Source organism: Streptomyces sp. WZ.A104 (assembly GCF_002382885.1).
GTDB lineage: Bacteria > Actinomycetota > Actinomycetes > Streptomycetales > Streptomycetaceae > Streptomyces.
Window position 1 is genome coordinate 1 of the sequence record NZ_NWVL01000013.1, and the last position, 112,021, is coordinate 112,021.

A 112,021-nucleotide genomic window follows, 5' to 3' on the forward strand; every position below is an offset into this window, starting at 1 on the left:
GCTGCTGTCCGAGGCGTCGCCCGCCCCGCAGCCGCCGACGGCGAGCAGCGCGCCGAGCACCCCGGCCAGGAGCGCCGCCCGGCCCCGGCCGTACGGCCGCCGGGCGCGCGGCGCGGCAGGCTGCCGGGCCACGGATCGATCGGTCTTCCTCGTCATAACTGGTCCCCCCAGGACGGTGGTTGATCGTGCCGGTTCGACGCGGCGCCCCCGGAGCCGGTTGCCGTTCGGCGGTTTCGAAGCGGTCACGGTCGGGACTCGGAACGGGTTTGAGAGAGTGGACCCATGCAGCGTTCTCAGCGTTCCGATCAGCGGGCGGACACCACCGCGGGCCACGTCGTCGTCATCGGCGGCGGCATCGCCGGCCTGGCCGCCGCCCACCGCCTGGTCACCACCGGTCTGCGCGTCACCCTCCTGGAGGCGACGGACCGGCTCGGCGGCAAGCTCATGACCGGCCGGATCGCGGGCGTCCAGGTCGACCTGGGGGCCGAGTCGATGCTCGCCCGCCGCCCCGAAGCGGTCGCCCTGGCCGAGGCGGTGGGCCTCGCCGACCGCCTCCAGCCGCCCGCCACCGCCACCGCGTCCCTCTGGACGCGCGACGCGCTGCGCCCGATGCCCAGGGGTCACGTCATGGGCGTCCCCGCCGACCCGGCCGCCCTCGGCGACGTGCTCTCGCCCGAAGGGCTCGCCCGGATCGCCGAGGAGCGCGACCTCACCCCGACCCCCGTCGGCGACGACGTCGCGGTCGGCGCGTACGTCGCCGACCGGCTCGGCCGCGAGGTCGTCGACCGGCTGGTGGAACCCCTCCTCGGCGGGGTCTACGCGGGTGACGCCTACCGGATCTCGATGCGCGCCGCCGTACCCCAGCTCTTCGAGGCGGTGCAGGAGGGCGGCCCGCTGCTGGAGGCCGTACGCCGTGTCCAGGAGCGGGCCGCCGCCCTCCAGCGGAGCGGAGCGGTCTTCCAGGGCATCGAGGGCGGCATCGGCACTCTGCCGGGCGCCGTCGGCGACGCCGTACGGGCCGGGGGCGGCGAGATCCTCACCCAGACCCCCGTCCTCGGCCTCACCCGCAGGGAAGGGGGCTGGTCCGTCCGCACCGACACCCGGGTGATCCCCGCCGACGGCATCGTCCTGGCCACCCCCGCCTGGTCCGCCGGGACCCTGCTGGCCGCCGAGTCCCCGGCTGCCGCCGCCGAGCTGTCCGGTGTCGAGTACGCCTCGATGGCCCTGGTCACCCTGGCCTTCCGGCGCGCCGACGTCGAGGCGTACGAGGCCCTGCGCGCCCGCTCCGGCTTTCTGGTGCCGCCGGTCGACGGCCGCACCATCAAGGCGTCCACCTTCTCCAGCAACAAGTGGCAGTGGGTCGCCGACGCCGCCCCGGACCTCTTCGTGCTCCGCACCTCCGTCGGCCGCTACGGCGAGGAGGACCACATCCACCGCGACGACGAAGAACTCGTCGCCCTCTCCCTGCGCGACCTCGCCGAGGCCACCGGGCTCACCGCCCGGCCCGTCGACACCGAGGTCACCCGCTGGATCGGCGGCCTGCCGCAGTATCCGGTCGGCCACCTCGCCCGGGTCGCCCGCATCCGCGACGAGGTCGCGGTCCTCCCCGCACTGCGCGTCTGCGGCGCCGTCTACGACGGGGTCGGCATCCCCGCCTGCATCGCGAGCGCCCAGCGCGCGGCCGACGAGATCACGAGAGAGATCATCGCCACGCCGACCCTGGTTCGGGGCACGGGGAGCGAGGCGGGACAATAGCCGTATGAGTGCCCCTGAGACTGTGACATCAAGCAAGAGTCCGAACGCCGGAAAGAAGGCCAAGGACCTCAACGAGGTCATCCGCTACACCCTGTGGTCGGTCTTCAAGCTGCGCGACGTGCTGCCGCTGGACCGCGCGGGGTACGCCGACGAGGTCCAGGAGCTGTTCGACCAGCTCGCGGCCAAGGACGTCACCGTCCGCGGCACCTACGACCTCTCCGGTCTCCGCGCCGACGCCGACCTCATGATCTGGTGGCACGCCGAGACCTCGGACCAGCTCCAGGACGCGTACAACTTCTTCAGGCGCACGAAGCTCGGCCGCGCGCTCGACCCGGTCTGGTCGAACATGGCGCTGCACCGCCCGGCCGAGTTCAACAAGTCGCACATCCCGGCGTTCCTCGCCGACGAGACGCCCCGCGACTACATCAGCGTCTACCCCTTCGTCCGGTCCTACGACTGGTATCTGCTCCCCGACGAGGACCGCCGCCGCATGCTGGCGGACCACGGCAAGATGGCCCGGGGCTACCCTGACGTCCGCGCCAACACCGTCGCCTCGTTCTCGCTCGGCGACTACGAGTGGATCCTCGCCTTCGAGGCGGACGAGCTCTACCGCATCGTCGACCTGATGCGCCACCTGCGCGCCTCCGAGGCACGGCTCCACGTGCGCGAGGAGGTCCCGTTCTACACGGGTCGCAGGAAGAGCGTCCACGACCTGGTGGCCGGGCTCGCATAACCAGCGAGTCCCGCACCACCCCAACCCGGAAGATCAGAAGACGGGCACCGGGCACCGACCGTGCCGCCCGCCGTTCCAGCGACACCGGGTTCGGCTCAGGGGGCCGTCGCACCGATCACGGTGCGACGGCCCCCGCTCCGTACCCGCCCGCCGGATCAGTCCAGCGACACCGGGTTCGGCTCCGCACGCGCGGCGCAGTCCGCACCCCGCCCCGGCACCTGGCCGGTGAGCAGATACGTGCGCAGATGGTCGTCGACACAGGGGTTACCGGCCCCGCCGACACCGTGCGTACCCGCGTTCCGCTCGGTCACCAGCGACGAACCGGGCAGCCGCTTTTGCAGCTCCAGCGCCCCCTGGTACGGGGTCGCCGCGTCCCGCTCCGCCGCCAGGATCAGCACCGGCGGCAGCTCGCCCCACCCCGTGCCGACCTCCAGCGGCCGCTGCCGGGGCGCGGGCCAGAAGGCGCACGGCAGGTTGGTGAAGGCGTTGTCCCACGTCTCGAAGGGCGCGATGCGCGCCAGGGCCGTGTGGTCGCGGTCCCACACCTCGAAGTCCTCGGGCCACGGCGCGTCGTTGCACTCGACGGCCGTGTACACCGCCTGCGCGTTCTCGTTGTCCTCGGCCGCCACCGCGCGCGGGGAGGCCTGCGCGATCAACGGCTCCGGGTTGCCCCGGACGTACTCCGACAGGGCCGTCGCCCGCATCGCCCAGTAGTCGTCGTAGTAACCGGCCCCCAGGAACGCCGAGTGCAGCTGCCCCGGCCCGACCTTGCCGCCCGCGGGCTCCACGGCGAGCTCGGCGCGCACCTCGTCGTAGTGCCGCTGCACCGACTCCGGTGTGGCCCCGAGGTGATACACGTCGTCGTGTTCGGCGACCCAGCGGCGGAAGTCCTCCCAGCGCGATTCGAAGGCCAGTGACTGGTTCATGTTGGAGCGGTACCAGATCTTCTCCGGGTCCGGATCCACCACAGAGTCGAAGACCATGCGCCGTACGTGGGAGGGGAAGAGCGTCGCGTACAGCGCGCCGAAGTACGTCCCGTAGGACGCCCCCATGAACGTCAGCCTCGGCTCGCCGAGTGCGGCCCGCAGGACGTCCAGGTCACGGGCGTTGTTCAGCGAGGTGTAGTGCCGCAGTGCCTCACCCGCGTGCTGTGCGCAGCCTCGCGCGTACGCCTTCGCACGGGCGATGCGCTGCTCCTTGTACTCCTGCGTGGGGTGGGTCGGCGCCTGAGTCGGGCCCTTCGTGTACGCGGCGGGGTCCTGGCAGGTCAGCGGGGCCGAGGAGCCGTTCACCCCGCGCGGCGCGTAACCGACCAGGTCGTAGGCCTCGGCGATCTCCTTCCAGTCGGGCAGCTCCCCGGCCAGCGGGAAGGTGATGCTGGACGCGCCGGGGCCGCCCGGGTTGTAGACGAGCGCGCCCTGCCGGTCCTTCGCCGGGCCGGTGGCCGGGGTGCGGCTGACGGTCAGTTCGAGCTGCCGCCCGTCCGGCTCCGCGTAGTCCAGGGGCACCTTCACCGTGCCGCACTTCAGGGAGTCCGGCAGCATCTCCTCCTCCGGGCAGGGGACGAAGTCGATCCCGGCGGCGGTGGCGCGGGAGGCGGCGATCGCGGTGCCCCGGGCCTCGGCGTCTACCGGGCCCTCCCAGGCGGCCGCCGGAGCGACGGTCAGGGCGGACAGGACCAGGGAGCCGATCGATGTGTACAGCGCAGCTGTTCTCACGCGCGGGACCTCTCTGCGGATGTGGAGAGGGATGGTCGGGCGTGTGGGCCGTGATGTCCAGCACAGCCCCGGCGTGTCCGGAGGAATGACCCTGACGGCCGGTCAGGAGCCATGCTCAGGCACCGGGTTCAGGAGCCGCCGCGGCCCGCCCCCGAGCCGCCGCCCGCGCGGACGGTCCGGCCGTGCCGCCGTGATCAGTCGGCGCTGGAGCACCGGGGAGGTGCGGCGGCCGGCTCGTCGAGGACCGGGTTGTCCTACTTCCCCACGAGGGCGGCACGTGCCGCCCGGACCAGGCGGGTGGTGCGGCGGGGCGGTCGGGCGGCGGACCGGTCCTGCCACCAGTACGTCAGCCTGCGCCGCTCGGCGGGATCGGCGGGGGCGCCCGCGGTCAGCAGGTGCTCCGCGAAGTCCAGGGCGTCGCGCCGGTAACTGCCGGACATCGGGCGGCGCCGGGCGTACGCGAGGAACGCGGCACGGTAGCCGTCGCCGAGGATCTCCGGCAGCTCGGGCGCCACCTTGGCGACGACATCGGCCCGCTTGGCGGCCAGTGCCCGGCTCTGCACCCGCAGCCGCCGGTGATCGAACCCCTCGGGCGCCGGGGTCCCCGCCACGAGCGCGGACAGCAACGCGGTCTGGGAGACGGCGAGACGGTCGCGCACGCGGGGACGGGGGGCGGCGGCCGTGTCACGGGTCGCCCCGAAGAGCGGCGCGGACCGCGCACCGGCAGCCGTCGTCGTGTTCAGCGTGGCCCGGATCGCGTCCAGTTCAGCCGCCAGCTCGGCCCCCGGCGGGAAGGCGTCGTCGCGCTCCAGCAGGACGCCCGGCGGGTCGACCCGGGAACGCAGCTCGGCCAGGACGTCCAGGACCGGGCCGGTCACCGGGTGGGCGTGCGTGTCGTGCCAGATGCCGTCCCTCTCGACGCCGCCCGCCACATGCACGTACGCGATGGCCTCCACCGGCAGTTCGTCCAGCGCCTTCGCCGGGTCCTGGCCGAGGTTGACGTGGTTGGTGTGCAGGTTGGCCACGTCGATCAGCAGCCGCACCCCGGTCCGCTCGACCAGCTCCGCCAGGAACTGCCCCTCGGTCAGCTCCTCGTCGGGCCAGGTGATCAGCGCCGCGATGTTCTCCAGGGCCAGCGGCACCGGCAGCGAGTCCTGCGCGATGCGCACGTTCTCGCACAGGACGTCCAGCGCGTCCCAGGTGCGCGGCACCGGCAGCAGGTGCCCCGCCTCCAGCCGCGGCGACGCGGTCAGCGGCCCCCCGGCCCGTACGAACGCGATGTGCTCGGTCACCAGCGGCGCCCCCAGCAGCTCGGCACGCGCCGCGAGACCTGCGAGGCGCGCCGGCTCCGGGCGGTCCGCACCGCCCAGGCCGAGACCCACCCCGTGCGGAACGATCCTCACCCCGCGCTGCCGGAGCCGTACGAGGGAGTCCGGGAGGTGGTCGGCGCAGAGGTTCTCCGCGACCGCCTCGACCCAGTCGATCCCCTCCAGCGCCTCCACCTCTGCGGCGATCTCCGGCCGCCAGCCGATCCCGATGCCCAGCTTCATGGTGTCCCCCCTGCTCACCTCGTTCTGTCCAGGGGTCATGGCCCCGTCGAGCGGCGATGAACCCGACCAGGGGGACGTTCAGAGCTGGATTTGAGGTTCCGGGACCGTTGCCCTCGTTATGGCATCGGCATCATCGTGGGCGGCACCGGGCGAGAGGTGAAGGACTGGTCGCCGGTCGGCGTCGCCGGTACGGGGGCCAGGGGGGCCTGTCCGTCCCGGGGCATCGACGGGCCCGAGGGGCTGGCGGTCGACCCGCTCACCGCCTCGCGCGCCAGGGCGTCGAAGTCGACGAAGCCGGTGCCCTCCAGCATGGTGATGTGGTCCAGCACCGTCTGGTTCGCATCGCTCGCGAGCTGCCGGATCAGGGTGTTGCGGGTCGTGTGCCGGACCTGGGCGATCAGCCCGAAGACCTTGCCGTGGGCGGCCCGCAGGATATTGGCGAACTTCCGCTCGTACTCGTCGCCGCTCGCCGCCGTCAGCTCCCGCAGCCACGCCTGCTGCTGCTCGGTCGCCTGGTTGGGCAGCTCCACCCCGAGCTTGGCCGCCACGTCCCGGGCCCGCCGGTCCAGGTCCGCGTGTCCGACGACCAGGTGGTCCCCGGCGGCCTTCGTCGCCTCACTGGGCGCCCGCTCGATCGCCTGCTGCCCCGCGGGCAGCTCCCACAGTCCGGCGAGCCGCACCTTCACCAGGAAGTCCCGGTCGGTGGCGGAGAGCGGTCCCCACTGGGTGGCGACGCTGGAGGCGTTGAGGTTCGCCTCGCCGGTGCCCGAACGGTCCGCGTAGGACCAGACGGGGAACGCGATCGCGACCAGTGTGGCGACCAGCGCAGCGATGATGAGGGCCGTTCCGTTGATGCGTCGCAACAAGGTGTCTCCCGGGCCGAAGCGTGACAGCGTCCATCAGGCGTCAATCAACCGTCAACCGACTCGCCGCGCAGGCTAATTGGCGGTAATGCCGGTGCGGCAGTACCGGGAGGTACGTAAGTGGTCGCAGAAATGCTCAGCCCCGGGCGGCCCGTCCGGGCCGGGGTCCCTCACCGTGTCCGGAAAGTCATGCTTGGTCCCCGCCTTCCGGGCGAACGGCGGGACTTCCGGGCAGCCCTCAGGCGGTGCGGCGCAGCGCCGGGTGGTCGGCCACCACCGTGCAGGAACCCGGGGCGATCTCGGTGAACCCGGCGTCGCGCACCACCGGCAGCCCGCTCACCGTCAGCTCCCGCCAGCGCTCCGGGCCGGGCGTCGCCACGGAGAGCGGGAAGCCTGCCTCGCGCCACGCCTTGCGCTCGGTCTCCGACAGCTCCCACCAGGCGAGCTGCGCCCCGTGCCCGGCCTGGGCCATCGTCTTGCCCGCCGACATGTCCAGGTCGGGGTTGAGCCACAGCACCGGGCCCGAGGGGTCGGGGGCGGCGGGCGGCCCGGGGTCGTCCAGCTCGGTGCCCGACACCTGGAGCTTGGCCAGCTCCTTGGGCCAGCCGTCCAGCGGGACCGGCGGGAACACCCGTACCTCCGCGCCTTCCTCGCCCGTGACCGTGATGCCCTCCAGCGCCGCGGCCTTGCGCCACTCCGCGCCGCGCGCCCGGCGCACGACCTTGCGGATGCGCGCGTCCTGCCAGTCCCGCATCGCCCCGGCCCACTCTCCGTCGCCGAGAGACCGCTCGTCGGAGAGGATCGTGAGCACCGCGCGGGCGGCGGTCCGCAGCGCGTCCGTGCGTGCTGGCGGGTCCGTCTTCTCCAGGTGGAGCACCAGCGGCAGCACGAACTGCCGAGCCTGGTCACGGTCGGCCGGACCGTCGTCGAACGGGCTCTCGGGCGCTGGGACGTCGTTGCTGATCACCGTCCCAGTCTGCCAGGCCCGGGATGTCACCTGCTTGGCGGAGCGGGCAGGTCCGGGTGAGGATGCTCCCCATGAAGAGCGATCTCTTTTCCAGCGAGCACATGGCCCAGCCGGCCACCGCCCCCGGCATGACTCTGCAGAACACCAAGTCGATCAAGTACGCCGTCAACGGGGAGATGCATGCCCGGCAGGGGGCGATGATCGCCTTCCGCGGCAACCTCCAGTTCGAGCGCAAGGGCCAGGGCCTCGGCGGTCTGCTCAAGCGCGCGGTCACCGGCGAGGGACTCGCGCTCATGGCGGTCCGGGGCCAGGGCGAGGCGTGGTTCGCGCACGAGGCCGCCAACTGTTTCATCGTGGAGATGGACCAGGGCGACTCGCTCACCATCAACGGCCGCAACGTCCTCTGCTTCGACGCCACACTCTCCTACGAGATCAAGACGGTGAAGGGCGCCGGAATGGTCGGCGGCGGCCTCTTCAACAGTGTCTTCACGGGCTACGGCAAGCTCGGCCTGATGTGTGAGGGCACCCCCATCGTGATCCCCGTGACGGCGGCCCAGCCGGTGTACGTGGACACGGACGCGGTCGTCGGCTGGAGCCAGCAGCTCACGACCAGCCTGCACCGTTCCCAGAGCGTCGGCTCGATGGTGCGCGGAGGCTCCGGCGAGGCCGTCCAGCTGATGCTCCAGGGCGAGGGCTTCGTCATCGTGCGCCCCAGCGAGGCCAGGCCCGAGAAGACCTCCAACTGACCCGTGAGGCTACGAGACGTGGGCCATCGGTACGGCGGCCGCTGGGTCCTGCGCGGGGTCGACCTCACCCTGCCCGCGCGGGCTCTCGTCCGGGTCGAGGGGGCCAACGGCACCGGGAAGTCGACCCTGTTGCGGCTCCTCGCCGGGATCGACACCCCCGCGGAGGGCCGGATCACCGGCCGCCGCGCCCGTACGGCGTACGTCCCCGAGCGCTTCCCCGCCACGCTGCCCCTGACCGCCGCCGGGTACCTCGTCCACCTCGGCCGTGTCCACGGGCTGCGCACCGCGGAGGCGAAGGAGCGCGCGGGGCAGTGGCTGACCCGGTTCGGGGCGGGTGACCACGCTCGTACCCCGCTCGCCGCGCTGTCCAAGGGCACCAGCCAGAAGGTCGCCGTCGCCCAGGCGCTGATGGCCGCACCGGACATGCTGGTCCTGGACGAGGCGTGGACCGGGCTCGACACCGCCGCCCGCGCCGAACTGGACCGTGCCGTCGCCGAACGTGCCGCGGCCGGGGCGACCGTCGTCTTCGTCGACCACGACCCGCGGCGCCTGGCCGGGGCGGCAGCCCTCACGCTGCGGACGGAGGGCGGCGGGGTGCGTCGGGTATGCGCCCCGGTGGCCCCGGCGACCCCGCCCGGCGGACCGCGTGTCCTGGTCGAGGCGGCGGGCCCGCCGGGCGCCCCGCTCCCCAGGGACCTCCCGGGCGACCCGGTCGAGGACCGGGCCCCCGGCACCGTACGGCTCACCGTTCCCGCCCCGTACTCCGACGCGCTCCTGGCGGCCCTGCTCGCGGCACGCCCGCCCTGGCACATCCGTCAGGTCACCGCCGAAGCCGGCGCAACCGAGCGACCACCGCATGCGGAGGCACGCGGTGAGGAACTCTCCGAGGCATACTCCGAGGCATACGAGGAACGATGACCGCACTCCTCCGCTACCACGCCGCCCTGCTCCTCCGCTCGCAACGCTGGCTCGCTCCGCTCCTGCTGTACGCGGCCGTCCTGGCCGTCGGCGTGCAGAGCGGGCAGCCCGTGCTCGACTCCCTCGGTTTCGCCTCGGCCGCCCTGCTGCCCGTCACCGCCTGGGCGGTGCAGCTCTGCGTCACCCAGGAGCCGCCCGCCGCCCGGGCCGTCGCCTCGGCCGCCGCGGGGCCCCGGCGGGTCCACCTTGCCGCGCTGCTCACGGCGACGGGGTGCGCGGCGGCGCTCGCGGCGGTGACCACGGGAGTCGTCCTGCTCGTCAGCAGCCCGCTCACCAACGACCGCACCGTCGCCGTCTCCCGGCCGTCCGCCGCGATCGCCGGACTGCTCACCGCTCTGTGCTGCGTCCTGCTCGGCGCGGCCGTGGGGGCGCTGAGCACCCGGCCGGTCCTGAGCCGCCGGGGCTGGTCCGTCGCGGCCGCCGTGCTCGGGTCGGTCCTGGCGCTCGTGACCGTCGGCTCCCCGGCGAGGTACGCGGTCGCCACCCTGGTCACCGGTTCGCGGACCGGGACGTTCCAGCCGCCTGCGCTGCCGTTGCTCGGGGCGGCGGTCCTCGCCGTGGCCGTCGCCGTCCTCGTCTGCCGGATCGCCGCCCGGCCTGCGTCGGACAGCGCTTGGAGGCTCCACCAGTAGGTAGGTACGGGAGTCAGTCGCCCACCCAGGGTCGTTCGATCACCTGACGCAGTCAGGCCGTGCGGGCGCGGAGGCGGCGCAGCATGCGTGGGTCCTCGAAACCGACTGAGCGGGCGGCGGCGTCCATCGTCGCGCCGTGGCTGATGAGGTGTTCGGCACGTTCGAGGCGGAGGGTCTGCTGGTAGCGCAGTGGGGTGAGCCCGGTGGCGCGGCTGAAGAGGCGGGTGAGGGTGCGTTCGCTCACGCCGACGGCCGAGGCCAGGGTGGGCAGCGGGAGCGGCTGATCGAACCGGGCGTCGATGAGGTCCTGGGCGCGGTGCACGGTGTCGTCGAGGTGGGACCGGTGCCGGAGCATCTCGCTGGACTGCGGTTCATGGCCGTTGCGGCGAGCGTAGACGACCATCTCCCGGGCCACCTGGGCGGCGACGGCCGGGCCGTGCCGGGTCGCGACCAGGTGCAGGGCCAGATCGATGCCGCTGGCGATGCCGGCCGAGGTGATCACCCGGTCGTCGGCGGTGAACAGGACGTCGCGGACGACCACCGCCCTGGGGTGGCGCAGGGCCAGCTCGTCCTGCACGTCGTGGTGGGTGGTGCAGTGGCGGCCGTCGAGCAGGCCGGCCCGGCCGAGCGCCTCGGCTCCGGCGCAGACGCTGGCCACCGTCCCGCCCCCGGCGTGGTGGTCCCGGAGGACCTGCAGGGAGGCGGCGCCGATGGCAGGGGCGTCGGCCGGGCCGGCTGTCCGCCAGCCGGGCACCACGATCAGGTCCTCGGGCCCTAGATCGGGCCAGTGCACCCCGGCCATCAGCGGCAGCCCTTGGGCGGTGGAGACCTGTGGCTGCTCGGCGACGTAGGCGAGCGTGTAGGGGTGCCCGAAGTCGGCGGCCGTGGAGAAAACCTGCGCGGGTCCGGCCAGGTCCAGCAAATGGACTCCGGGCACCAGGAAGAAGACGATGTGGCTCACGATTCGGTCATTGTGTCTGAAGTCCTGCCGCGGCCTCCAGCTGGTCGACCGTCGCGATGGTGGCAAAGCGTCCGGCGAGGGCGTACTCGGTGCGCCTGATGACCTCTTCGGCAGGCAACGTGCGGGGGTCGGCCAGCAGCTCGGCGACGCTCTGGTCGGCGGGAGCGTCTCGGTGCGGGATGGGATTGGTCGCGGTCGCGTCGACGGCGAAGGTGACCTGGTAGCCGAGGTCGCTTGCGACGCGAGTGGTGGTCTCCACGCACTGCTCGGTGCGGATGCCGCAGACGGTGAGTTCGCGGATGCCGCGCTCGGTGAGGAGTTGTTGCAGGTTGGTGGTGGTGAACGCGTTGTGTGAGGTCTTGTGGATCAGCGGTTCCCCATCCGCTCGCTCCAGCTCCTCCATCAGCCGGACATGGCCGAGTGCCGGGTCGAAGACATCGCCGGTGCCGGGCTCGGAGTGCAGTACCCACACCACCAGGTCCCCGGCCTGGCGGGAGAGCCGGACCAGTCGGTTCACCTGGTCGGCGACCTTCAGGTCGGAGGTGGTTTCCCACAGCGGACGGGCGCGGAAGGACTCCTGGACATCGATGACGATCAGTGCTCGGTTCATGTCCCCAAGCCTGGGCCGCGCGGGCGGGGCGGCGACAGGCTGCATCGGGTCCGACAGCGGACCGATCCGGTCAGCAGTAGGTCAGGCAGTTCGAGCGACCACAGCAGGGGCCGCGGGGAACTGCGCGAGATCGGTGGGCAGATGCCTGTGCCCCCCCGCCTCGCGCACGCGATTGATCAAACAAGGAGCCTGTCGTACCGCTCCACCCCCTCCAGCTATCCCTCCATCAACTCCGACACCTTCACGAAGCGGTAGCCGCGCTCCCGCAGCTCCGGCACGATCCGGCGTACCGCCGCCTCCGTGGCCGGGGCCGCGCTGCGGGTGCAGTGCATCACGACGAGCGAGCCCGGACGCACCCCGGCCAGCACCTGATCGGCCACCGCGTCCGCGTCCGTGGCGAACGCGTCGCCGCTGACCACGTCCCACTGCACGGCCGTCACCTTCGCCGGGGCCAGCGCGCGCAGGGTGGCGTCGTCGTAGCAGCCGCCGGGGAAGCGGAAGTAGGGCACGACGTTCCGGGCCCCCGCCTTCCGGAACGCCGCGAAGGCGCGCTCCACGTCACGGGTCATGGCGGCCTTCTCGACCACCGGCAGTCCGTAGCAGGGGGTGCTGAAGGCATAGTGGCTGTAGGAGTGGTTGGCGATCTCGAACAGCGGGTCCGTGCCGATGGCCTTCGCCTGGGCCGGGTACTCCTCGGCCCAGCGCCCGGTCATGAACACGGTCGACGGCACCTTCAGCCGCCGCAGCAGCGCGATCAGCTCGGGGTTGTCGAAGCGCTCGCCCGACGCCGCCCGGGAGCCCTGATCGGCCGTCATGTCGGCGTCGAACGTGAGCGCCACGACCCTCTCCGCCGAGCGGCCGGCCCCGTCGCCCGACGGCCGTCGCTCGAAGACCGGGGTACGGCCAGCCGGGCCCGGAGCCATGGTGGGCGGCTTCTTCGGGGCGGCCGGGGGTGAGGCGGTGACAGCCGTAGGGGAGTCGGTGGCTTCGGTACGCGAGTCGGCAGGGCTCGCGCACCCGGCCAGGACGGCGCCGCCGAGCACCGCCCCCGCAACCACCATGCCGGCCATTTTGCGTGACGATCTGATCATTAACGGAAAATATCGGACATCAGTGGATCGGTCTCGGCTATCAGTGCTTCGACGCGTGTCCTGATCACGTCGCGGATCGGGTGTATCGGGTGAATGGTGTGACACCTCTGCCCGCGGGGTCTTCGAGGGGCCGGCCGCGGCAGGTCCTGCCAGGGAAGGCCGGGCTCAGTCGGGTAGGGGCCCCGGGCGCGCGCCGGGGGCCCCTACCGGGGGACCATGGAAGGACAGCGGAGTTCCGACCGGACCGCGAAGGGCAACGCCATGGCAGCCGCACACCCCTCCACCCCGTCGAGCGAACCGGCCGGACCGGTCGGTCGGCCCGGACCGACCGGACCTGCCGTGACCATGGCGGTCTCCGCCGCCGACGGCCGGCACGCCCAACTGGTCCTGGCCGGGGAGATCGGGGCCGAATCCCTGCGCGGGCTGGAAGAACTCCTCGACGACCCCCGGCTCGGCCGCGCCGCCGTCTGGACCCTGGACATGAGCGGCGTCACGCACTTCGACCTCGCCTGCGCCTACGCCCTGCTGCGGGCCGTCACCCTGCGGGAGGAGCCCGCCGAGCTCACGATCCACGGGGCCCGGCGCGCCGTCCGGCGGGCGCTGCGGAGCTCCGGGCTCGACGCGGTGGCCGTGATCGAGGAGCGGTGAGGGCCCTCAGGCCGCGGGTGGCACTCTCAGCAGAGTGCCCATCGCCGCGAGTGCCGAGGGCTCGACCCGGTGGATCGCGGCAGGGGCCGTGCCCCGATCAGCACCACGGCCCCGTCACCGCGAACGTCGTCCCCGGCGTGTAGCAGTTCACGTACATCGTCGAGCCGTCCGGCGAGAAGGCGACCCCCGCGAACTCGCCCCAAGCCGGCTCCTCGGGCGTCCCGATGTTCTGCCGCCCGCGCGCCATCGGGTACACCTCGCCCCGCCGGGTCACTCCCAGCACGTGCTGGGCGCCGCCGCCGTCCTCGCAGACCATCAGCCCGCCGTCGGCGGCCAGGCAGATGTTGTCGGGGGACTCCCCGGGGAGCTGGATGTCGGTGTCCGGGCCGAAGATCACGACCAGCGTGAGCCGCCGCTTCCTCGGCTCGTAGCGCCAGACCTGGCCGTAGTGGTCGGCCGCCGACCCCTCGTCTCGGTGCGCGAAGCTGGACACGAAGTAGACGGAGGAGCCTCCCCAGTAGCAGCCCTCCAGCTTCTGCGCGTGGGTGATGCCCTTCGGCCCGAAGTCCTGGAAACGGATCGCGGTTTCGGCCGCCAGCGGATCCGGTACGGGCACCCACTCGATCCGGTCGAAGCTCGTCCCCGTCTCCTGGACGGCCGACAGGTCCGGCACGCCGGGCACCCGCATCGCCTCCAGCGCCCCGCCCGCCCGCAGCGAACCGGTGCCGCCGAGCGGCTTCTCGGGGAGGAAGCGGTAGAAGAGCCCGAACGGCTTGTCGAACGCGTCCTCCGTCTCGTACACGATCCCCGTCCTCGGGTCGACGGCGATCGCCTCGTGCTGGAAGCGGCCCATCGCGGTCAGGGGGATCGCCCCGGTGCGGCGCGGGCAGGCGCCGTCCACCTCGAAGATGAAGCCGTGGTCCTTGGTGTACCCGTTGGTCCCGGCCTTGTCCTCGGTCTCCTCGCAGGTCAGCCAGGTACGCCAAGGAGTGGGGCCGCCCGCGCAGTTGACCGCCGTACCGGCGATGGCGACGCGCTCGCCGAGTACCCTGTTCCGGCCGTCCAGCTCCAGGACCGTACAGCCGCCCTTGGCCGCGGGGTCATACGTCAGCCCCTCGACGGTCGGCACGCCGATCGCGGCGGTGGGCCGGTTCTCGTGGTTGCGGACGAGGTGGACCCGCCCGTTCCGGCCCGCGAGGGCGGCCATTCCGTCGTGATTGCTGGGCACCCGCCCCTCGCCGGAGCGCAGCGGCTCGCCCTCCCGGGACAGCACCCGGTAGCGGAACCCTTTCGGCAGATCGAGGAGGCCGTCCGGATCGGGGACCAGGGGGCCGTAGCCGCCGTGCCCGCGGGCGGCGGCGGTGCCCGCGAAGAGTTCGCCGAAGGCCCCGGTGAAGGCGACCGCGGCGGCCGCGCCGCCGCCTGCCAGGACCTGTCGTCGTGTTGCGAGGTGTCGAGGTGCGGATGTCATGAGGCAACTCCCTGTTGGCGGACAGGTGAAGTGACCCGCACGTGTGTAGCACGCACAAAGGCGCGGGGGAACCATGCGCGCCCCCGCGCCTCGTGTTGCTGCTGGGACGGCCCCGTTGGCCGCGGCCGCCTCGCGCGGATCAGGCCAGGGAGGCCGACAGCGTGATCATCGTGCCCGTCAGCGCCTGGCTGACCGGGCAGTTCGCCTTGGCGTCCTCGGCCGCCTTCAGGAAGTCCGTCTCGTCGAGCCCGGGGACCTCGCCCTGGACCGTGAGGTGGACGCCGGTGATGCCGGTGCCGGGCTGGAAGGTCACCTCGGCCTTCGTCTCCAGCTTGGTGGCCGGGGTGCCCGCCCCGGCGAGACTGTGGGACAGCGCCATCGAGAAGCAGCTGGAGTGAGCGGCCGCGATGAGCTCCTCGGGGCTCGTCTTGCCGTTCGCCTGCTCCGAGCGGGACGGCCAGGAGACGTCGTACTCACCGATGCCGGAGGAGTCGAAAGTGACGACACCCTTGCCCTCGATCAGGTTGCCTTCCCAGACCGTGTGCGCCTGACGCGTGGTAGCCATGCTGAATCCCTTCGAACGGTGTGCGCGGTTGTACGGGTACAACGCGGGGCGGACCTGTCGTGCGCCGTGCCCCGTTGAGTTACGCCCCCGAACCTACTGCGCCACCAGCCCCTTCGCGTCCCGCGCCAGCGCCGTCAGCCGGGAGATCGCGCGGAAGTACTTCTTCCGGTACCCGCCGTTCAGCATCTCGTCGCTGAAGAGCCGGTCGAAGGGCTGCCCGGAGGCGAGCACCGGGACCTCCCGGTCGTAGAGCCGGTCGGCCAGCACCACCAGGCGCAGCGCGGTCGACTGGTCGGGCACAGCCGTCACCCCGGTCAGACAGACCGCGCCGATGTCGTCGGTCAGCGCGCCGTACCGGCTCGGGTGCACCCGGGCCAGGTGATCCAGCAGTCCGGGGAAGTCGTCGAGGGACGCCCCCGGCGTGGCGTACGCGGCCCGGGTGACCTGGTCGTCGGTGTACGGCGGCGGGGCCTCGGGCAGTCCGCGGTGCCGGTAGTCCTCGCCGTCGATGCGCAGCGGACGGAAGTGCGCGGACAGGCCCTGGATCTCACGCAGGAAGTCGGCGGCGGCGAACCGGCCCTCGCCGAGCTTGCCGGGCAGGGTGTTGGAGGTCGCGGCGAGCGCCACCCCGTTCTCCACCAGCCGGCTGAGCAACGAGGACACCAGCACGGTGTCGCCGGGATCGTCGAGCTCGAACTCGTCGATGCACAGCAGCCGGTGCCCGCTGAGGGTCCGCACGGTCTGCTGGAAGCCCAGCGCGCCGACGAGGTTCGTCAGCTCGACGAACGTACCGAAGGCCTTCAGCGAGGGCTCGGCGGGCGTGGCGTGCCAGAGGGAAGCGAGGAGGTGGGTCTTGCCGACGCCGTAGCCGCCGTCCAGATACACCCCCCGCGGCCCGGTCGGCGCCGCGGGCTTCCTGCTCCCGAACCACTTCCGGCGCCCGGCACTGGTCGCGTGCGACCCGCCGAGCCCGGCGGCGAAGCCCGTGAGGACCGTGACCGCCTCGCTCTGGCTGGGCTGGTTCGGGTCGGGTACGTACGTGTCGAAGCGCACCGAGTCGAAGCGCGGCGGCGGCACCATCTCGGCGACCAGACGGTCTGCGGGGACGTGCGGCTCGCGGGCGCACAGGGACAGCGGGGCCGCTTCGGCAAGGGGGCTCTGCCCCGGAACGGCGGTGGATGACGACACAACCGTCCACCCTAAGGCCCGTGCCAGACTGCAACCCATGCGAAGCCTGTTCCCTGTGACGGACCTGACAACCAGCAGCTCCACGGGCGAGGGCCCGTGCGGACCGCTCGCCGACCGCGAGTGGAGCCTCGACGAGCTGGCGGACGCCTACGCCTACCCGGCGGACCTCCCCGCCAAGACTCCCTGGCTGCGCGCCAACATGGTCTCCACCCTCGACGGGGCCGCCCAGCACGACGGCCGCTCGCAGCCCATCTCCTGCGCCGCCGACATGCGGATCTTCGGCACGCTGCGGGCCCTGGCCGACGTGGTGATCGCCGGAGCCGAGACCGTACGCCTGGAGGGGTACCGTCCGGCCCGGGCCCGGGAGGCGTTCGCGGCGCGGCGGGCGGCGGCGGGACAGGGCCCCGCTCCGGCTGTGGCGGTGGTGACCGGCTCGATGGACCTGGACTTCTCGCTGCCGCTGTTCACCGAGCCACTGGTCCCGACGCTCGTGGTGACCGGTGCGGGGGCGTCGGCGGACCGTATCGCGGCGGCCCGGAAGGCGGGTGCCGAGGTCGTGATCGCGGGGGACGGCACCCGGGTGGACCCGGCGCGGGCGGTGCGCGAGCTGGCCGACCGGGGGCTGACCCGGCAGCTGACCGAGGGCGGGCCCGGGCTGCTGGGCCAGTTCGTGGCGGGCGGCGTGCTGGACGAGCTGTGCCTGACGGTCTCCCCGATGCTCACAGCCGGTGATGCTCAGCGGATCGCCGGAGGGCCCGGGGTCGCCGTGCCGGAACGTTTTTTCCTGGCATCGTTGCTGGAAGAGGCCGGGTTCCTCTTCACTCGGTACCGTCGGACTGACGGTTAGCGGAATTTCCCGTTCCGCTTAGCTCGGGCTGGGCACACTTACCCCTGTCCCCCGTGGAAGCACGGGGAAGGATGGTTTCAGCAAACGACCGTCGACGGCCGATGCCGCGGTCGACGAGACGAAGAAGCGGAAGGGCGCCTGTCGTGTTCACAAGCGTTTTGATGATCGAGAAGCCGCTGACTCCCGAGGACGTGGACTTTGTCACCACCCTTCACGGCGAGGAGCGGATCTCGTTCGTCGTTCTGTTGCAGCCGCGCGGTGACCAGGCCGATGTCCTGCTGCGCGCGATCGACGACGTGGCGATGGGGGAGCTCAGGGAAGCGGTCCGCGAGGGTGAGGAGCCGGAGGGCAAGGAGGCCCGGGAACCGGCCGAGATCGGGCTGGAGTACTCGCTACGGGCCCTGCGCGAGGCGGGTTCCGACGCGGTCGGACAGGTGGTCGAGGATCACCCCCTGGACAAGCTCAAGACCGTGGTCGAGAAGGCGGGCGCCGACGAGGTCATCGTCCTGACCGCCCCGCACTACGTGGAGGAGTTCTTCCACCGAGACTGGGCCTCCCGCGCCCGGCACAAGGTCGGCGTCCCGGTGCTCAAGCTCTTCGCGCACAGCGAATAGGCTGAAGGCCGCGCGGGCGCCGGAGGGCAACCCGGAACCGCGTGGAACTCTCACCAGTAGACCTCGGAGGACTCAACGATGGCACCCGGTATTCCCGCCGCCATGGAACGACCGCACTTCATCGGCATCGGCGGCGCCGGAATGTCGGGCATCGCGAAGATCCTCGCCCAGCGGGGTGCGAAGGTGGCGGGCAGTGACGCCAAGGAGTCCGCCACCGCCGAATCGCTGCGGGCGCTGGGGGCGACCGTGCACATCGGGCACGCGGCGGACCATCTGGCCGACGACGCGTCCTGCGTGGTCGTCTCCAGCGCCATCCGCGCGGACAACCCCGAGCTGCTGCGCGCCAACGAGCTGTCCGTCCCCGTGGTGCACCGCTCGGACGCGCTGGCCTCCCTGATGAACGGCCTGCGCGCCATCGCGGTGGCGGGCACCCACGGCAAGACCACGACGACGTCGATGCTGGCCGTCGCCCTCTCCTCGCTGAGCCTGGCCCCCTCGTACGCCATCGGCGGCGACCTGGAGGGCCCCGGCACCAACGCCACCCACGGCGAGGGGGACATCTTCGTCGCGGAGGCGGACGAGAGCGACCGCAGCTTCCAGAAGTACGACCCCGAGGTCGCGATCGTCCTCAACGTCGAGCTGGACCACCACGCGAACTACGCCTCGATGGACGAGATCTACGACTCCTTCGAGACGTTCGTCGGCAAGGTCGTCCCCGGCGGCACCCTGGTCGTCTCCGCCGACCAGCCCGGCGCGGTAGAGCTGACCCGCCGGGTCCGCGACCTCTCCGACGTCAAGGTCGTCACCTACGGCTCCGCCGAGGACGCCGACGTCCGTGTCCACAAGGTCACCCCGCGCGGTCTGACCAGCGAGGTCACGGTCCTGCTCAACGGGAAGTTCCTCACCTTCACCGTCTCCGTCCCCGGCAGCCACTACGCCCACAACGCGGTCGCCGCCCTCGCCGCAGGCGTCGCCCTCGGCATCCCGGCACACAACCTGGCCTCGGCCCTCGGCACCTACACCGGGGTCAAGCGCCGCCTCCAGCTCAAGGGCGAGGCGGCGGGCGTGCAGGTCATCGACTCCTACGCACACCACCCCACCGAGATGACCGCCGACCTGGAGGCCATGCGCGGCGCGGCCGCCGAGGCCCGCCTCTTGGTCGTCTTCCAGCCCCACCTGTTCTCCCGCACCCAGGAGCTGGGCGCCGAGATGGGCCAGGCCCTCGCCCTGGCCGACGCCTCCGTGGTCCTGGACATCTACCCGGCCCGCGAGGACCCGATCCCCGGCATCACCAGTGCCCTGATCATCGACGCGGCGAAGGCGGCGGGCGCCGAGGTCACCGCCGTCCACGACCAGGCCGACGTCCCGGCCGCCGTCGCGGGAATGGCGAAGCCCGGCGATCTCGTTCTCACCATGGGAGCGGGCGACGTCACCGACCTCGGCCCGCGCATCCTGGACCACCTGTCCAGCGATCACCTGTCGAGCTGAGGAGCGGGACGTGTCGTACGACGTCGAGAAGCCGGACGAGCAGTGGCGGGCGGAGCTGACCCCCGCCGAATACGCGGTACTGCGCCAGGCCGGCACCGAACCCGCGTTCAAGGGCGAGTACACCGACACCAGGACGGCGGGCGTCTACTCCTGCCGGGCCTGCGGGGCGGAGCTGTTCCGCTCCGACACCAAGTTCGAGTCACACTGCGGCTGGCCGTCCTTCTACGACCCGAAGGACACGGACGCGGTCGAGCTGATCGACGACCGCAGCCACGGCATGGTCCGCACCGAGGTCCGCTGCGCCCGCTGCGGCTCGCACCTGGGCCACGTCTTCGAGGGCGAGGGCTACCCGACCCCCACGGACCAGCGGTACTGCATCAACTCGATCTCGCTGAGGCTGGCGCCGGACGAGAGCTGAGGCCCGAGGCCGCACGGAAGCGGCCAACCGACACTATCGCCTGAGCTGCACTGATGAACCCCACCAGATGTGATCGTTCCCGGCTCGGACAAGATCAGTTCCCAGATGAGATCGACGTCGCGGAGTTCCGCGAGGTCGCGCTGCCGATCTCCAGCGCCCCGGTGAACTTGCGGACCTTGTCCTTGAGTGCGGCCAAGTCGTCCAGGTGGCGGCCGCGACGGTTTCGCAGGCGCGGGGCCTTTCAAGGGTGCCTTCGGGGGAGCGGTGCCGCCCGCTTGTGCCCGCCCCGGAGAGAGGCATAGTCGACGACGGTTCACCTTGTCCGACTCGAGAGCGTCGACGCCGAGCCGGTTTGTGGCCTGTCGTCATGCAGGCGTCGGGCCAGAGGGCTGTCAGGGTCCGAGCTCGGGGCGTTGCGCGGATTTCGGTGCGGGCTGGATCTCTTCCTGGGCTCTGTGCAGGGCTGCGCCCTTTCGATGAGGATGATTTCGTATTTCAGGCCAGCCTCGGCTTCCGATGGCGCTTGCCGTGGCGCCGGTCACGGCGTCCAGACCCGCAACGCGCGTCCCGGCGTGGCGGGAGTCCCTCGACAACGCGCCGAGCTACCGAGGCCATAGGACACAGAAGGCAGGATGTGAGATAGCCACGCGGAGCCTGCTTGCTTGACGCTTACACCACAAGAGCCCGAGCCGGCCGATCCATGCCGCGGCCTGCCCGGCAGACACGTCAGACTCGACCCAGAGGCCGGAACGGCCCCCTGGGAAGCTCCGCTTCTATCGTGTCGCCCGGGCGTACCGCGCCGCCCTCTATCACGATGCTCATGATTCCTGCCTTGCGTACGACATTCCCGGTTTCGTCACGGCCGACGACACGCTTGAGCAGCCCCTCCTGGAAGGTGTCGATCTGCAGGCAGGGATTGCGCAGGCCGGTCACTTCCAGCACTGCATCGCCGCCGATTCGCAGCAGTGTGCCGACCGGCAGGCCGAGCAGTTCGATACCGCTGGTGGTGATGTTCTCGCCGAGGCCGCCGGGCATGACCTTGAATCCTGCCGCGCCGAGTTCGGCGAAGAGCTCTTCATGGATGAGGTGCACTTGGCGCAGGTTCGGCTGGGTGGGGTCCTGTGCGACTCGAGAGCGGTGCTTGACCGTGACTCCGGCATGGACGTCGCCCTCCACACCGAGCCCCGCGAGCAGCGTGATGCTGTCCCGGTTCGGCTTGGTGAATGTGTGCTCGCCGTTGCTGCTGACGGCCGTAACTATCCCGCTCACTCTCCGGGGCCCCTTCCTCCATGTCGGTGATCAGCCACGACCCTAGCCCTCGGACTTCACGACGCAGCAGCCCCGGTCCATCGCGGGTGAGGCTGCAGCCGTCAGCAGTTCCTTGGTCGGGCTGCCGATGCCGTGACTGCGGGCCGGCGCGGGGAGTTGTCGAGGCTCCGCTCGAGAGACCGACCGCAGGAGCCCTTGTGGGCGAGTTGGCGTCTCCACCATCCATACTCTATCTTCGGCATAGGACAATGTTTGGCATAGGACATATTAACGATCGTGGGCAGGGGTGATCGCGTGGGTATCAAGGGGACCACCGCGGCTGAGATCGCGGGGAGCGTGCGGGACCAGGTCGCTTCGGGTGAGCTGGTGCCGCAGATGAGTCTGCCCCCGGTGCGCGTGCTCGCAGCTGAGCTGGGGGTCAACCGGAACACGGTTGCCCTCGCCTACCGGCGGCTCGTCGAGGCGGGGGTGGCCGAGACGCGGGGCCGCGGTGGCACGGTGGTCGCGGCGGTACCGCAGCTCGCGCGCGAAGGCGTCGGCATGTCCGGCGACTGCATCGACCTGGCCAGCGGCAACCCCGACCCGAGCCTGTTGCCCGACATCCTGGCCGCCGCCCGGCGCGGAGACTACAGCCAGCCGCTGTACGGTGTGCCGGCCATCGACACCGGGCTGGACGCCTGGGCCCGTGCCGACTTCGCCGAGGACATAGATCATTCGTTCCGCACACTGGTGACCTCTGGAGCCGTGGATGCCACCGAGCGGCTCCTGAACGCTCACCTCACCCGTGGGGACCTGGTGGCGATCGAGGACCCCTGCTTCCTGGCAAGCATCGGCACCATGCGACTGAACGGCTACCGCTCGGCACCAGTGGGGGTGGACGGCGCCGGCATGCGCCCCGACGCTCTGCGGGCCGCCCTGAAGGCCGGTGCCCGCGCGGTCATCTGCACACCCCGCGCCCACAACCCGACCGGCGCGAGTCTCACCGAGGAACGGGCAGCCGACCTGCGGGCAATCCTGTCGGAGCACCCCCAGGTCCTCGTGATCGAGGACGACCACTTCTCAGCGGTCTCCGCCCGGCCGTACCACCGGATCACACCACCGGGCAGCTCACGCTGGGCACTGGTGCGGTCCGTGTCCAAGTTCCTCGGACCGGATCTGCGTCTCGCGCTCGTTGCCGCCGACGCCGAGACCACCGCGCGCCTGGAGGCGCGGTTGAGTGCCGGCACCACCTGGGTCAGCCGCCTGCTGCAACACGCCGCCCGTCAACTGCTGCTCGATCCGAGCGTCCACGAACTCCATGAACGGGCCCGTGAGGTCTACGCCCGGCGCAGCGGCCTGCTCGTCGAGCGGCTGCACGCCCATGGCATCGAGGTCCCGCACCGTCCGGACGGGCTGAACGTCTGGGTCGAACTCGACGTCGACGGCAGGGCCGCAGTCAAGGCTCTGGCACATCGAGGCTGGGCGGTTCGCCCGGGTCGCCTCTTCGCACCGGACCCGGCCGCCCACCGGGGCGCGATCCGGGTCACCACCGCAACCATCACCGAGTCGCAGGCCGGGGCGTTCGCCGCCGAACTCGCCGCGGTCGTCGCGGAACTGCGCGCGACGACCGACTGACCAACACCCTTCCCACCCGCCACGAGGAGTCATCGTGTTCCACGGCCTGAGCGCCTTCCCTCTCACCCCCACCAGCGAGCAGCGCATCGACACCGCGGCGTACACCGCGCTCGTCACCCGTCTCGCCGCCACGGGGGTGGACTCCATCGGCGCGCTCGGCTCCACCGGCAGCTACGCCTACCTCACCCGAGAGCAGCGCGCTCACGCAGCGCAGATCGCGGTCGAGGCCGCCGACGGGGTACCCGTCATCGTCGGCATCGGCGCGCTGCGCACCTCGCACGTGCTTCAGCTGGCCGAGGACGCGCAGAAGGCCGGCGCCTCCGCGGTGCTGCTCGCCCCGATGACGTATCAGCCGCTGACCGAGGAGGAGGTGTTCGGGCTCTACGAGGACGTCACGCGCGAGCTTTCCGTACCGTTGTGCGTGTACGACAACCCCGCCACCACGCACGTTCACTTCACGGACGAACTGCACGGCCGCATCGCGCAGTTGCCGAACGTCGCCTCGATCAAGATCCCCAGCGTGCCCGACGATCCGTCCGCGGCCGAGCTCCGCGTCGACACGCTGCGCGCGCTGATACCCGACACCGTGACCATCGGGATAAGCGGCGACTGGATGGCCGCCCGCGGCCTGACCGCCGGGTGCGACGTCTGGTACTCGGTCATCGGCGGCACCTTCCCGCAGACCGCCCTCGCCCTCACCCGCGCCGCACAGGCCGGACACGCAGGCACGGCTGCGGAGCTGTCCGAAGGCCTCGAACCGCTGTGGGCCCTGTTCCGGCATCACGGCAGCCTGCGCGTCATGTCCGCCGCCGCCTCCCACCTCGGCCTGACGGAGGCACCGAACCTGCCGCGCCCCCTGCGGGCACTGGAGGAGACCGCACGCCGCGAGGTCGCCGCCGCACTGGACGCCCTCCAGCTCACCTTCTGAACACGAACACCATGAGCCAACAGCACACAGCAGCCACGCCGAGAAAAGCGAAAGCCCCACCCCCGCCCGGACAGGGCAGGGGCGGCCTGGCGCGCTACGTCATCGCCGCGGCCCTCGCCCGTACCGCCGACGGCGGCGCCGTGGTCGCCGTCGTTCTGCTCGTCACCTCGTCCGGTGGCTCCGGAACGCTCGCCGGGGTACTCGGTGCGTGCATCACCGCCCCGCACCTGGTCGGTCCCTTCGTCGCCCGGTCGCTGGACCTCGCCCAAGACGGCCGGAAGGTCATCGCGGCGGCCTGCCTGCTGTACGCCACCGCGCTGACCGCGGGAGTACTGACCTACGGTCACGTCCCCGCCGTGCTGACCGGGCTCCTGCTCGCCACAGCGGGCACATGCGGTTCGTTGCTGACCGGCGGCATCAGCAGCCGACTGCCCGCCATCGTCGGACCGCGACTGCGCACACAGCGACGGGCCCAGGGCTGGGACGTGGCCACCTACGGCATCGGCGGCACCGTAGGCCCCTCCCTGGTAGCCGCCCTGTCAGGGTGGGCGACACCCACTGCGGCGGCTCTCACACTCGCGGCGGTGGCGGCCACGGCGGCAGGCGGCGTCCTGCTCCTGCCGTTCACCGCCCCGTCCCACACCGGCGACAGAACTACGATCCTCAAGCCGGGAGCAACTCTCGCGCTGATAGCCCGCACCGGCCATCTTCGGCGCACCGTGTACCTGACGATGATCGTCGCCCTGAGCGTCGCCGCACTGCCCGTCACCGCAGTCCACACAACGAAAACCCTCGGCGTCGAACCGGCCACCGCGGCCGTACTGACCGCGGCCTACGGCCTCGGTAATCTCACCGGGTCCATAGCCGTCATGATCTTCCCCCTCACCGGTCATCCGGACCGGCTGATGCGCCGCCTCGCCCTGGGCGTCGCCGCCGGCCTCCTCACCGCCGCCGCGAGCCCCACCTTCACGGCGACGATCGCGGCCTACGCGCTCACCGGAATCCTCAACTCCTGTTTCTTCGCCTCCACCCTCGCCGCCCGCACGGAGTACGCACCGCGCGGCGCGCGAAGCCAGGTCTTCATCTGGGTCGCGGCACTGAAGATCACGTCCGGATCCGCCGGAACGGCGTTGGCCGGCTCCCTGACTGGCGCGAACGTCAGACTGCCGCTCCTCGTCGGCCTCCTGGCCGTCTCTGCCGCAGTCGCCGTCGCAACAGTTGAGGCGCGCTTCACCAAGGCCGCTGAGAAGTACCCGTGTTTGTGACGAACGCACCGTCCCGGCATGGGCGATCGTGGCCCCCGGATCCGTTCCCAGCGGCTCCGGGGTGAGGCCCTTGGCCCTTGAGCACCCCTTCAATCTCACCGTATGACCAGCTCAAGCAACCGCACACCAGGCACCGCCCCCTTGGCGAAGGACATAGCGACCTTCCCGGCCAAGACCTGTTCCCCGCACAGCAATCTGCCGGTCGGCCGGGGCCCGTCCTCTGGTCTGGGGGACGAGCCGCTGGAATGTCCCCTGGTCGGCGGTGAACCCGGACGTCAGGCGGTGCGGCCGACGGGGCATTCGCATCGGCCGGCCACGGATCAGCCGGGACAGGCACCTGGCAGCGGTCCGAGGCTTCGCGTCCGGCCGTGGCCGTGGCCGGGGGCTGACATCCGCCGGCGGACGCCAGCGGTCCGCCGGCACCCCCGAGGCGGCGGCACCCGGCCCAGGGTCCGGCGGACCGTGTGGCGCCGACGCGGCCACAGCCGGGCCCAGGGAGTGGCAGCGCGGCTCGCTCGACAGATCCTGTGTGAGCCTGTGGAGCTGGTGTCGAACTGACGGTCAACTGCCGGTGATCGTCAGCTCCGAGACCCCGTACGTTGATGTGATGCCCTCAGCTGTCGCACACGCGCCCAGGTCCAGGGCCACACTCGTGATGGTCTCCACTGCGGTGGCTCCCTGGAACCAGCCACTGGTGATCTCGCCGGTCAGCGTCACCACCGTCTGGCCCTGAACGATGGACACCGTCCGGTTGTAGGAGAAGGTACTGGTGGCTCCTGTCGACCACGAGATCAGGTCGACTCCGGTGTTGGCCTCCGTCAGGCTGAGGCAGGACAGAGTGGTGGTGGAGGTGAACCCCGTCGAGCCCGTGAAGGTGAAAGGGCTCACCGTCGCAAGGCAGGGTGCGTGGATGTTCCGTCCCGACCGTGTCAGCGTCTGGGGTGTGTTGGTGAGCCCAGGGTCATACGTCGTGGTCTGACTGCCTCCGCACACCACCTGGTAGGGGATGACCTGCTCGGCCGCGCCGGCCGACTGCACGGGGAGCAGAACCGCTGCGGCGGTCAGCGCGCCAACGCCGAGAAGAGCACGAATACGTCTACTTACGGACATGGATTTCCCTCAGTCGTTTCCAGGAACTCTCCCCACGCACCGCCGGACACAGGAGTGTCATCGAAACGACGTCACGCCCTGACGGGAGGGTGAGCACCTGTGCAGCGTGACAGCGAGACACTCGTCACGCACAGCCCTATTTCAGGACAAGCGTGGTGAGCTGGGGAGCTGTTCCTGGGCCCCTGGCGCGAGCTTCGAGGAGCTCGGCCCTGCTTATTCAGGCGAACTGCGGACTTGCTGCCGAGTCCGTCCGGAGGCTCCCGTCCTCCTCGCGGGGCGGTGCGTAGCCGAGCCGCGGGGTGGAGACGTATCGGGCCCGGCGTGATGCCAAGGCCTCCCAGGACGCCTCTGAGGCCACCGACCGTCACCGTCGCCACTGTGCGCGTCGGGCCCGGGCTACTGGCTGGCGTGCCGTTGCCTTACACGTCTACTCACAACTGCGCCCTCCCCGACTATGGCACCAAGCGTCACCACCTGACCGAGATCGCTGCACACCGGCCCGCGCCGAAGCCCGTCTCGGTGTCCCTTCCGGGTCACCGAGACGGTGACCGGATTGCCGCTAGCTGCGATGACCTGCCCGTGGGACCGTCGAGTCCCTAGGAAGGGGGCTCCTCGATGAAGCGGAATTCTGCCATCGGCTTGTTCAGCGCGCTGGCGCTGGCCGCGGCCACGGTAGTAGCGGCAGGCTCACCGGCCCAAGCGGCAGTGGGCGACATCCTGTGCACGACGCCCAGCAACGACTCCTCCAGCTACTCACCGCCCCTGAGCCTGACACCTGCCAGCACCACCGTGACCATCACCCGGGATCTCAACACCTGCACCTCGCTGAGCGTGCCCGCCATCAACTCGGCACCCGTCACCGTGAGCCAGGTGACCATCCCGTCCTACTCATGTCTCACCCTCCTGAACACCGCCCCCACCACCATCAGCTTCACCTGGAACACCGGCGCCACCACCGTCGTCACAGGCACCAGGACCGTCAACCTCGCCGCCGCCGTACTCACCACCACGGTCACAGGCACCGTCACCTCCGGCCTCTTCACCGGAGACACCGTCGTCTACCAGCTCGTCGCCCCCTCCACTGACGTCCTCGCCTGCACCCTCGGCCTGGGAACGGTCTCCCGAATCGACAGCGTCGCCACCCTCACCATCAACTGAGCCCTGCAAGCCACCGCCGCACAGGCCGGGCATCAGCCGATGGTGCCGCAGTCACGGCCCATCGGCTGCGCTCGTCGCCGACACCTGGAGGTGAGCCCTCCCGGCTCGAGCGGAGGCTCGGTTCAGGGATGGGGTGTGCTGACGGGGTTCTGCTCAGGCAGCGGCGTCAAAAAGGTGCTCGGGCCGGTCCCTGCGCATCTTTGGCGTTCTTGTCACAGAAGCAGAGCCAACATTCGTTGTTTCAGAGGCCAGTTCGGGGTCCCCGCGTACGGACAGTTGTGTTGTCACTCCTGGTTACCCGGCCCGGGCTCGACGTCTGACCAGACCGGTCACATGCGGATGAACGCGACCGGTTGTCGGGCCACGTCATTGCCAGGCAAAGGCGTTCAGCGCGGGTGCCTCGTTGGTCTCCTCACTTGCCGCACTCGACCTGCCTCACGCTCTGGTCGAGTGGGTCACCATGCTCATCGTCGCCCACGAGGGTAACCGCCGGTAAGCTCCTGCCGCACCAACGCGCGCTCGTCGCTCTGGTGTACCTGCGCAAGCATGACACCCTGGTTGTGATCTCCGCCGGCTTCGGGGTCTCGGTCGGCAACACCCACGCCTACACGGCTGCGGTGATCGAGTTCCTGGCCGCCCCGGCGCCCGGCCTGCTCAAAGCCCTGTGCGAGCACGAGCCGCAGTACGTCCTGCTCGACGGAACGCTCGCCGAGTGCGACCGGGTCGGGGACTGCCAGGCCGACTACTCGCACAAGCACCGCCGCCACGGCGTACGCGTGCAGGTCGTGACCGACCCGGTGCCGACTGACCGCCGACAATAGGGTGCCCCAGGACAATGTACTCGCGAGCGGAATGGCCTGGCTCGGCCACGGCATCCAGGCGGTCCGGGCCGAGCCCGAGGAGGATCTCGAAGTCCCAGGACACAATGCGGGTGCCTCCACTACTGATCCGCGGCCTGGTCGGGCAGTTCGATTCCCCAGGCTGTTCGCACAAGAGCCTGACCTTTCCCGGTGACGTTCAGGCCCCGCCCGGAGCGGTGCCGCACAACCCACCCGGCCTCGAGAAACCGCTGGCCGACCGCGGCGCCCAGGGATCCGGCCAAGTGCGTCCGTCGTTCCGTCCAGTCCAGACACGCCAGGGTGGTGGTGCGGCGGGCCTGGATCGCGCCGTCCACGTCCACTCCGACCCCACGCAACCCGTCGGCGCCAGCGTCGGTGAGACGGAGCGACTCGCGGTCGGCGAACCATCCTCGACGCGTCCAGGCATCCGTCAGCGCAATGCCGAGCCGACCGGCGATGTGGTCGTAGCAGAACCGCGCCGCGGCCAAGTGCTGCATCTCACGACTCCTTCGGTACCCCGAGACGGGCGTCGAATCGGAAAGGACACCCAGCGCTTCCAAGGCGGCGGCGACCTGTGGGCCGGCGAGCGAGTAGTAGCGGTGCCGCCCGCGTACCTCACGCGTCACCAGACCAGCGTCGACGAGCAACGCCAGGTGCTCGGATGCGGTCGAGGCACTCACGCCGGCCCCTTGGGCCAGCTCACCGGCCGGCCTTCTGGCGCCGTCCATGAGCAGGTTCAGAAATACCGAGCGCGCGGGCGCGGAAAGAGCCTTTCCCACGCTTGTGAAATCCCTGTCTCTGCTCATGGAAGCGACCATACGACGACGACGCTTCGGCCGGCGCCGAAGTCTTTCAGACCTACGGTTCGATCATGAGCACACACTTCTATCAAACCCGTCTGCACTGGGCCGGGTCCACCGCCGCCGGGCTCCGCACCTACTCGCGTGACCACACCGCCATCGCCGCCCCGGCCACCGCGCAAGTGGACCTGAGCGCAGACCCGGCCTTCCGCGGAAGCCCTGACCGGCTCAACCCCGAACAACTCCTGGTCATGGCCGCCTCGTCCTGTCAGATGCTGTCCTTCCTGAGCGCCGCCGCCCGCGGCGGAGTGGATGTCCTCGCCTACGACGACGAGGCCACCAGCCACCTCGACCTGACCGCCAAGCCCGCCCGTCTGGCCACAATCCGTTTGCACGCGACTGTCAAAGTCGTCGCCGGGACCGACAGGGCCAAGGTCCAAGAGCTCGCCGTGGAGGCCCATCGCGAGTGCTACGTCGCCAACAGCCTGTCAGTCCCTGTCGAGGTCACAACCACTGTGGTGACCTCGTGAGCCCCCGCCGACAAGACCTCGAGGTCCACTTGCCGAGCCGGCCCGGCGCGCTGGCCGCGCTCGGCCAGGCGCTCGGCAGTTCCGGGGTGAGCTTGGAAGGCGGTGGCGTGTTCACCCACGACGGGCATGCTGTCGCGCACTACCTTGTCGACAACGGCCCCGCTGCCCTGGCCGCTGTCACCGCAGCAGGGCTCGGCCCCGCCACCGTGCGCGACGTCGCCACGACCAGGCTGGACCAGGAGGCTCCCGGGCAGCTCGGCGCACTTGCCGACAGGCTCGGCGACGCCGGTGTCAATGTCCTGGTCCAGTACAGCGACCATGCCGGCAACCTCATCCTGCTTGTGCCGGAGGAACACACCGCCCTGTGCCGCGACGTCATCGAACGGTGGGAACAGAACTGACACAGAGGTACGGGACACTCGCATTACTGATTTTTTCGTGAGTTCGGCGGGCGTGCGGAAGAGAGGCTGTGGCGATCTCCGTCTCGTCCCGCTCGACTCCCTGGTGCGCTGCAGGCTCCATCCCAGCCGGCCGGTTTCGCCCGAGCCTTCTCCTGCGAACCAAGTCCGTGCGGCTGGTATGTGAACGCGGTGCCCGCCATGCCGGCGCTGAGCGTCGTGCCGTCCGCCGGGTCGATGAGCAGGAAGGATCCGGTGCGCCGGGAGTCCGCGTAGGTGTCGAGGGCGAGCGGCTCGGCGGTCCGTACGATGACCCGGCCGATGTCGTTGGCGACCAGCTGCCCGGGGGCCGGGTGCTGGGAGAGGTCGTCCAGGGTGAGCCGGGAGGGGATGTCCTTGACGATCGCCTTGACCGTACGGGTGGTGTGCTTGAGCAGTACCCGCTGGCCCACCGAGAGTGGCTGGTCGGCCACGTGGCAGACGGTCGCCTCGACGTCCTGGGTGACCGGCGGCGTGTCGACGGCGGGGGCGATCAGGTCGCCGCGTGAGATGTCGATGTCGTCGGCCAGCCGGAGCGTCACCGACTGCGGCGCCCAGGCGATGTCCACGCTTTCGCCGAGCGCGTCGATGCCCGTGATCGTCGTGGTGCGCCCCGAGGGGAGTGCGACGACGGACTCGCCTGCGCGGAAGGCCCCGGCGGCGATCTGACCGGCGTAACCCCGGTAGTCGGGGTGCTCGGCGCTCTGCGGGCGGATCACGTACTGCACGGGGAAGCGCGCGTGGCAGGCGGTCAGGTCGTGGCTGACCGGGACCGTCTCCAGGTGCTCCAGGACGGTCGGCCCGCCGTACCAGTCCATGTGCGCGGACGGCTCCACCACGTTGTCCCCGGCCAGCGCCGAGATCGGGATCGCGGTGATCTCCGGGACGCCGAGGGATGCGGCGTACGCGGTGAACTCCTCGGCGATCGCGGCGAACACGGGCTCCGCGTAGTCGACCAGGTCCATCTTGTTGACCGTCGTCGACCGACCCGGCGGTGGCGAACCGCAGAAGGGTGGTGGCCGACAACTGCTCGGCCGACAGGATGGGTGTGGTCATCTTAGAAGTACCCCTCGCGCTTGCGGTCTTCCATCGCGGCCTCGGACATCTTGTCGTCGGCGCGGGTCGCGCCCCGCTCGGTGAGCCGGGAGGCGGCGATCTCGGTGATCACGGCGTCCAGCGTGGTGGCGTCGGAGTCGACGGCACCGGTGCAGGACATGTCGCCGACCGTGCGGTAGCGCACCAGACGGGTCTCGGTTACCTCGTGGTCCTTGGGCCCGCCCCAGCCACCGGCCGTCAGCCACATGCCGTTGCGGTTGAACACCTCGCGCTCGTGGGCGAAGTAGATCTCCGGGCATCTGGAGCAATTGTCAAGAGCTGTGGATCGGTGGGCGGAGCGAGGGCGAGGTGGTGCCCTCGTGCTGTCGTGATTCCAGCGATGGTTCGGTGAGTGCCGAACCGTCCGGCCGGTAGCGTGCCGAGTCCGGTGCGGGAGATGCCCGCGCTGGTAAACGCTGGAGGCGACCCGATGCCGGAGACAGACCTGAAGCAGCAGCTCGCCGAGCGATTCCGCGAAGTCAACGGCGACCATCTGATGACCGATACCGATGACGCATACGTCAGTGCGCAGTTCGTTGCCCTGGAGGAACTGTGCGCAGTTCATGGCCGCGATGCCGATGCGGTCCGCCGGCTGATGCTGGGGCAGCATCTGCCGCTTCCGGGATATCTGCGCTCCGACGGTGCTGAGATGGTGCCGGCCGACCTGTTCGCTCTCGCCGACGAAGCCGGCGGCATAGAGCTGCTCGAAGCGTGGTTCACCGCTCACTGGGCCGACCCGATCACCGGGAAGGCGGAGTGGAATGCGTATCTCAGCGGACAGTACGTGTGCCTGCACTCGGTGACCCCGGCCGCCATTCAGCGCAAGGATTACCTGACGACGGCGATCAGCGCCGCAGCGAACGAGCCGGATGCCGGTTCAGCACAGTGGTCTGAGCGGCTGCACGCACTGGTCGACGAACTCGACACGCTGGAACCGGCGTTCACGGCCTACGACCGTCTTCGGTTCGGCGGACCCACGTCCCGGGACACCTGTATCGACGCCCCGCGCGCCCGCTTCCCGCGCCCGTGACCCGGATCCATGGGTGGCGTTCTGCGGATCGGTTGCGATCGCTCATGCCGCGCGGGCTTCGGGACGTTCGACGAGGGGGCCGCGTTCGAAGCGGGCCCCGGCGCGGACGAGGGCGACGAGGTGGGGCGCGTTCACGGCCCGCCACCGGGCCTGGGCGGACTCGACGAGCTTGAGACCATCGTCAGGTTCGCGCCGGGCTGCGCGGACTTCGGCAGGGAGTCGAGGACGTTTGCGGTTTTGTGAACCCAGCACCTCTGCTTGCGGGTTTCGAGGAACTCCTCGGCCAGGGCCTTCCAGAAGCCCAGGGCGCCGTCGCCGACCGCGAGGACCGGGCGCGCATGCCCCGGCGGGCGCAGTCGCGCATCAGGTCCGCCCAGGACTCGCCGGATTCGCGGTAGCCGTCCTTGAGGGCGACCAGTTCCTTGGAGCCGTGGGCGCGCAAAGAAGATCAACAAGCATACCTGGCGCGCGCGGGTCGATGCCCGCGCCTCCTACCGCCTGCGCCCCAAAGCCGCCCCCGACCACCGAGGCGCCCGACGCATGCTCTGCCCCGCGGCAGGCACCCACCCCACCGTCGCCTGTCCCGTCAAGCGCCGCAGCCTCGGCCGCGACCCCCGTCTTCCCCTCATCGACGTCACCCCCGCCCCGGCGGGGCACCCCGAAGTCTGCCGCCGTGAGTCCCTCACCTTCACCCGGGACATCGGCATCCGTCACTGGCAGGAACTCGACCACGGCCTCGCCCCCTGGGTCCACCACTACTTCTGGCTGCGCAACCGTGTGGAGCACTTCAACGGCTACGCGAAAGACCACGAAGCCGTCGAACGCAGCCGCACCCGCCGCATCCGCGGAATCGCCGCCCGTCGCCGCCCCTCCAACCGCCATAAGCTCAAGAACCCCCGCGACTGGACCCCAGGCGGCTACCTCCCCGGCACCACACCCGAGAACTGATCCCCCCCACACCCCACCTGAACAGCACAAACGTATCTGGCCCTCTGCGAACCCGCAGAGGGCCAGATCGCGTCCACCACAACAACAAAGCCGGTCAAAGCGACAAAGTGTCGCTTTGACCGGCTCTATTTGGTCGGTTGACCGAAGCGCCCCGGCCCGGACGTGACACGCCACGTCCGGGCTCGTGTCACCCCTCGTCGCGCAGCAGCGGATGGATGACCCCGGGGAAGACGGTCGCCTGCACGACCTCCTCGGCCGACCCGCCCTGCACGACCGTCTCCGCGACCCCCCAGGGCCGTCCGGCCAGGTGGACGGTCAGGGTGTACGAGGACGAGCAGCCGGTGCACTCGTAGCGGTCGGCCCATGTCTCGACCTCGGTGGTGGAGCCCGGGTAGCGCTTCACATGACGGTGGCGGGCGTGGCAGCGGTCGCAGGTCTCGCCGGGCTCACACGTCCCACCACACGGACACGGCACGTCGAAGCTGTCGGCGGGTGTCCACCGCTGCACGAGGACGGCGTCGCGGGTCGCCGCCATGTCCTTCATGGCCTTGAGGTTGCGGGCGGCGACGTTGTACGACTCCCCGGTGGCGGCCATCCGGTCGCGGATGACGTCCTTGCGTCCACGGTTGGTCGTCATGTCGAGTCCTCCTGGGGTTCACGCAGCCCGCCAGGAGGCCCATGAGTCGTATCAGTACCCCTCTACGGTACCTGTCCGGCACGTACGGTGCCTCCGGGCGTACTCCTCGGAGGAACGGGGCGGCTCAGCCCTGGGCGGCGTAGGCGAGGAAACGCGTCCAGGCGGCCGGGGCGAGGGCGAGCTGCGGGCTCTCCTCGATCTTGGAGTCGCGGACGTGGACGGTGGAGGGGCAGGCGGCGACCTCGACGCAGGAGTCTCCGGAGCCGCTGCTGTAGCTCGACTTGTGCCACTCCAGGGCGACCTCGACGCAGGAGTCTCCGTCGCCGCTGCTGTAACTGCTCTTGAACCAGGCCAGGGGTGTGGTGCTCATCTCGCTCCTCGCATCCGCCGCCTCAGGCTCTTGGAGTCGTCCAACGAGAGAGCCTGTGAACGCATACTGGAACACCGCATCTGAAGTGCGCTGATCACTTTGGGGTCGGAGACGAACTGCCCGTGCTCCTGCCCTTCCAGGTAGCCGAACCACTGGTGATCCGGCGTCTCCAGTAGCTGCACGGGACCTCCCAGACCCGCGTGGTGATGCCGCACCAACGGCATGATCTGGATGTCCACATTGCGCAGCTCGGACAGGTCGAGGATGTGGTCGATCAGTTCCATCGTTACCTCCTCGCCGCCCAAGTCCCTCAGGAACAGGTGCTCTTCGAGGATGAAGCTGAACGCGGTGTTCGGCCGGTTGCGCAGGAGCTGCTGACGCTCCAGTCGAGCCGCGAGCTGCGCCTCGATCTGCTCGTCGGCGAGCGGCGGCAACTGGTCGGTGAACAGCGTCCGAGCGTACGCAGGTGTCTGCAACAGCCCCGGAATCAACCGGCACTCGTACGTGTACAGGCTCAGCGCCGTCAGTTCCAGGTTCGCCAACCCGCCCATGCTTACGGAACGTGACCCGTACCGTCCACCCTTCGCGCCCCTACGCTGACTCAGCGTACGAGTTGGTGACCTGGTGCGTAGCGGGTGCGGGCCGGGAATCTGGGGTCATGGAAGCTCCGATGAAGACCCAACCCGACGTAACCGTGCGTGTGTTCAGGCGTCGATTCAGCTCGAACCCACGCGCGCCCGGCTCGCCCGCCGGGTCGGTCTCTATCAGCCGCACACCTGGGGTATCCCGTACCTCAGTGACGCCTCGGAGTCGGCGGCCCTGATCATCGGGGAGCTGACGGCCAACGCCGTGACCCACGGGCGGGTCCCCGGCCGCGACTTCGAGCTGTGCCTGACGCACACGCCCGGCGACCGGGAGGCCCTCGGCGTCCTGCGGATCGAGGTGTCCGACACCCGGGGAGAGTGCCGCCCGCCGGGGCCCGGCGAGATCACCGCACCGGCTGACGGTGACGACAGCGGGCGCGGGATGCTGATCGTGGACGCGCTGGCGGACCGCTGGGCCGTCATCGACCGCGAACCGCCGGGCAAGACGGTCCGGGCGGAACTGGACCTGCTGTACTGACTGCCGGAGTATGTCCGTCGTCAGCCCCAGTGTCAGCCCCGGCTGAGTACGCAGAATTCGTTGCCCTCCGGGTCGGCCAGGACGACCCAGGGGACGTCACCCTGACCCACGTCGGCCCGTGTCGCGCCGAGGCCTTCGAGCCGGGCGACCTCCTTCGCCTGGTCCCCACCGGGGCCGGGCCTCACGTCGAGATGGATGCGGCTCCGCAGGGCTTCGTCATCCGGACTGCGGCGGAACTCCAGGTATGGTCCGACGCCCTTGGCGGAGCGCAGCAGGGCGCGGTCGTCGGTCAGCTCATGGACGGTCCAGTCGATCACCTCGCCCCAGAACCGGACCATGGCCCGCGGGTCGGCGCAGCCGACGGCCACGGCGGCTATGGGCCCGGTGTCCCGGTAGAGCTCCCGGGGCTCCAGGACGCTGAACACGTTGCCTTCCGGGTCGGCCAGCATCGTCCACGGCGTGTCGCCCCGGCCCGCGTCGGCGGCCGTCGCCCCGAGGTCCTTCAGGCGTGCGACCAGCTCCGCCTGATGGACGTCGGAGGTGGTGGCCAGCTCTATGTGCACGCGGTACTTCACCGTCTCCGGGTCCGGGACGCGGACGAGATCGACGCAGACGGCGGACGGGTCCGGCCAGTCGAAGCCCACGGGTTCCAGGTTGGTGACTCCGGGGCCCTCGCTGGAGACACCCCAGCCGAGGACCTCCGCCCAGAACCGGCCGAGCGCCGAGTCGTCCCGGGCCTTGAAGTTCACCTGAACAAGTTGCAGCGTCATTCCGCGTACCCTAACGGGCCGACCCGCGATCGATCTTGGGGCGTGCTGGTCACGGGGGTCGGCCGACCGGTGTTCCCTCGCGGCCCGGCCCGCTACTCGTACCGGTACTTCAGCGAGTCCGCCTCCGCCTGCTCGATGTCGGCGATCGTCAGATCCGGCATCCGCAGTTGGGCCAGCGTCACCTCGGCCGAGGTCGGCTGGGCGTCCGTCGGAAGCCACTGCTCCGGCTTCCACGCCCCGCTGCGCAGCAGCGACTTCGGGCAGTGCGGGTAGACCTCCTCGATTCCCAGCACCAGCGCACTGGCCGGCGGCTTTCCCACGGCGGTCAGCTGCGACAGCAGCTCCGGGCGGGTGGACACGACCGCCCGGCCGTTCACCCGCAGGGTGGTGGTCCGCCCGGGGATGACGAACAGCAGCCCGGCCCTTCCGGTGGCGATGACGTTCTGCAGGGTGTCCAGCCGCTTGTTGCCGGTCGCGTCCGGTATCGCCACCGTCCGTGAGTCCAGGACGGCGACGAACCCGGCGGGGCCGCCGCGCGGGGAGACGTCGCAGTTGCCATCGGCGTCCGCGCTGGCGATCAGGACCAGCGAGGAGCAGCCGATCAACCGCCGAGTCTGTTCGGTGAGTTCGGTCATCTGCTTGCGCACGGCCGCGTCGCTGGGGAGCGCGTAGGCCCGTCGCAGCGCCTCCTGGTCGCGCACGGCGTCGAGGCTGAGCGAGTCGAAAGCGCTGCTGGCAAGGGGTGTCGTCATGCTCCGACCCTATGGGACCGGCCTGCGGCCGGCCTTGGCCGCTGGGGGTTCGGGGGCATCAGCCCCGCCGTACCCGCCCCGCTATCCGGCGCCCCAGACGTCCCAGCGTGCTCGACCGGTTCCAGTCGCGGAAGGCGTTCGCCCGGCCGCTGCTGCCCGTCCGGCTCACTGTCTCCTCGACCTCCGCGACGGCCTCCGCCGTCATTCCGCGTACCGCTGGGCGCAGCACCTCGTCGAGGAGGGCGCTCGCCGTGGTGGTCCAGGCTCGGCCCGCGTGCGGGTGGGACGTCCAGACGGTGAAGCAGTCGGCCGCGTAGGCGGGTTGGGCGCGCAGGCGGGTGGCGACCGGGGGCGTGCGGGCCGCGTGGTCGTAGGCGGCGATCAGTTCGGCGTCGTCGCCGTGGATGAAGGCGTACAGCTCCGCGCCGGGGCGGTCCGGGGCCAGCAGGCGTTCGGCCAGGGCGGTGAACGCCCTTTCCCGCAGGGCCGGTTCGATTGGCTCCGCCCGGGTGCACAGGGTGCGGACGCGCTCCGCCCAGCCGGGCTCGGGCGCCCCCGTGCGCAGGTCGCGGCTGAGGTCCAGGAGGTGGAGTGCGGCCCGCTCGCGGCCGCCGATCTCCTGCGGGAAGGCGCGCAGCAGGTCGTGGGCGAGTGCGGCGGCCTCGTCCGTACCGGCGGCCGAGGCGCCGAGGGCCGCGTCGACCGGGCGGGACCAGGTCCCCGCCGCCCGGTGCGCGTCCGACGTGGCCGCCTCCAGCAGCAGCCGGGCCTCCTCGACCGTCGGGGCCCGGTCCTCCCATACCAGGCCGACCGCGGTGCGCAGCACCTGCGGCTCGGTGAAGGGGGACAGGCCCGCCGCCCGCAGCACCCGGTGCCACACCGCCGTCCGGTCGCCGCCCAGGGTCGCCATCGCCCCCGGCGCCTCGGCGCACATCCGCAGATGCGGCAGCGCCTGCGTGCCGGTGAACGGCAGCGGGACGGTCGTCAGGAACCGGGCCACCGCCCCGGGGGCGTCCGGTGTGATCCGGTCCAGCGCGCCGAGCAACGCCGTCCGGACGTCGAACTGCTCGTCCAGCAGCTCCAGGAGGGCCGGTGCGGAGGCCGGTGTCTCCGGCGATCCGTCGGCCTCGGCCAGCAGTTCCCGGGCCAGCCGGTCCACGGTGTCCGGCAGCAGTTCCGCTATTCCAACGCCCAACAGCCTTGTCACTCGCAGCAGTTGCAGGGTCCGTGCCACCGGGACGGGCTCGCTCGTACCGCTCTCCAGTTCGGTGAGGATCTCCGGGGCGAGCGCCTCGGTGAGCGCCTGCCCGTCCGGGCCCGTGAACGCCTCCCTGCGCGGCAGCTCCAGTGAACCGTTGCCGCCCCGCACCGCCTCCGTCACCAGCATCGCGGCGAGCGGTGCGGTGACCGACGCCGGGCACCGGCCGTCCAGAGCGCCGAACAGCCGCCCCGCCGCGTCGAATTCGGAGTCTGTACGGTCATCCACACCTGGCCCGGTCAGCGCCTCCACCAACTGCCCGATCCGCTTCGGGTCCAGTGCGTAGGGCCGCTCGGCCGTCCACGCGGCGGCCGCCGCACGTTCCTCCGGCCCGAGCGCGATCCCGGCGCACAGGGCCGTCACGGCCAACGGTCCGGCGGCGAAGGGCCCCCCGGGCAGCTCGCGGGCCTCCTGGAACAACTCCGACGCCCGGCTCCGCCACACCCGGGCCGCCGTCCGGGCCCAGGTGTCCCGGGTGCCGTCCACCGGGGGCCGGTCCGCGCACACACGGACCCGCAGTCCCGCCTCCCGTGCCGCCGCCGCGTCCTCGGGCAGCACCCCCACGACCCGCAACGCCGAACTCCCCGGCCGCCGCGTGAACGTGGTGAATGTCAGTCGCTCCACGCTCTCCCTCGGCAGCGCCACCGCCGCGAGCCCCAGCCAGCGCGCCACATCCGCACCGCGCTTCTCCACCAGCACCACCGGGCCGTCACCCGGCGGCTCCGGTTCGCTCGCCCGGCGCAGATCGGCGAGGACCGCCGCCAGCCACGGGCCGCGCGAGACGGCGAAGTCGTCGAGCCCCTCCCGTACGGAGGCGGGACCCGGCGGCAGCGCGGTGATCGGGTCGGGCGGCGTCACACCGGCCGGGGTCGTGGTGACCCAGTGCGGCGAGCGCCACGCCTCCACCGGCAGCCGGCCGCCGGGCAGCGGCACCCCCGCGGGTATGTGCACCGCGTGCGTGTGGAACCGTACGCGCCCCGGCCCCTCGCCGCGCGCCGGAGCCGTACGGCCGATCAGACGGCTGCCGTCGGAGAGCACGGCATAGGTGAACGCCTGTGGCAGCGCGTGCAGTTCGGTGGGGGAGTGTGCGGGCCCCTCGGGCAGTTCGTACCCGACCAGCGGCTCGATCTCCGTGCGCAGCGCGCCCGACACCCCGGGCCCAACAGCCGTGAAACGGCCCGCCGTTCCCTCGTCCCCCGGCGCGTCGGAGGTGTAGTGCACCTGTGCAAGGCTCATCTGTCGGCCCTCTTCGTCCTGCCGCGCCCGGTCCCCTTCCGCCCACCCGCGCGACCGGGTCGGGGGGAGAAGTCCACAGCCGCGGGGGCGACGTTATCAAGAACCGCGCGACCGGCCGGGGTCAGCAGCGTCTCCGCCGACGCCTTGCGGGGGTCCGGAAAGCCGCCCGCGTCGCACAGCGTCCGCTGGAGCCGCTCCACCAGAGCGTCCGCCTCCGGCGCGGGGCCTGGCCCGCACGTGCATACGCTCCCCCTGCCGCCCGAACAGGCTGAGCACCTCCACCGGACCTTCCCCCGTGGTGCCGAACCAGTGCGGCAGCCGGGTGTCGAACTCGGCGGCCTCGCCCGGCCCCAGCACGAGATCGTGATCGGCCAGCAACAGCCGCAGGCGGCCGGAGAGCACGTACAGCCACTCGTACCCCTCGTGGGTGCACAGGTCGGGGGAGTCCCGGCTCGCGGGCAACACCATCTTGAACGCCTGGAGCGGGCCGGGCTGGCGGGTCAGCGGCAGCACCGTGTTGCCGTTGACGCTCCGGGGCGCGGGCCTGATCCGGGGATCGCCGACCTCCGGCGCGCCGACCAGCTCGTCCAGCGGGACCTGGTGGGCCTGGGCGATCGGCAGCAGCAGCTCCAGGCTGGGGCGGCGCTGCCCGGACTCCAGTCGGGACAGGGTGCTCTTGGAGATGCCGGTCGCCTCGGCTATCGCGGTGAGCGACAGCCCCCGCTGCGTACGCAGTCGGCGCAGCCGGGGACCCACCTCGTCGATGACCTGGGAGAGCGCGGGCGAATGTTTCATGTCGCTCATTCCACCCGCCCGTTGCGGAATCGGCAACAAACGTTGTCCGGTGCCGGACGCGGATCGCACCCTGTGGGCGGTGCCGGTCGAGGGGCGGGCACGGGGCAGCACGAGTGGAACGAGAGGGACGGACATGACGGGTTCACGGAACGGTTCACGGAGCGGTTCACTGGCCGGGGTCGAGCGCGGCAGCGACGCCGATGTCGTCGTCATCGGGGCCGGGGCCGGGGGCCTCAACGCGGCGCTGGTCCTGGCAAGGGCCCGCCGCCGGGTCGTCGTCGTCGACGCGGGGGCCCCGCGCAACGCGCCCTCCGCGCACCTCCAGGGCTTCCTGTCCCGCGACGGAATGGCGCCGAGCGCGCTCCTGGAAACCGGCCGGGCCGAAGTGGTCGGATACGGCGCCGAGTTCATACAGGGGCAGGTCGACGATGTGGAGCGAGAGGACGGGGGCGGGGTGCCGCGCTTCGCCGTACGGCTGGCCGGCGGGGTCGTGCTCACCGCCCGCCGGGTCGTGGTGGCCACCGGCCTGCGCGACGAACTGCCCGACATCCCCGGGGTCCGGGAGCGATGGGGGAAGGACCTGCTGCACTGCCCGTACTGCCACGGCTACGAGGTGCGCGACCAGCCCCTCGGTGTGCTCGGCACGCACCCGGGCGCTGTCCGCCACGCGTTGCTGCTGCGCCAGTGGTCCGACGACGTCGTGCTGTTCCGGCACGGTCTCGACCTCGCCGACGACGAGCTAGCAGCCCTGGCCGCACGGGAGGTGCCCGTAGTCGAGGGGACCGTCAAGCGGCTCGTGGTGGAGGACGACCGGCTGCGCGGGGTCGAACTCGTCGAGGACAGCGGGGTGGCCCGCGCCACGGTCTTCGTCGTGCCGCGCATGGTGCCCCGCGACGGACTGCTGACGGCGCTCGGCTGCGAGCGGGGCGAGGACGGCTGGATCGCCACCGACCGCTCCGGCCGCACCAGTGTGCCCGGTGTGTGGGCGGTGGGCAATGTCGTCGACCCCCGGGCGCTCGTGGTCAGTTCGGCAGGCATGGGGTCCGCCGCCGCCTTCGCGCTGAACCACGGACTGGTCGATGAGGACGTCGAGCTGGCGCTCCGGGGCGCCGCCCGGGCCGGGGTCTGACCCGCGGGGCAGTCCGGCGGCGTGCTCCCCAGGGGTGCGCCGCCGGCTCAACCGACCCACTCACGCCCCCCCCGGGGGGCCGCAAGGAGAGACCGGCGATGGATCCCGCCCAGCCACTGACCGAACCCACCCCGCCCCCTCCACCCCCTTCCTCCCCTCTGCCCCCTTCCTCCACTCCGCCCTCTCCGGCCTCCCCCGCCTCTCCGGCCGGACCCGCGTTCGCGATGCTCGCCGTAGTCCAGGCCACGCTGATCTTCACGATCACGCTGATCGCCGTGCCGCTGCCCAGGATCGGCCAGGAGTTCGACCTGAGTGCGGCGGACCTGGTCCTGGTCAACGCCGCGTACGGGCTGCCCTACAGCGGGCTGCTGCTGTTCGGCGGTCGGCTCGCGGACCGGTACGGCGGCCGGCCGGTGTTCGTCCTCGGCCTGGTGCTGTTCGGCCTGGCGTCCGCGACGGCCGCGCTGGCCCCCACGTTCGAGGCGCTGGTCGCCGTACGGTTCAGCCAGGGCGTGGGTGCCGCGCTCACCGCCCCGGCGGCCCTGGCGGTGCTGCGCGCGGTCCTCAGCGACCCCGCGGTCTTCGGCCGGGCCATGGCGACCTGGGGCGGGGTGTCCGTGCTCGGCGCCGCGATCGGCACCCTGGCCTCGGGCGCCGTCACCACCTGGATCTCCTGGCGCTGGATGTTCGCGGTGCCCGTGCTGGTCGCCGTCCTGGCCCTCGCGGCCACCCGGCGGCTGCTGCCCGCCGGTCCGGCCGACCCGTCGGCGAGTCGGCCGGGACTCGACCCGGTGGGTGCCCTGCTCGCCACCCTGGGCATCTCGATCGGCAGCTACGGCCTCATCCTCAGCGGCGACCACCCCTGGGGGTCGGCCCGCGTACTCGGCCCGACCGCCGTAGGCGTCGCCCTGCTCGCCCTGTTCCTGCTGGCCGAGCGGCGCGTACGGGACCCGCTGCTGCCGCCGGGCTTCACGGTGGAGCCCCGCCGTCTGGTGGGCCTCGTGGGAATCCTGCTGGCGGCGGCGGGCACCGGCCTGGTGACCTTCCTGCTCTCGCTGTACCTCCAGCAGCAGCAGGACTGGTCGACCCTGGCCACGACCGGTGCCTTCGTTCCGTTCACCCTCGCCCTGATCGTGGTCAACCGGCTCGCCGGGCCGGCGGTGGGCCGGTACGGGGCGGGTGTGGTCACCATCGCCGGGCTCGTGGGCGGCGCCGTCGGACTGGCGCTCCTCGCGGGGATCGGCCCCGACACCTCGTACGTCACGGGGCTGCTGCCCGGCGCGGTCCTGCTGGCCGCCGGAACGTCCTTCGTCTTCTCCGGCTCGACCGTGCTGACCACCACCAACGTGGCCGCGCACCAGGCCGGGCTGGCGGGCGGCGTGATGAACACCGCGATGGAGCTGGGGCCCACGGTGGGTCTGGCCGCGCTGATGGCGGTGGCCGCGGCGCAGGGCGACCTCGTCGTCGGGTATGCCTGGGCGTTCGGCACGGGAGCCGTCGTCTACCTGGCCGCCGCACTCGCGGCCGCCACGGTGGTGCGCCGCCGCGGCAGCGCGTAGGGGCGCGGCCCCGGCGACGGGCGTGCCGTCCTCACGAGGGGGTGGCACCCCCGTCCCTCCGGCGGGCTTCCGGGCGGAGCCGTCGGGCCACGCCGGAGGAGTTCGTCCGTGCGTACCCGCCGGTGGAGTTCCTCGGTCAGCCGGTCCGGCGTTTCCGCGCCGAGCGGGTGCTGGCCATCGCCCCTCCCGAACTGGGCTGACGGGGACCCGCCCTTACGTACCGATGGCGCAACAGTCCCCGAACGGCACCCCCCGACCGGCCGGACGAACCTATGATCGATGCGGCGTCGAGGAGAAACGGGGAGAGCGCTGTGAACTGTCGGGTGCCGTTACGAAGAGTCCGGTCCGTTCTCCCCCTGTTGCTGCTGCCTCTCCTGCTCACCGGCTGCACGGCGGACACGGACACCCCCGGGGCCGAGCGCTCCAACGCCCCGGAGGAGTCGGGCCGGAGCACCGAGGCCGGGACCGGGCCGTCCGCCGAAGCCCCGTACGCGATCCAACCCGACCCCGCCCGGCTCCCGAAGACCCGGGCGGCCGCGCTCGACCTCATCGGCCGCGTCATCGCCGACCCCGGCAGCTTCGGACCCGGGGTGGTGAAGCGGAACCCCTACGAGAGCGGACCGGCGACCTGGGCCGTGCTCGGGACGGACTGCGTCTGGCAGCAGCGCAAGCCCGCCGCCCACGTCCTGGCCACGCTCACCCGGTCCTTCGAGGTGCCCGCCGAAGCGGGCAAGGGGCCGCTGCGCCTCGCCGCCGTCGTCACCGTCCACCGCACCCGCGAGGACGCGGCCTGGGAGATGGCGGAGTCGATCGAGGAGTCCATGCGCTGCCCCACCCAGCACCTGCGCGCGGGCGAACGGATCGCCTCCCTGATCGCGGGCGCGCTCCTCGGCGGCGAGGCGAACCAGAACAACTCCGAGGACTTCCTGAACGAGTCGGGGGAGTACCGGAGTGCCGAGCTGGGCGGTCCGCACCCCTACGCGTGGCAGCAGGCGCAGGTCCTCCAGTTCACCGTCGCCGTGACCGGCAAGGGGGCGAAGGGCCGCACCGCGCGGGAGGTCGACACCCTGGTCACCCAGGCGCAGGCCGCCATGCTGGTCCGGCTCGAATCCGCCGTCGAGAAGCAGAACTGAGGCCGGCCGATGGACGATCTGCGACCCACCGACCCCGCCCGGATCGGCGGACACCGGCTCCTGGGCCGCCTCGGAGCGGGCGGTATGGGCGTCGTCTACCTCGGACGCACCGACGCCGGGACGCTCGCCGCCATCAAGGTGATCCTTCCCGAGTACGCCGGGGACGAGGACTTCCGGACCCGCTTCCGCCGCGAGGCCGAGGCCGCACGGCGGGTGGACAGCCCCTGGGCCGTGCGCGTCACCGGAGCGGACACCGAGGCCGAACGGCCCTGGTTGGCGACGGAGTTCGCTCCCGGGCCGACCCTCTCGGACGTCGTCGTCCAGCGCGGGCCACTGCCCGCGCGCAGCGTGACCGTCCTCGGTGCACTGCTCGCCCGCGCACTGGGCGCGGTGCACGCGGCCGGACTCGTCCACCGCGACGTCAAGCCGGGCAACGTCCTGCTCACGGCCGACGGGCCCCGGCTGATCGACTTCGGGATCGCCCGCACCGCCGACGCCACCGCGCTGACCGCCACCGGACTCATCGTCGGCACCCCCGGCTTCCTCCCGCCCGAGCAGGCGTCCGGCGACGGCGCCGGGCCCGCCGGGGACGTCTTCTCGCTCGGCTGCCTCCTCGCCTACGCGGCCACCGGGCAGCCGCCCTTCGGCAGCGGCGCGGTCGACGCCCTCCTCTACCGCACCGTGCACGACGCCCCCGACCTGGACGGCGTCGACGACCCGGCACTGCGCCGCCTGCTGGAGCGGTGCCTCGACAAGGACCCGGCGGCGCGCCCGGCCGCCGCCGGCCTCGGCACGCTGGTACCGGGGGACGCAACGGGCGGGGCGAGCGCCGACTGGCTGCCCGAGGACATCGTCCGGATCATCGCGGACCGGTCCGCCGCCCTGCTGGCCCTGCCCGGCATCGACGCCACCGTCTTCGACGAACCCGCCCCGCCGCCGCCCGCCCCCGACCGGCGGAGGTTCCTGCTGTACGCGGCGGGCGGCGCGGCGGCCCTCGGCGCGGGAGCCTTCGCCGCCGTACGGCTGACCGGGAGCGGCGCCGGGGGCGGCGGGACGGGCGGCGCGTCCGGTGGACGCCGCGTGATCATCGGCGTGCACGCTGACCTGACGGGCCCTCAGGAAGCGGCCGGGCGGGCCCAGGAGCGCGGTGTGCGCCTCGCCGTCGACCGCTTCAACTCGCAGGACGGCCAGCCCTTCAGGCTCGCCGTGAAGGTCCTCGACGACCGGGGGGACCCGGGCCGCTCGGCCCGGGTCGCCGAGGAGTTCGCCCGTGACCCGGAAGTCCTCGCGGTCATCGGCCCCACCGGTGACGCCGCGACAGGGGCGGCACTCGCCGGGTACGACGAAGCGGCGCTGCCGGTCCTGACGGTGTCGGCCCTCCAGATCACCTTCCCGGCCAGGGTCAACGGCTCCTTCTTCCAGGCCGCCCCCTCCTACGCGGTCCTCTCGTTCCCCATCGTCCGCCGCCTCCTCCTGCGTCCCGACGTCGAGCGGCTGGGCGTGCTGATCGACCGGTCCGGCGGGCAGGCCGCGTACCAGGCCGGCTACGCCACGAACCTGATAACGCCAAGCCTCACCACCGGCACCACCCACCCGCGCGTGGTGCCCGCCGGGTCCACCGAACTCGCCCCGGTCATCGACGACTTCCTCGACCACCGCAGCGACGCCATCTTCTACGCCGGGGACGCTGCCGGGGCGGCCCGTACCGCCCGCGCCCTTGCCGCCACCCCCTTCAAGGGCCCGCGTCTGGCCCAGCACACCGCCATGGCACCGGAGTTCCTGGAGCGGGCGGGCAAGTCCGCCGACGGGTGGGAGTTCATCACGCCGTTCACCGACGCGACCGCACCCGCGGCGACCGCGTTCACCGCCGCCCACCGCAAGCGCTTCGGCTCGCCGCCCGCACCCTGGGCCGCGGAGGCGTACGACGTCACAGGCCTCGTCGCCCGGGAACTGGCCGCCCTGGCCGACAGCGCCACGAAGAGAGCGACCCCGAGCGGCGGGCCGAGCGCGTCCCCCTCCGGGGACGGCCGCCCCACCCGCCCGGAGCTCACGGCGGCGATCGCCGCCGCCCGGTACGAAGGCATCTCCCGCATCTACGCGTTCGACAAGGAAGACCAGCAACTGGTCGGCCAGGACGCCCACCTGTACCGGGTGGAGGACGGCCGCCACCGCTACCTCGGCCCGGCCCCGAAGCCGAAGAGCTGACGTGCGGCCCCTCACCTCCGAGGACCCCCGCACCATCGGCCCCTACCGGGCCCTGGCCCGGCTCGGCGCGGGCGGCATGGGCGTGGTCCACCTGGCGCGCTCGGCGGGCGGGGCGCTCGCCGCCGTCAAGGTGATCCGGGCCGAGCACGCCGCCGACCCCGCGTTCCGGGCCCGCTTCCGCCGCGAGGCCGAGGCCGCCGCCCGGGTCTCCGGCCCCTGGACCGTCCCGGTGCTCGGCGCGGACACGGAGGCCCGCGAACCGTGGCTGGCGACCGCGTACGTCCCGGGCCCCTCGCTGGGCGAGGTGGTCGGCGCCGGGGGTGCGCTGCCGCCCGACACCGTGGCGGCGCTGGGCCGCCGACTGGCGGAGGCGCTCGCCGCGGTGCACACGGCCGGGCTGATCCACCGCGATGTGAAACCCGGCAACGTGCTCCTCGCCCTCGACGGCCCCCGCCTCATCGACTTCGGGATCGCCCGCCACGAGGGGGCGACCGAGCTGACCGCCACCGACGCGGTGATCGGCACCCCCGGCTACCTCGCCCCCGAACAGGCGACGGCCGGACCGCTCGGACCGGCGTGCGACGTGTTCTCGCTCGGCTGCGTCCTCGTGTACGCGGCGACCGGCCGCCGCCCTTTCGGCGAGGGCGGCGCGGCGGGCGTCCTGTTCCGCACGATCCACGAGGACCCGGACCTGACGGGTGTGCCCCCCGCCCTGCTCCCCGTGGTCACCGCCTGCCTGGCCAAGGACCCGTCGGACCGCCCGCCCGCACGGCGAATCGCGGCGGACAAGGGGGCGGGGGCGTCTCCCGACCTCCGTGACCCCCGCGAGGCATGGGGGCAGCCAGGGACGAGACCGGACAGCTCGGCGCCCTGGGTCATCCCCGCCGGGCTCACCGCGCTGATCGCCGAGCGGTCCGCCGCCGCCCTCACGCTGCCCGACCCCGAGCCGCTGCCGACCACGCTCACCCCGGCCGGGGACGGCGGCGAGGACGGCACCGGGGACGTTGGCGAGGACGGCACAGAGTCCCGCCGCTCCCGCCGCTCGCGGCTCGCCCGGCGGAGGCTCCTGACCGCCGGGGCGGCCGGAGCCGTCCTCCTCACCGGCGGCTCCACCGCCGCGTGGCTCGCCGGGCGGCAGCGTCGAGCGGGGAGCGGCGGTCCCTCCGCGGGCTCCGGGGAGCCGCCCACGTACACGATCGGGCTCCACGCCGATCTCAGCGGACCCGGGCGGGCCACGGGCCTGGCCCACCGGCGCGGCGTCGAACTCGCGGTCGCCGACCACAACGCCCGCAAGGACCCGGCGCTCCGGCTCGCCCTGCGGACCGAGGACGACGCCGGGGACCCCCGGCAGGCGCTCCGGACGGCGGACCGGCTGGGGGCGGACCCCGAGGTCATCGCGGTCGTCGGGCCGACCGGTGACGTGCTGCGGGAGGAGACCGTCGAGCGGTACGCCAGGGCGCGGCTCGCCGCGGTCGTCGTCGCGGCGGGGGCCACCACCGTCGAGACCGGCTCCGGTGCCGACCTCCACCTCTGCCTCACCCGCACCCTCGACCGTGCGCTCGCCACCGGCCTCATCGGCTACCTCGTCCACGCCCGCCCCGCCAAGCGCATCCTCCTCGTCCAGGACGCGGCCGATCCGGTGCTCGGCGGCGAGATCGACGGCACGTTCCGCAACGCCACGCCGACCGGCTCCACCCTCGTCGAGCACCCGCTTCCCCGGGGCGCCGCGGGTTACGGCGGGGCGGCCCGCAAAGCCGTGACCGCCCGGGCGGACGCCGTCGTGCACGCGGGCGGCGACGCGTCCCGGGCCGCCCGGCTGGCCACCGCCCTGGCGGACGCGGGCTTCACAGGCACCCGGCTCGCCGCCGGACCCGCCCTCGGGTCCGCCTTCCTCACCGGAGCGGGCAGGGCCGCCGAGGGCTGGGTCTTCGCCGAGGCGTACTCCGACCCCGCGGCCCTCCCTGCGGCCCGGGCGTTCACCGCCGCCCACCGCAAGCGCTTCGGCGCACCCCCTGCCACCTGGGCCGCCGAGGCGTACGACGCGGTCCATCTGATCGCCCGCGCCGCCGGGGCCACCAGTGCCTCGGGCGAGCTCCGCAGCGGCATGGCTCGCCGGCTCGTCCGGACCGAGCACCGGGGGATCGTGCGGACCCTCGCCTTCCACGCCTCGACCCGCCAGGCGCGGCACGAGAACGGGATCTTCCTCTACCGGATCGAGAACGGCCGTCCGCGCTTCCTGGGCCCGTACGACGAGCTCTGAACCGGGCCGGTACCGGGCAGCCGGCGGCAGCGGTCGGTGAAGCCACGGCCAGGCATGAAGATCTCCTGCGGGCGTGCTTAAGAAATCCTCGATGGACCCTGGCCCCGTCGTACGGCAGATTGCTCCGTGACGGCCGAGGATGGCGCGTGGAGCCGTGCGACGTATGACGTGCTGTACGACGTGCTCCGTCCCGTCCCGCCGTGCCCCTTCCCAAGGGGTCACCCCGAAAAGACCACCCCGGGCCGCAGGGTTCCTCCGACATGCCCCCAGGCCCGGGGTGTCCACCACCCGCGCACCACGTCAGGGAGCCGCAGCCGTGAAGGCACTCGTCAAGCAGAAGGCCGAACCGGGACTGTGGCTGATGGACGTGCCGGAGCCGGAGTACGGCCCCACCGACGTCCTGATCAAGGTCCTGCGCACCGGAATCTGCGGCACCGACCTGCACATCCGGGCCTATGACGGCTGGGCGCAGCAGGCGGTCACCACCCCGCTCGTCCTCGGCCACGAGTTCGTCGGCGAGGTCGCCGCGACCGGTTCCGACGTCGTCGACATCGCGGTCGGCGACCTGGTCAGCGGCGAGGGCCACCTCGTGTGCGGCAAGTGCCGCAACTGTCTCGCGGGCCGCCGCCACCTCTGCCGCTCCACGATCGGCCTCGGCGTCGGCCGGGACGGCGCGTTCGCCGAGTACGTCGTGCTGCCCGCCTCCAACGTGTGGGTGCACCGGGTCCCCGTCGACCTCGATATCGCCGCGATCTTCGACCCGTTCGGCAACGCGGTGCACACCGCGCTGTCCTTCCCGCTGGTCGGCGAGGACGTCCTGATCACCGGCGCCGGACCGATCGGCATCATGGCCGCCGCCGTCGCCAAGCACGCCGGTGCCCGCAATGTGGTCATCACCGACGTCAGCGAGGCCCGCCTCGCGCTCGCCCGCAAGGTCGGCGTCAGCCTCGCCCTCAACGTCGCGGACCGGACCATCGCGGACGGACAGCGCGAGCTGGGCCTGCGCGAGGGCTTCGACATCGGCCTGGAGATGTCCGGCCGCCCCGAGGCGATGCGCGACATGGTCGCGAACATGACGCACGGCGGCCGGATCGCGATGCTCGGACTGCCCGCCGAGGAGTTCGCCGTGGACTGGTCCCGGATCGTCACCTCGATGATCACCGTCAAGGGGATCTACGGCCGCGAGATGTACGAGACCTGGTACGCCATGTCCGTCCTGCTGGAGGGCGGCCTCGACCTCGCCCCCGTGATCACCGGCCGGTACGGCTACCGCGACTTCGAGGCGGCCTTCGACGACGCCGCGAGCGGCCTCGGCGGCAAGGTCATCCTCGACTGGACCGTCTGACCCGTCTGACCCGTCTGACCTTCGAACTTCTCCTCGAACCCTTAAAGGAACCCGGCATGTTCGACTCCGTACGCGACGATCTGCGCACCACCCTCGACGAGATCCGCGCCGCCGGGCTGCACAAGCCCGAGCGCGTCATCGGCACCCCGCAGTCCGCGACCGTGGCCGTCACCTCCGGCGGCCGCCCCGGCGAGGTCCTCAACTTCTGTGCCAACAACTACCTGGGCCTGGCCGACCACCCCGAGGTCATCGCCGCCGCCCACGAGGCGCTGGACCGCTGGGGCTACGGGATGGCCTCCGTCCGCTTCATCTGCGGCACCCAGGAGGTCCACAAGGAGCTGGAGCAGCGGCTCTCGGCCTTCCTCGGCCAGGAGGACACGATCCTCTACTCCTCCTGCTTCGACGCCAACGGCGGTGTCTTCGAGACCCTGCTCGGCGCGGAGGACGCGGTGATCTCCGACGCCCTCAACCACGCCTCGATCATCGACGGCATCAGGCTCTCCAAGGCCCAGCGCCACCGCTACGTCAACCGGGACATGGCCGACCTGGAGAAGCAGCTCAAGGAGGCGTCCGGGGCCCGCCGCCGTCTGATCGTCACCGACGGCGTCTTCTCGATGGACGGTTACGTCGCCCCGCTCCAGGAGATCTGCGACCTGGCAGACCGCTACGACGCGATGGTCATGGTCGACGACTCGCACGCCGTCGGCTTCGTGGGTCCCGGCGGCCGCGGCACGCCCGAGCTCCACGGAGTCATGGACCGGGTCGACATCATCACCGGCACCCTCGGCAAGGCGCTCGGCGGGGCCTCCGGCGGCTACGTCGCGGCCCGCGCCGAGATCGTCGCCCTGCTGCGCCAGCGCTCGCGCCCGTACCTCTTCTCCAACACCCTCGCCCCGGTCATCGCCGCCGCGTCCCTCAAGGTCATCGACCTGCTGGAGTCGGCCGGGGACCTGCGCGAGCAGCTCAACGCCAACACCGAGCTGTTCCGTACCCGGATGACCGCGGAGGGCTTCGACGTCCTGCCCGGCGACCACGCCATCGCCCCCGTCATGATCGGGGATGCCGCGAAGGCGGGCCGGATGGCGGAACTGCTCCTGGAGCGCGGTGTGTACGTGATCGGGTTCTCGTACCCCGTCGTCCCGCAGGGCGCGGCCCGTATCCGGGTCCAGCTCTCGGCCGCGCACTCCACCGCCGACGTGAACCGCGCGGTGGACGCGTTCGTCGACGCGCGGGCGGCGCTGGACGCGGAGGCGTAACCGCTCACCGGGTGGGCGGGCCTCCGCCACCTGGGACAATGGGCACATGATCGATGCGCGGCGGTTGCGAATCCTCCGTGCGGTGGCCGACCACCGCACGGTGACCGCGGCCGCCGCCGCGTTGTATCTGACGCCCTCCGCGGTGTCCCAGCAGCTCGCAGCCCTGGAGCAGGAGACCGGTCACCGTCTCGTCGAACGCGGGGCGCGCGGGGCCCGGCTCACCTCCGCGGGCGAGATCCTCCTCAGCCACGCGAACGTTGTCCTGGCCCAGCTGGAGCGGGCCGAGGCGGAGCTCGCCGACTACAGCGCGGGCGTCGCCGGTACGGTCACGGTCGCCGCGTTCGCCACCGGCATCGGCCTCGTCCTCGCCCCAGCACTCAGGGAGCTCGCCCGCACCGCGCCCGGCATCCGGGTCAGGGTCCAGGACGCGGAGGGCGACGCGAGCGTGCCGATGGTGCTGGACCGGCAGGTCGACGTGGCGGTGGCCGTGGAGTACCGGGGCGCCCCCGCCGAGGACGACCGCCGTCTCACTCGCGTCCCCCTCTACTCGGAGCCCTTCGACGCGGTGCTCCCGGTGGACCACCGCCTCGCGGACCAGGCCCAGGTGGCGGTCGCGGACCTCGCGAAGGACCCGTGGATCGGCCCCTACCCGGGGAACCCCTGCCATGACGTGGTGGTCCTGGCCTGCGAATTCGCCGGGTTCGCCCCGCGCCTGGAGCACTCGTCGGACGACTTCCGGGCGGTGGTCGCGCTGGCCGGGGCGGACGCGGGGGTGGCGCTGGTGCCGCGCTCGGCCCTAAGCGGGATGGAGCTGACCGGGGTGGTCGTCCGCCCGGTCGAGGGCAGCGCCCCCACCCGCCGGGTCTTCGCGGCCGTACGCCAGGGGGCCGAGGGCCATCCGCTGATCCGGCCGGTGCTGGCGGCGATGGAGGCGGTGGCGGTACGGGAGGCGGGACTCGCGCGGGCGTGAGCACCGCCCCTCCCGGCCGGGTGAGGCGGACCGAGCGTCCGATCCCGCGGCCCTTGAACCGCGCCCCCCGTGATCCGGCCGCCCCGCGCGGCAGCGCCGCGATGCCCCCCCTTCGCCCAGCACGATGACCGACGCCCTTGGTACGGGCCAGCAGCAGCCCCGTACCGGCCGCCGCCTCGCGCGGCGCACCACCACCCAGCGGGCGCCGTCGCCCCGGTCGGTGTCCTCCACCGGTTCAAACCCGAGCGCGTCACGGTGGAAGGCGACGGCCTCGTCGTGGTCGTGTGGTCCACGTGAGCCGATCGCTGACAGCCTCCACTACTCGGTGATACCGTATAGTGGTACTCGGTGCTACGCAGTACCACTGGGGCCGAGGAGGACTCGCGATGGATGACCTGACGGAGATGTTGAAAGGCACGCTCGAAGGGTGCGTGCTCGAAATCATCGGCAGCGAGGAAACCTACGGCTACGCCATCACCCGTCAGCTGAACGAGCTCGGCTTCACCGACGTCATCGAGGGGACGGTGTACACCATCTTGCTGCGACTGGAGAGGAACAAGCTCGTCCAGGTGACGAAACGGCCGTCCGGGGTCGGTCCGCCGCGCAAGTTCTACGCGCTCAACGACGCCGGACGCGAGGAACTGGCGAAGTTCTGGACGAAGTGGCAGTACGTCTCATCACGCATCGACAGGCTCAAGGAGGGCGGGAGATGAACTTCTGGGAGACCATCACCGGCAGCGATCTCACCAGGGAATGGAAGGCGTTCGAAGCCCGGGCCGAGGCCCTGCCGGATGACTACCGGGGGGCGTGGGACCAGATCAAGGCCCACCTCCTTCCCCATGGGGACTTCACCGGCCGCAACCTGATGCCGATCCTCGACGCAGCCCTGGGGCTGCTCGAAGAAACGGCGGCGGACGGGCAGGGCGTCCACGAGGTGCTCGGCGACGACATCCAGGGCTTCTGCATGGCGCTGGCCGGTGGCGAAGGGGCGCGAACCTACCGGGACCGGTGGCGCGAGCAGCTGAACAGGAACGTCGCGAGGAAACTGAACCGGCTGGGAGGCTGACGTGGGCATCCAGGACATCATCGAGGGCAAGAAGCAGTGGCGGGCACACACGGCTCGGGTCAAGGCGCTCCCGCCGGACTACCGGATCGTCTACAAGGAGATGCAGAAGTACCTGTTCAAGATCGGACCGGTTGACCTGCCCGACGGACCCCTGCTCCCCGGGATCGTCGACTTCTTCGAAGAAGGCGTCGCAGCGGGCCGGGGGGTCCTGGAACTGATCGGCGCGGACGTCGCCGCGTTCTGCGACGACCTGGTCAAGGATTCACGCACGTATGCGGACGTCTACCAGGAGTCCATCAGCAGGGAATCCGGCGCGGCGGAGAAGTAGCTCCCGCCACCCCCTGGCCATGGGCATAGCCCGCACGCGCCGTTCGTTCGCCTCGGCGCAGCGCAACCCGGCGCGGACCGTCCGGCGCCGGAAGTCGCCGCAGATCCTGTCCACCGAGGCGGTCGAGCCCGCTGGTGAGATCTGCCCCAGTCCCGCCCATGTCCTCGGCGAGCGGGTGTCCGGCGGCGGGCCGCTGGACACCACTCCCCAATGGCGACGCGACTGACGTGTGGTCACGGGCAGTCACGCGATCCGGGTTTCGAAGCAGCTTCCACTCACCCCGCGCTCAGCCTTCGAAGGGAAGTCACCATGCCTCCATCTGTCATGCCCACATCCAGTAAAGGTGAGAGTCACCCGCCGCCGACCGCCGTCTCCGCCGTCGGGCTGCGCAAGTCGTACGGCGAAAAGATCGTCCTCGACGGTATCGATCTGCGTATCCCGGCCGGGTCCGTGTTCGCGCTGCTCGGCCCGAACGGCGCCGGGAAGACGACCGCCGTGAAGATCCTGTCCACGCTCGTCACCGCCGACGCCGGTGACCTGCACGTTGGCGGGCACGACCTGGCCGCCGCCCCACAGGCGGTCCGGGCCGTGATCGGTGTCACCGGGCAGTTCTCCGCCGTCGACGGGCTGATCACCGGCGAGGAGAACATGCTCCTCATGGCGGACCTGCACCACCTGCCCAAGCAGGAGGGGCGGCGGGTCGCCGCCGAACTCCTTGAGCGCTTCGACCTGGTGGAGGCCGCGAGGAAGCCGGCCTCGACCTACTCCGGCGGCATGAAGCGCCGCCTCGACCTCGCGATGACGCTGGTCGGCAACCCACGGATCATCTTCCTCGACGAGCCGACCACCGGCCTCGACCCGCGCTCCCGCCACACCATGTGGGGGATCATCCGCGGCCTCGTCTCCAGCGGTGTGACCGTCTTCCTCACCACCCAGTACTTGGAGGAGGCCGACGAACTCGCCGACCGCATCGCGGTGTTGCACGACGGCAGGATCGCCGCCGAGGGCACCGCCGAGGAGCTCAAGCGCCTTGTCCCGGGCGGGCGCATCCGGCTCCGCTTCACCGACCCGGTCGCGTACCGGTCCGCCGCTGAAGCCCTGCGGGAGGTCACCCGGGACGACGAGGCACTGTCGCTGACCATCCCCAGCGACGGCAGTCAGCGCGAACTGCGCTCCGTCCTCGACCGGCTCGACTCCGCCGGTATCGAAGCGGACGAACTGACCGTCCATACTCCCGACCTCGACGACGTGTTCTTCGCCCTGACCGGCCCGGCCAACGTTCCCCACCAGCCCGAGGAGACCGTCCGATGAGCTCCCTCTCCCTCGCCGTGCGCGACTCGAACACGATGCTGCGCCGCAACCTCCTGCACGCGCGGCGCTACCCGTCGGGGACCCTGAACCTGCTGCTCACGCCGATCATGATGCTGCTGCTCTTCGTCTACATCTTCGGCGACGTGATGAGCGCCGGGATCGGGGGCGGCGGTGCTGACCGGTCCGACTACATCGCCTACATCGTCCCGGGTCTGCTGCTGATGACCATCGGCAGCACCGTGATCGGGGCCGCGGTGTACGTCTCCATGGATATGACCGAGGGCCTCATCGCGCGCTTCCGCACGATGGCGGTCCACCGCCCTTCCGTACTCATCGGGCACGTCGTCGGAAGCGTGCTGCAATCCGTCATGAGCGTAGTCCTCGTCGGCGCGGTCGGCGTGGCCATCGGCTTCCGCTCCACGGACGCGACCATCCTGGAGTGGCTGGCGGCGCTCGGGCTCATCGTACTTTTCGCCCTGGCGCTGACCTGGATCGCGGTCGGCATGGGCCTGGCCAGCCCCAACCCCGAGGCGGCCAGCAACATGGCCATGCCGCTGATCCTCCTCCCCCTCATCTCCAGTGCCTTCATCCCGGCCGGCACCATGCCCGGCTGGTTCCAGCCGATCGCCGAGTACCAGCCCTTCACCCCCGCCATCGAAACCCTCCGCGGCCTTCTCCTCGGCACCGAGATCGGCAACAACGGCTGGATCGCGATCGCCTGGTGCATCGGCCTGATCGCGCTCGGCTACCGCTGGTCGACGGCGCAGTTCAACCGCGACCCGAAGTAGACGCGACGACCACGCCGGCCACTTCCCGCGACTCGGCCCCCGTCCCGGCCACGTGCAGATCTATCCCCTTCTGTTCCCTCTTGGCCGGCCGGAGGCGGGGCGCATCTCGTCAAGGGCGCTACATGGCTGTGGACCAGAGCCACCGAGCCCTGCTCGTCGAGAGAGGAGGGCCGGGAGGGCTCGTCATCGCGACGACCAGTGCCGCCCGCCGCCCGGCAGGGCCGGTCACGGTCGGTAGATCATTTCGATCAGGCCGGCGGCGATCAGAGCCCACGCCCCGCTGCCGATCAGCCACCACGAGTCACTGACAGCCCCGGCTGTGATGAGAACCACGGCGGCCAGAAACAGGGTGTACTCAGTGCGCTGCAGGCCGCGAGTGAAATCAGGGCCCTTTTCCCGGCCGCCCGGATGCCGGGTACGGGCCGGTGCGAAGGGGTGCGGACGAGTACCTCTTCGGGTGCGCATGGCTCAAGCCTAGACACGACAGAGGGCAGATGGCAGGGCCTCGTGTCGAAGTCGGCGTCAGGGTTGTCTATCGTCTTCCAGTGCGAACAATCGTAGTGTCCGTCCGCAATGCGGAGGACTTGGTGTGGTGAGGCAGCGTTGGCCGCGTCTCCGGCATCCGGCGCAGGCGGTCGTGGCCGGATTCGCCACGGCGATCGTGGCCGGGACCGGTCTGCTGATGCTGCCGGTGGCCAAGGCCGGACCGGGCGGCGCCGGTGTGCTGGAGGCGTTCTTCACCTCCACCTCCGCGGTGTGTGTGACCGGTCTGATCGTGGTGGACACACCCGAGTACTGGACCGGTTTCGGGCAGGCGGTGATCCTGGGGCTCATCCAGGTGGGCGGCTTCGGCATCATGACCTTCGCCTCCCTGCTGGTACTCCTGGTCTCCCACCGCATCGGCCTCAAAGCGCGGATGACGGCCGCCGCGGAGACCAAGACGCTTGGGCTCGGCGACGTCCGCTCGGTCGTGACCGGTGTGGTCAAGGTCAGCCTCCTGCTGGAGGTCGTCACCGCCCTGGCACTGGCCCTGCGATTCGCGATCGCCTATGACGAGCCCTGGCCACGGGCGGCCTGGCTGGGTCTCTTCCACGCCGTCTCGGCGTTCAACAACGCCGGCTTCGCCCTCTACTCCGACAGCCTGATGGGGTTCGTCACCGACCCGTGGATCTGCCTGCCCATCGCCATGGCCGTCATCGCCGGTGGACTAGGCTTCCCCGTCCTGTTCGAGCTGCGTCGCCGGTTCCGCAAGCCGCACGGCTGGTCTCTGCACACCAAGATCGTGCTGTGGGCCACCGGCGTCTTCCTGGTCGGCGGCAGCGCCTTCGTCACCGCCCTCGAATGGTCCAACCCGGCCACCCTCGGCCCCTTGCACGTGCCGGGGAAACTGCTGGCAGGGTTCTTCCAGGGAGTCATGCCGCGCACCGCCGGATTCAACAGCATCGACACCTCCCAGATGAACCCCGCGAGCTGGCTGGGTACGGACGTGCTGATGTTCATCGGCGGCGCGAGCGCGGGCACCGCCGGCGGGATCAAGGTCACCACCTTCGCCGTGCTGTTCTTCGTCATATACGCCGAGATCCGCGGCGAGGGCGCGGTCAACATCTTCCACCGCCGCCTGCACGGCGACCTCCAGCGCCAGGCCCTCACCGTCGTGCTGCTGTCCGTGGCCGCCGTGGCCATCACCACCGTGGCCTTCATGGTCTTCTCCGACCACACTCTCGACGAGTCGCTGTTCGAAGTCACCTCGGCGTTCGCCACCGTCGGCCTGTCCACCGGCATCACCGCCGACCTGGCCCCCGGCCTGCAGCTCCTGCTGATCGCGCTGATGTTCATCGGCCGGCTCGGCCCCATCACCGTCGCCTCCGCACTCGCCATGCGCACCCGCGTCCGCCTGTACGACCTTCCCGAGGAGAGACCCATCATTGGCTAGGAAACCCAACCCCAGGAAGCGCCGTACGGAGTCGCGCAGCTCCGTCGTCGTCATCGGTCTGGGCCGCTTCGGCCGCGCCCTGGCCCTGGAGCTCGTCGACGAGGACACCGAGGTCCTCGGCATCGACGAGAGCGCCGAAGTGGTCCAGGCCCTTTCAGGCTCCCTCACCCATGCCGTGCGGGCGGACTCCACCAAGGAGGACGCCCTGCGCCAGCTGGGTGTCCACGAGTTCGACCGTGCCGTCGTGGCCATCGGCACCGACCTCGAAGCCAGCATCCTCACCGCCTCGCTGCTGGTTTCCTTCGGCATCGAGAACGTCTGGGCCAAGGCCATCAGCGAAGCCCACGGCCGTATTCTCACCCAGCTCGGCGTCCACCACGTCGTCTATCCCGAACACGACATGGGCCAGCGCGTCGCCCACCTCGTACGGGGCCGCATGCTCGACTACATCGAGTTCGAGGACGACTTCGCCATGGTCAAAACGAACCCGCCCGCCGACATCATCGGGTTGCCCCTTTCCAACAGCGCAGTCCGCTCCCGCTACGGCATCACGGTCGTCGCCATCAAGCGCCCCGGGGAAGGCTTCACCTATGCCACCCCCGAAACGGTCGTCGAGGCGGACGACACCATCATCGTCGCCGGGCGCACCCGGGCGACCGAACGCTTCAGCGAACTCCAGTAGGGCCTGCCCCGGCAACGACCCAGTTTCCCGCGGTTCTCGCAATATCATCCCTACGCGCAAAAGCAAGAGAAGCATCATGTCGCCCAAATCCGTAAGGACAGTGCTGATTCGCGGTAGACCGGCCATGCTGCGCGCTGTCGGTGCCCGACCCGCGCTCCGGGGTCAGTCCGCGGGCTGCAACAGGTCCCACCGGTTGCCGTAGAGGTCCTCGAAGACCGCGACCGAGCCGTACGTCTCGTGGCGCGGCTCCTCCAGGAAGCGCACCCCGGCCGCGGTCATCCGGGCGTGGTCGGCCGCGAAGTCCTCGGTGTGCAGGAAGAAACCGACCCGCCCGCCGGTCTGCGCCCCGACCCGTGCGGCCTGGTCCTCGTCCTTGGCGCGGGCCAGCAGCAGCCCCGTACCGGCCGCCGCCCCGCGCGGGCGCACCACCACCCAGCGGGTGCCGTCGCCCCGGTCGGTGTCCTCCACCGGTTCAAACCCGAGCGCGTCACGGTAGAAGGCGACGGCCTCGTCGTAGTCGCGGACGACGAGGGTGACCAGGGCGATGTGGGGCACGGGGGGTCCTTCCACAGGCTTGAGGCAGGCGCAAGGCGTGAGGCCGAAGTGGTTATACGTAACACTAACGCTTTCGGTCCCCGCCCCCGCACAATGCCCCGCATGGACTTCCTGGACGGCACGACCACCGGCGGCCGGGCCGCGCTGACGGACCGGGCCCGCGCGCTCGCGGAGGGCGGGCAGCGGCGGGTCCTCGGTATCGCGGGCCCGCCCGGGGCCGGGAAGTCCACGCTCGCCGAGCGCCTGGTGGCCACCCTGGACGGACGCGCCGTCCTCGTCCCCATGGACGGCTTCCACCTCGCCGCCGCCGAGCTGGACCGCCTCGGCCGCGCCGACCGCAAGGGCGCCCCCGACACCTTCGACGCGGCCGGGTACGCGGCGCTCCTGCGGCGGCTGCGCGACCCGGACCCGGTCCACCCGGTGTACGCACCCGCCTTCGACCGGGCTTTGGAGGAGCCGGTCGCCGGGGCCCTGGCCGTGGGGCCGGACGTGCCGCTCGTCATCACCGAGGGCAACTACCTGCTGCTGGAGGACGGGCCGTGGGCGCCGGTGCGCGGGCTGCTGGACGAGGTGTGGTTCCTGGACCTCGACCCGGAGATCCGGGTGCACCGGCTCGTCGAGCGCCATGTGCGGTACGGCAAGCCCCGGCCGTACGCACGCGAGTGGGTCGCACGGTCCGACGAGGCCAACGCCCGGCTGGTGCTCAGCGGCCGCGACCGGGCCGACCTGATCGTGCGGCAGCCGGCGCGCGAGCGATAGGCCGTGTCCGGCCCGAGCCGGTCGCGGTCGCCCCGCCGAACGGGCAGGATGCTGTGTGCCGAGCCGAGCAGTGTCGCCAGGAGGTCAGTCAGGATGCCCAGCACCAGCCCGTCCGCCCAGCGGTCCGCCCCGCCCGTGCCCTTCACCGCCGACGACTACCGGGCCCGGATGGCTCGGGCCGCCGAGTCCGCCGCCGGGGCCGGGCTCGCCGGGGTGATCGTCGCGCCGGGGCCCGACCTCGTCCACCTCACCGGCTACCGGCCCGTGAGCACCGAACGCCTCACGCTCCTCGTGCTGCGGGCCGGGCAGGACCCGGTCCTCGTGGTCCCGACCCTGGAGGCGCCCGACGCGGCCGCCGCCACCGGGGCACCCGCGCTCACCCTGCGGGACTGGACCGACGGCATGGACCCGTACGCGGTGACCGCCCCGCTGCTGGACGCCGAGGGCCGCTTCGGCGTCAGCGACAACGCCTGGGCGATGCATCTCCTCGGTCTTCAGCGGGAGTTGCCCGGCACCTCCTACACCGCGCTCACCGAGGCGCTCCCTATGCTCCGCGCGGTGAAGGACGTTGCCGAGCTGGAGCGTCTCACGGCCGCCGGCGCCGCCGCCGATGCCGCGTACGAGGAGATTCTGAAGGTCAGGTTCTCCGGCCGCCGGGAGGTCGACGTGGCGACCGATCTCGCCGCCCTGCTGCGGGAGTTCGGACACTCCCAGGTCGACTTCACCGTCGTCGGCTCCGGCCCCAACGGGGCCAACCCGCACCACGAGGCGGGGACACGCACCATCGAGCGGGGCGACATGGTCGTCCTCGACTTCGGCGGCCTGAAGCACGGTTACGGCTCCGACACCTCCCGTACGGTCCATGTCGGCGAGCCCACCGCCGAGGAGCAGCGGGTCCACGACATCGTCCGCGAGGCCCAGGAGGCAGGCTGCGCCGCCGTCCGGCCCGGAGCCGCATGCCAGGAGATCGACCGGGCCGCCCGCGCGGTGATCACCGAGTTCGGCTACGGCGACCGGTTCATCCACCGCACCGGCCACGGCATCGGCGTCACCACCCACGAGCCGCCCTACATGATCGAGGGCGAGGAGCAGCCGCTCGTTCCCGGCATGTGCTTCTCCGTGGAGCCGGGGATCTATCTCCCGGGCCGGTTCGGCGTCCGGATCGAGGACATCGTGGCCGTCACCGAGGACGGCGGACGGCGGTTGAACACCACCGCCCGTGAACTGGCCGTCGTGGAGTAGCGCGCTCCGGCCCCGGGTCCGGCGCGGCTCAGGCGTCGGCCCCGGCCCCCGGGTCCGGGGCGCGGCTCAGTCGTCCGCCAGCACCACGCACGACTCGGGCGGCAGCTGCAGCACCCCGTCCGCCCCCGGCGCCTCCACCGGCTCCCAGGCCGCCAGCACCCGCCCCCCGGCCCGCCGGTGGCGGCCCCAGCCCAGCGGGATCGCGGCGGACTCGTCCGCCAGGTTCACCGCGATCCGCAGATCGCCCCTGCGGTACGCCAGCCAGCGGGCGTCCTCGTCGAACGCGGTCTTCACCGAGGCCAGGTCGGGATCGTGCAGATCGGGCAACGTCCGCCGCAGCGCGATCAGTTCGCGGTACCAGGCGAGCAGCCGCGCGTGCGGTTCGCGCTCCGGCTCGGCCCAGTCCAGGCAGGAGCGGTCCCGGGTGGCCGGGTCCTGCGGGTCGGGGATCTCCTCCTCCGCCCAGCCGTGCGCGCCGAACTCCCGCCGCCTGCCGTTGCGTACGGCCTCCGCCAGCTGCGGGTCCGTGTGGTCGGTGAAGAACTGCCAGGGTGTGCGCGCACCCCACTCCTCACCCATGAACAGCATCGGCGTGAAGGGCCCGGTCAGCACGAGCGCCGCCGCGCATGCCTGGAGGCCGGGGGAGAGCGAGGCGGCCAGCCGGTCGCCGAGCGCCCGGTTGCCGATCTGGTCATGGGTCTGCGCGTACCCGACGAAGCGGTGCGCCGGGGAGCGGCTCACGTCGACCGGGCGGCCGTGGGTGCGGCCCCGGAAGCTGGAGTAGGTCCCGTTGTGGAAGAACGCCGAGGTCACCGTCTTGGCCAGGGCGGCGAGCGGGGCACGGGCGAAGTCCGCGTAGTAGCCCTGGGACTCGCCGGTGAGCGCGGTGTGCAGCGCGTGGTGGAAGTCGTCGTTCCACTGGGCGTGCAGTCCGAGGCCGCCCGCCGTGCGGGGGGTGGTGGTGCGCGGGTCGCAGAGGTCGGACTCGGCGATGAGGCCGAGCGGCCTGCCCAGCTCCAGGGCGAGCGCGTCGACGGCCGTGGACAGCTCCTCCAGGAAGGTGAGCGCCCGGGTGTCGGCGAGTGCGTGCACCGCGTCGAGCCGCAGCCCGTCGAGCCGGTAGTCGCGCAGCCAGGCCAGCGCGCTGCCCAGCAGGAACGCCCGCACCTCGTCCGAGCCCGGCGCGTCCAGATTGACCGCCGCGCCCCACGGGGTGTGGTGGGTGTCGGTGAAGTACGGGCCGAAGGCGGGCAGATGGTTGCCGGACGGGCCCAGGTGGTTGTGGACGACGTCCAGGACCACACCGAGCCCCAGCCCGTGCGCCGTGTCGACAAAGCGCTTGAGGCCCTCCGGCCCGCCGTACGGTTCGTGGACCGCCCACAGCGAGACACCCTCGTACCCCCAGCCGTTGGTGCCGGGGAACGGGCAGACCGGCATCAGCGACACATGGGTGACGCCCAGCTCCGCCAGATGGCCCAGCCGGGCCGCCGCCGCGTCGAACGTGCCCTCCCGGGTGTACGTCCCCACATGGAGTTCGTACAGGACCGCGCGGTTCAGCCGACGCCCCGCCCACCCGTTGCGCCAGGCGTACGCCTCCTGGTCGACGACCGCGCTCGGCCCGTCGGGCCCGTCCGGCTGGCGCCGCGAGCGCGGATCGGGCAGCAGCGGCCCGTCGTCCACCCGGAACCCGTAGCGGTCCCCGTCCGCCGCCTCCGCCTCGACGCCCCACCACCCCTCCCGCAGCGGATCGCGCTCCATCGGGGAGCGGACGTCCGCCGCCTCCAGCACGACCGCGTCCGCCTCGGGGGCCCACACCTCGAACTGCATCCACCACTCCTCGTCCCTGGACAGGCCCTGCACGGCTCCGGCCCTCTGGAACGAGCCCGTCACCGGCCGTTAAGGTCTGGTCCTGATCATTGCCCGCCGAGGTTCCCGCTCATACAGGTTCTGCTCATACGTACGGGCTCTGCTCGTACGTACGGCTGCTGGAGGCCGCTATGACCGTACCGCTGTTCCCGCCGGGCTTCCTCTGGGGAGCCTCCGCCTCCGCCTTCCAGACCGAAGGGGCGGTCGACGCGGACGGCAAGGGTCCCTCCGGCTGGGACGCCTTCGCCGCGCTGCCGGGCCGGATCAAGGACGGCACCGACACCACCCGGGCCACGGGCTTCCACGCCCGCTACCGCGAGGACGTCGCCCTCCTCGCGGGCCTCGGGGCCGACGCCTTCCGGTTCTCCGTCAGCTGGCCCCGCGTGGTGCCCGGCGGCAGCGGAGCCGTCAACGCCGACGGGCTCGACTTCTACGACCGGCTCGTCGACGAGCTCTGCGCCCACGGCATCACCCCCGCCCCGACCCTCTACCACTGGGACACCCCGCTCCAGCTGGAGGAGGCGGGCGGCTGGCTCGACCGGGACACCGCCCACCGCTTCGCCGAGTACGCGGGGATCGTCGCCGAACGCCTCGCCGACCGCGTGCCGATGTGGATCACCATCAACGAGCCCGCCGAGGTCACGCTGCTCGGCTACGCGCTCGGCGAGCACGCCCCCGGCCGCACCCTGCTCTTCGACGCCCTGCCCGCCGCCCACCACCAGCTCCTCGCCCACGGCCTCGCCGTCCGGGCCCTGCGCGCGGCGGGCGCGGACAACATCGGCGCCGCCCTCTCGCACGCCCCGGTCTGGACGGCAGGGGACACCGACGAGGACCGCTTCGGCGCGGAGCTGTACGACACGCTCACCAACTGGCTGTTCGCCGAGCCGATCCTCACCGGCCGCTACCCCGACGAGAGCCTCGCCGCGCTGATGCCGGGACCGGTCGCCGACGACCTGAAGGTCATCTCCACGCCGCTCGACTGGTACGGCGTCAACTACTACAACCCCACCCTGGTCGGCGCTCCCCGCCCGGAGGCGCTGGAGACCTTCTCCGGCTTCACGATCCCCGCCGAACTCCCCTTCGGCATAAGGGAGATCGAGGGGTACGAGAAGACCGGATTCGGCTGGCCCGTCGTCCCCGAGGGGCTGACCGAGATCCTCACCCGGCTGCACACCCGCTACGGTGACCGGCTCCCGCCGCTCCTCATCACCGAGAACGGCTGCGCCCTGGACGAACCGCACGCCGACGACCGCCGTATCGCCTATCTGGAGAGCCACCTCACCGCCCTGCGAGCGGCGATGGACGCAGGGGTGGACGTACGCGGCTACTTCACCTGGTCGCTCACCGACAACGTCGAGTGGACGGAGGGGGCCTCCCAGCGGTTCGGCCTGGTCCACATCGACTACGAGACGCTGGCCCGTACGCCGAAGGCCTCGTACGCCTGGTACCGCGACCTGATCCGCACACAGAAGCGGAAACAGAGGCAGGGCCAGGAGCAGCAGCCGAACCGGAACCCGGCGGTCGAGGGGGCTTACGCCATGCCCCCCGAGTGATCAATACTCCCGCCATGGTCGCTTCATGGTGGTCCCGGGCCCGGCTGGGGATCTTCGTTCACTGGACACCCGCCTCCGTCCCCGGCTGGGCCCCACCCTACGTCCCCGCCGCCGAACTCCCGGCGGCGGGCCGGCGTGCGCCGCTCGGCTGGACCTCGTACGCGGAGTGGTACGAGAACGCGCTCCGCTTCCCCGGCTCCCCGGTCGCCGCCCACCACCGCGCCACCTACGGCACCCGCCCCTACACGGACTTCGGCCGCGACTTCGAGGACGGGCTCGCCACCTGGGACCCGGCCGCCTGGGCCCGTTCCTTCCGGAAGGCGGGCGCGGGGTACGCGGTCCTGGTCGCCAAGCACCACGACGGGTACTGCCTCTGGCCCTCGAAGACGGAGAACCCCCACCGCACCGGCTGGCACACCGCCCGGGACGTGGTCGGCGAGTTCGCCGAAGCCGTACGGGCCGAGGGCCTTCGCTTCGGCGTCTACTACTCCGGAGGGCTCGACTGGACCTTCGACGACCGGCCCATCGGCACCGCCGCCGACATGTTCTCCGCCGTCCCGCGCGGAAGGTACCCCGCCTACGCGGACGCGCAGCTGCGGGAGCTGATCCGCCGCTACCGCCCCGACATCCTCTGGAACGACATCGCCTGGCCCGCCTCCGCCACCGAGATCCGCTCTCTGGTCGACTTCTACCGCTTCACCGTCCCGCACGGCGTCGTGAACGACCGCCTGCTGCCGTACGCACCGCACTGGCGGGGCCTGCGCCTCCCGGGCGCGAAGGCGCTGTACAACTGGTGGGACCGCCGGACGGTGGCACAGGGCGAGGGGTTCGTCCCGCGCACACCGCCCGTCTTCGACTTCCGCACCCCGGAGTACGCCCGCTACACCGGCTCAGGCCCGTACGAGATCACCCGGGGCGTCGACCACAGCTTCGGCTACAACCGCGACTCAGCCCCGGACGCCTTCATCGACCGTCCCACGCTGTCCTCCCTGCTCCGCGACACGGCGGCCGACGGCGGAAACGTGCTGCTCAACGTGGGGCCGCGCGGCGAGGACGCGACGATCCCCGCCGAGCAGCAACTCCGCCTGGAGTGGCTGGCCCAGGAGGCCGGGTCCCTCACACCAGATGGACCCATTCCTGGGTGATCGGGTACCCGGCGCGGGCGAACGCGGCGGCCATCGGCACGTTGCCCCGGTCCGTCGCGCCCGCGACGAACTCGGCGCCCTGCTCGACGAGGAAGCGCGTGCACTCCACCAGCAGGTCGTAGCCGTAGCCGTGCCCGCGCGCCTCGGGCACGACCCCGATGAAGCCGACGCAGGGCCCCGACGGGTTGTGCGCGGGCACCTGGATGCCCGCCACCTCGCCGTCCGGCGTGTACGCGAGCCGCCACCACTCCCGGGGCGAGGGGCACCAGTGGAAGAAGTCCAACTCCTCCTGGGCCGCCGCCTCCAGACCGCCGGGGCCCTCGATGGCCTTGCGGGCGTGGGCGTCCAGGGTCGCCGAGTGCACGCGGCGCAGCACATCGAGGATGACCGCGTCGTTCGGCTCGGGGCGGAAGGTGAGCCGCCCGGTCCGCTCCGGCAGCGGGCAGTCGGGGGTCCACCGATAGCGGTAGCGCTCGACCAGCGGCTTCATGCCGGCCGCCGTCGCGGCGGCGACCCGTGCCTCGACGGCGGCCCGCACCGTCGGATCGTCCCGCCACTTGGCTGGCGCGATCAGCTCGTACTCCTTGTCGAACGGGGCGCGGCGCAGGAGTTCGGCGCCCGCCTCCGCCTCCCCGTCCGCGAAGTCGAACCAGTTGAGCACGACGGGCTCGGTGTCGTCGGGCCCGCCCCACCAGGCTGCCCTGGCGACCACGGTGTTCTCGCGCAGGGCGACCCAGGACCAGTCGGGGCGGTACTCGCCGCCGTCCGCCACGGTGGCGTAACGATGGCCGAACGCTCCGCGGCCGACGAGAGCGGCGTCCTGAAGCGAGTGGAAGAGATCGGCGTCGCTCGGGGTGAGCGCGCGAATGACCAGATCGGTCATGAAGGAGTCCTCCGGGGACGAAATGCCGCGCTCCCGGTCAGACGGAGTCCGACACCGCCCGGTGGACGGGGCGGGAACGCGGAGGTGAGAAGCTGCGGATACCGGTGATGCCGGTGGTGTGCTCTCGCACGGTCCCACCTCCTTTCACGACCTGGGCCGGATTCCGGTGCCGACCGTAGCCGCCGCCCGCGCCCGCTGTCCACCGGATTCAACGGGGCAGGTCCCCGGCCCCTGTTGAACACCGGGCGAGCGGCCCCGCGTAGGAGCCACGCAGGTCAGCGCGGGAGGAAACAGGGCCTCGCCTGGACACCCCGGGCCCTGCGGCCCGACAATCGACAGCGTGACATCCTCCTTCGAGTTCCACGCGTCTCCCGCTCGGCTGTCGGACGCCCAGCGCGACCGTGTCCTCGGCGTGCTCAGAGAGGGTGCCGCACAGGGCAAGCTGTCGCACGACACGTTCATGCGCCGCATGGAGCTCGCCCTCGTCGCCCGTCGCCCCGAGGAACTGGCGGCCCTCACCTCCGACCTGGAGACCGGCGGCAGCCGCTGGTCGCAGGGGCTCGTCCGAGCGGTCGGCGGGATCTCCGCCTTCCCCGGCAGGCTGCGCCGGGCCTGGCAGACCGAGCGGCTCCCCAAGCTGCTGCTCCCCGCCCCGAGCCCCTACCCGCTGCTCGTCGGCCGCGACCCGGCGAACGGGTTGCGCCTCAACCACGAGACGGTGTCCCGGCTGCACGCCGAACTGACCGTGCGGAACGGCCGCTGGGTGCTGCGCGACCTCGGCTCGACCAACGGCACCTGGGTCAACGGACAGCGGCTCGTCGGCTCGATCCCGGTGCGCGACGGGGACCAGGTCAGCTTCGGCCGGATGAGCTTCCGCCTCACCGACCCGGCCCACAGCCCGCCGACCTGACGTCGGGGTGTTCCTGCCCCGGGGCAGTGACCCAGAACCCGGCCCGCCCGCTCGGCCACCACCTTCACCCGCCCGCCCCGGCCGCGCGCCATGCCCTTGGCGACGGCGGTCAGCGGCGCGGTGTTGACCACCACGTCGTGTCCCGCCTCCGTCTCAGCAGCCGGGCGCACCGGTCTCCACCTGGACGCCCCGATTCCTCAGCCCCGGGCCAGATGCCGCGACACGTCCGCGTCCTCCAGCGGCACCAGCCGGTCGGCGGCCTCCAACGACCGGTGGAGCGAGGCGTACTCGACACCGATCGCCCCACCGCGCCCGGCCGCCCCGACACCCCCTCACCCGAACGGCCGTACGCCGACTGCGGTGCGCCGTCGCCGGTGGTCCGCTGAGAGGACGCGCGCCGGCCGTCGGCGCACCGATTCCAGGGGGCGCGGGATGCCGGCCGAACGCCCCGAAGCCCTGCCCGCCGCCCGCCGCCGGCACCGGCTCGCGGGCGGCCATCCGGGCCTGCTGGCACCGGGGGCCGCTACGGACCCGTACCGGCTGCGCCTCTACCGGGTGCTGCGCACCGACTACCCGCTGGGCTACGACCCGGGCCTCGGCGCCTGGCTGCTGAGCCGGTACGCGGATGTGGCCCTGGCCCTCACCGACCGCCGGTTCACGGGCTACCCGCACGACGGGTCCCCGCGCGGCCGGGCCCCCATGCCGCTCGGGCTCTGCCGGGGCAGCGTGGTCTGCACCCCGCTGCCCGGCGGCGGGGTACCGGGCCCGGGCACCGTCTCCTTCGTCGAGCGCACCGCCTACGTCCTGGCCCGCCGCATAGCCGGGCGCGGCGGGGCGGACCTGGTCGGCGAGTTCTGCCGGTGGCTCCCCGCCGGGGCGGCCGGGCTCTCCTACCCGGATGTGAACGCACCGCCCCGCCGCGGGGCGGGTGGCTGCGCCGGACCCACCGCGCTCCGCGAGAAGGCCCTCGCCTCGTTCCTCGCGAACATGCTGGACGCCCCCGACCTGCTGGCCGCCGCACGGAGCGGTCCGGGGGCCGGGGCGCTCCTGGGGCGCGCCTGGGCCGAGACCCTGCGCCGTGACCCGCCCGTCCAGATAGTGCTGCGCCGCACCCGCGCCGAGGTGGCGGTGAGCGGCGGCACGCTGCCCGCCGGGGCACCCGTCGCCTGCCTCGTGGGCGCGGCGGGGCGCGACCCGGCCCGGTTCGGCGCGCCCGACCGGTTCGATCCGCTGCGCGCCGACGCGGACGCGCTGATCGCCGGCCCTGCGGGCTGCCCCGCCGCCCTGCTCGGCCGACTGGAGGCCGAACAAGGACTGCGGGCCCTGCTCACGGCGATGCCCGGCATCCGCTGGGCCGACGGCTTCCGACCGGTGGCAGGCGGCTTCCTCACCCGAGGCCCGCGCACCCTGCTGGTACGGGCGTCCTGACCGCCGCAGCCCGCGCGGAGCGGGGGAGGGCCCGCCCGTACGTGCCCCGCCCCGCGCCGCGCCGGGGTGGGCGTTCGCGTGCCCCGCCCGCCCCCGGAGTCGTGAGTCCCCGCACGCCCCGCCCCACCCACCGCAGGCGCGAGCCCCTACGCATCCCGCCCCACCCGCCGCAGCAGCGCCACCGGCCGCTCCGCGAACAGCTCGCGCGCCGCCACCGTGCCGCCCGCGAACTCCCGGCCCGGCGAGGCCGACAGCACATCCCGCCAGGGCCCCGGGCACGGCAGGTCCACCACCGTGTCGCGCCAGCCGCCCTCCTCCGCCAGCCGCAGCGACAGCCGGGTCACCGCCGTGACCACCTCGCCCGACCGGCAGAACGCCACCGCGTGGGGCGCCGCCGGGCCCCGGGTCTCCAGCGGCGCGTACGTCCCCGACTCCCCGAACGCCTCGGGCAGCTCCCGCCGCAGCCCCAGCGCGGCCGCCGTCAGCGCCTGCTTCTCGTCCGGGGCCTCGGGCCGCCGGAACGGGCGCCGGTTGTCGGGGTCGACGAGGGCCAGGTACTCGCTCTCCGTGCCCTGGTAGAGGTCCGGCACCCCCGGCATCGTCAGCTGCACCAGCGCCGCCCCCAGGACCTGGGCGCGGACATGCGGGGCGAGGGCGTCCGCGAACTCCGTGACCAGCTGCCGGGCCGGCCCCGACGCGCTGCCCGGCCCGGCGGCGACGAAGTCCGACACCGCCCGCTCGTACGCCGGGTCCGGCTCCGTCCAACTGGTGAACAGGCCCGCCTCGCGTACCGCCTTCAGCAGGGCCGGTTCCAGCCGTCCGGCCAGCTCGTCGGCGGGCAGCTCCGCGCAGCCGTACGCCGACTGCCAGGCCGCCCAGGCCAGCTGCGGGTCCGGGGCCCCGACAGGCGTGGCCGCCGTCAGTTCGGTCATCAGCGCCGCCCACCGCTGCGGGCACTGGGACAGCACCGCGATCCTGGCCCGCACGTCCGCGCTGCGCTTGGTGTCGTGGGTGGTCAGGACCGTGCCGGTGGCGGGCCAGTCTCGGGCGATCCGCGCGGCGAAGGCGTGGAACTCCTCCGGTGACACGGCGGGCCGGCCCGGGTCCCCGCCCACCTCGGTGGCCGAGATCAGCGGGACGTACCGGTAGAACGCGGTGTCCTCCACCGACTTGGCGTGCAGCGCGGACGCCGTCTGCGCGAACCGGGCGCAGAACGCCGTCTGCCCCTCCCCGTCCCCGAGCCGCCCGAGCGCCAGATCCCGTACGACGTCGACGGCCGCTGCCTCCTCCGGCACGGAGAACACCGACTTCGCTTCCCGAACCGCCTCGTCGGTCAGGGTCGCCTCCGCGATCCGGGTCGGCGGCTCGCCCGCCGTGACATACGGGCGGTAGACCGGAATCCGTACCAGCAGTTCCCGCACCGCCGTCCGCAGCGCCCAGGGCGCGTGATCGCGCAGCGCGGGGTCGCGGCCGCAGATCCCGGCCGCCAGCCGGGTCAGCCAGGCCGTCTCGGCGGCCAGTTCGTGGGTCGCCACCCGGTACGCGGCCCGTCGCACCGTCGCCTTCCAGTAGCCGCCCCGGTCGCCGGGCGGGCCCGCGAACTCCCGGTAGTGGCCGAGCAGCTCCGCCGCGCCGGACGGATCGGTGAACAGCCCGTCGATCCGGTGCAGCGCGTCGTAACCGGTCGTGCCCGCCACCGCCCACTCCACGGGCAGGCTCTCATCGCCGGTCAGGATCTTCTCCACCACCGTCCAGCGGCCGCCGGTCGCCTCGTTCAGACGCTCCAGATAGGCGGCGGGGGCGGCGAGGCCGTCCGGGTGATCGATCCGCAGTCCGTCCAGCACCCCGTCGCTCAGCAGTTCGAGGATCTTGCCGTGGGTGGCGTCGAAGACCTCGGGGTGCTCGACGCGGACCCCGATCAGCTCGGAGACGGTGAAGAAGCGGCGGTAGTTCAGCTCGGTGCGCGCCAGCCGCCACCATCCGAGCCGGTAGTGCTGGGCGTCCAGCAGCCTCGGCAGCGGAAGCTCGGCCGTGCCCGCCCGCAGCGGGAACTCCAGGTCCTTGTAGCGCAGCACATCGCCGTCCACCGCCAGGGCGTCCAGCTCCTGGCCGAGCGGGCCCGCGAGCACCGGCAGCAGCACCTTGCCGCCGCCCGCCGCCCAGTCGATGTCGAACCAGCGGGCGTACGGGGACGACGGGCCCTCGCGCAGCACCTCCCACAGCTGACGGTTGTGCCGGGGCGCGGCCGCCATGTGGTTGGGCACGATGTCCAGGACCAGGCCGAGCCCGTGCTCCCGGGCCGCCGAGGCGAGCGACCGCAGTCCGTCCTCACCGCCCAGCTCCGCCCGGACCCGGCTGTGGTCGACCACGTCGTAACCGTGCCGGGAGCCGGGGACCGCCTCCAGGACGGGTGACAGGTGCAGATGCGAGACGCCGAGCGCGGCGAGGTACGGCACGGCCTTCTCGGCTGCGGCGAACGGGAAGTCGGGCTGGAGCTGAAGCCGGTACGTGGCGGAGGGCGTCATGGACTCCTACGTACCCCGCCCGGGGCGGTCTGTGTCACCCCGGGCGGGACGCTCACCCCCGCCGTTCCTCCTCGCCGCCGCTCAGGCCGGGCGTTTGAGCACCGTCAGGCTGCGTCCGATCAGCGTGACCCGCTCGCCCTCGGCCACCTTCGGCCCCGTCCCCGGAGGCACCCCCTCCGGCCGCGCGGTGTCGACGACGACCTGCCACTGCTCCCCGTGGTCGACCGGGACGGCGAACTCCAGAGTCTCGGCGCTCGCGTTGAACATCAGCAGGAACGAGTCGTCGGAGATCCGCTCACCGCGCGGCCCCGGCTCGGAGATCGCATGGCCGTTCAGGAACACGGTCATCGCCTTGGCGTGGGCCGCCTGCCAGTCCTGCTGCGTCATCTCCTCGCCCTCGGGAGTGAACCAGGCGATGTCGGACAGCTCGTCGTGGGTGCCCTCCACCGGCCGCCCGTGGAAGAAGCGGCGACGCCGGAACACCGGGTGGTCGCGGCGCAGCCACACCATGGTCCGGGTGAACTCCAGGAGGGCGCGGCGGGGGTCGTCCTCGGGGTCCGTCGGGTCGGGCCAGTCGATCCAGGACAGCTCGTTGTCCTGGCAGTAGGCGTTGTTGTTGCCCTGCTGCGTACGGGCGAACTCGTCGCCGTGGCTCAGCATCGGCACGCCCTGCGACAGCATCAGCGTGGCGATGAAGTTCCGCATCTGCCGCCCCCGCAGCGCCAGGATCTCCGGATCGTCCGTCTCACCCTCGGCGCCGCAGTTCCAGGACCGGTTGTGGCTCTCGCCGTCCCGGTTGTCCTCCCCGTTGGCGTCGTTGCGCTTCTCGTTGTACGAGACGAGGTCGTTGAGGGTGAAACCGTCGTGGCAGGTGGTGAAGTTGATCGAGGCCAGCGGGCGGCGCCCGTCGTCCTGGTAGAGGTCGGACGATCCTGTCAGCCGTCCGGCGAACTCCGCCAGGGTGCGCGGCTCACCCCGCCACAGATCGCGGACCGTGTCGCGGTACTTGCCGTTCCACTCGGTCCACAGCGGCGGGAAGTTGCCCACCTGGTAGCCGCCCTCGCCCACGTCCCAAGGCTCGGCGATCAGCTTGACCTGGCTGACCACCGGGTCCTGCTGGACCAGGTCGAAGAACGAGGAGAGCCGGTCGACCTCGTGGAACTGGCGGGCGAGCGTGGCCGCCAGGTCGAAGCGGAAGCCGTCCACATGCATCTCGGTCACCCAGTACCGCAGCGAGTCCATGATCATCTGAAGGACGTGCGGGGACCGCATGAGCAGGGAGTTCCCGGTGCCCGTGGTGTCCATGTAGTACCGCTGATCGTCGGTCAGACGGTAGTAGGAGGCGTTGTCGAGGCCCCGGAAGGAGAGCGTCGGCCCGAGGTGATTGCCCTCGGCCGTGTGGTTGTAGACGACGTCGAGGATGACCTCGATGCCCGCCTGGTGCAGGGCCTTCACCGCCTGCTTGAACTCCAGCACCTGTTCGCCGCGCTCGCCCCAGGAGGCGTAGGTGTTGTGCGGGGCGAAGAAGCCGATGGTGTTGTAGCCCCAGTAGTTGGCGAGCCCCATGTCCGCCAGCCGGTGGTCCTGGACGAACTGGTGAACGGGCATCAGTTCGATCGCGGTGACGCCCAGTTCGGTGAGGTGGGCGATCACCTCGGGGTGGGCCAGGCCCGCGTATGTACCACGCAGCTCGGGCGGCAGCCCCGGATGGAGCATGGTCAGGCCCTTCACGTGGGCCTCGTAGATGACGGTGCGGTGGTAGTCCGTCCGGGGGCGGCGGTCGTCGCCCCAGTCGAAGTACGGGTTGACCACCACGGAGCTCATGGTGTGCGGCGCCGAGTCGAGGTCGTTGCGGGCGTCGGGCCTGCCGAACGGATAGCCGTACACCTCCTCGCCCCACTCGATCTTTCCGGCCACCGCGCGGGCGTACGGATCGAGCAGCAGCTTCGCGGAGTTGCACCGCTGCCCGCGCTGGGGCTCGTAGGGTCCGTGCACCCTGAAGCCGTACCGCTGACCCGGCATCATCCCGGGCAGATAGGCGTGGCGCACGAAGGCGTCCGTCTCGCGGAGCTCCACCGCCGTCTCCGAACCGTCGTCGTGCAACAGGCACAACTCGATCCGGTGGGCGGCCTCCGAGAAGACCGCAAAGTTGGTACCGGCGCCGTCGTACGTGGCGCCGAGGGGATACGCGTGTCCCGGCCAGACCTGCATGATGAAGACTCTTCCACTTCTGATCCGGGTGTGGTGGCTTTCCTCGGCCCGATACTCACCGAATGCTCCCCGAATACTCCCCGAAAACGGTGCGCTCACCTAGGACGTCGCCCGGTGCGGCCGAGTCCCGTCGCCCGGCCCCGCCGCACCGGTCAACTTCGGACACTCCGGTGCCGCCCCGGACGCGCTTACGGACACAGTGGCGCGCCCGGCGTCCGGTTCCCGGCCCGGAACAGGGTGCCCAATCACTATGAATCCGCTCACTCCACCCGATCTCGCCGCAAGGAATTGGCCGCGCCCGCAGGGGAGTTGAGAAAGTCGCCTGCGCATCGGGCTGCATCGGATCACGCTCCCGGAGTACCCTTCCTTGATCGTTGGGTGGGGGAGTGGAAGGCGGTACGCGGGTGAGCTCGGGAGGGTTCGAGCTGCCCCCAGGTGACGCAGGTCACGAGGGGGAATCGACCGATGCCCCGCCCGGGGCGGTGTCCCTTGCGCAGCCCCTGGAGATAGGCGCCGAGCTGGACTGGGGAGCGGAGGCCTGGGGCGAGGTGCGCACGCGCGCCCAGCGGGCGGGGCGCGCCTACATCTGGCTGAATCTGGTCGAACAGCGTCTGCGGGCGGTGGTCGCCGCCGTGCTCCGGCCGATCTACGAGCCGGTGCACGGCGAGGAGTGGGTGGTGGCCGCGGCCGGACCCGCCGGACAGGAGTGGGTGCAGCGCGCCGTCGCCGTACGCGAGGTCTCGCGCCGCAAGGGCTATCTGCTGGACCCGGCCGACGACAACGTCCTCAGCTTCCTGACGCTGCCCCAGCTGCGCGAGCTGATGGTCCAGCACTGGCCGTGCTTCGAGCCGTACTTCGATGACCGGCGCGATGTCGAGCTGGCCCTCGACGAGCTGGAGGTCGCGCGCAACGTCGTCTCCCGCAACCGCGCCCTGAACGAGGCGGTCCTCGCCCAGGCCGAACGCGCCTCCGCCCGCCTCCTGGACATCCTCGGCAGCGGGGCCGGAGTCCCCTCCGCCGACCGGCTGCCGGTGGACGCCGTGGAGGAGCTGGTCGGCGACCGGTACGCGGACGTGGTCTCCGTCCATCCGGACCGGGTCAGGCTCCAGCGCCAGCTGCCCGCCGAGGACCTGTTCGGCGGAGCGCGCCGACTCGACGCCATCGGGATAGGCCTCAACCTGCTCGTGCAGAACTTCTCCGGCCGCCGCCTGGTCCGGCTCGCCGAGTCGGGCTGCCGGGTCCGGCTGCTGTTCATCAACCCGGCCAGCAGCGCGGTCCGCCGCCGGGAGCGGGAACTGGGCCTCAAGAAGGGCGAGCTGAGCCGCTCGGTGGAGATGAACATCCTCCATATGCGCCGCGTCCGCTCCAAGCTCCGCGACCCCGGCGCCTTCGAGATCCAGGTCTTCGACGAGACCCCGCGCTTCACCGCGTACCTGGTGGACGGCGACGGCCCGGACGCCGTGGGCGTCGTCCAGCCCTATCTGCGCCGCGCCCGGGGCATGGAGGCCCCCGTCCTGGTGCTGCGCGGCGGCGGGCGGCGCACGGTGGTGCGAGCCGGGCAGGACAGCGAGCACGGCCTCTTCGAGATCTACCGCGAGGAGTTCGAGTCGGTCTGGACGGATTCGCGCCCGGTCTCCTGACGGGCCGTGGTCCGAGGGGGTGCCGCAGGGCGCTGTCAGTGGCCCGTGGCAGGGTGGTCATCAGTCGGGGGAGCGCACCACGAAGGAGGTATCCGGATGAGCTGGCACCGGGGAACACTGGTCGGCTTCGACCTGGAGACGACGGGGACCGACGTCGAGACCGACCGGATCGTCACCGCCGCACTCGTCCGGCTGGAGCCGGACGGCGCGGTCGCCGAGCAGCGGACCTGGCTGCTCGATCCGGGGGTGGCGATACCGGAGCAGGCCTCCGCGATCCACGGGATCGGCACGGACCACGCCCGCAGGCACGGCGCCCGGGCGGCCTCGGCTGTCGAGGAGATCGCCCGGGCGGTATCCGAGGTGCTGCGTTCGGACGTCCCGCTGGTGGTGATGAACGCCCGCTACGACCTCTCGCTCCTGGACCGCGAATGCCGCAGGTACGGACTGCCGTCGGTCGAGGACCGGGTGGGCGGGGCGCCATCGCCCGTCATCGATCCGCTGGTCATCGACAAGCACGTCGACAAGTACCGCAAGGGCAAGCGCGCCCTCCAGGCGCTCTGCGACCACTACGGGGTGACGCTCGACGGGGCCCACGACGCGACGGCGGACGCGGTGGCCGCCGTGCGCGTGGTGCGCCGGATGGGCGAGCGGCACCGCCCCGTCGGCACCCTGCCCCCCGGCGAGCTGCACGCCCTCCAGATCCGGGCGGCCGCCGAGCAGTCGGCCTCCCTCCAGGCCTATCTGCGCCGCACCGCCGACCCGGCGGCCGTGGTCGAGCCGTCCTGGCCGGTGATCCCGCGCGGGCGGTGAGCCGGCGCCCGTCGTGTCGTACGGGCTCCATTCGGGGGATGGCAGGACATGAACTGGCCGGAAGCGCACTGAGGGGCCCACGCTCCTCGTACGCCCCAGCCGTCGCGGACCCTCCGGGGTGAGCCGGCGTGCACGGGCCTAGAAGGGATACCACCGCACTTCCGGATCGCCGTCCCGCAGCGAGGCCACGCGGCGGCGGAATTCCGCCAGTGCCTTCGGGTTGGCCGGGGCGTGCTGGGCGACCCAGGCGCAACTGGCCGTCTCGCGGGCGCCCCGCAGGACCGCGCAGCCGTCCCACTCCCGTACGTCCCAGCCGTACGCGGAGGTGAAGGCGTCGTAGGCCGCGGGGTCGAGGGCGTAGCGGTCGCGGGACAGGGCCAGGACCACCAGATCGTGTTCTCGCAGGTCGGCGGAGAACGTCTCCAGGTCGACCAGGACCGGGCCGTCGGGGCCGACGTGGACGTTGCGCGGGAGCGCGTCGCCGTGGATCGGGCCCGGCGGCAGATGGGGGACCAGGGCGGCGGCCGCGGCCGCGAAGCCGTCGCGGCGCTCGCGGAGGTAGTCGGCGTCGGCCGGGTCGATCGCGTCGCCCGCCAGGGTCAGCCACCGCTCCACACCTCCCAGCAGCTCGCGGCGCGGCAGGGTGAAGTCCGCCGGGGCGGGCAGCGCGTGCACCAGGGCCAGCAGCGGTGCGAGGTCGCGTGGCTCGGTGGGGCGTACGGGGTCGGGGAGCCGGTGCCACAGCGTCACCGGGTGGCCGTCGGCCGTCCGGGGCCGGTGCTCGGCCGCGCGGACGGCCGGGACGCCGGACGCGGCCAGCCAGTCGGCGAGGGCCACCTCCCGCTCGGCCCGCTCGCGCAGCTCGGGGTGGCCGGTGGCGTCCCGCCCGACCTTGATCACCAGGTCCCCGTCGGCGAACACCGCGTTCTCGCCCAGCGAGAGCAGCTCCGCCGTGCCGGGGAGCCCGGCAGCCGTCAGCACCTCACGCGCACGCTTCTCGTCCATGGGTGCGATTTTCGCATCCCGGGGGCCACCCTTGACGAACCTACGGGCCGTCAGCACGATGACGAAGGCTCACGGTCGGCCGGAAGGGAACGACGTCCGCCTCGGGTGCATCAGGTGCATCAGTGGCATAAGAGACAGAGAGGTCTCCTTCGTGACATCGGTGACCGCGGCGAAGCGGCCCGGGCGGCCGGGAACCCCGGGCCGGAGGGTGTTCGGCGACCGCGCCGCCTGGTTCCTGGTGCTGCCCGCTCTCCTCCCCATCCTGATCCTCAGCGTGGGGCCGCTCCTCTACGGCATCGGGCTCGCCTTCACCGACGCCCAGTCCGGTCGCACCCGCTCCACCCAGTGGATCGGAACCCTGAACTTCCAGGACCTGCTGCACGACACCCTGTTCTGGGACTCGTTCCGGATCGGCCTGCTCTGGGCGGTCGGCGTCACCGTCCCGCAGTTCCTCCTGGCGCTCGGCCTCGCCCTGCTGCTCAACCAGAACCTGCGGATGCGCTGGCTGGCCAGGGCGCTGGCGATCATCCCCTGGGCGATGCCCGAGGTCGTCGTCGGCATCATGTGGAGGCTCGTCTACAACCCGGACGCGGGCATCCTCAACGAGACCATCCGCGACCTCGGCCTCGGCGACGGCCGGGACTGGCTGACCGGCCTCGCCACCGCCCTGCCCGCCGTGATCCTCGTCGGCATCTGGGCGGGCATGCCGCAGACCACCGTGGCCCTGCTCGCCGGGCTCCAGAACACCCCGCACGAACTCCACGAGGCGGCGGCCCTGGACGGAGCGGGCGCCTGGCGCCGGTTCCGTACGGTCACCTGGCCCGCGATCAAGCCCATCGCCCTCGCCATCTCCGCCCTCAATCTGATCTGGAACTTCAACTCCTTCGCCCTGGTCTATGTGCTGACCAGCGGCGGGCCCGGCGGCCGGACCCGGCTGCCGATGCTTTTCGCGTACGAAGAGGCTTTCCGCTACGGACAGTTCGGCTACGCCGCCGCTATGGGCTGTGTGATGGTCGCGGTGGTCTCCGTGCTCCTGGCCTTCTTCCTCGTCGGCCGGATCAACGGAGGAGACGAGAAACGATGAGACGAGAAACGATGAGACGAGGAGTGGTGAGGCGAGGGTCCGCAGGGCGGGAGCCGGCCGGGCTGCGCACCAGCAGCGCTGCGCGCGCCGGCCAGTACCTCGCGCTCCTGGCCTATCTGGCCTTCCTCGCCCTCCCGTTCCTCTGGCTGCTCTCCACCGCCTTCAAACCCGCCCGCGAACTGGGCTCGCTGCATCCGACCTGGATTCCCGAGCAGCCCACCCTGGACAACTTCCGCCAGGCCTTCGACGAGCAGCCGCTGCTCCAGGCGGCGGCCAATTCGCTGATCGCGGCCGTCTCCGCCGCTCTGATCACCGTCGTCATCGCCACCCCGATGGCCTATGTGATGGCCCGCCACCGGGGTCGGCTCGCCACCGCCGCGACCGGCTGGGTCGTGGTCAGCCAGGCGTTCCCGTTCGTCCTGGTGATCATTCCGCTCTTCCTGGTGCTGAAGGACCTGCATCTGATCAACACCCTGTGGGGGCTGATCCTGGTCTATGTCGTCTGGTCGCTGCCCTTCGCCCTGTGGATGCTCGCCGGGTATGTGCGCGCAGTGCCCGCCGAGCTGGAGGAGGCCGCCGCCGTCGACGGCGCGGGCCGGGTGCGCACCCTCGTCTCGGTCGTCACCCCGCTGCTCGCGCCGGGGATCGTCGCCACCGCCCTGTTCGCGTTCATCACCGCATGGAACGAGTTCTTCTTCGCGCTCGTCCTGCTCAAGACCCCGGAGAAGCAGACCTTGCCGGTCGTCCTCACCCACTTCCTCGGCGCGGAGGGCGTGGCCGACCTCGGGCCGCTCGCGGCCGCCGCGTTCCTCGCCACACTGCCCTCCCTGGTCCTCTTCGCCTTCATCCAGCGCCGGATCACCGGCGGCATGACGGCCGGGGCGGTGAGGGGCTGATGCGCGCTGCCCTGACCCGGCGGGCCGCCGCGGCCACCGCCGTACTGGCCCTCCTGCTCACCGGCTGCTCCGGCGGACGGGACGACGGACGGGACGCGGACGGCACCATCCGGCTGCGGTTCCAGTCGCTGGCCTGGCAGAAGGAGTCCGTCGACGCCAACAAGCAGCTGGTGAAGGAGTGGAACGCCGCCCACCCCGGCGTCCAGGTCGACTACGTCCAGGGCAGCTGGGACAGCGTCCACGACCAGCTGCTCACCTCCTTCGAGGGCGGCGAGGCGCCCGACATCATCCACGACGCATCCGACGACCTGGCCGACTTCGCGTACGGCGGCTATCTCACCGATCTGGGCCCCCTCCTCCCGGCCCGTCTCAGGGCCGAGATCCCCGAACAGTCCTGGCGCACCACGACCTTCGGCGAGGGCGTCTACGGCGTGCCGTTCCTCCAGGAGCCCAGGGTCCTGATCGCCAACACGAAGCTGCTGAAGGCCTCCGGCGTCCGCATCCCGACCCCTGAGGACCCCTGGAGCTGGGAGGAGTTCCGGCGGGTCACCAAGGAGCTGACGGGCAAGGGGCGGTACGGGATCGCCTGGCCGCTCAAGGAGCCGGTCTCCGTCACCCTCAACCTGGGCCTGTCCGGCGGCGGGCAGCTCTTCCACCGCGACGACGACGGCAAGGCGGTCCTGCGCTTCGAGGAGGGCGACCGGGTGGTGCCCGGCACCATCCACGACCAGGTCAACACCGACGGCAGCGCCGCCCGCAGCGCCTTGGGCATGGGCGGGTCGGACTCCCTGCCCGGCTTCTTCGGCGGCAAGTACGCGATGGTGCCGCTCGGGTTCTCCTACCGCCAGCAGATCATCCAGCAGGCGCCCGAGGGCTTCGACTGGACGGTTCTGCCGGCACCGGCGGGTGCGGCCGGGCCGACCCAGGGGGTGAGCCCGCAGACGCTGTCGGTCGCCGAGGACAGCCCGCACAAGAAGGAGGCCGTGGCCTTCATCGACTTCCTCCTGCGGCCGCCGAACATGGTGCGACTGGCCCGGGGCGACTGGATGCTGCCGACCGGTACCGAGGCGCTGGCCGACCCCTCGCTGCACACCGCCGAGCACGGCTGGAACGTAGGGACCGCGCTGGCGCGGGGGCTGCGTCCGGCGCCCGCCCAGAGTGTGCGTGGCTATCCCGAATGGAAGGACAAGGTGGCCACCCCCGCCCTCCAGGAGTTCTACAGCGGCGCGATCGGCATCGGTGAACTGCGCAAACGGCTGGTCGACGACGGGAACAGGGTGCTGGCGCGCTACCAGCGCTGAGGAGGGGAGGGAAGCGGGGGCGGAAACAGATTGCACGAGACGTCTCGTCTCGTTTACGGTGCCGGCATGACGGAATCCCCGCGTGCCCACATCGCCATGTTCTCCATCGCCGCCCACGGACATGTGAACCCGAGCCTCGACGTCATCCGCGAACTGGTCGACCGTGGACACCGTGTCAGCTACGCCATCCCGGCCTCCTTCGCCGAGAAGGTCGCCGCCACCGGCGCCGAGCCCGTGATCTACACCTCGACCCTGCCGACCGACGAGGACCCCGAGGCCTGGGGCACCGAGCTGATCGACAACATCGAACCCTTCCTCAACGACGCGATCCAGGCCCTCCCACAGCTGGCCGAGGCATTCGCGGGCGACGAGCCCGATCTCGTCCTGCATGACATCACCTCCTATCCCGCCCGCGTCCTCGCCCACCGCTGGGGCGTCCCCGCCGTCTCCCTCTGGCCCAACCTCGTGCCCTGGGAGGGGTACGAGAAGGAGGTCGGTGAGCCGATGACCGCCGAGCTGAAGCAGACCGAGCGCGGCAAGGCGTACTACGCGCGCTTCGACGGCTGGCTCGCCGAGAACGGCCTGGGCCATGTCTCCTCCGACGACTTCGTGGCCCGCCCGCGCCGCGGCCTCGTCCTGATCCCCGAGGCGCTCCAGCCGAACGCCGACCGGGTCAACCGCGAGATGTACACCTTCGTCGGCGCCTGCCAGGGCGACCGTGCCGACCAGGGGGAGTGGCGGCGGCCCGCCGGTGCGGAGAAGGTGCTGCTGGTCTCGCTGGGCTCCTCGTTCACCAAGCAGCCCGCCTTCTACCGGGAGTGCGTCACGGCCTTCGGCGACCGGCCCGGCTGGCATGTGGTGCTCCAGATCGGCGCACACGTCGACCCGGCGGAACTCGGCGACGTGCCCGGCAATGTCGAGGTGCGTCAGTGGGTGCCGCAGCTGTCCGTGCTGCGGCAGGCGGACGCCTTCATCACCCACGCCGGGGCGGGCGGCAGTCAGGAAGGGCTCGCCACCGGTACCCCGATGGTCGCGGTCCCGCAGGCCGTCGACCAGTTCGGCAACGCCGACATGCTCCAGTCGCTCGGCGTGGCCCGGCACCTCCCGATGGAGGACGCCGACGCCACGAGCCTCGCCGAGGCGGTGCTCGCCCTGGTGGACGACCCCGAGGTGGCCGCCCGGTGCGCGCGGCTGCGCGAGCAGATGGTGAGGGAGGGCGGCACACCGCGCGCCGCCGACCTCATCGAGGCCGAGATCGATGCCGAAGCCGAAGCCGAAGCCGAGGCCAAGGCCGAGGTCAACACGAAGAGCTGGGCCGAACTGTCCTGCTGAGCGGAGTCGTTGGACTGTTGCAACGAGTCCGGCGACGCGAGCCGGAGCTCGCCCGCCCGGGCCCCCGAAGCGATCGCCGTCGCCTCGTACACGGACGGCGACCAGCGGCCCTCGTCCTCCAGCCACCGCGGCCGCCGCGCTCTCCCCCCACGGGGCGCGGCGGCCGCGGTGTGCGCGGGGATCGTTCTAGGGTGGGTGGCCATGACGACGACGTACGCGGCACTGCTGCGCGGGATCAACGTGAGCGGCAGCAGAAGGGTCCCGATGCCCGAACTGCGCGACGTGCTCACCGGGCTCGGCCACACCGGCATCGCCACCTATCTGCAAAGCGGCAACGCCGTCTTCCGCAGTGACCGCGAGGACGAGAACGCCCTCGCCGCCGACCTGCGAAAGGCCCTGCACCAGCGGTTCGGGTTCGCTGTCGACTGCCTCGTCCGCGACAGCGGCTATCTCGCGGCCGTCGCCGACGCCTGCCCCTTCCCCGCCGCCGAACTGGCGGGCAAGCAGCTCCACGTCACCTACTTCGACCGGCCCGTGGACGCCGACCGCTTCGCGGACCTCGACGCCCCCGCCTTCCTGCCGGAGGAGTTCCGGCTCGGCGACCGCTGTCTGTATCTGTACGCCCCCGACGGGCTCGGCCGCTCCAAGCTGGCCGACGCCCTGGGGCGCCCCCGCCACACCAAGGGCCTCACCGCCACCACCCGTAACTGGAACACCGTGGCCAAACTCGTGGAGATGACCCGTGTCTGAGCCGTCGCCCGCCGTGGCCGCAGCCATCGAAGGCGAGCTCCGCCTGCTGGACCCGGCGGTGCGGGCCTGCGCCGGTCTCCTCGCCGAGCTGCTGCACCCCGAGTTCCAGGAGATCGGCAGCAGCGGCAGGCTCTGGAACCGGGAGACGATCATCGCGTCGCTGACCGCGGAGGACGCCCCGCTCCCCGGCCCGCTGACCGCGTCCCGGATGCGGGGGGCGCAGCTCTGCCCCGACCTGGTGCACCTGACCTTCGACACGGAGTCCAAGGGGCTCCGCTCGCACCGCAGTTCCCTGTGGAGGCTGGCACCGGAGGGCTGGCGGCTCTACTTCCACCAGGCGACGCCGTTCAGCGACGACTCGCTGACCCGCGATCCGCTGTCCGACGGCCCGTTCGCCGGGGCCTGACCGCCGCCGAGCAGCGCTCAGGCACTACGCGCCGCCGCTCCGTACCGTCCGGCGAAGCGGCAGCCGTCTCGTGGTCACGGGCCGCGACGTCGTCTGCGCGGACGCCCGCAAGGGCCGCCGGCTCCGCGTGGGGCCGGAGCGCCGGATCGGGGATTCCGACCCGCGGAGGCCAGGGTTCCCGGCTGCATCGAATTCAGGTTAGCCTTACCTTCGTTTGTCTGGAGGTGGGTGGCCGAAAGGCGCCCCTCCGCTGTTCGCGACACGCTGAGGAGCAGGTGAGTGGGGGCTGATACGGCCGGGCGCGGTGTCATCCGCCGCGCCGTCGCACGGCAGCGTCGCGATGTCGTCGTCGGATCGGTGCTCGGCGCGGGTCACCAGATCGGCGAGGCCCTCGTCCCCGTCCTCATCGGGATGATCGTCGACCGTGCCGTCGTCCGCCCCGACGGGGGAGCGCTGGCCCTCTGGCTGGTGGTCCTCGCCGTCGTCTACGCCATGCTCTCCTACGGCTTCCGCTTCGGCGCCCGGGCCGGTGAGCGCGCCGCCGAACAGGCCGCGCACCACCTGCGCCTGGATGTCGTACGCAGGGTCCTCGCTCCGCACGGCGGAGCGGAGGCCGGACGGCCGCCCGGCGCCCTGGTGAACGTGGCCACCGAGGACGCCCGCCGGGTGGGGGCCGTCAACATGGCCCTGACCCTCGGCATCGCCGCCGTCGTCGGCGTCGTAGCGGGCGCGGTGCTCCTGCTCCGCGCCTCCCTGCCCCTCGGGCTCCTCGTCCTGATCGGCGCCCCGGCCCTCATGGCGCTCGGCCACTTCCTGGCCCGCCCCCTGGAGCACCGCAGCGAAGCCGAACAGGAACGCGCCGCCCACGCCTCCGGGGTCGCCGCCGACCTGGTCGCCGGGGTCCGTGTGCTCAAGGGACTGCGGGCGGAGCACGCCGCCGTCGACCGCTACCGCGCCACCAGCCAGGCCTCCCGTGAGGCCAATGTGCGGGCCGCCCGCGCCGCCGCCCTCCAGACCGGCCTGATGCTCACGCTGACCGGCTCGTTCATCGCACTCGTCGCCCTCGTCGGCGGCCGCCTGGTGCTCAGCGACTCCATCGGCCTCGGCGCCCTTGTCTCCGCCGTCGGCCTCGCCCTCTTCCTCCCCGGCCCGATTGGCGTGCTGGCCTGGGTCGGCGCCGAGCTGGCCAAGGCCCGCGCCTCCGCCGCCCGGATCGCCGACGTGCTGGCCGCCCCCGGCGAGACCACCGGCGGCACCGCCGAACCGGCGGCTCCCGGCCCCGGCGAACTGCGCCTGCGCGGCCTCGGCCACGCCGGGCTCGACCGCCTCGACCTGACCGTCCGCCCCGGTGAGCACCTCGGCGTCGTCGTCACCGACCCGGCCGACGCCGCGACCCTGCTGCGCTGCCTGGCCCGTCGCTGCGACCCGGACCGGGGACGCGTCGAACTCGACGGCGTACCCCTCACCGAACTGGCCCCGGCCGCCCTGCGCTCCGCGCTGCTCGTCGCCGAGCACGACGCCCAGCTCTTCGACGGCACCCTCCTGGAGAACGTCACCGCCGCCGCGCCCGCCGGGTCCGACCCGCGCCCCGCGATGGACGCCGCCGCCGTCGAAGAGGTCGCCTCCGCCCTGTCCGGCGGCGCCGACGGCCGGATCGGGGAACGCGGCAGCTCACTCTCCGGCGGCCAGCGCCAGCGCGTCGCCCTGGCCCGCGCGCTCGCCGCCGACCGCGGCGTCCTGGTCGTCCACGACCCGACGACCGCCGTCGACGCCGCCACCGAGGCCCGGATCGCCGCGGGCATCCGCCGCGCCCGTACCGGCCGCACCACCGTCCTGGTCACCAGCAGCCCCGCGCTGCTGGCCGCCACCGACCGCGTCGTCCTCATCGACGGCGGCGCGATCGCCGCCGAGGCCCCGCACGAGGACCTCGTACGCGACCATCCCGTCTACCGCACGGCGGTGCTCACATGACCACGAAAGCGGAGAATTCGGGCATAGGCGAGGGTGGCGACGGCAGGGAACTGCTCCCCGTCGCCACGGCCGCCCGCACCCGGGCCGCCCTGCGCGCGCTGATCCGGCCCGACCGGGGCCTCGCCCTGACCGGCATCGGCGTCCTGGTCGCGGCCACCGCGGTCGGCCTCCTCGTCCAGCCGCTGCTGGGCCGGATCGTCGACGTCGTCGCCGACGGCCGCCCCGCCGCCGACCTGACCCTCCCCGTGGTCCTCCTCGTCGTGGTCGCCGCGGTCCAGGGCCTCACCACGACGGTCGGGCTGACCCGGATCGCGCGCCTCGGCGAGACCGTACTGGCCCGGCTGCGCGAGCAGTTCGTCCAATGCGCCCTGAACCTCCCCGCCGACCGGCTGGAGCGCGCCGGGGCCGGAGACCTCACCGCCCGCGTCACCGGAGATGTCGCCCGGGTGGCCGAGGCCGTGCGCTCCGCGCTGCCCGAGATGGCCCGTTCCGTCCTCGCGATCGTCCTCACTCTCGGCGCGATGGCCCTGCTGGACGTACGGTTCCTGCTCGCCGCGCTCCTCGCGGTCCCCGTCCAGCTGCTCACCGCGCGCTGGTACGTGCGCCGGGCCGTCACCCTCTACGCGGACCAGCGGGTCGCCAACGGGGCCCAGCAGCAACAGCTCCTGGAGACCATCGGCGGGGCCGTGACCGTACGCGGCCACCTGCTGGCGGAACAGCACACCGAACGCACCGCCCAACGCTCCCGCGAGGCCGTCGGACTGACCATGCGCAGCGTCAACCTGGTGCTGGGCTTCTACGGGCGCCTCCACATCGCCGAGTACACGGGGCTGGCCGCCGTCCTCGTCACCGGGTTCCTGCTGGTGGGCGACGGGGCGGTGTCGATCGGTACGGCGACGGCCGCCGCCCTCTACTTCCACAGCCTCTTCGGGCCCGTCAACGCGGCCCTGGTGCTGCTCGACGACGCCCAGTCGGCGGCGGCCGGACTCGCCCGGCTGGTCGGGGTCACCGACCTCACCCGGCAGGCGGAGCCCGTCGCCGTACCGCGGCAGCGCACCGGACCCGAGGCGGCCGCCGTCACCGTGAACGGGGTCGGCCACGCCTACGGGCCCGGCCGCCCCGTCCTGCACGAGGTCTCCCTCACGCTGAAGCCCGGAGAGCACGTGGCGCTCGTCGGAACCAGCGGAGCCGGGAAATCGACGCTCGCCCGGATCGTCGCGGGCGTCCAGCAGCCCACCACCGGTACGGTCACCGCCCCCGCGGCCACCGGACAACGCCCGGTCGTCCTGGTCACCCAGGAAGTCCACGTGTTCACCGGCACCCTCGCCGACGACCTCCGGCTCGCCCGCCCCGACGCCACCGACGCCGACCTGCGTACCGCCCTGGCCGCCGTGCACGCCCTGGACTGGGCCGAGGCCCTGCCCGACGGACTGGCCACCGTCGTCGGCGAGGGCGGCCACCGCCTCGACCCGGCCCGCGCCCAGCAACTGGCCCTCGCCCGGCTCGTCCTGGCCGACCCCGCCCTCGCGGTCCTCGACGAGGCGACCGCCGAGGCGGGCAGCGCGGGCGCGCGCGTCCTGGAACGTTCCGCCGAGGCCGCCCTGTCCGGCCGCACCGCCCTGGTCGTCGCCCACCGCCTCACCCAGGCCGTCGCCGCCGACCGGATCGTCGTGCTGGAGGCGGGCCGGGTCGTCGAGAGCGGTCCCCACGACGAACTGCGCGACGCGGACGGACCCTACGCGGCCCTGTGGCGCGCCTGGTCCGGCAGCCGCACCGCACCGCACCCCTGACTCCACGCACCCCCGCCCCCCGTGGCACGTCCACCGTCCCCGAAGGAATCGCTCATGTTCCGCTTGTTCCAGCGCACCCGGCTGACCGCCGTGGCCGCGTCCGCCCTGCTGCTCTTCGGAGCCGCGGCCTGCGGGTCCGACGAGGGCGGCGACGCGGCCGCCCCGTCCGCCGACGACAGCCCGCGCAAGGGCGCCTACCCGGTCACCCTCGACCACAAGTACGGTGCCACCACCCTCAAGGCCGAGCCGCAGCGCATCGTCACCGTCGGCCTCTCCGACCAGGACGCCGTGCTCGCCCTCGGCAAGGTCCCCGTCGGTACCACCGAGTGGTTCGGCGAGTTCAAGGGAGCCATCGGCCCCTGGGCCGAGAAGGCCCTCGGCGACAAGCCCCGGCCCACCGTCCTGCACGACGACGGCACCGGACCCCAGGTCGAGAAGATCGCCTCCCTGCGCCCCGACCTGATCCTCGCCCTGTACTCGGGCCTCACCAAGGACCAGTACCGCACCCTCTCCAAGATCGCCCCCGTCGTGGCCCAGCCCAAGGACGGCCCGGACTGGGGCATCTCCTGGCAGGACCAGACCGCGCAGGTCGGCAAGGCCCTCGGCAAGAGCGAGGAGGCCGCGGAGCTGGTCGCGAAGACCGAGAAGCACATCAACGACGCCGCCGCCGCGCACCCCGAGTTCAAGGGGAGGACGGCCGTCATGGCCACCCCGTACGAGGGCATGTACGTCTACGGCTCGCAGGACAACCGCTCCCGGGTGCTGAACGGCCTCGGCTTCCAGCTGCCCGCCGGCCTGGACAAGGTCGTCGGCGACGCGTTCGGCGCCAACATCAGCAAGGAGCGCACCGACCTCCTCGACACGGACGCCGCCGTCTGGATCGTCGCCGACCCGGACAAGGACGCCAAGAAGCTCCACGCCAACCCGCTCTACGGAAAGCTCGACGTGGTCGAGGAGGGCCGCGAGGTGATGGTGAAGGAGAGCAGCCACTTCGGCAGCGCCATCTCCTTCGTCACCCCGCTCAGCATCCCGTACACCGTCGACCGCCTGGTGCCGATGCTGTCCGCCGCAGTCGACGGCAAGACGGACACGAAGGTCGTCCACCCCGCGTCCTGACCCGTCCTGGCCCGTTCTGACGAGCCCTGACCCGTCCCCGCCGAACCACCCCTGAGGAACCGGACCGTGGAGCCAGCCCCGTGACCCGCCCCGCCCGATGGCGACCCGCCCTGCTCGTGGCCGCGCTCGGCACCGTGCTGGTTGTGCTGTGCCTGCTCTCGATCGGGCTCGGCGCGCTCCAGATCCCGCCCGGCGACGTGCTCAAGGCGCTTTTCGGCCGGCCGACCGGGCCCCGCGTCGAGGACGTGATCTGGTCCGTGCGCATCCCGCGTACGGCGCTGGGCCTGGCGGCGGGCGCGGCGCTCGGCCTCTCCGGCTGCGTGATGCAGGCGCTGACCCGCAACCCGCTGGCCGACCCGGGCATCCTCGGGGTGAGCGCCGGGGCCGCGTTCGCCATCGTGCTGGCCGCCGGGGTCGCCGGGATCGGCTCGCTGCTCGGCTACATCTGGTTCGCGTTCGCCGGGGCGATGGCCGCCAGCGTCGTCGTCTATCTGCTGGGAAGGATGGGGCGTTCGGGGTCGACTCCGGTGAAGCTGGCCCTGGCCGGAGTCGCGGTCACCGCCGTCCTGACTTCGCTGACCAGCGCCATCGTCCTCACCGACCCGCACGCGCTGGACCGCTACCGCTTCTGGTCGGCCGGTTCGCTCGCCGAACAGGACGCCTCCACCGTGCTGCGCGTCCTGCCCTTCCTGGCCTTCGGCGCCCTCCTCGCCCTGGCGAGCGCCCCCGCCCTCAACAGCCTCGCCCTCGGCGACGACGTGGCCGCCTCGCTCGGCCGCAAGCTCGGCCTCGTCCGCCTCCAGGGCGTCATCGCCATCACCCTCCTCACCGGCGGGGCGGTGGCGGTGATCGGCCCCGTCGTCTTCATCGGCCTGGTCGTCCCGCACGTCGCCCGGGTCCTCGCCCAGTACGCCGGACTCGGCCCGGACCACCGCTGGCTGCTGCCGCTCTCGGCCGCCCTCGCCGCGAGTCTGCTGCTCAGTGCGGACATCCTCGGCCGAGTGATCGCCCGGCCCGTCGAGGTGCAGGCCGGGATCATCGTCGCCTTCATCGGCGGACCGTTCTTCATCGCCCTGGTCCGCCGACGCCGCCTCGCGGAGGTATGACCGTGACCACCGACACCCTGCCCACGAAGTCGCGCCCGGCCGCGAAGTCGGCCGCCCGCCCCTTCCGGCTCGCGTTCCCGCCGGTCTCCGGCACCCTGCGCCCCCGGCAGCTCGCGGTCTGCGCCGCGCTGGCCTTCGCCGTGTTCCTGGCCCTGTGCTGGAACGTCTCCATAGGGGAGTACGGCATCCCCCTCACCGACGTCGCCCGTGCGCTGACCGGCTCCGGCGACCCGGGCACCCTCCTCGTCGTCCAGGAACTGCGGCTGCCCCGCGCCATGACCGGGTTGCTCGCGGGCATCGCGTTCGGCATGTCCGGGGCGCTGTTCCAGACGATGACCCGCAACCCGCTGGCCAGCCCCGACATGATCGGCCTGACCCAGGGCGCCGGGACCGCCGTCGTCGCGGGCATCGTGCTGGGCTGGGACTTCGGCCTCGGCACCCAGGCTCTCGGCCTCCTCGGGGCCCTCACCAGCGCCCTGCTGGTCTACGGGCTCGCCTGGCGGCGCGGCACCACCGGCTACCGCATCATCCTCGTCGGCATCGGCGTCTCCTGGGTCTGCCTCAGCATCACCGACTTCCTGCTCGCCCGGGGCGGCCGCTTCCAGGCGCAGGCCGCGCTCGGCTGGCTCGTCGGCAACCTCAACGGCCGCGACTGGCAGCAGGCCGCACCGCTCGCCGTCTCCCTCCTCGTCCTGGTGCCCGCCGCCCTCCTGATCGGCCGCCTGATGCGTACGCTGCAACTCGGCGACGACGTCGCCAAGGGGCTCGGCACGCGGGTCCAGACCGTCCGCCTCACCGTCCTGATCACCGGCGTCGGCCTGGTCGCCTTCGCCACGGCGGCCGCCGGACCGGTCGCGTTCGTGGCGCTCACCGCCCCGCAGATCGCCCAGCGCCTCTGCCGCACCGCCTGGCCGCCCCCGCTCGCCGGCGGACTGACCGGCGCCCTCGTCGTCCTCGCGTCCGACGTCCTCGCACGCGAACTGATCCCCGGCACCGAACTGCCCGTCGGGATCGTCACCGGAGTGCTCGGCGCCCCGGTGCTGCTCTGGCTGCTCATCCGCGTCAACCGCGCGGGCTCAGGAGGCTGACCGATGACCACCGCCGAACCCGACCTGCGGGCCGAGGGACTGCACCTGGGCTACGACGACCGGGCCGTCGTCTCCGGCCTCGACCTGGCCGTCCCGCCCGGCCGCATCACCGCCATCATCGGCGCCAACGCCTGCGGGAAGTCGACCCTGTTGCGCGCCCTGGCCCGGCTGCTGGCCCCCCGCGAAGGAGCGGTGAGCCTGGACGGCCGCGCCCTGCACACCATCCCCACCCGGGAGCTTGCCCAGCGGCTCGGCATCCTCCCGCAGTCCCCGGTCGCCCCGGAGGGCCTCACCGTCATCGACCTGGTCAACCGGGGCCGCTCCCCGCACCAGACGTGGTGGCGGCAGTGGACCAAGGCCGACGAGCAGGCGGTGCACGACGCGCTCGCCGCCACCGGCACCACCGACCTCGCCGACCGCGCGGTGGACGAACTCTCCGGCGGCCAGCGCCAGCGCGCCTGGATCGCCATGGCCGTCGCCCAGGGAACCCCGGTTCTCCTCCTCGACGAGCCGACCACGTATCTCGACCTCGCCCACCAGATCGACGTCCTGGACCTGGTCGTCGACCTCAACCGCCGCGAGGGGCGCACGGTCGTGATGGTCCTGCACGACCTCAACCAGGCCTGCCGGTACGCCGATCACGTCATCGCGATGAAGAAGGGCGGCGTCGTCGCCGAAGGCGCACCCGCCGACGTCATCACCGCCGAAACCGTCGAGGACGTCTTCGGCCTCCGCTGCCAGGTGGCCACGGACCCGGTGAGCCGGACCCCGCTGGTGATCCCGGTGGGCCGCCACCACACCCCTGACCCCGACCAGCCGCAAAAGACGCCCGCCTGACGGGCGGCCGCACGTACCGGCCGTACGGCAGCCCGTCCGTCCGGACTCAGATGCCCGCGGACGCCATCTCGATGATGGAGCGGTAGTAGGCGGCGGTCGAGACCACGCACGCACGGTAGGTGCGGTTGTCCTTCACCACCAGGAAGTAGTCCCGCAGGTTCTTCCAGTACTGGACGAGATACCCGAGGCCCGGTACGAAGCCCGGCGGCCGGGGGACGAGGGCGAACGCCTCCGAGCACTGGAGGATGCGTTCGGTCGCCTGCGAGAGCACCCCGGCGACCTCGGCGTTCATGTTCCATCCGGCGGCCAGCTGCGGCGTCCAGATCGCGCCCGCGATCTCCCTCAGACGCTCCTGCTCCTCGGGCGTCGGATCGGCCTGGAGCCGGAACGCCTCGGCGGTCGTCGGCGCACCTGAGTGCCCGCTGCCGACGGCCAGGGCGGGCGCGGCCGCCCCGGCGGTGAGCAGCGCTCCGGACAGCACCAGCGCCAACGCCGGAATCGTCGTGGACCTGCGTCTTCTCATGATGGTTCCCCTCCCGGACGCCCGCCGTGCCGACGGGACCGCGCACGGTCGTTCCGCGCGAACCGACGCTGACATGAGGCCCGTTGCTCGTCAACGGCGCCTGTTCGGCCGTTCCCGCACCCGGCAGGCGTACTGAAGTGGCCCACCGCACCAGGTACTCATTGGCCCGGGAGCCCACACCAATCACTGCCTAGGCTGAGGCGCATGAGCACGCACCGCCCCACCTCCGCCCCCGCCCGCACCTCCGTCGACTTCTACTTCGACCCGGCCTGCCCGTTCGCCTGGATCACCTCCCGCTGGATGCTGGAGGTGGAGCGGCAACGGGACATCGAGCTCCGCTTCCGCCCCATGAGCCTGTATCTGCACAACCAGGGAAATGAACTGCCCGACTGGTATCGCGAACTGGTCGACAGATCGATCGGCCCCGTCCGCGTCGCCGTCGCCGCGGCCGCGGCCCACGGCGACGGCATCCTGCGGGACCTCTACACCGCCCTCGGCACCCGCATCCACCGGCACAAGGAGGAGGACTTCGACGCGGTGATCGCCGCCGCCCTCGCCGAACTGGGCCTGCCCGCCGCCCTGGCGGAGGCCGCGCATTCCACGGCGTACGACGAAGAGGTCGCCCGCTGCCATGACGCGGGCAAGGACCCGGAGCAGGAGGCGTACGTGGGCACGCCGACGATCCACGTCGACGGCACGGTGTGGTTCGGCCCGGTCCTCAACGCGATCCCGCGCGGCGAGGAGGCGGCGGAGCTCTTCGACAGCTTCCGGGTGCTGGCCAACCACCACGGGTTCTTCGAGCTCAAGCGGGCGCGCTCGGGTGGGCTGTCCTACGACTGAGCCGCTGGGAGGCGTCCCGTGCGCGAACGCGGTCGCCCGGCCCCGGCGTGCTGGAGCGGCGCTTCACCTGGTCGGTCGCGGCGGAAACCCTGGCGGGCGCGGCAGTTGGCTGTGCGGTCAGCGGGCTGGTCGTGTGTAGCGCTACGCCGACAACGACGCCCCCACCGCCACCCGCGCCTCGTCGTACCGGTCCAGCAGCAGCCGCGCCAGCTCCGGCGCGGGGCCCAGCACGCCGGCCAGCACATCCGCCCCGGCCGCCTCGGCGCCCGCCGCGATGCGGTCGGGGAGGCGTCCTGGAGCGATGACGTAAGGGGCCACCGCCACCCGGCGGACCCCCTCGGCGCGCAGGTCCCGTACCGCGTCCTCGGTACGGGAGAAGCCGCCGGCATGAACAGCGGAGGCGAACGCAGGCCGCACGGCGCACCAACCGGTGTGCCGCAGCTCCCGCGCGATTTCAGCGATCACTGCGATCGCCTCCGGGTCTGTGGATCCCGCCGAGGCCAGGACGAGCCCGGTCCGGGGGAGGTCGCCGGGACGGACCCCGGCCTCCCGCAGCCGCCGGGTCAGGGTGGCGTTGAGCAGCGGGGAGGGGCCGAGTACGTCCGCCTGGCGGATGTGCAGCCGCGGCAGCCGGGCCCGGGCCTCGCGCAGGACCGAGGGGATGTCGGTCTTGGCGTGGAACGCCCGGGTCAGGAGCAGGGGCAGGGCGGTCACCTCGTTGGCCCCCTCCGCGGCCAGGCGCTCCAGCACCCGGGGCACGGAAGGAGCGTTGAACTCCAGGAATCCCGTCTCCACACGCAGCCCCGGCCGTTCGGCCCGCACCCGTTCGGTGAGCGCGTGCACGGTCGCGGCGTGCCGCGGGTCGCGGCTGCCGTGGGCGATGAGGAGAAGAACGGGGTGGGACATGGCGTGACTCAGTTCTTGACGAGGAGACCGCGGCTGCGCAGCACCCACCGCTCCAGCGGACTGAAGATCAGCAGGTCGATCGCGATGCCGACGAACAGGATGAGCAGGATGGAGAGGAAGATCCCGGGCATGTCGAAGTTGCTGCGACCGTTCTCCAGCAACTGGCCGAGTCCCAGGCCTAGGTCGGGCGAGGAGACGATGATCTCGGCGGCCATCAGCGAGCGCCAGGAGAAGGCCCAGCCCTGCTTGAGGCCCGCCAGATAGCCGGGCAGCGCGGCCGGGAGCACGATGTGCCAGGTCCCGCGGACGCCGGTCGCGCCCAGGGTGCGGCCCGCCCGCAGGAACAGCGGCGGCACCTGGTCCACGCCCGATACCAGCCCGTTGGCGATCGAGGGCACCGCGCCCAGCAGGATCACCGCGAACATCATCTGGTCGTTCAGCCCGAGCCAGATCACCGCCGGGGCCACCCACGCCACCGACGGCAGCGACTGGAGCCCGGCCAGGATCGGCCCGATCGCCGCCCGGACCAGCTTCACCCGGGCGACCAGCAGCCCCAGCGGCGTACCGATGGCCACCGCGAGGAGGAAGCCGAGCAGACCACGAGAGACGCTGGTCCAGACGACCTCCAGGAGCGTCCCCTTGAGCCACATGTCCCTCGCGCTGTCCCACACCGCGGACGGCGGCGGCAGCTTGTGGACCTCGGTGAACTCGGCGCGGACCAGCAGCTCCCAGACGACGAGGACCAGGGCCACCGCCACGACCGGCGGCAGCACCTTGTTCCGCAGTACCTCGCCGACGGGGGTGCGGCGGATCTGCACCGCGTCCAGGGCGTCGAGGCCCGCCTCCAGGCCCGCCAGGTCGTCGGGCCTCGCGTCGGCCAGGCCGTCCGGCCCGTCCGGCCGCTTCCGGCCGGACGTGATGTCAGTGCTGGCCATGTCGGCGGATCTCCCCACGCAGTTGTTCGGTGATCTCGACGGACAGCTCCGCCACCGCCTTGTCCTCGATGCGGCGCGGCTGCTCGATGTCGACCGTCCACTCCCGGGCGACCCGGCCCGGCCTCGACGACAGCAGCACGACGCGCTGCGCGAGCCGTACCGCCTCACGCACGTTGTGCGTGACGAAGAGGACCGAGGCGTTCGTCTCCCGCCAGATCCGAGTCAGCTCGTCGTGCAGCACATCGCGGGTGATCGCGTCCAGCGCCGCGAACGGCTCGTCCATCAGCAGCAGTTGGCTGTCCTGGGCGAGCGCGCGGGCCATCGCCACCCGCTGCCGCATACCGCCCGAGAGCTCGTGCACCCGCTTGCCGTACGCGCCGCCGAGGCGGACGAGTCCGAGCAGCCGCTCGGCCTCGCCGCGGCGCTCCGACTTGGGTACCCCGCGCAGCCGCAGGGCCAGTTCGATGTTCTTGCCCGCGGTCAGCCACGGGAAGAGGGCGTGCTCCTGGAACATCAGGGCAGGTCGCCCGCCGGGGGTCTCGATGGACCCCGCGGACGGGCGGTCGAGTCCGGCCACCAGATTGAGCAGCGTCGACTTTCCGCACCCGGATGCCCCCAGGAGGGTGACGAACTCACCCGGAGCGACATCGAGGTTGATGTCGTCCAGGACGAGCTGCTGCCCAGTGGGCCCGGCGAAGGACTTCGAGACGTGTGTGAGACGGGCGGCGTGCTCGACCGCCGTACGGTCCTCGGCCTTGGTGAGGGTGCTGGTCGCCATGGTCGTCACCTCCTGGGATTCCTGGGTCCTGTACGGGTTGGCTACTTGACGCCGAGACCGGCGTCGGCGACCTCGGGCCGGCCCTCGGCCTTGAGGAGCTTGTTCAGCGGGCCCAGGTCGTAGATGCCCGACAGCTTCGGGTCCTCCAGCAGACCTGCCCGCACCGAGTGCCCCGCCTGCGTCCTGAGCGTGGTGGCCAGCGGGTCGCTGGTGAACTCGATGGACTCCCACGCCGGATCGAGGATCCCGGTGGGCAGCGGTTTGCCGCTCAGCCTCTCCAGCGCCTTGTTCGCGGACGCCTTGGCCTCTTCGGGGTTGTCGTCGATCCACTTGTTGGTGGACATCGACCCCTTGATCACGGCCTCGACGACGTCGGGGTGCCTGTCGAGGAACTTCTGCGACACGACGATGTGCGTGATCACGAACCTCTTGTCCGGCCACAGGTCCCTCTCGTCGAGAAGCACCTTCGCGCCCTCGGAGACCAGCTTCGACGCGGTCGGCTCGGGGACCCAAGCGCCGTCCAGAGAACCGGCCCTGTAGGCGTCGGGCGTCACCTTGTTGTCCGAGCGGACCACGGAGAGATCGCCCCCGCCGCTCTGCGGGTCGACCTTCCAGCCCTTCTCGGCGATCCAGTTGAGGAAGGCCACGTCCTGGGTGTTGCCGATCTGCGGGGTCGCGATCCGCTTGCCCCTCAGGTCGTCCACGGTCTTGATCTTCTCCGGGTCGACCACCAGCTTCACCCCGCCGGAGGCCGAACCGGCCACGATCCGCAGCCCCTTGCCCTGGGTCTTGACGTAGGCGTTGATGGCGGGGGAGGGGCCGATGAAGCCGATGTCGATGGACCCGGCGTTGAGCGCCTCGATCTCGGAGGGGCCGGCGTTGAAGGCCGTCGACTCGACCTCGGTGCCGCCCAGCTCCTTCTGGATGGTGCCTTCCTGGATACCGACCAGGGCGGTGGCGTGCGTGATGTTCGGAAGGTAGCCGACCCTCACGGTGTCCGCGGAGAGCTTCCTGCCACCGGAGGAGACGTTCGCCCTCGCGTCGTCGGCCTGGGCCTGGGAGCCGTAGCCGCAGGCGGTGGCGGCCAGGGCGAGCAGGGGCAGGGCGGCGACGGCGACCAGGCCGCGGCGAACGCTGGAACGTGGGGCAGACACGGAAGGTGTTCCTCTCCTTGGCCCGGTGCTCACGTCCCGCTGGTGCTCAGGGGGGCGCGGCCGGGAGATCGGCAGGTCTTCGGCGGTAGGGACGCTGCGGGTGCGGGTGGTACGGGTGGGCGCGCAAGCGGTGCGCGTACGTCATCACGCACATCGCCCGACCCCGCCCTGGCCACTGCCGAGGGCGCCGCTGCCCACGCGGCCGCCCTCCTTCGCGAAGGTGGAGAAGAAGTCGCCGGCCATCAGAAGTCCCACTCGGCGTCGTCGGCCGCGCTGCCGCCTGCTTCGGCCACCGCGGCGAAGGACGCCCCGGCCATGCCGGCGCTGAGCGTCGTGCCGTCCGCCGGGTCGATGAGCAGGAAGGAGCCGGTGCGCCGGGAGTCCGCGTAGGCGTCGAGGGCGAGCGGCTCGGCGGTCCGTACGATGACCCGGCCGATGTCGTTGGCGACCAGCTGCCCGGGGGCCGGGTGCTGGGAGAGGTCGTCCAGGGTGAGCCGGGAGGGGATGTCCTTGACGATCGCCTTGACCGTACGGGTGGTGTGCTTGAGCAGTACCCGCTGGCCCACCGAGAGTGGCTGGTCGGCCACGTGGCAGACGGTCGCCTCGACGTCCTGGGTGACCGGCGGCGCGTCGACGGCGGGGGCGATCAGGTCGCCGCGCGAGATGTCGATGTCGTCGGCCAGCCGGAGCGTCACCGACTGCGGCGCCCAGGCGATGTCCACGCTTTCGCCGAGCGCGTCGATGCCCGTGATCGTCGTGGTGCGCCCCGAGGGGAGTACGGAGACGGACTCGCCTACGCGGAAGGCCCCGGCGGCGATCTGACCGGCGTATCCCCGGTAGTCGGGGTGTTCGGCGTTCTGCGGGCGGATCACGTACTGCACGGGGAAGCGCGCGTGGCAGGCGGTCAGGTCGTGGCTGACCGGGACCGTCTCCAGGTGCTCCAGGACGGTCGGCCCGCCGTACCAGTCCATGTGCGCGGACGGCTCCACCACGTTGTCCCCGGCCAGCGCCGAGATCGGGATCGCGGTGATCTCCGGGACGCCGAGGGATGCGGCGTACGCGGTGAACTCCTCGGCGATCGCGGCGAACACGGGCTCCGCGTAGTCGACCAGGTCCATCTTGTTGACGGCGAGCACCACGTGCGGGACGCGCAGCAGGGCTGCGACGGCGGCGTGGCGGCGGGTCTGCTCGACGACCCCGTTGCGGGCGTCGACCAGGACCACGGCCAGCTCGGCGGTGGAGGCGCCCGTCACCATGTTGCGGGTGTACTGCACATGGCCCGGGGTGTCGGCGAGGATGAACCGGCGGCGGGCGGTGGCGAAGTAGCGATAGGCGACATCGATGGTGATGCCCTGCTCGCGCTCGGCCCGCAGCCCGTCGGTCAGCAGCGCCAGGTCCGGCGCATCCTGGCCGCGGCTCAGCGAGGCCTGCTCGACGGCCTCCAGCTGGTCGGTGAGGACCGACTTGGAGTCGTGCAGGAGGCGTCCCACGAGGGTGGACTTGCCGTCGTCGACCGACCCGGCGGTGGCGAACCGCAGAAGGGTGGTGGCCGACAACTGCTCGGCCGACAGGATGGGTGTGGTCATCTTAGAAGTACCCCTCGCGCTTGCGGTCTTCCATCGCAGCTTCGGACATCTTGTCGTCGGCGCGGGTCGCGCCCCGCTCGGTGAGCCGGGAGGCGGCGATCTCGGTGATCACGGCGTCCAGCGTGGTGGCGTCGGAGTCGACGGCACCGGTGCAGGACATGTCGCCGACCGTGCGGTAGCGCACCAGACGGGTCTCGGTGACCTCGTGGTCCTTGGGCCCGCCCCAGCCACCGGCCGTCAGCCACATGCCGTTGCGGTTGAACACCTCGCGCTCGTGGGCGAAGTAGATCTCCGGCAGCTCGATGCCCTCGCGCTCGATGTACTGCCAGACGTCCAGCTCGGTCCAGTTGGAGATCGGGAAGACCCGGACGTGCTCACCGGGGGCGTGCCGCCCGTTGTACAGCTGCCACAGCTCGGGGCGCTGGCGGCGCGGGTCCCACTGCGAGAACTCGTCCCGCAGCGAGAACACCCGCTCCTTGGCGCGAGCCTTCTCCTCGTCGCGCCGCCCGCCGCCGAACACCGCGTCGAAGCGGTGCTGTTGGATCGCCTCCGTGAGCGGAACGGTCTGGAGCGGGTTGCGGGTGCCGTCGGGGCGCTCGCGGAGCTTCCCGGCGTCGATGTACTCCTGCACGGAGGCGACGTGCAGCCGCAGCCCGTGCTTCTTCACCGTACGGTCGCGGTAGTCCAGGACCTCGGGGAAGTTGTGCCCGGTGTCCACGTGCAGCAGCGTGAACGGCACCGGCGCGGGCGCGAACGCCTTCAGCGCCAGGTGCAGCATCACGATGGAGTCCTTGCCGCCGGAGAACAGGATCACCGGCCGCTCGAACTCTCCCGCCACCTCACGGAAGATGTGGACCGCCTCGGACTCCAGCGAGTCCAGGTGGCTGAGCGCGTACGGATGGACGGTGCCCTCCGGCACGGTGGTGACGGCACTCACGCCAGGCCCCTCTCGGTGAGCAGCGCGTGGAGCGCCGCCGCTGACTCCTGCACGGTCTGCTGGTGCGACTCGATCCGCAGGTCGGGCGATTCCGGGGCCTCGTAGGGGTCGTCGACCCCGGTGAGCCCGCTGATCTCGCCCGCGGCCTGCTTGGCGTACAGCCCCTTCACATCGCGTACGGAGCACACCTCGACGGGTGTCGCGACGTGTACCTCCAGGTAGGTGGTGGACTCGGCGGCGTGCCGCTTGCGGACCGCCTCGCGGCTGTCGGCGAACGGGGCGATGACGGGGACCAGCACCTTCACGCCGTTGGCGGCGAGCAGCTCGGCGACGAAGCCGATCCGGGCCACGTTGGTGTGCCGGTCCTCGCGGGAGAAGCCGAGGCCCGCGGAGAGGAACTCCCGGATCTCGTCGCCGTCGAGCACCTCCACCTTGTGGCCCTCGGTCCGCAGCCGGCCCGCCAGCTCGTACGCGATGGTGGTCTTGCCCGCGCTCGGCAGACCGGTGAGCCAGATCGTGGCTCCCGTCTCCGTCACGCTCATCGAACTCTCCTGATCAGTCGTCATCAGCCGTGCAGCCCGCATTCGGTCTTGCCCCGGCCGGCCCAGCGGCCGGCCCGTGCGTCCTCGCCCTCCAGCACCCGGCGGGTGCAGGGCGCGCAGCCGACGGAGGCGTAACCGTCCATCAGCAGCGGGTTGGTGAGCACCCCGTGCTCGGCGACGTAGGCGTCCACGTCGTCCTGGGTCCAGCGGGCGATGGGGGAGACCTTCACCTTGCGGCGCTTGGCGTCCCAGCCCACGACCGGGGTGTTCGCCCGGGTCGGGGACTCGTCGCGCCGCAGCCCCGTCGCCCACGCCGCGTACGCGGTGAGGCCGTCCTCCAACGGCTTGACCTTGCGCAGCGCGCAGCACAGGTCCGGGTCGCGGTCGTGCAGCTTCTCGCCGTGCTCCGCGTCCTGCTCGGCGACCGTCTGCCGCGGGGTGATCGTGATGACGTTGACGTCCATCACCGCGTCCACCGCGTCCCGGGTCCCGATGGTCTCCGGGAAGTGGTAGCCGGTGTCCAGGAAGACCACGTCCACGCCCGGCAGCACCCGGGAGGCCAGGTGCGCGACCACGGCGTCCTCCATCGAGGAGGTGACGCAGAAGCGCGGCCCGAAGGCGTCGGTCGCCCACTTCAGGATCTCGGTCGCGGAGGCGTCCTCCAGCTCCCGTCCGGCCTGCTCGGCCAGCTCCTGGAGCTCCCGGTCGGTGAGCTCTCCACTCAGCAGAGTGTCCGTCATATCCGGTCCTCTCCAACGTCGTTGCGCTGAACACCCCGGGTCAGCAGGCCCAGGAACTTCAGCTGGAACGCACGGTTGCAGGAGGCACATTCCCAGGCGCCGTGACCGGTCTCGTTGGGACGGAGGTCCTCGTCGCCGCAGTACGGGCAGTAGAACGGAGCGGCTCGCTCGCTCATGACAGCGACTCCGCACTGGCGCGCGCCGCCCAGGCCGCGAAGCGCTCACCGTCCTCGCGCTCCTCCTGGAAGCGGCCGAGCACCCGCTCGACGTAGTCCGGCAGTTCGGCCGAAGTGACCTTCAGACCACGGACCTTGCGGCCGAACCCGGCCTCCAGCCCGAGCGCGCCACCGAGGTGCACCTGATAGCCCTCGACCTGGTTGCCCTCGTCGTCCAGCATCAGCTGGCCCTTGAGACCGATGTCCGCGACCTGGATACGGGCGCAGGCGTTCGGGCAGCCGTTGATGTTGATGGTGATCGGGTGGTCGAACTCCGGGATGCGGCGCTCCAGTTCGTCGATGAGGGACGCGCCGCGCGCCTTCGTCTCGACGATCGCCAGCTTGCAGAACTCGATGCCGGTGCAGGCCATCGTGCCGCGCCGGAACGGGGAGGGCGTGACCCGCAGGTCCAGCGCCTCCAGACCGGCGACCAGGGACTCGACCTGCTCCTCGGCCACATCCAGGACGATCATCTTCTGCTCGGCGGTGGTCCGCACCCGGCCGGAGCCGTGCTGGTCCGCCAGGTCGGCGATCTTGGTGAGCGTGGTCCCGTCGACCCGGCCCACCCGCGCGGCGAAGCCGACGTAGAAGCGGCCGTCCTTCTGCCGGTGCACCCCGAGGTGGTCGCGCCAGGTCTGGGCGGGCTGCTCGGGCGCGGGCCCGTCGACCAGCTTGCGCTTGAGGTACTCGTCCTCCAGGACCTGGCGGAACTTCTCCGCGCCCCAGTCCGCGACCAGGAACTTCAGGCGGGCGCGGGTGCGCAGCCGCCGGTAGCCGTAGTCGCGGAAGATCCCGATGACCCCGCCGTACACGTCGGCCACCTCGTCCAGCGGCACCCAGGCGCCGAGCCGGACCCCGAGCTTGGGGTTGGTGGACAGGCCGCCGCCGACCCAGAGGTCGAAGCCGGGGCCGTGCTCCGGGTGGTTCACGCCGACGAAGGCGATGTCGTTGATCTCGTGCGCCACGTCCAGCTGCGGGGAGCCGGAGACCGCGGACTTGAACTTGCGGGGCAGGTTGGAGAAGTCGGGGTTGCCGATGAACCGGCGCTGGATCTCGTCGATCGCGGGCGTGCCGTCGATGATCTCGTTCTCGGCGATGCCCGCGACGGGGGAGCCGAGGATCACGCGGGGCGTGTCACCGCAGGCCTCGGTGGTGGACAGGCCCACCTCTTCGAGGCGCCGCCAGATCTCGGGCACGTCCTCGATCCGGATCCAGTGGTACTGCACGTTCTGCCGGTCGGTGAGGTCGGCGGTGCCGCGCGCGAACTCCTGGGAGACCTCACCGATCACCCGCAGCTGCTGCGTGGTCAGCCGGCCCCCGTCGATGCGGACGCGCAGCATGAAGTACTCGTCGTCCAGCTCCTCCGGCTCAAGGACGGCCGTCTTGCCGCCGTCGATGCCGGGCTTGCGCTGGGTGTACAGCCCCCACCAGCGCATACGTCCGCGCAGGTCGTTCGGGTCGATGGAGTCGAAGCCGCGCTTGGAGTAGATCGTCTCAATACGTGTCCGCACGTTGAGACCGTCGTCGTCCTTCTTGAACTGCTCGTTCCCGTTCAGGGGGGTGTGGTGGCCCACGGCCCACTGACCCTCACCACGGTGGCGTCCGGCCTTGCGGCGGGGTGTGGTGGTCGCAGGCTGTTCCGGGGTAGCGGCCATGACAGTACGTCCTTCGGGACTGCAGGAGGGCGGCTCTGAGCGGCGCACTCGCGCTGAGGCGCGGCGGTGCGCAGGGGCGGTTCAGAGGTAAGAGGGTGCGGCGGGTGCTGAGGCTCTCAGCTCGCCGGACAGATGGCGCTGGACATGCGGCCGAGGTCGACGTGGCGTCGACTCACCAAGGCAATTCCAGTTCCAGACATGACGGAAGCGTGTCACGCGCATCTCGGGACAGTCCACCACTATCCATTATGTGGACGACCTGGTCCCGAAGGGTGAGATGATGTGGTGCCGGTCACAGGGGCCACCCTTGGCATTGCCGACAAAACGCCCCGAGAGGGAGGCCGGGGCCCGGAAGCAAGGGGGGTGGCTCCACCGACCTGGATCTCGGTCAGGAGCCGTACGCCCCGGGCCACGGTCCGGGCGTCGCCACCTCGGGCTCCACCTCGGTCCTCGTGTCGAAGAGCCGGAAGCCGCGCCGCAGATAGTTGTCCATCGCGTGCGGACCGTCGTTCGAGCAGGTGTGCAGCCACACCCGCTTCGTCGCGGGCCGCCCCGGCCAGCGCTCCGCCAGGTCCCAGGCGCGCGCCGCCGCGTACGACAGGAGGTGGCCGCCGATCCGCCGTCCCCGGAACGCCGGGATCAACCCGAAGTACATGATCTCGACCACGCCGTCGTCCTGCGGGTCCAGCTCCGCATACCCGGCCGGAGTCCCGTTCGCGTACGCCACCCAGGTCTCCGCCCCGGGCCGCTCCAGTGCCGCCTGCCACTGGGCGTACGTCATCCCCAGCCGGTCCGTCCACCGGATGTCGCCGCCCACGGCCGTATAGAGGAAGCGGCTGAACTCCGGCAGCGGCACCTCGGACCGGACGATGCGTACGTCCCCCTCCGGCACGGCCGACGGAAGCAGATCGGCGGGCGAGGTCTGCTCCAGCGACCAGACGGTCACCTCGGTGGTCGGCGCTGCGGGCTGCGGGAAGTCGCTCATGACCGCCAGAAAACCATGCCGCCGGACCCCCGCGCACGGCGGCCCCGCCTCAGCCGGTCCCCGCTCGCCCGCGGGCGAGCGTCACCACCGGCGCCTTCGAGTGCGGCAGCAGATCGCCCGGGTGCTCCGGGTGGACCACTTCCACCTCCACCCCGTCCCCGAAGCGGTACGGGCGGTGCGCCAGCACCGGGGCCAGATGGCGCCGCAGTCGGGAGATCTCGGCCCGGACCGTCACCGTCCGGGTCGCGTCCCCGAAGATGTCCCGCGCGAGCTCGGACGCCGTCCGCCCCTCCCGGTGCACGGACAGCGCGAACAGCAGCTCCGCGTGGCGCGGTGAGAGCCGCTGGGTGCTGGTGCCCAGCGGACCGGTCAGATGCACCGCGAGCCCCCGGGGCCGGCTCAGATCCAGGACCACCCGGCGGGGCGGCCCCTCCGCCCCGCCGTCGCTCACCTGCACCAGCCAGCCGCCCGGCAACGGCTCCACCCGGCACATGCCGAGCGAGGGCAGCCACACCCGGCCCGGCCGCAGAGACTTCGGCAGCGGCAGCCGGTCCACCGGAGGCATCCCCGTCACCGCCGCCAGCCGCCCGTGTGTGTCCACTGCCAGCGCCCGCCCGCCGATCCGGCACAGGATCGGCGCGGCCACCGCGCGCAGCCGCTCGATCTCCGCCAGGTGCCGGTTGCGGATCTCGCCCTCGGCGAGCCGGGCCACCGAGTCGACCAGCGCCAGCGTCGCCGGATGGAACGTGGACGCCGGGCCGCTGATGTCCACGACCCCGATCAGCCGCCCGTCGCGCGGATCGCGCACCGGGGCCGCCGCACAGGTCCAGCCGTGCAGCGCCCGGATGAAGTGCTCGGCCGAGTGCACCTGGATGGGGGCCCGGGCCGCCAGCGCCGTACCGATCGCGTTCGTCCCCGTCGCCGCCTCCGCCCAGGCCGCCCCCTCCTCCAGGCAGATGTCGTGGGCCCGGCGCAGCACTCCGGTGTTGCCCTGCCGCCACAGCACCCGGCCCTCGGTGTCGGTGACCACCATGATCTGCTGCGCGGCGTCCGCGATCGAGGCGAGCCCCGACCGCAGCAGCGGCATCAGCTCACCGAGCGCCGTGCTGCGCCGCCGGTGCTCGATCTCGTCCGCCTCCAGCAGCTCGCTCTCCGGCGACTGCTCCGGGTCTATGCCGCTGCGCACCACTCGGTTCCAGGAGGCGTCGATCTCGGCCCGGGGCGCGACCCTGGTCCGCTCACCCGTCAGCCGGGCCTCCCGGGCCCGGTGGAGCAGCCGCGTCGCCCCGCGGTCCGCCCCTTCACCGGTCACCCGCACCACCCCGGCAGAACCCTTCTCCGTCATGGCCGCCATCCCCCGTTCCCCCGAGTCCCCCGTTCCCCCCGAACGCTTCCGCCCAGTGCACACAATGGTTGCAACCCTTTGCAACTCTGGCGACGCGACGCGCGACTGTACGAGAGTGGCGGAACACCGTGGGCCGGGCCTGTTCTGGCTCTTCGGTGGTGCAGAAGCATGGAGGGTGGTGCCGTGTCGGCGCAGCACCACCCTCTGTCGCTCGCCCGCCCCCGGCCCGTCCTCGGGGGCTCACGGCTTACGAGGCGTCCGGCCGGGCCCGTGCCACCACCGACGCCAGATCCAGCGTGTGCGGCAGCGTCCCGAACGCCGCGCCCCAGTCCCCGCCGAGCCGCGAGGCGCAGAAGGCGTCGGAGACCTCCGGCGGCGCCCAGCGCACCAGCAGCGAACCCTGGAGCACCAGCGCGATGCGCTCCACCAGCCGCCGGGCCCGCGCCTCGATGCCCTCCAGGTCAGCCAGTTCGGTCAGCAGATCCTTGATCGCCGCGTCCAGCCGGTGATCCGCCCCGCGCGCCTTCCCGACCTCACGCAGGAACGCGTCCAGCGCCTGCGGCTCCCGTTGCAGCGCGCGCAGCACATCCAGCGCCTGGACGTTGCCGGAGCCCTCCCAGATCGAGTTCAGCGGCGCCTCCCGCAACAGCCGGGGCATCCCCGACTCCTCCACGTACCCGTTGCCGCCCAGGCACTCCAGCGCCTCGCCCACCACGGCCGTGCACCGTTTGGTGACCCAGTACTTCGCGGCGGGCACCGCGAGCCGCAGGAAGGCCCGCTCCTCCTCGGTGTCCGTGTCGTACGCCGAGGCCAGCCGCATCGCCAGGACCGTCGCCGCCTCCGACTCCAGCGCCAGGTCGGCCAGCACGTTGCGCATCAGCGGCTTCTCGATCAGCAGCCCCCCGAACGCGCTGCGGTACGCGCTGTGATGGATCGCCTGCGCCACCGCCTGCCGCATCAGCGCCGCCGAACCGACCACGCAGTCGAGCCGGGTGGCCGCCACCATCTCGATGATGGTGCGCACCCCGCGCCCCTCCTCGCCGACCCGGCGGGCCCACGTCCCGTCGAACTCGACCTCGCTGGACGCGTTCGACTTGTTGCCCAGCTTGTCCTTCAGCCGCTGGATCGCGAACACGTTGCGCGTACCGTCCGGGAGCACGCGCGGCACCAGGAAGCAGCTCAGCCCGCCCGGCGCCTGCGCGAGCACCAGGAAACCGTCCGACATCGGCGCCGAACAGAACCACTTGTGCCCGGTGAGCAGATACTCGCCCTCGCCGGACAGCGGCTCCGCCCGCGTGGTGTTGGACCGTACGTCGGTGCCGCCCTGCTTCTCCGTCATGCCCATCCCGAAGAGCACCCCGCTCTTCCGCCCGGCGGGCCGCAGCCCCTCCTCGTACGTGTGCGAGGTCAGCAGCGGCTCCCACTCGGCGGCCAGCGCCGGATCGGTCCGCAGCGCGGGCACCGCGGCATGCGTCATCGACAGCGGGCAGCCGTGCCCCGCCTCGGCCTGCGTCCAGACCAGGAACCCGGCCGCGCGCCGCACGTGACCGGCCGGACGTCCCCAGGCGTCCGTCAGACCGGCCGACACGGCATGGCTCAGCAGCCGGTGCCAGGACGGATGGAACTCCACTTCGTCGATCCGATTCCCATAACGGTCATGGGTGCGCAGAACGGGTGGGTACGTATTCGCCTGCGCCCCCCATTCCTGGGCCTGGGCGGAGCCCGCGGACCGGCCGAGCTCCCCGAGCTCCGCCAGCGCCCCGGGCAGAACTCCGGTCGCGATGTGCCGTTCGACGGCCTCGGTCAGGGCCCGGTCGGCGGCAAAGACGTCATAGCCGACCAGCGGCGGAACCTGATTGGTCACTGTGTGGGTGGTGGCTGCCATGCGGATACGGTAAGGAGGTGCAGGCAGCAAATGAAACACCCGAGCGGCCATCGGGCCGGCTCCACCGGGCGCGAGTGCTCTACCGCAATGTCTCCAAGCGGCAGATGGCATGGCACTTGCTCAAGGACACCGTCAACTCGTGCATCGAGTACCGCATCCTGGGACTCGCGGCCGAGGCGGCGTTCTTCACGCTTCTCTCGCTGCCCCCGCTGCTGCTCGGCCTGATCGGACTGCTCGGCTACGTCGACGAGTGGACGACCACCACCACGGTCGCCTCCATCGAGCGCAACATCCTCTCCGCCGCCCAGACCGTGCTCTCCGAGCGCGGGGTCAACGACTTCGCCAAACCGCTGCTCGCCGACGTCACGACCGGGGCCCGCCCCGACATCATCTCCATCGGCTTCGCCATCGCCCTGTGGTCCGGCTCCCGCGCGGTGAACGTCTTCATCGACACCATCACCGTGATGTACGGACTCGACGGCCACCGCGGGATCGTCAAGACCCGGCTGCTCGCCTTCCTGCTCTACGTCGTCGCCCTGCTGCTGGGCGCGGTGGTGCTGCCGCTGCTGGTCGTCGGGCCGGACCGGGTGGTCGAGTTCGTCCCCTGGGGCACCGAGGTCATAGCCGTCCTGTACTGGCCGCTGGTCATGGTGCTGACCATCGCGTTCCTCACCACGCTCTACCACGTGTCCGTCCCCGTGCGTTCGCCCTGGATCGAGGACGTCCCCGGAGCGCTCGTGGCGCTCGGCATGTGGGTGTTCGGCAGTTTCCTGCTGCGCATCTACCTCACCAACACGGTCGAAGGCCCCACGATCTACGGTTCGTTGGCAGCGCCCATCGCCGTCCTGCTCTGGATCGGCATCTCCGCCTTCGCGGTCCTGGTCGGCGCGGCGGTCAACGCGGCCATCGACCGGGTGTGGCCCTCGCTCGCCACCGCCGAGGCCCGCGAGGCATCCGAACGCGTCCGGGCCGCGCAGGCCGCCGAGTTCGTCGCCCGGACCCGCGCGACCGCCTACGAGAGCACGGACACGGAAGACGACGAGGACGACGGCCCCGCGTACATGCCCTCCGAGTTCCCCGAGCGCTGGTCCCGCTTCCTGCCGCCCGACGACGTGAAGTCCCGGCTGCACGCGACCTGGGAGAAGGACTCCAAGGAGTCCAGGACCTCCAGGGAACCGCCGTCGTCCTGACGCCGCGCTAGCGTGGAAGCATGCCCCGCCAGAGGTACGAGGAGAGGCCGTCCCGGCTGGACGGCGCCGTCGTCTGGACCCTGGACGCCCCGCCCGGCTCCCAGCAGCCCGCCCGGTCCGTGCTCCCCGACGGCTGCATGGACCTGATCTGGACCGGCGGCCGCCTGATCGTCGCCGGACCCGACAGCCACGCCTTCGAGGTGGACCCGCGGAACCGGGGCTCCTGCGCCGCGATCCGCTTCGCCCCCGGCACCGCGCCGACGCTCCTGGGCGTACCGGCACACGAGCTGCGCGACCACCGGGTGGAGCTGGACGCCCTCTGGCCCCGGTCCGCCGCCCGCAGGCTCGTCGAGCGGATCGACCGGGCCCCCGACCCCGCCGCCGCCCTGGAGGACGCCGCCCTGGACCTGGCCGCCGGCACCGGACCGCCGGACCCGCTCACCGTGGCGGTCGCGGACCGGCTGCGACGCGGCCGGTCCGTCGCCGCGACGGCCGCCGAGGTCGGCCTCGGAGCCCGCCAACTGCACCGCCGCTCCCTCGCGGCCTTCGGCTACGGCCCCAAGCTCCTGGCCCGAATCCTCCGCCTCCAGCGCGCCCTGACCCTCATCCGCACCGGCCTCCCGTACGCCGAGGCCGCATGCCGGGCGGGCTGCACCGACCAGGCCCACCTGGCCCGAGAGATGCGCGACCTCGCCGGAACGACGCTCGGGGCCTACTTCGCAGCAGGGGACGCGGAGGCGAACAGCGAGACCCCGCAGCCGTCCGGGTCCAGCACCACCGCATAGCGCTGCCCCCACTCCGCGTCCCAGGGCTTCGCATGGCCCCGGTGACCGGCCTCGACGAGGTCCGCGTACAGGGCGTCCACCTCCGCCGGATCCTCGCAGGCGAACGCCAGCCCGAGCCGCTCGCCGCCCGCCGGGCGCTTCCAGGCGGGGTCGAACGAGGCGATGACCTCCTCGGTGTCCCACAGCAGCCGCTGCCCGCCCGGCAGGGTCACCTCGACATGGGGCGCGGACTCCGCCCCCTCGGGGATGTCGAGGCCGAGCCGCCGGTAGAAGGCGAGCGAGGCCGCCAGGTCCGCCGTGATGATGCCGATCGCGTCGAGTCGTGGAGTCATGCCCCGACCGTAGGAGCACGCCGTCCCGGCCGTCTTGTACGAATCGGACGTCCGACCCCGCCCCTCATTCCAGGCAGTCCGCGGGCGAGGTCCCCGGGTCGGTCAGGGCCAGGCCCAGGGCGGCCCGTTCGGTGATCCACCGCGTCGGCCGGTGTCGCGGGTCGCCCGTCGTCGCGTGCAGTGCCCGCTGGAGCTCCAGCATTCCCGCGGCCCCGATCCGCTCGCCCCATGCCAGCGGCCCGGCCGGATAGCCGAGGCCCGCGGTCACCGCGAGATCGATATCGGCCGGCGCGGCCAGCGAGCGCTCCGCGATCGAACAGCCGACCGCGACGACGGAGGACAGCAGCCGCTGCGCGACCGACCCCGCCGTGTCCCGCACCACCGACACCCCGTACGGCTCCCCGCCCTCGGCGGACCGCGCCAGCACCCCACGCGCGTCGCGGGCGGCCCCCCGGTCGGAGGCGGGCGTCACCGCGAGCACCCGCCGCCGCCCGGCCGAGGGCAGCACCTCGACCCCGAACGTACGCTCCCGGGGGAGTCCGCCCTCCGCGATCGCCGCCGCCACCGACGTCCCCCACACCGGCACCAGCACCACGGCCTGGGCCGACGGCCCGCCGCCCCGCTCGACGCGGACCCCCGCCGCCTCCAGCGAGCCGGTCAGACCCTCCTCGTACGCCGCGACCTCCCGCCGCCCGGACGTGGCCAGGAACACCGGGCGCTCCGCGTTCCCGCCGACCGGGCTCTCCGGCGCGGGGCCGGACGCCCCGTCCCCGTACGCGTACCAGCCCCGGCCCGTCTTGCGGCCGTGCAGCCCCGCCACCACCCGGTTCGGGGTGAGGAAGGAGGGGCGCAGCCGGTCCTCGTACCGGAAGCCCTCCCAGATCGAGTCGATCACCGCGGCCGTCACATCGAGACCGGTCAGGTCCATCAGCTCGAAGGGGCCCATCCGCAGCCCCAGGACGTCCCGGGCGATCCGGTCGATCTCCGCCGGGTCCGCCACCGACTCCTCCAGCAGCGCCAGCGCCTCGGTCACCAGCCCCCGCCCGGCGTGGTTGACCAGGAATCCGGGGGTGTCGGCGACGGTGACCGCCCGGTGGCCGCACCCCTCGACCAGCTCGGTCAGCCGGGCCGGGATGTCCGGACGGGTCGCCGCGCCCGGCACCACCTCCACGATCCTCATCAGCGGCACGGGGTTGAAGAAGTGCAGCCCGGCCAGGCGCGAGGGGTCCTGGAGCGTCGCCGCGATCCGGGTCACCGACAGGGACGAGGTGTTCGTCGCGAAGACGGCGGACGAGGGCAGCGCCCGCTCCAGCTTCCCGAACACCTCGGCCTTGGTGGCCAGGTCCTCCCGTACCGCCTCGATGACCAGCTCCACCTCCGGACCGGCCGCCCAAGGATCACCGAGCGGCACCAGCCGGGCCACCGCCCCGCCCCGGTCCGCGGCGGTCATCCGGCCCTTGGCCACCGCCCGGTCCAGCATCGAGGCGACGAAGTCCAGGGCCTCCGTCACCGCCTCGGGCCGTACGTCGGCGAGTTCCACGGTGTGCCCGGCGCTCGCCGCCCACTGGGCGATGCCACGGCCCATGGCCCCGGCTCCGACGATCCTGATACGCATGGCAGTGGGGCCCTTTCAGCAGAGGCAGGCACGGTCTTCAGCGGAGGTAGACACGGTTCGGGTCGACATCGTCGCGCAGGAGCCGGAGCTCCGCGGGTGTGGGCGGGGCCGTCGTCGCGACCCGGTCGGCGGCCTCCAGCTCCCAGCCGGTCGCCGCCCGGACCTGCTCGACGGTGACCCCGGGGTGCACGGCGACCAGCCGAAGTTCGTCCCCGACGCCCTCGCGGGCGAGGACGCCCAGCTCGGTGACGACCCGGGTGACGCCGGCGCCGAGCGGACGGATTCCGTCCGCGAGCGCCCGGTCCGGGCCCGGCGTGGTGCAGAAGTCCAGCGCGGCGGCGAAGGAACGCGGGGTGTGGCGGCGCATCACCACGAACACCTCACGGGCGTTCGCCATCACCTCGACCGCGCCCCCGGAGCCCGGCAGCCGCACCGACGGACGGCACGGGTCCCCGATGACCGAGGTGTTGAGGTTGCCCCAGCGGTCGATCTGCGCGGCCCCCAGGAACCCCACGTCGATATGCCCGCCCTGGAGCACCGAACCGAACAGGGCGGGCATCGACACGACCGCCTCGGCGCCCGTGATCAGGACCGCGTCCGCGATGGTCTCCGGGAGGTGGGAGGGGTGCGCCCCGCACACCCCGGACTCGTACACCACATCGATGCCCGGCGCGACGGTCAGCCGCGCCAGCTCGGCCGCGAGCGTCGGCAGTCCGATCCCCGCGAACACGGTGCGCCGCCCGGCCAGTTCACGGGAGGCGACGACGGACAGCAGCTCGGAGGAGGTGACGGGCACGGCGGAACCGCCCCCGTCCACCGGGCCGGCCCGACCGTGACCGCGCACAGCCCCGCCCCCCTCCTCCGCCGGGCCCGGCCCGCTCACAGCCGCCGCCCGTAGTTCACCGGGGCGCTCAGCGCCTCGCCCACCGCGAGCCCCGCCCAGTACTCCTCGCCGAGCTTCGCCACGTACTCCGCGTGGTCGGCGGTGCCGTACACCCACTCCGCCAGCCACTCCCGCAGCCGGACCGGATCCCGGCTGATCGCGGACCAGGACCGGTAGAAGGCGTTGTCCCGGTCGTAGTAGCCCTGCGCGAAGGAGGGGTGCGCCCCGCGCGGGCAGACCACCACCGCGTCGACCGCGTGCGCCGGGATCAGCGTCCGGTTCGGGTCCGAGCGGACCACCTCGTCCCCGACCAGCTCCTCCACGACCACGACCGCCCGGTCCGCCGCGTACACCGCCTCGGCCTGGACCCCGGTCAGTCCCCAGATCTGGGTGTTGCCCCGGCGGTCGGCGCGCTGGGCGTGGACGATCGTCACATCCGGATTGACCGGCGGTACGACGTAGATCTGTTCGGGAGGCTGCCCGTCCGGCCCGGGATAGGGCGACGTCACCTTGCGGATACCGGGGTTGACGGACGGCAGATCGCTCCCGCCGTACGAGCGGAGCGGATGGAACGGCAGTCGCTGCGCACCGGCGAGATAGCGGCAGACCATCCCGTAGTGGCTGTACTCCTCGAACGCCAGCGGCTCGGGGTCCGCCCGCTCGATCCGCCGCCGCAGCTCACCGAGCGAACCGGCACAGGAGTTGCCGACGAAGGAGGAGACCAGCCGGGTGACACAGTCCGCCGCCACCATCTGGTCCACCACGATGTCCGCCGTCATCCGCACGACCGTCAGTCCGCGACGGCCCTGCCGGATGATCTCGTGCCCGGCTGCGGTCGGGATGAGATGGGTGAACCCTTCGAGGCTCACGGTGTCCCCGTCGTGGACGAAGGCGGCGACGGCCTCCCTCATCGACATGACCTTGTCGGCCGTCCGGTCCACAGTGCTCCCCATCGTCCGCATGCGCCGGTACCACGGTGTCAGCCCCCATTGATGGCTGTCCAATACCGAATTAGGGTCGGACCGAGACGCGAGGAGTATCAAAGACACGAGGAGCGCCCCATGGAACTGCGCCATCTGAAGGCCTTCCTCGCCGTGGCCGAAGAACTGCACTTCGGCCGCGCCGCCAAGCGCCTCCAGATGGCGCAGCCGCCGCTGAGCCAGCAGATCCGGCAGCTGGAGAAGGAGCTCGGCGTGCAGCTCTTCCGCCGCAACACGCGCTCCGTCCGGCTCACCGGCGCGGGGGAGGCCTTCCTCGAACCCGTGACGAAGGTCCTCGACGACCTCGACACGGCCGTACGGGCCGCCCGCTCGGCCGGCCGGGGCGAGTACGGCCGGGTCACCATCGGCTTCGCCGGAGCCTCCAGCCACGAGACGCTGCCCCGGCTCACCCGCGCCGTACGCGCCGCCCACCCCGGCCTCGAACTGGTCATGACCGGCCAGACGTACGCCAACGTCGCGCTGTCCCGGGTGGCCGACGGCTCGCTCGACCTCGGCTTCGTGCGCCTGCCGGTCACCCGGGCGGGAGTGTCCTACCGGGTGATCGACGAGGAGGAACTGCTCTGCGCCCTGCCCTTCGACCACCCGCTCGCCCGGTGCGAGGCGGTGCCGCTCGGCGAACTGGCCGACGAACCGTTCGTCTCCTTCCCCGCCAACACCGGCTCCACGGTCCGCGACGCGATGACCGAGGCCTGCGAGAGCGCCGGGTTCACCCCGCGCGTCGTCCAGGAGGCCCCCGACTCGTACACGATCATGGCGCTCGTCGCGGCCGGGGTCGGCGTCACCCTCACGGTCACCTCCGTACGCCACATCCAGCAGAGCGGACTCGTCTACCGGCCCCTCACCGGACCGCCCATCCGCCGCCAGGCGGCCCTCGCCTGGCGCGCGGACAACCCCTCGGCCGCCCTGCACGCCGTGCTCGCCGTCGCCCGGGACGCCCTTCCGACACCCGTACGCGGACCGGACGGCGAACCGACTGAGACGCCGGGCCTCTCGATCCGGAGCCGATCCGGTATTGGACCGGCTCAGTCACCGGATGCGAAGGTCACCCCACCACCCGCGCCCCGCCCGTCGCCCTGAAGGAAGGCCCGCCCGTGCCGCTCGACGTCGTCATCTGCGAACCCCTGCGCACCCCGATCGGCCGGTTCGGCGGGGCGTTCGCCCAGCAGACACCGGCCGCGCTGGCCGCACGCGTCATCGCGGAGATCGTCA

104 protein-coding genes and 7 pseudogenes (1 of these 111 cut by a window edge) are annotated in these 112,021 nt (G+C 72.1%); 61 read left to right on the forward strand and 50 right to left on the reverse strand.

Annotated elements, in window-relative coordinates:
* Window positions 1-282: 282 nt before the first annotated feature.
* Together hemG and hemQ are read left to right on the forward strand one after the other, a co-directional pair.
* Complete coding sequence (hemG, locus tag CIB93_RS09460; protein WP_096626046.1) at window positions 283-1,755, forward strand: protoporphyrinogen oxidase; 1,473 nt, start codon at window positions 283-285, stop codon at window positions 1,753-1,755.
* Window positions 1,756-1,759: 4 nt separating this feature from the next.
* Window positions 1,760-2,488 (forward strand): hydrogen peroxide-dependent heme synthase, encoded by a 729-nt coding sequence (hemQ, locus tag CIB93_RS09465; RefSeq protein WP_096626048.1) that lies wholly within the window; start codon window positions 1,760-1,762, stop codon window positions 2,486-2,488.
* 155 nt (window positions 2,489-2,643) lie between these two features.
* On the opposite strand, the gene CIB93_RS09470 is transcribed toward hemQ, so the two are convergent.
* The 4 genes from CIB93_RS09470 to CIB93_RS09485 form a co-directional block, all read right to left on the reverse strand.
* Entirely contained in the window at window positions 2,644-4,206 is a 1,563-nt protein-coding gene (locus CIB93_RS09470; protein ID WP_096626050.1) for an alpha/beta hydrolase, read from the reverse strand.
* 254 nt (window positions 4,207-4,460) lie between these two features.
* Window positions 4,461-5,756, reverse strand: a complete 1,296-nt coding sequence (locus CIB93_RS09475; RefSeq protein WP_096626052.1) for a DUF692 domain-containing protein — start codon at window positions 5,754-5,756, stop codon at window positions 4,461-4,463.
* A gap of 116 nt (window positions 5,757-5,872) precedes the next feature.
* Entirely contained in the window at window positions 5,873-6,619 is a 747-nt protein-coding gene (locus CIB93_RS09480) for a DUF4142 domain-containing protein (RefSeq protein WP_179500050.1), read from the reverse strand.
* Between the two features lie 238 nt (window positions 6,620-6,857).
* Window positions 6,858-7,616, reverse strand: coding sequence for a peptidyl-tRNA hydrolase (locus CIB93_RS09485; RefSeq protein WP_373558727.1), 759 nt, complete (start codon window positions 7,614-7,616; stop codon window positions 6,858-6,860).
* Between the two features lie 41 nt (window positions 7,617-7,657).
* On the opposite strand from CIB93_RS09485, the gene CIB93_RS09490 reads away from it, so the two are divergent.
* From CIB93_RS09490 to CIB93_RS09500, 3 genes are read left to right on the forward strand one after another with little or no spacing between them, the layout of a single operon-like run.
* Entirely contained in the window at window positions 7,658-8,332 is a 675-nt protein-coding gene (locus CIB93_RS09490; protein WP_096626058.1) for an AIM24 family protein, read from the forward strand.
* Window positions 8,333-8,335: 3 nt separating this feature from the next.
* Window positions 8,336-9,250 carry an ATP-binding cassette domain-containing protein gene (locus tag CIB93_RS09495; protein ID WP_096626060.1) on the forward strand — a complete coding sequence of 305 codons (915 nt, stop codon included), beginning with the start codon at window positions 8,336-8,338 and terminating at the stop codon, window positions 9,248-9,250.
* Window positions 9,247-9,942 (forward strand): ABC transporter, encoded by a 696-nt coding sequence (locus CIB93_RS09500; protein ID WP_096626062.1) that lies wholly within the window; start codon window positions 9,247-9,249, stop codon window positions 9,940-9,942. The genes CIB93_RS09495 and CIB93_RS09500 overlap by 4 nt, the downstream gene beginning before the upstream one ends.
* A gap of 52 nt (window positions 9,943-9,994) precedes the next feature.
* On the opposite strand, the gene CIB93_RS09505 is transcribed toward CIB93_RS09500, so the two are convergent.
* The 3 genes from CIB93_RS09505 to CIB93_RS09515 all read right to left on the reverse strand — a co-directional run bounded on the left by CIB93_RS09505 (window position 9,995) and on the right by CIB93_RS09515 (window position 12,583).
* Window positions 9,995-10,903, reverse strand: coding sequence for a GlxA family transcriptional regulator (locus CIB93_RS09505; RefSeq protein ID WP_096626064.1), 909 nt, complete (start codon window positions 10,901-10,903; stop codon window positions 9,995-9,997).
* Between the two features lie 7 nt (window positions 10,904-10,910).
* Window positions 10,911-11,513 (reverse strand): isochorismatase family protein, encoded by a 603-nt coding sequence (locus CIB93_RS09510; protein ID WP_096626066.1) that lies wholly within the window; start codon window positions 11,511-11,513, stop codon window positions 10,911-10,913.
* A gap of 215 nt (window positions 11,514-11,728) precedes the next feature.
* A complete protein-coding gene (locus CIB93_RS09515) occupies window positions 11,729-12,583 on the reverse strand; it encodes a polysaccharide deacetylase family protein (protein ID WP_096626068.1) in 855 nt (284 codons plus the stop codon).
* Window positions 12,584-12,865: 282 nt separating this feature from the next.
* Here CIB93_RS09515 and CIB93_RS09520 point away from each other — a divergent pair, with 282 nt between their 5' ends.
* Window positions 12,866-13,252 (forward strand): STAS domain-containing protein, encoded by a 387-nt coding sequence (locus tag CIB93_RS09520; protein ID WP_096626256.1) that lies wholly within the window; start codon window positions 12,866-12,868, stop codon window positions 13,250-13,252.
* A 97-nt stretch (window positions 13,253-13,349) separates the two neighbouring features.
* Here CIB93_RS09520 and CIB93_RS09525 read toward each other — a convergent pair whose 3' ends face one another.
* The 3 genes from CIB93_RS09525 to zapE all read right to left on the reverse strand — a co-directional run bounded on the left by CIB93_RS09525 (window position 13,350) and on the right by zapE (window position 16,476).
* Entirely contained in the window at window positions 13,350-14,723 is a 1,374-nt protein-coding gene (locus CIB93_RS09525; protein ID WP_096626070.1) for an alkaline phosphatase PhoX, read from the reverse strand.
* A gap of 139 nt (window positions 14,724-14,862) precedes the next feature.
* Entirely contained in the window at window positions 14,863-15,288 is a 426-nt protein-coding gene (locus CIB93_RS09530; RefSeq protein WP_096626072.1) for an OsmC family protein, read from the reverse strand.
* Between the two features lie 93 nt (window positions 15,289-15,381).
* Window positions 15,382-16,476, reverse strand: coding sequence for a cell division protein ZapE (gene zapE / locus CIB93_RS09535; protein ID WP_096626074.1), 1,095 nt, complete (start codon window positions 16,474-16,476; stop codon window positions 15,382-15,384).
* Between the two features lie 37 nt (window positions 16,477-16,513).
* On the opposite strand from zapE, the gene CIB93_RS09540 reads away from it, so the two are divergent.
* The 4 genes from CIB93_RS09540 to msrB all read left to right on the forward strand — a co-directional run bounded on the left by CIB93_RS09540 (window position 16,514) and on the right by msrB (window position 19,843).
* A complete protein-coding gene (locus tag CIB93_RS09540) occupies window positions 16,514-17,323 on the forward strand; it encodes a pyrimidine reductase family protein (protein ID WP_096626076.1) in 810 nt (269 codons plus the stop codon).
* A gap of 161 nt (window positions 17,324-17,484) precedes the next feature.
* Window positions 17,485-17,937 (forward strand): indole-3-glycerol phosphate synthase, encoded by a 453-nt coding sequence (locus tag CIB93_RS09545; protein WP_179500045.1) that lies wholly within the window; start codon window positions 17,485-17,487, stop codon window positions 17,935-17,937.
* Window positions 17,938-18,015: 78 nt separating this feature from the next.
* Window positions 18,016-19,425 (forward strand): UDP-N-acetylmuramate--L-alanine ligase, encoded by a 1,410-nt coding sequence (murC, locus tag CIB93_RS09550; RefSeq protein ID WP_096626080.1) that lies wholly within the window; start codon window positions 18,016-18,018, stop codon window positions 19,423-19,425.
* 10 nt (window positions 19,426-19,435) lie between these two features.
* Window positions 19,436-19,843 (forward strand): peptide-methionine (R)-S-oxide reductase MsrB, encoded by a 408-nt coding sequence (gene msrB / locus CIB93_RS09555; protein ID WP_096626082.1) that lies wholly within the window; start codon window positions 19,436-19,438, stop codon window positions 19,841-19,843.
* A gap of 726 nt (window positions 19,844-20,569) precedes the next feature.
* On the opposite strand, the gene CIB93_RS09560 is transcribed toward msrB, so the two are convergent.
* A complete protein-coding gene (locus CIB93_RS09560) occupies window positions 20,570-21,112 on the reverse strand; it encodes an MOSC domain-containing protein (protein ID WP_096626084.1) in 543 nt (180 codons plus the stop codon).
* A gap of 294 nt (window positions 21,113-21,406) precedes the next feature.
* Here CIB93_RS09560 and CIB93_RS09565 point away from each other — a divergent pair, with 294 nt between their 5' ends.
* From CIB93_RS09565 to CIB93_RS09575, 3 genes are read left to right on the forward strand one after another with little or no spacing between them, the layout of a single operon-like run.
* Entirely contained in the window at window positions 21,407-22,726 is a 1,320-nt protein-coding gene (locus CIB93_RS09565) for an aminotransferase class I/II-fold pyridoxal phosphate-dependent enzyme (RefSeq protein ID WP_096626086.1), read from the forward strand.
* 34 nt (window positions 22,727-22,760) lie between these two features.
* Complete coding sequence (locus tag CIB93_RS09570) at window positions 22,761-23,654, forward strand: dihydrodipicolinate synthase family protein (RefSeq protein WP_096626088.1); 894 nt, start codon at window positions 22,761-22,763, stop codon at window positions 23,652-23,654.
* 11 nt (window positions 23,655-23,665) lie between these two features.
* Window positions 23,666-24,919, forward strand: coding sequence for an MFS transporter (locus CIB93_RS09575; RefSeq protein ID WP_257002118.1), 1,254 nt, complete (start codon window positions 23,666-23,668; stop codon window positions 24,917-24,919).
* Between the two features lie 561 nt (window positions 24,920-25,480).
* Here the strand turns inward: CIB93_RS09575 and CIB93_RS37815 are convergent.
* Complete coding sequence (locus tag CIB93_RS37815) at window positions 25,481-25,807, reverse strand: hypothetical protein (protein WP_143066065.1); 327 nt, start codon at window positions 25,805-25,807, stop codon at window positions 25,481-25,483.
* An 837-nt stretch (window positions 25,808-26,644) separates the two neighbouring features.
* On the opposite strand from CIB93_RS37815, the gene CIB93_RS09585 reads away from it, so the two are divergent.
* Together CIB93_RS09585 and CIB93_RS09590 are read left to right on the forward strand one after the other, a co-directional pair.
* Window positions 26,645-27,187: a hypothetical protein gene (locus tag CIB93_RS09585; protein ID WP_096626094.1), complete on the forward strand. Its 543-nt coding sequence runs from the start codon at window positions 26,645-26,647 to the stop codon at window positions 27,185-27,187.
* A gap of 403 nt (window positions 27,188-27,590) precedes the next feature.
* A pseudogene (locus tag CIB93_RS09590) lies at window positions 27,591-27,984 on the forward strand (transposase family protein); the annotation flags it as partial.
* Between the two features lie 143 nt (window positions 27,985-28,127).
* On the opposite strand, the gene CIB93_RS09595 reads toward CIB93_RS09590, so the two are convergent.
* Window positions 28,128-28,832: a helix-turn-helix transcriptional regulator gene (locus tag CIB93_RS09595; protein ID WP_257002119.1), complete on the reverse strand. Its 705-nt coding sequence runs from the start codon at window positions 28,830-28,832 to the stop codon at window positions 28,128-28,130.
* Between the two features lie 65 nt (window positions 28,833-28,897).
* On the opposite strand from CIB93_RS09595, the gene CIB93_RS09600 reads away from it, so the two are divergent.
* Together CIB93_RS09600 and CIB93_RS09605 are read left to right on the forward strand one after the other, a co-directional pair.
* On the forward strand, window positions 28,898-29,356 hold the full coding sequence (locus CIB93_RS09600) for an OsmC family protein (protein ID WP_096626098.1): 459 nt from the start codon (window positions 28,898-28,900) through the stop codon (window positions 29,354-29,356).
* A complete protein-coding gene (locus CIB93_RS09605; protein ID WP_096626100.1) occupies window positions 29,353-29,757 on the forward strand; it encodes a hypothetical protein in 405 nt (134 codons plus the stop codon). The genes CIB93_RS09600 and CIB93_RS09605 overlap by 4 nt, the downstream gene beginning before the upstream one ends.
* 182 nt (window positions 29,758-29,939) lie before the next feature.
* Here the strand turns inward: CIB93_RS09605 and CIB93_RS09610 are convergent.
* Window positions 29,940-30,767, reverse strand: a pseudogene (locus CIB93_RS09610) (hypothetical protein); the annotation flags it as partial.
* 83 nt (window positions 30,768-30,850) lie between these two features.
* Window positions 30,851-31,144, reverse strand: a pseudogene (locus tag CIB93_RS09615) (sulfate adenylyltransferase small subunit); the annotation flags it as partial.
* Window positions 31,145-31,318: 174 nt separating this feature from the next.
* Here CIB93_RS09615 and CIB93_RS09620 point away from each other — a divergent pair.
* Window positions 31,319-31,918: a DUF6058 family natural product biosynthesis protein gene (locus tag CIB93_RS09620; RefSeq protein WP_096626102.1), complete on the forward strand. Its 600-nt coding sequence runs from the start codon at window positions 31,319-31,321 to the stop codon at window positions 31,916-31,918.
* Window positions 31,919-31,960: 42 nt separating this feature from the next.
* Here the strand turns inward: CIB93_RS09620 and CIB93_RS39575 are convergent.
* Window positions 31,961-32,360: pseudogene (locus CIB93_RS39575) on the reverse strand (transposase); the annotation flags it as partial.
* Window positions 32,361-32,458: 98 nt separating this feature from the next.
* Here CIB93_RS39575 and CIB93_RS09630 point away from each other — a divergent pair.
* Entirely contained in the window at window positions 32,459-32,866 is a 408-nt protein-coding gene (locus tag CIB93_RS09630) for a hypothetical protein (protein ID WP_096626104.1), read from the forward strand.
* Between the two features lie 187 nt (window positions 32,867-33,053).
* On the opposite strand, the gene CIB93_RS09635 is transcribed toward CIB93_RS09630, so the two are convergent.
* The 3 genes and pseudogenes from CIB93_RS09635 to CIB93_RS09645 all read right to left on the reverse strand — a co-directional run.
* The gene (locus tag CIB93_RS09635; protein ID WP_096626106.1) at window positions 33,054-33,503 is read right to left on the reverse strand and encodes a hypothetical protein; all 450 of its coding nucleotides are present in this window, start codon (window positions 33,501-33,503) and stop codon (window positions 33,054-33,056) included.
* A 124-nt stretch (window positions 33,504-33,627) separates the two neighbouring features.
* A complete protein-coding gene (locus tag CIB93_RS09640) occupies window positions 33,628-33,873 on the reverse strand; it encodes a DUF397 domain-containing protein (protein ID WP_096626108.1) in 246 nt (81 codons plus the stop codon).
* A pseudogene (locus tag CIB93_RS09645) lies at window positions 33,870-34,412 on the reverse strand (DUF5753 domain-containing protein); the annotation flags it as partial. The gene CIB93_RS09640 and the pseudogene CIB93_RS09645, both read right to left, overlap by 4 nt.
* 119 nt (window positions 34,413-34,531) lie before the next feature.
* Between CIB93_RS09645 and CIB93_RS09650 the strand changes: the two are divergent.
* A pseudogene (locus CIB93_RS09650) lies at window positions 34,532-34,995 on the forward strand (ATP-binding protein).
* Window positions 34,996-35,027: 32 nt separating this feature from the next.
* On the opposite strand, the gene CIB93_RS09655 reads toward CIB93_RS09650, so the two are convergent.
* The 4 genes from CIB93_RS09655 to CIB93_RS09670 all read right to left on the reverse strand — a co-directional run bounded on the left by CIB93_RS09655 (window position 35,028) and on the right by CIB93_RS09670 (window position 39,806).
* Window positions 35,028-35,765, reverse strand: a complete 738-nt coding sequence (locus CIB93_RS09655; protein WP_096626110.1) for a VOC family protein — start codon at window positions 35,763-35,765, stop codon at window positions 35,028-35,030.
* 92 nt (window positions 35,766-35,857) lie between these two features.
* Entirely contained in the window at window positions 35,858-36,517 is a 660-nt protein-coding gene (locus CIB93_RS09660; RefSeq protein WP_096626112.1) for an MSMEG_1061 family FMN-dependent PPOX-type flavoprotein, read from the reverse strand.
* Window positions 36,518-36,575: 58 nt separating this feature from the next.
* On the reverse strand, window positions 36,576-39,011 hold the full coding sequence (locus tag CIB93_RS09665; RefSeq protein WP_096626114.1) for a GTPase-associated protein 1-related protein: 2,436 nt from the start codon (window positions 39,009-39,011) through the stop codon (window positions 36,576-36,578).
* Between the two features lie 96 nt (window positions 39,012-39,107).
* Complete coding sequence (locus CIB93_RS09670; protein ID WP_257002121.1) at window positions 39,108-39,806, reverse strand: helix-turn-helix domain-containing protein; 699 nt, start codon at window positions 39,804-39,806, stop codon at window positions 39,108-39,110.
* 133 nt (window positions 39,807-39,939) lie between these two features.
* On the opposite strand from CIB93_RS09670, the gene CIB93_RS09675 reads away from it, so the two are divergent.
* From CIB93_RS09675 to CIB93_RS09740, 14 genes are all read left to right on the forward strand, one after another.
* The gene (locus tag CIB93_RS09675) at window positions 39,940-40,935 is read left to right on the forward strand and encodes an NAD(P)/FAD-dependent oxidoreductase (protein ID WP_096626116.1); all 996 of its coding nucleotides are present in this window, start codon (window positions 39,940-39,942) and stop codon (window positions 40,933-40,935) included.
* Window positions 40,936-41,033: 98 nt separating this feature from the next.
* Window positions 41,034-42,494: an MFS transporter gene (locus CIB93_RS09680; protein ID WP_096626118.1), complete on the forward strand. Its 1,461-nt coding sequence runs from the start codon at window positions 41,034-41,036 to the stop codon at window positions 42,492-42,494.
* 365 nt (window positions 42,495-42,859) lie between these two features.
* Window positions 42,860-43,627: a hypothetical protein gene (locus CIB93_RS09685; RefSeq protein WP_257002125.1), complete on the forward strand. Its 768-nt coding sequence runs from the start codon at window positions 42,860-42,862 to the stop codon at window positions 43,625-43,627.
* Window positions 43,628-43,636: 9 nt separating this feature from the next.
* A complete protein-coding gene (locus tag CIB93_RS09690; RefSeq protein WP_096626122.1) occupies window positions 43,637-45,832 on the forward strand; it encodes a bifunctional serine/threonine-protein kinase/ABC transporter substrate-binding protein in 2,196 nt (731 codons plus the stop codon).
* A gap of 1 nt (window position 45,833) precedes the next feature.
* Complete coding sequence (locus CIB93_RS09695; protein WP_096626124.1) at window positions 45,834-48,092, forward strand: bifunctional serine/threonine-protein kinase/ABC transporter substrate-binding protein; 2,259 nt, start codon at window positions 45,834-45,836, stop codon at window positions 48,090-48,092.
* Window positions 48,093-48,408: 316 nt separating this feature from the next.
* Window positions 48,409-49,437, forward strand: coding sequence for an L-threonine 3-dehydrogenase (gene tdh / locus CIB93_RS09700; protein WP_096626126.1), 1,029 nt, complete (start codon window positions 48,409-48,411; stop codon window positions 49,435-49,437).
* A 56-nt stretch (window positions 49,438-49,493) separates the two neighbouring features.
* Entirely contained in the window at window positions 49,494-50,693 is a 1,200-nt protein-coding gene (locus CIB93_RS09705) for a glycine C-acetyltransferase (protein WP_096626128.1), read from the forward strand.
* A 46-nt stretch (window positions 50,694-50,739) separates the two neighbouring features.
* Window positions 50,740-51,663, forward strand: a complete 924-nt coding sequence (locus tag CIB93_RS09710) for a LysR family transcriptional regulator (protein ID WP_096626130.1) — start codon at window positions 50,740-50,742, stop codon at window positions 51,661-51,663.
* 386 nt (window positions 51,664-52,049) lie between these two features.
* Window positions 52,050-52,376: a PadR family transcriptional regulator gene (locus CIB93_RS09715; protein WP_096626132.1), complete on the forward strand. Its 327-nt coding sequence runs from the start codon at window positions 52,050-52,052 to the stop codon at window positions 52,374-52,376.
* A complete protein-coding gene (locus CIB93_RS09720) occupies window positions 52,373-52,729 on the forward strand; it encodes a DUF1048 domain-containing protein (protein WP_096626134.1) in 357 nt (118 codons plus the stop codon). Before CIB93_RS09715 ends, CIB93_RS09720 begins: the two co-directional genes overlap by 4 nt.
* 1 nt (window position 52,730) lies before the next feature.
* On the forward strand, window positions 52,731-53,057 hold the full coding sequence (locus CIB93_RS09725) for a DUF1048 domain-containing protein (RefSeq protein ID WP_096626136.1): 327 nt from the start codon (window positions 52,731-52,733) through the stop codon (window positions 53,055-53,057).
* Between the two features lie 19 nt (window positions 53,058-53,076).
* Window positions 53,077-53,283, forward strand: coding sequence for a hypothetical protein (locus CIB93_RS09730; RefSeq protein WP_096626138.1), 207 nt, complete (start codon window positions 53,077-53,079; stop codon window positions 53,281-53,283).
* 83 nt (window positions 53,284-53,366) lie between these two features.
* A complete protein-coding gene (locus CIB93_RS09735) occupies window positions 53,367-54,368 on the forward strand; it encodes an ATP-binding cassette domain-containing protein (protein ID WP_096626140.1) in 1,002 nt (333 codons plus the stop codon).
* The gene (locus tag CIB93_RS09740) at window positions 54,365-55,156 is read left to right on the forward strand and encodes an ABC transporter permease (protein ID WP_096626142.1); all 792 of its coding nucleotides are present in this window, start codon (window positions 54,365-54,367) and stop codon (window positions 55,154-55,156) included. The genes CIB93_RS09735 and CIB93_RS09740 overlap by 4 nt, the downstream gene beginning before the upstream one ends.
* Before the next feature lie 225 nt (window positions 55,157-55,381).
* Here CIB93_RS09740 and CIB93_RS37140 read toward each other — a convergent pair whose 3' ends face one another.
* Window positions 55,382-55,621 (reverse strand): hypothetical protein, encoded by a 240-nt coding sequence (locus CIB93_RS37140; protein WP_107470955.1) that lies wholly within the window; start codon window positions 55,619-55,621, stop codon window positions 55,382-55,384.
* Window positions 55,622-55,748: 127 nt separating this feature from the next.
* On the opposite strand from CIB93_RS37140, the gene CIB93_RS09745 reads away from it, so the two are divergent.
* Window positions 55,749-57,089 (forward strand): TrkH family potassium uptake protein, encoded by a 1,341-nt coding sequence (locus CIB93_RS09745; RefSeq protein ID WP_096626258.1) that lies wholly within the window; start codon window positions 55,749-55,751, stop codon window positions 57,087-57,089.
* Window positions 57,082-57,771 carry a TrkA family potassium uptake protein gene (locus tag CIB93_RS09750; protein WP_096626144.1) on the forward strand — a complete coding sequence of 230 codons (690 nt, stop codon included), beginning with the start codon at window positions 57,082-57,084 and terminating at the stop codon, window positions 57,769-57,771. Before CIB93_RS09745 ends, CIB93_RS09750 begins: the two co-directional genes overlap by 8 nt.
* A 162-nt stretch (window positions 57,772-57,933) precedes the next feature.
* Here CIB93_RS09750 and CIB93_RS09755 read toward each other — a convergent pair whose 3' ends face one another.
* Entirely contained in the window at window positions 57,934-58,326 is a 393-nt protein-coding gene (locus CIB93_RS09755; protein ID WP_096626146.1) for a VOC family protein, read from the reverse strand.
* A 102-nt stretch (window positions 58,327-58,428) separates the two neighbouring features.
* Between CIB93_RS09755 and CIB93_RS09760 the strand changes: the two genes are divergently transcribed.
* Together CIB93_RS09760 and CIB93_RS09765 are read left to right on the forward strand one after the other, a co-directional pair.
* Window positions 58,429-59,085 carry a nucleoside/nucleotide kinase family protein gene (locus CIB93_RS09760; protein ID WP_179500047.1) on the forward strand — a complete coding sequence of 219 codons (657 nt, stop codon included), beginning with the start codon at window positions 58,429-58,431 and terminating at the stop codon, window positions 59,083-59,085.
* Between the two features lie 93 nt (window positions 59,086-59,178).
* The gene (locus CIB93_RS09765; protein WP_096626150.1) at window positions 59,179-60,327 is read left to right on the forward strand and encodes an aminopeptidase P family protein; all 1,149 of its coding nucleotides are present in this window, start codon (window positions 59,179-59,181) and stop codon (window positions 60,325-60,327) included.
* 66 nt (window positions 60,328-60,393) lie between these two features.
* On the opposite strand, the gene treZ is transcribed toward CIB93_RS09765, so the two are convergent.
* A complete protein-coding gene (gene treZ / locus CIB93_RS09770) occupies window positions 60,394-62,154 on the reverse strand; it encodes a malto-oligosyltrehalose trehalohydrolase (protein WP_096626152.1) in 1,761 nt (586 codons plus the stop codon).
* A 170-nt stretch (window positions 62,155-62,324) separates the two neighbouring features.
* Here treZ and CIB93_RS09775 point away from each other — a divergent pair, with 170 nt between their 5' ends.
* Complete coding sequence (locus CIB93_RS09775) at window positions 62,325-63,746, forward strand: GH1 family beta-glucosidase (RefSeq protein ID WP_096626154.1); 1,422 nt, start codon at window positions 62,325-62,327, stop codon at window positions 63,744-63,746.
* A gap of 14 nt (window positions 63,747-63,760) precedes the next feature.
* Window positions 63,761-64,891: an alpha-L-fucosidase gene (locus CIB93_RS09780; RefSeq protein ID WP_096626156.1), complete on the forward strand. Its 1,131-nt coding sequence runs from the start codon at window positions 63,761-63,763 to the stop codon at window positions 64,889-64,891.
* Here CIB93_RS09780 and CIB93_RS09785 read toward each other — a convergent pair.
* Entirely contained in the window at window positions 64,863-65,774 is a 912-nt protein-coding gene (locus tag CIB93_RS09785; RefSeq protein ID WP_096626158.1) for a GNAT family N-acetyltransferase, read from the reverse strand. The genes CIB93_RS09780 and CIB93_RS09785 overlap by 29 nt on opposite strands.
* A gap of 340 nt (window positions 65,775-66,114) precedes the next feature.
* On the opposite strand from CIB93_RS09785, the gene CIB93_RS09790 reads away from it, so the two are divergent.
* A complete protein-coding gene (locus tag CIB93_RS09790) occupies window positions 66,115-66,684 on the forward strand; it encodes a DUF1707 and FHA domain-containing protein (RefSeq protein ID WP_096626160.1) in 570 nt (189 codons plus the stop codon).
* A gap of 165 nt (window positions 66,685-66,849) precedes the next feature.
* Here CIB93_RS09790 and CIB93_RS39580 read toward each other — a convergent pair.
* A pseudogene (locus tag CIB93_RS39580) lies at window positions 66,850-66,992 on the reverse strand (dihydrolipoyl dehydrogenase); the annotation flags it as partial.
* A 124-nt stretch (window positions 66,993-67,116) separates the two neighbouring features.
* Between CIB93_RS39580 and CIB93_RS09800 the strand changes: the two are divergent.
* Window positions 67,117-68,112, forward strand: coding sequence for a cytochrome P450 (locus tag CIB93_RS09800; protein WP_096626162.1), 996 nt, complete (start codon window positions 67,117-67,119; stop codon window positions 68,110-68,112).
* A 146-nt stretch (window positions 68,113-68,258) separates the two neighbouring features.
* On the opposite strand, the gene treY is transcribed toward CIB93_RS09800, so the two are convergent.
* Together treY and glgX are read right to left on the reverse strand one after the other, a co-directional pair.
* A complete protein-coding gene (gene treY / locus CIB93_RS09805; RefSeq protein ID WP_096626164.1) occupies window positions 68,259-70,637 on the reverse strand; it encodes a malto-oligosyltrehalose synthase in 2,379 nt (792 codons plus the stop codon).
* Between the two features lie 81 nt (window positions 70,638-70,718).
* A complete protein-coding gene (gene glgX, locus CIB93_RS09810; protein WP_096626166.1) occupies window positions 70,719-72,848 on the reverse strand; it encodes a glycogen debranching protein GlgX in 2,130 nt (709 codons plus the stop codon).
* A 404-nt stretch (window positions 72,849-73,252) separates the two neighbouring features.
* On the opposite strand from glgX, the gene CIB93_RS09815 reads away from it, so the two are divergent.
* Complete coding sequence (locus CIB93_RS09815; RefSeq protein WP_096626168.1) at window positions 73,253-74,488, forward strand: SAV2148 family HEPN domain-containing protein; 1,236 nt, start codon at window positions 73,253-73,255, stop codon at window positions 74,486-74,488.
* 96 nt (window positions 74,489-74,584) lie between these two features.
* The gene (locus tag CIB93_RS09820) at window positions 74,585-75,298 is read left to right on the forward strand and encodes a 3'-5' exonuclease (protein WP_096626170.1); all 714 of its coding nucleotides are present in this window, start codon (window positions 74,585-74,587) and stop codon (window positions 75,296-75,298) included.
* A 138-nt stretch (window positions 75,299-75,436) separates the two neighbouring features.
* Here the strand turns inward: CIB93_RS09820 and CIB93_RS09825 are convergent, their stop codons facing one another.
* A complete protein-coding gene (locus tag CIB93_RS09825) occupies window positions 75,437-76,303 on the reverse strand; it encodes a phosphotransferase enzyme family protein (protein WP_096626172.1) in 867 nt (288 codons plus the stop codon).
* A 151-nt stretch (window positions 76,304-76,454) separates the two neighbouring features.
* Here CIB93_RS09825 and CIB93_RS09830 point away from each other — a divergent pair, with 151 nt between their 5' ends.
* The 12 genes from CIB93_RS09830 (at window position 76,455) to CIB93_RS09885 (ending at window position 89,980) form a co-directional block, all read left to right on the forward strand.
* On the forward strand, window positions 76,455-77,387 hold the full coding sequence (locus CIB93_RS09830; RefSeq protein ID WP_179500049.1) for a carbohydrate ABC transporter permease: 933 nt from the start codon (window positions 76,455-76,457) through the stop codon (window positions 77,385-77,387).
* An 11-nt stretch (window positions 77,388-77,398) separates the two neighbouring features.
* Window positions 77,399-78,283, forward strand: coding sequence for a carbohydrate ABC transporter permease (locus CIB93_RS09835; RefSeq protein WP_179500051.1), 885 nt, complete (start codon window positions 77,399-77,401; stop codon window positions 78,281-78,283).
* Complete coding sequence (locus CIB93_RS09840; RefSeq protein WP_096626174.1) at window positions 78,283-79,584, forward strand: ABC transporter substrate-binding protein; 1,302 nt, start codon at window positions 78,283-78,285, stop codon at window positions 79,582-79,584. The genes CIB93_RS09835 and CIB93_RS09840 overlap by 1 nt, the downstream gene beginning before the upstream one ends.
* 66 nt (window positions 79,585-79,650) lie before the next feature.
* Complete coding sequence (mgt, locus tag CIB93_RS09845; RefSeq protein ID WP_257002122.1) at window positions 79,651-80,916, forward strand: macrolide-inactivating glycosyltransferase; 1,266 nt, start codon at window positions 79,651-79,653, stop codon at window positions 80,914-80,916.
* A gap of 201 nt (window positions 80,917-81,117) precedes the next feature.
* On the forward strand, window positions 81,118-81,666 hold the full coding sequence (locus tag CIB93_RS09850; RefSeq protein ID WP_096626176.1) for a DUF1697 domain-containing protein: 549 nt from the start codon (window positions 81,118-81,120) through the stop codon (window positions 81,664-81,666).
* Window positions 81,659-82,072 carry a DUF4440 domain-containing protein gene (locus CIB93_RS09855; protein WP_096626178.1) on the forward strand — a complete coding sequence of 138 codons (414 nt, stop codon included), beginning with the start codon at window positions 81,659-81,661 and terminating at the stop codon, window positions 82,070-82,072. Before CIB93_RS09850 ends, CIB93_RS09855 begins: the two co-directional genes overlap by 8 nt.
* Window positions 82,073-82,351: 279 nt before the next feature.
* Window positions 82,352-84,043: an ABC transporter ATP-binding protein gene (locus CIB93_RS09860; protein WP_096626180.1), complete on the forward strand. Its 1,692-nt coding sequence runs from the start codon at window positions 82,352-82,354 to the stop codon at window positions 84,041-84,043.
* A complete protein-coding gene (locus CIB93_RS09865; protein ID WP_096626182.1) occupies window positions 84,040-85,833 on the forward strand; it encodes an ABC transporter ATP-binding protein in 1,794 nt (597 codons plus the stop codon). The genes CIB93_RS09860 and CIB93_RS09865 overlap by 4 nt, the downstream gene beginning before the upstream one ends.
* A 54-nt stretch (window positions 85,834-85,887) precedes the next feature.
* Entirely contained in the window at window positions 85,888-86,949 is a 1,062-nt protein-coding gene (locus CIB93_RS09870; RefSeq protein WP_096626184.1) for an ABC transporter substrate-binding protein, read from the forward strand.
* 80 nt (window positions 86,950-87,029) lie between these two features.
* Window positions 87,030-88,055, forward strand: a complete 1,026-nt coding sequence (locus CIB93_RS09875) for an iron ABC transporter permease (RefSeq protein WP_096626186.1) — start codon at window positions 87,030-87,032, stop codon at window positions 88,053-88,055.
* Entirely contained in the window at window positions 88,052-89,143 is a 1,092-nt protein-coding gene (locus tag CIB93_RS09880; protein ID WP_096626188.1) for an iron chelate uptake ABC transporter family permease subunit, read from the forward strand. Before CIB93_RS09875 ends, CIB93_RS09880 begins: the two co-directional genes overlap by 4 nt.
* A 3-nt stretch (window positions 89,144-89,146) precedes the next feature.
* Window positions 89,147-89,980 carry an ABC transporter ATP-binding protein gene (locus tag CIB93_RS09885; protein WP_096626190.1) on the forward strand — a complete coding sequence of 278 codons (834 nt, stop codon included), beginning with the start codon at window positions 89,147-89,149 and terminating at the stop codon, window positions 89,978-89,980.
* A gap of 46 nt (window positions 89,981-90,026) precedes the next feature.
* On the opposite strand, the gene CIB93_RS09890 is transcribed toward CIB93_RS09885, so the two are convergent.
* Window positions 90,027-90,503: a hypothetical protein gene (locus CIB93_RS09890; RefSeq protein WP_096626192.1), complete on the reverse strand. Its 477-nt coding sequence runs from the start codon at window positions 90,501-90,503 to the stop codon at window positions 90,027-90,029.
* A gap of 204 nt (window positions 90,504-90,707) precedes the next feature.
* Here CIB93_RS09890 and CIB93_RS09895 point away from each other — a divergent pair, with 204 nt between their 5' ends.
* Window positions 90,708-91,343, forward strand: a complete 636-nt coding sequence (locus CIB93_RS09895) for a DsbA family protein (protein ID WP_096626194.1) — start codon at window positions 90,708-90,710, stop codon at window positions 91,341-91,343.
* Window positions 91,344-91,484: 141 nt separating this feature from the next.
* On the opposite strand, the gene CIB93_RS09900 is transcribed toward CIB93_RS09895, so the two are convergent.
* The 14 genes from CIB93_RS09900 to CIB93_RS09960 all read right to left on the reverse strand — a co-directional run bounded on the left by CIB93_RS09900 (window position 91,485) and on the right by CIB93_RS09960 (window position 105,006).
* Window positions 91,485-92,249 (reverse strand): sirohydrochlorin chelatase, encoded by a 765-nt coding sequence (locus CIB93_RS09900; RefSeq protein ID WP_096626196.1) that lies wholly within the window; start codon window positions 92,247-92,249, stop codon window positions 91,485-91,487.
* An 8-nt stretch (window positions 92,250-92,257) separates the two neighbouring features.
* A complete protein-coding gene (locus tag CIB93_RS09905; protein WP_096626198.1) occupies window positions 92,258-93,184 on the reverse strand; it encodes an ABC transporter permease in 927 nt (308 codons plus the stop codon).
* On the reverse strand, window positions 93,171-93,962 hold the full coding sequence (locus tag CIB93_RS09910; protein WP_096626200.1) for an ABC transporter ATP-binding protein: 792 nt from the start codon (window positions 93,960-93,962) through the stop codon (window positions 93,171-93,173). Before CIB93_RS09910 ends, CIB93_RS09905 begins: the two co-directional genes overlap by 14 nt.
* Window positions 93,963-94,003: 41 nt before the next feature.
* Window positions 94,004-95,116, reverse strand: a complete 1,113-nt coding sequence (locus CIB93_RS09915) for an ABC transporter substrate-binding protein (RefSeq protein WP_096626202.1) — start codon at window positions 95,114-95,116, stop codon at window positions 94,004-94,006.
* 242 nt (window positions 95,117-95,358) lie between these two features.
* Window positions 95,359-96,702, reverse strand: a complete 1,344-nt coding sequence (locus CIB93_RS09920; RefSeq protein WP_096626204.1) for a sulfate adenylyltransferase subunit 1 — start codon at window positions 96,700-96,702, stop codon at window positions 95,359-95,361.
* 1 nt (window position 96,703) lies between these two features.
* Window positions 96,704-97,639, reverse strand: coding sequence for a sulfate adenylyltransferase subunit CysD (gene cysD / locus CIB93_RS09925; RefSeq protein ID WP_096626206.1), 936 nt, complete (start codon window positions 97,637-97,639; stop codon window positions 96,704-96,706).
* On the reverse strand, window positions 97,636-98,181 hold the full coding sequence (gene cysC / locus CIB93_RS09930) for an adenylyl-sulfate kinase (RefSeq protein ID WP_010059288.1): 546 nt from the start codon (window positions 98,179-98,181) through the stop codon (window positions 97,636-97,638). Before cysC ends, cysD begins: the two co-directional genes overlap by 4 nt.
* 23 nt (window positions 98,182-98,204) lie before the next feature.
* Entirely contained in the window at window positions 98,205-98,921 is a 717-nt protein-coding gene (locus CIB93_RS09935) for a phosphoadenylyl-sulfate reductase (RefSeq protein WP_096626208.1), read from the reverse strand.
* Window positions 98,918-99,097 carry a hypothetical protein gene (locus CIB93_RS09940; RefSeq protein ID WP_096626210.1) on the reverse strand — a complete coding sequence of 60 codons (180 nt, stop codon included), beginning with the start codon at window positions 99,095-99,097 and terminating at the stop codon, window positions 98,918-98,920. The genes CIB93_RS09935 and CIB93_RS09940 overlap by 4 nt, the downstream gene beginning before the upstream one ends.
* Entirely contained in the window at window positions 99,094-100,791 is a 1,698-nt protein-coding gene (locus CIB93_RS09945; protein ID WP_096626212.1) for a nitrite/sulfite reductase, read from the reverse strand. Before CIB93_RS09945 ends, CIB93_RS09940 begins: the two co-directional genes overlap by 4 nt.
* A 116-nt stretch (window positions 100,792-100,907) precedes the next feature.
* Complete coding sequence (locus tag CIB93_RS39585; protein WP_309486338.1) at window positions 100,908-100,991, reverse strand: putative leader peptide; 84 nt, start codon at window positions 100,989-100,991, stop codon at window positions 100,908-100,910.
* A 188-nt stretch (window positions 100,992-101,179) separates the two neighbouring features.
* Window positions 101,180-101,776 carry a GNAT family N-acetyltransferase gene (locus CIB93_RS09950; protein ID WP_096626214.1) on the reverse strand — a complete coding sequence of 199 codons (597 nt, stop codon included), beginning with the start codon at window positions 101,774-101,776 and terminating at the stop codon, window positions 101,180-101,182.
* A gap of 49 nt (window positions 101,777-101,825) precedes the next feature.
* Window positions 101,826-103,121 (reverse strand): GAF domain-containing protein, encoded by a 1,296-nt coding sequence (locus CIB93_RS09955; RefSeq protein ID WP_096626264.1) that lies wholly within the window; start codon window positions 103,119-103,121, stop codon window positions 101,826-101,828.
* Between the two features lie 247 nt (window positions 103,122-103,368).
* Window positions 103,369-105,006 carry an acyl-CoA dehydrogenase family protein gene (locus CIB93_RS09960; protein WP_096626216.1) on the reverse strand — a complete coding sequence of 546 codons (1,638 nt, stop codon included), beginning with the start codon at window positions 105,004-105,006 and terminating at the stop codon, window positions 103,369-103,371.
* Window positions 105,007-105,080: 74 nt separating this feature from the next.
* Here CIB93_RS09960 and CIB93_RS09965 point away from each other — a divergent pair, with 74 nt between their 5' ends.
* Complete coding sequence (locus CIB93_RS09965; protein WP_096626218.1) at window positions 105,081-106,196, forward strand: YihY/virulence factor BrkB family protein; 1,116 nt, start codon at window positions 105,081-105,083, stop codon at window positions 106,194-106,196.
* A 20-nt stretch (window positions 106,197-106,216) separates the two neighbouring features.
* Window positions 106,217-106,981, forward strand: a complete 765-nt coding sequence (locus CIB93_RS09970; RefSeq protein ID WP_096626220.1) for an AraC family transcriptional regulator — start codon at window positions 106,217-106,219, stop codon at window positions 106,979-106,981.
* Here CIB93_RS09970 and CIB93_RS09975 read toward each other — a convergent pair.
* From CIB93_RS09975 to CIB93_RS09990, 4 genes are all read right to left on the reverse strand, one after another.
* Window positions 106,909-107,313: a VOC family protein gene (locus CIB93_RS09975; protein WP_096626222.1), complete on the reverse strand. Its 405-nt coding sequence runs from the start codon at window positions 107,311-107,313 to the stop codon at window positions 106,909-106,911. The two genes, CIB93_RS09970 and CIB93_RS09975, sit on opposite strands and share 73 nt — an antisense overlap.
* Before the next feature lie 64 nt (window positions 107,314-107,377).
* Window positions 107,378-108,928 (reverse strand): 3-hydroxyacyl-CoA dehydrogenase, encoded by a 1,551-nt coding sequence (locus CIB93_RS09980; protein WP_096626224.1) that lies wholly within the window; start codon window positions 108,926-108,928, stop codon window positions 107,378-107,380.
* Window positions 108,929-108,965: 37 nt separating this feature from the next.
* Window positions 108,966-109,772 carry a CoA-transferase subunit beta gene (locus CIB93_RS09985; RefSeq protein WP_373558728.1) on the reverse strand — a complete coding sequence of 269 codons (807 nt, stop codon included), beginning with the start codon at window positions 109,770-109,772 and terminating at the stop codon, window positions 108,966-108,968.
* 35 nt (window positions 109,773-109,807) lie between these two features.
* Window positions 109,808-110,764, reverse strand: coding sequence for a CoA transferase subunit A (locus CIB93_RS09990; protein WP_096626268.1), 957 nt, complete (start codon window positions 110,762-110,764; stop codon window positions 109,808-109,810).
* 108 nt (window positions 110,765-110,872) lie between these two features.
* On the opposite strand from CIB93_RS09990, the gene CIB93_RS09995 reads away from it, so the two are divergent.
* Window positions 110,873-111,889 carry a LysR substrate-binding domain-containing protein gene (locus CIB93_RS09995; RefSeq protein WP_257002123.1) on the forward strand — a complete coding sequence of 339 codons (1,017 nt, stop codon included), beginning with the start codon at window positions 110,873-110,875 and terminating at the stop codon, window positions 111,887-111,889.
* 14 nt (window positions 111,890-111,903) lie between these two features.
* A protein-coding gene (locus CIB93_RS10000; protein ID WP_096626226.1) for an acetyl-CoA C-acetyltransferase crosses the window boundary here: on the forward strand, window positions 111,904-112,021 show its 5' end (the start). The gene runs 1,103 nt beyond the window's last position; only the first 118 of its 1,221 coding nucleotides appear in the window; the start codon lies at window positions 111,904-111,906; its stop codon lies off the right edge, out of view.

Bases quoted from the DNA above. Each gene is read 5' to 3' on its own strand.
- hemG (WP_096626046.1), top strand. From the start codon at position 283: ATGCAGCGTTCTCAGCGTTCCGATCAGCGGGCGGACACCACCGCGGGC.
- hemQ (WP_096626048.1), top strand. From the start codon at position 1,760: ATGAGTGCCCCTGAGACTGTGACATCAAGCAAGAGTCCGAACGCCGGA.
- CIB93_RS09475 (WP_096626052.1), bottom strand. From the start codon at position 5,756: ATGAAGCTGGGCATCGGGATCGGCTGGCGGCCGGAGATCGCCGCAGAG.
- CIB93_RS09490 (WP_096626058.1), top strand. From the start codon at position 7,658: ATGAAGAGCGATCTCTTTTCCAGCGAGCACATGGCCCAGCCGGCCACC.
- CIB93_RS09500 (WP_096626062.1), top strand. From the start codon at position 9,247: ATGACCGCACTCCTCCGCTACCACGCCGCCCTGCTCCTCCGCTCGCAA.
- CIB93_RS09510 (WP_096626066.1), bottom strand. From the start codon at position 11,513: ATGAACCGAGCACTGATCGTCATCGATGTCCAGGAGTCCTTCCGCGCC.
- CIB93_RS09515 (WP_096626068.1), bottom strand. From the start codon at position 12,583: ATGGCCGGCATGGTGGTTGCGGGGGCGGTGCTCGGCGGCGCCGTCCTG.
- CIB93_RS09520 (WP_096626256.1), top strand. From the start codon at position 12,866: ATGGCAGCCGCACACCCCTCCACCCCGTCGAGCGAACCGGCCGGACCG.
- CIB93_RS09525 (WP_096626070.1), bottom strand. From the start codon at position 14,723: ATGACATCCGCACCTCGACACCTCGCAACACGACGACAGGTCCTGGCA.
- CIB93_RS09530 (WP_096626072.1), bottom strand. From the start codon at position 15,288: ATGGCTACCACGCGTCAGGCGCACACGGTCTGGGAAGGCAACCTGATC.
- CIB93_RS09540 (WP_096626076.1), top strand. From the start codon at position 16,514: ATGCGAAGCCTGTTCCCTGTGACGGACCTGACAACCAGCAGCTCCACG.
- CIB93_RS09545 (WP_179500045.1), top strand. From the start codon at position 17,485: ATGATCGAGAAGCCGCTGACTCCCGAGGACGTGGACTTTGTCACCACC.
- murC (WP_096626080.1), top strand. From the start codon at position 18,016: ATGGCACCCGGTATTCCCGCCGCCATGGAACGACCGCACTTCATCGGC.
- CIB93_RS09575 (WP_257002118.1), top strand. From the start codon at position 23,666: ATGAGCCAACAGCACACAGCAGCCACGCCGAGAAAAGCGAAAGCCCCA.
- CIB93_RS09585 (WP_096626094.1), top strand. From the start codon at position 26,645: ATGAAGCGGAATTCTGCCATCGGCTTGTTCAGCGCGCTGGCGCTGGCC.
- CIB93_RS09595 (WP_257002119.1), bottom strand. From the start codon at position 28,832: ATGAGCAGAGACAGGGATTTCACAAGCGTGGGAAAGGCTCTTTCCGCG.
- CIB93_RS09600 (WP_096626098.1), top strand. From the start codon at position 28,898: ATGAGCACACACTTCTATCAAACCCGTCTGCACTGGGCCGGGTCCACC.
- CIB93_RS09620 (WP_096626102.1), top strand. From the start codon at position 31,319: ATGCCGGAGACAGACCTGAAGCAGCAGCTCGCCGAGCGATTCCGCGAA.
- CIB93_RS09630 (WP_096626104.1), top strand. From the start codon at position 32,459: ATGCTCTGCCCCGCGGCAGGCACCCACCCCACCGTCGCCTGTCCCGTC.
- CIB93_RS09635 (WP_096626106.1), bottom strand. From the start codon at position 33,503: ATGACGACCAACCGTGGACGCAAGGACGTCATCCGCGACCGGATGGCC.
- CIB93_RS09640 (WP_096626108.1), bottom strand. From the start codon at position 33,873: ATGAGCACCACACCCCTGGCCTGGTTCAAGAGCAGTTACAGCAGCGGC.
- CIB93_RS09655 (WP_096626110.1), bottom strand. From the start codon at position 35,765: ATGACGCTGCAACTTGTTCAGGTGAACTTCAAGGCCCGGGACGACTCG.
- CIB93_RS09660 (WP_096626112.1), bottom strand. From the start codon at position 36,517: ATGACGACACCCCTTGCCAGCAGCGCTTTCGACTCGCTCAGCCTCGAC.
- CIB93_RS09665 (WP_096626114.1), bottom strand. From the start codon at position 39,011: ATGAGCCTTGCACAGGTGCACTACACCTCCGACGCGCCGGGGGACGAG.
- CIB93_RS09670 (WP_257002121.1), bottom strand. From the start codon at position 39,806: ATGAAACATTCGCCCGCGCTCTCCCAGGTCATCGACGAGGTGGGTCCC.
- CIB93_RS09675 (WP_096626116.1), top strand. From the start codon at position 39,940: ATGACGGGTTCACGGAACGGTTCACGGAGCGGTTCACTGGCCGGGGTC.
- CIB93_RS09680 (WP_096626118.1), top strand. From the start codon at position 41,034: ATGGATCCCGCCCAGCCACTGACCGAACCCACCCCGCCCCCTCCACCC.
- CIB93_RS09690 (WP_096626122.1), top strand. From the start codon at position 43,637: ATGGACGATCTGCGACCCACCGACCCCGCCCGGATCGGCGGACACCGG.
- CIB93_RS09705 (WP_096626128.1), top strand. From the start codon at position 49,494: ATGTTCGACTCCGTACGCGACGATCTGCGCACCACCCTCGACGAGATC.
- CIB93_RS09710 (WP_096626130.1), top strand. From the start codon at position 50,740: ATGATCGATGCGCGGCGGTTGCGAATCCTCCGTGCGGTGGCCGACCAC.
- CIB93_RS09715 (WP_096626132.1), top strand. From the start codon at position 52,050: ATGGATGACCTGACGGAGATGTTGAAAGGCACGCTCGAAGGGTGCGTG.
- CIB93_RS09720 (WP_096626134.1), top strand. From the start codon at position 52,373: ATGAACTTCTGGGAGACCATCACCGGCAGCGATCTCACCAGGGAATGG.
- CIB93_RS09730 (WP_096626138.1), top strand. From the start codon at position 53,077: ATGGGCATAGCCCGCACGCGCCGTTCGTTCGCCTCGGCGCAGCGCAAC.
- CIB93_RS09735 (WP_096626140.1), top strand. From the start codon at position 53,367: ATGCCTCCATCTGTCATGCCCACATCCAGTAAAGGTGAGAGTCACCCG.
- CIB93_RS09740 (WP_096626142.1), top strand. From the start codon at position 54,365: ATGAGCTCCCTCTCCCTCGCCGTGCGCGACTCGAACACGATGCTGCGC.
- CIB93_RS37140 (WP_107470955.1), bottom strand. From the start codon at position 55,621: ATGCGCACCCGAAGAGGTACTCGTCCGCACCCCTTCGCACCGGCCCGT.
- CIB93_RS09760 (WP_179500047.1), top strand. From the start codon at position 58,429: ATGGACTTCCTGGACGGCACGACCACCGGCGGCCGGGCCGCGCTGACG.
- CIB93_RS09765 (WP_096626150.1), top strand. From the start codon at position 59,179: ATGCCCAGCACCAGCCCGTCCGCCCAGCGGTCCGCCCCGCCCGTGCCC.
- treZ (WP_096626152.1), bottom strand. From the start codon at position 62,154: ATGCAGTTCGAGGTGTGGGCCCCCGAGGCGGACGCGGTCGTGCTGGAG.
- CIB93_RS09775 (WP_096626154.1), top strand. From the start codon at position 62,325: ATGACCGTACCGCTGTTCCCGCCGGGCTTCCTCTGGGGAGCCTCCGCC.
- CIB93_RS09780 (WP_096626156.1), top strand. From the start codon at position 63,761: ATGGTCGCTTCATGGTGGTCCCGGGCCCGGCTGGGGATCTTCGTTCAC.
- CIB93_RS09785 (WP_096626158.1), bottom strand. From the start codon at position 65,774: ATGACCGATCTGGTCATTCGCGCGCTCACCCCGAGCGACGCCGATCTC.
- CIB93_RS09800 (WP_096626162.1), top strand. From the start codon at position 67,117: ATGCCGGCCGAACGCCCCGAAGCCCTGCCCGCCGCCCGCCGCCGGCAC.
- treY (WP_096626164.1), bottom strand. From the start codon at position 70,637: ATGACGCCCTCCGCCACGTACCGGCTTCAGCTCCAGCCCGACTTCCCG.
- glgX (WP_096626166.1), bottom strand. From the start codon at position 72,848: ATGCAGGTCTGGCCGGGACACGCGTATCCCCTCGGCGCCACGTACGAC.
- CIB93_RS09820 (WP_096626170.1), top strand. From the start codon at position 74,585: ATGAGCTGGCACCGGGGAACACTGGTCGGCTTCGACCTGGAGACGACG.
- CIB93_RS09825 (WP_096626172.1), bottom strand. From the start codon at position 76,303: ATGGACGAGAAGCGTGCGCGTGAGGTGCTGACGGCTGCCGGGCTCCCC.
- CIB93_RS09835 (WP_179500051.1), top strand. From the start codon at position 77,399: ATGAGACGAGGAGTGGTGAGGCGAGGGTCCGCAGGGCGGGAGCCGGCC.
- CIB93_RS09840 (WP_096626174.1), top strand. From the start codon at position 78,283: ATGCGCGCTGCCCTGACCCGGCGGGCCGCCGCGGCCACCGCCGTACTG.
- mgt (WP_257002122.1), top strand. From the start codon at position 79,651: ATGACGGAATCCCCGCGTGCCCACATCGCCATGTTCTCCATCGCCGCC.
- CIB93_RS09850 (WP_096626176.1), top strand. From the start codon at position 81,118: ATGACGACGACGTACGCGGCACTGCTGCGCGGGATCAACGTGAGCGGC.
- CIB93_RS09865 (WP_096626182.1), top strand. From the start codon at position 84,040: ATGACCACGAAAGCGGAGAATTCGGGCATAGGCGAGGGTGGCGACGGC.
- CIB93_RS09870 (WP_096626184.1), top strand. From the start codon at position 85,888: ATGTTCCGCTTGTTCCAGCGCACCCGGCTGACCGCCGTGGCCGCGTCC.
- CIB93_RS09880 (WP_096626188.1), top strand. From the start codon at position 88,052: ATGACCGTGACCACCGACACCCTGCCCACGAAGTCGCGCCCGGCCGCG.
- CIB93_RS09885 (WP_096626190.1), top strand. From the start codon at position 89,147: ATGACCACCGCCGAACCCGACCTGCGGGCCGAGGGACTGCACCTGGGC.
- CIB93_RS09890 (WP_096626192.1), bottom strand. From the start codon at position 90,503: ATGAGAAGACGCAGGTCCACGACGATTCCGGCGTTGGCGCTGGTGCTG.
- CIB93_RS09895 (WP_096626194.1), top strand. From the start codon at position 90,708: ATGAGCACGCACCGCCCCACCTCCGCCCCCGCCCGCACCTCCGTCGAC.
- CIB93_RS09900 (WP_096626196.1), bottom strand. From the start codon at position 92,249: ATGTCCCACCCCGTTCTTCTCCTCATCGCCCACGGCAGCCGCGACCCG.
- CIB93_RS09905 (WP_096626198.1), bottom strand. From the start codon at position 93,184: ATGGCCAGCACTGACATCACGTCCGGCCGGAAGCGGCCGGACGGGCCG.
- CIB93_RS09910 (WP_096626200.1), bottom strand. From the start codon at position 93,962: ATGGCGACCAGCACCCTCACCAAGGCCGAGGACCGTACGGCGGTCGAG.
- CIB93_RS09920 (WP_096626204.1), bottom strand. From the start codon at position 96,702: ATGACCACACCCATCCTGTCGGCCGAGCAGTTGTCGGCCACCACCCTT.
- cysC (WP_010059288.1), bottom strand. From the start codon at position 98,181: ATGAGCGTGACGGAGACGGGAGCCACGATCTGGCTCACCGGTCTGCCG.
- CIB93_RS09935 (WP_096626208.1), bottom strand. From the start codon at position 98,921: ATGACGGACACTCTGCTGAGTGGAGAGCTCACCGACCGGGAGCTCCAG.
- CIB93_RS09940 (WP_096626210.1), bottom strand. From the start codon at position 99,097: ATGAGCGAGCGAGCCGCTCCGTTCTACTGCCCGTACTGCGGCGACGAG.
- CIB93_RS09945 (WP_096626212.1), bottom strand. From the start codon at position 100,791: ATGGCCGCTACCCCGGAACAGCCTGCGACCACCACACCCCGCCGCAAG.
- CIB93_RS39585 (WP_309486338.1), bottom strand. From the start codon at position 100,991: ATGTCTGGAACTGGAATTGCCTTGGTGAGTCGACGCCACGTCGACCTC.
- CIB93_RS09950 (WP_096626214.1), bottom strand. From the start codon at position 101,776: ATGAGCGACTTCCCGCAGCCCGCAGCGCCGACCACCGAGGTGACCGTC.
- CIB93_RS09955 (WP_096626264.1), bottom strand. From the start codon at position 103,121: ATGACGGAGAAGGGTTCTGCCGGGGTGGTGCGGGTGACCGGTGAAGGG.
- CIB93_RS09960 (WP_096626216.1), bottom strand. From the start codon at position 105,006: ATGGCAGCCACCACCCACACAGTGACCAATCAGGTTCCGCCGCTGGTC.
- CIB93_RS09970 (WP_096626220.1), top strand. From the start codon at position 106,217: ATGCCCCGCCAGAGGTACGAGGAGAGGCCGTCCCGGCTGGACGGCGCC.
- CIB93_RS09975 (WP_096626222.1), bottom strand. From the start codon at position 107,313: ATGACTCCACGACTCGACGCGATCGGCATCATCACGGCGGACCTGGCG.
- CIB93_RS09980 (WP_096626224.1), bottom strand. From the start codon at position 108,928: ATGCGTATCAGGATCGTCGGAGCCGGGGCCATGGGCCGTGGCATCGCC.
- CIB93_RS09990 (WP_096626268.1), bottom strand. From the start codon at position 110,764: ATGGGGAGCACTGTGGACCGGACGGCCGACAAGGTCATGTCGATGAGG.
- CIB93_RS09995 (WP_257002123.1), top strand. From the start codon at position 110,873: ATGGAACTGCGCCATCTGAAGGCCTTCCTCGCCGTGGCCGAAGAACTG.